Annotated in this window: 106 protein-coding genes and 3 pseudogenes (1 of these 109 running past the window's edge); 57 read left to right on the top strand and 52 right to left on the bottom strand. The window is 64.4% G+C overall.

Annotated features, from left to right (window positions below):
• The 3 genes from AC1D2O_RS20660 to AC1D2O_RS20650 form a co-directional block, all read right to left on the bottom strand.
• Nucleotides 1–458: hypothetical protein (locus AC1D2O_RS20660; RefSeq protein ID WP_478157825.1), on the bottom strand; the 458-nt coding region annotated here is incomplete at its 3' end.
• Nucleotides 459–581: 123 nt separating this feature from the next.
• Nucleotides 582–2315 carry a hypothetical protein gene (locus AC1D2O_RS20655; RefSeq protein WP_478157824.1) on the bottom strand — a complete coding sequence of 578 codons (1734 nt, stop codon included), beginning with the start codon at nt 2313–2315 and terminating at the stop codon, nt 582–584.
• The gene (locus AC1D2O_RS20650; protein ID WP_477650697.1) at nt 2312–3580 is read right to left on the bottom strand and encodes a dsDNA nuclease domain-containing protein; all 1269 of its coding nucleotides are present in this window, start codon (nt 3578–3580) and stop codon (nt 2312–2314) included. Before AC1D2O_RS20650 ends, AC1D2O_RS20655 begins: the two co-directional genes overlap by 4 nt.
• A 607-nt stretch (nt 3581–4187) precedes the next feature.
• On the opposite strand from AC1D2O_RS20650, the gene AC1D2O_RS20645 reads away from it, so the two are divergent.
• Nucleotides 4188–5726: an IS3 family transposase gene (locus AC1D2O_RS20645; RefSeq protein WP_478157823.1), complete on the top strand. Its 1539-nt coding sequence runs from the start codon at nt 4188–4190 to the stop codon at nt 5724–5726.
• Nucleotides 5727–5792: 66 nt separating this feature from the next.
• Here AC1D2O_RS20645 and AC1D2O_RS20640 read toward each other — a convergent pair whose 3' ends face one another.
• The gene (locus AC1D2O_RS20640) at nt 5793–5960 is read right to left on the bottom strand and encodes a hypothetical protein (protein WP_477650596.1); all 168 of its coding nucleotides are present in this window, start codon (nt 5958–5960) and stop codon (nt 5793–5795) included.
• 203 nt (nt 5961–6163) lie between these two features.
• On the opposite strand from AC1D2O_RS20640, the gene AC1D2O_RS20635 reads away from it, so the two are divergent.
• Entirely contained in the window at nt 6164–6430 is a 267-nt protein-coding gene (locus AC1D2O_RS20635) for a hypothetical protein (RefSeq protein ID WP_477650597.1), read from the top strand.
• 88 nt (nt 6431–6518) lie between these two features.
• Here the strand turns inward: AC1D2O_RS20635 and AC1D2O_RS20630 are convergent, their stop codons facing one another.
• Nucleotides 6519–6902: a LysR substrate-binding domain-containing protein gene (locus tag AC1D2O_RS20630; RefSeq protein ID WP_478157822.1), complete on the bottom strand. Its 384-nt coding sequence runs from the start codon at nt 6900–6902 to the stop codon at nt 6519–6521.
• Complete coding sequence (locus AC1D2O_RS20625; RefSeq protein ID WP_477650211.1) at nt 6899–7147, bottom strand: LysR substrate-binding domain-containing protein; 249 nt, start codon at nt 7145–7147, stop codon at nt 6899–6901. Before AC1D2O_RS20625 ends, AC1D2O_RS20630 begins: the two co-directional genes overlap by 4 nt.
• A 17-nt stretch (nt 7148–7164) precedes the next feature.
• Between AC1D2O_RS20625 and AC1D2O_RS20620 the strand changes: the two genes are divergently transcribed.
• Nucleotides 7165–7863, top strand: a complete 699-nt coding sequence (locus tag AC1D2O_RS20620; RefSeq protein WP_477650209.1) for a PIN domain-containing protein — start codon at nt 7165–7167, stop codon at nt 7861–7863.
• Here the strand turns inward: AC1D2O_RS20620 and AC1D2O_RS20615 are convergent.
• From AC1D2O_RS20615 to AC1D2O_RS20600, 4 genes are all read right to left on the bottom strand, one after another.
• Complete coding sequence (locus AC1D2O_RS20615; protein WP_478157821.1) at nt 7833–9014, bottom strand: hypothetical protein; 1182 nt, start codon at nt 9012–9014, stop codon at nt 7833–7835. The genes AC1D2O_RS20620 and AC1D2O_RS20615 overlap by 31 nt on opposite strands.
• Nucleotides 9011–9259: a hypothetical protein gene (locus AC1D2O_RS20610; protein ID WP_477650207.1), complete on the bottom strand. Its 249-nt coding sequence runs from the start codon at nt 9257–9259 to the stop codon at nt 9011–9013. Before AC1D2O_RS20610 ends, AC1D2O_RS20615 begins: the two co-directional genes overlap by 4 nt.
• A 97-nt stretch (nt 9260–9356) precedes the next feature.
• On the bottom strand, nt 9357–10361 hold the full coding sequence (locus tag AC1D2O_RS20605) for a helix-turn-helix transcriptional regulator (RefSeq protein WP_478157820.1): 1005 nt from the start codon (nt 10359–10361) through the stop codon (nt 9357–9359).
• A gap of 85 nt (nt 10362–10446) precedes the next feature.
• Nucleotides 10447–11340 (bottom strand): LysR substrate-binding domain-containing protein, encoded by an 894-nt coding sequence (locus AC1D2O_RS20600; protein ID WP_477650205.1) that lies wholly within the window; start codon nt 11338–11340, stop codon nt 10447–10449.
• 82 nt (nt 11341–11422) lie between these two features.
• Between AC1D2O_RS20600 and AC1D2O_RS20595 the strand changes: the two genes are divergently transcribed.
• From AC1D2O_RS20595 to AC1D2O_RS20575, 5 genes and pseudogenes are all read left to right on the top strand, one after another.
• Nucleotides 11423–12331, top strand: a complete 909-nt coding sequence (locus tag AC1D2O_RS20595; RefSeq protein ID WP_477650210.1) for an NAD(P)-dependent oxidoreductase — start codon at nt 11423–11425, stop codon at nt 12329–12331.
• Between the two features lies 1 nt (nt 12332).
• On the top strand, nt 12333–13259 hold the full coding sequence (locus tag AC1D2O_RS20590; RefSeq protein ID WP_477650204.1) for a DMT family transporter: 927 nt from the start codon (nt 12333–12335) through the stop codon (nt 13257–13259).
• 57 nt (nt 13260–13316) lie between these two features.
• A complete protein-coding gene (locus AC1D2O_RS20585; protein WP_478157819.1) occupies nt 13317–14363 on the top strand; it encodes a cupin domain-containing protein in 1047 nt (348 codons plus the stop codon).
• 59 nt (nt 14364–14422) lie between these two features.
• Complete coding sequence (locus AC1D2O_RS20580; RefSeq protein WP_477650353.1) at nt 14423–15112, top strand: iron-containing redox enzyme family protein; 690 nt, start codon at nt 14423–14425, stop codon at nt 15110–15112.
• Between the two features lie 20 nt (nt 15113–15132).
• Nucleotides 15133–15357 (top strand): annotated as a pseudogene (locus tag AC1D2O_RS20575) (DNA helicase II); the annotation flags it as partial.
• Between the two features lie 99 nt (nt 15358–15456).
• Here the strand turns inward: AC1D2O_RS20575 and AC1D2O_RS20570 are convergent.
• Nucleotides 15457–17553, bottom strand: coding sequence for an O-linked N-acetylglucosamine transferase family protein (locus AC1D2O_RS20570; protein ID WP_478157818.1), 2097 nt, complete (start codon nt 17551–17553; stop codon nt 15457–15459).
• A gap of 235 nt (nt 17554–17788) precedes the next feature.
• Between AC1D2O_RS20570 and AC1D2O_RS20565 the strand changes: the two genes are divergently transcribed.
• The 5 genes from AC1D2O_RS20565 to AC1D2O_RS20545 all read left to right on the top strand — a co-directional run bounded on the left by AC1D2O_RS20565 (nt 17789) and on the right by AC1D2O_RS20545 (nt 20886).
• A complete protein-coding gene (locus AC1D2O_RS20565; RefSeq protein WP_478157817.1) occupies nt 17789–18490 on the top strand; it encodes a glycosyltransferase family 32 protein in 702 nt (233 codons plus the stop codon).
• Nucleotides 18491–18544: 54 nt separating this feature from the next.
• Nucleotides 18545–18718 carry a hypothetical protein gene (locus tag AC1D2O_RS20560; RefSeq protein WP_478157816.1) on the top strand — a complete coding sequence of 58 codons (174 nt, stop codon included), beginning with the start codon at nt 18545–18547 and terminating at the stop codon, nt 18716–18718.
• Nucleotides 18718–18948 carry a hypothetical protein gene (locus AC1D2O_RS20555; RefSeq protein ID WP_478157815.1) on the top strand — a complete coding sequence of 77 codons (231 nt, stop codon included), beginning with the start codon at nt 18718–18720 and terminating at the stop codon, nt 18946–18948. The genes AC1D2O_RS20560 and AC1D2O_RS20555 overlap by 1 nt, the downstream gene beginning before the upstream one ends.
• Before the next feature lie 114 nt (nt 18949–19062).
• The gene (locus tag AC1D2O_RS20550) at nt 19063–20232 is read left to right on the top strand and encodes a hypothetical protein (protein ID WP_478157814.1); all 1170 of its coding nucleotides are present in this window, start codon (nt 19063–19065) and stop codon (nt 20230–20232) included.
• A gap of 21 nt (nt 20233–20253) precedes the next feature.
• A complete protein-coding gene (locus AC1D2O_RS20545) occupies nt 20254–20886 on the top strand; it encodes a PIN domain-containing protein (RefSeq protein WP_477650737.1) in 633 nt (210 codons plus the stop codon).
• On the opposite strand, the gene AC1D2O_RS20540 is transcribed toward AC1D2O_RS20545, so the two are convergent.
• The 5 genes from AC1D2O_RS20540 to AC1D2O_RS20520 form a co-directional block, all read right to left on the bottom strand.
• A complete protein-coding gene (locus AC1D2O_RS20540; RefSeq protein WP_478157813.1) occupies nt 20856–21107 on the bottom strand; it encodes a hypothetical protein in 252 nt (83 codons plus the stop codon). The genes AC1D2O_RS20545 and AC1D2O_RS20540 overlap by 31 nt on opposite strands.
• Nucleotides 21104–21544, bottom strand: coding sequence for a hypothetical protein (locus tag AC1D2O_RS20535; RefSeq protein ID WP_478157812.1), 441 nt, complete (start codon nt 21542–21544; stop codon nt 21104–21106). The genes AC1D2O_RS20540 and AC1D2O_RS20535 overlap by 4 nt, the downstream gene beginning before the upstream one ends.
• A gap of 274 nt (nt 21545–21818) precedes the next feature.
• Nucleotides 21819–22124: a hypothetical protein gene (locus AC1D2O_RS20530; RefSeq protein ID WP_478157811.1), complete on the bottom strand. Its 306-nt coding sequence runs from the start codon at nt 22122–22124 to the stop codon at nt 21819–21821.
• A 104-nt stretch (nt 22125–22228) separates the two neighbouring features.
• On the bottom strand, nt 22229–22825 hold the full coding sequence (locus AC1D2O_RS20525) for a peptidoglycan recognition protein family protein (protein ID WP_478157810.1): 597 nt from the start codon (nt 22823–22825) through the stop codon (nt 22229–22231).
• Nucleotides 22826–22837: 12 nt separating this feature from the next.
• Nucleotides 22838–23320 carry an Hcp family type VI secretion system effector gene (locus AC1D2O_RS20520; RefSeq protein WP_478157809.1) on the bottom strand — a complete coding sequence of 161 codons (483 nt, stop codon included), beginning with the start codon at nt 23318–23320 and terminating at the stop codon, nt 22838–22840.
• A 277-nt stretch (nt 23321–23597) separates the two neighbouring features.
• Between AC1D2O_RS20520 and AC1D2O_RS20515 the strand changes: the two are divergent.
• Nucleotides 23598–24023 (top strand): annotated as a pseudogene (locus AC1D2O_RS20515) (hypothetical protein); the annotation flags it as partial.
• 94 nt (nt 24024–24117) lie between these two features.
• Here AC1D2O_RS20515 and AC1D2O_RS20510 read toward each other — a convergent pair.
• From AC1D2O_RS20510 to AC1D2O_RS20480, 7 genes are all read right to left on the bottom strand, one after another.
• Complete coding sequence (locus AC1D2O_RS20510) at nt 24118–26778, bottom strand: galactose oxidase-like domain-containing protein (protein WP_478157808.1); 2661 nt, start codon at nt 26776–26778, stop codon at nt 24118–24120.
• Nucleotides 26779–27074: 296 nt separating this feature from the next.
• Complete coding sequence (locus AC1D2O_RS20505) at nt 27075–28391, bottom strand: M16 family metallopeptidase (protein ID WP_478093726.1); 1317 nt, start codon at nt 28389–28391, stop codon at nt 27075–27077.
• A gap of 195 nt (nt 28392–28586) precedes the next feature.
• Nucleotides 28587–29459, bottom strand: coding sequence for an ABC transporter ATP-binding protein (locus AC1D2O_RS20500; protein WP_478157807.1), 873 nt, complete (start codon nt 29457–29459; stop codon nt 28587–28589).
• Nucleotides 29459–30202, bottom strand: coding sequence for an ABC transporter ATP-binding protein (locus AC1D2O_RS20495; protein ID WP_478090838.1), 744 nt, complete (start codon nt 30200–30202; stop codon nt 29459–29461). Before AC1D2O_RS20495 ends, AC1D2O_RS20500 begins: the two co-directional genes overlap by 1 nt.
• A complete protein-coding gene (locus AC1D2O_RS20490; RefSeq protein ID WP_478090837.1) occupies nt 30199–31188 on the bottom strand; it encodes a branched-chain amino acid ABC transporter permease in 990 nt (329 codons plus the stop codon). Before AC1D2O_RS20490 ends, AC1D2O_RS20495 begins: the two co-directional genes overlap by 4 nt.
• Complete coding sequence (locus tag AC1D2O_RS20485) at nt 31185–32069, bottom strand: branched-chain amino acid ABC transporter permease (RefSeq protein ID WP_478157806.1); 885 nt, start codon at nt 32067–32069, stop codon at nt 31185–31187. Before AC1D2O_RS20485 ends, AC1D2O_RS20490 begins: the two co-directional genes overlap by 4 nt.
• A gap of 72 nt (nt 32070–32141) precedes the next feature.
• Nucleotides 32142–33380 carry an amino acid ABC transporter substrate-binding protein gene (locus AC1D2O_RS20480; protein ID WP_478090835.1) on the bottom strand — a complete coding sequence of 413 codons (1239 nt, stop codon included), beginning with the start codon at nt 33378–33380 and terminating at the stop codon, nt 32142–32144.
• A 185-nt stretch (nt 33381–33565) separates the two neighbouring features.
• Between AC1D2O_RS20480 and AC1D2O_RS20475 the strand changes: the two genes are divergently transcribed.
• The 4 genes from AC1D2O_RS20475 (at nt 33566) to pstS (ending at nt 39913) form a co-directional block, all read left to right on the top strand.
• On the top strand, nt 33566–35278 hold the full coding sequence (locus AC1D2O_RS20475) for a SpoIIE family protein phosphatase (RefSeq protein ID WP_478090834.1): 1713 nt from the start codon (nt 33566–33568) through the stop codon (nt 35276–35278).
• Nucleotides 35275–37737, top strand: coding sequence for a PAS domain-containing hybrid sensor histidine kinase/response regulator (locus tag AC1D2O_RS20470; protein ID WP_478090833.1), 2463 nt, complete (start codon nt 35275–35277; stop codon nt 37735–37737). The genes AC1D2O_RS20475 and AC1D2O_RS20470 overlap by 4 nt, the downstream gene beginning before the upstream one ends.
• Before the next feature lie 90 nt (nt 37738–37827).
• Nucleotides 37828–38658: an ATP adenylyltransferase family protein gene (locus tag AC1D2O_RS20465; RefSeq protein ID WP_478090832.1), complete on the top strand. Its 831-nt coding sequence runs from the start codon at nt 37828–37830 to the stop codon at nt 38656–38658.
• Between the two features lie 169 nt (nt 38659–38827).
• Nucleotides 38828–39913, top strand: coding sequence for a phosphate ABC transporter substrate-binding protein PstS (gene pstS, locus AC1D2O_RS20460; protein WP_478157805.1), 1086 nt, complete (start codon nt 38828–38830; stop codon nt 39911–39913).
• Between the two features lie 13 nt (nt 39914–39926).
• Here the strand turns inward: pstS and AC1D2O_RS20455 are convergent, their stop codons facing one another.
• Entirely contained in the window at nt 39927–41465 is a 1539-nt protein-coding gene (locus AC1D2O_RS20455; protein WP_478157804.1) for a serine hydrolase domain-containing protein, read from the bottom strand.
• A gap of 149 nt (nt 41466–41614) precedes the next feature.
• Here AC1D2O_RS20455 and AC1D2O_RS20450 point away from each other — a divergent pair, with 149 nt between their 5' ends.
• A complete protein-coding gene (locus AC1D2O_RS20450; RefSeq protein ID WP_477650281.1) occupies nt 41615–42583 on the top strand; it encodes a helix-turn-helix transcriptional regulator in 969 nt (322 codons plus the stop codon).
• A gap of 27 nt (nt 42584–42610) precedes the next feature.
• On the opposite strand, the gene AC1D2O_RS20445 is transcribed toward AC1D2O_RS20450, so the two are convergent.
• Genes AC1D2O_RS20445 through AC1D2O_RS20420 form a run of 6 tightly spaced genes read right to left on the bottom strand, consistent with a single transcriptional unit; the run spans nt 42611 to nt 48603 of the window.
• Complete coding sequence (locus tag AC1D2O_RS20445; protein ID WP_477650283.1) at nt 42611–44221, bottom strand: AMP-binding protein; 1611 nt, start codon at nt 44219–44221, stop codon at nt 42611–42613.
• 1 nt (nt 44222) lies between these two features.
• Entirely contained in the window at nt 44223–44936 is a 714-nt protein-coding gene (locus AC1D2O_RS20440) for an ABC transporter ATP-binding protein (RefSeq protein WP_478157803.1), read from the bottom strand.
• Nucleotides 44933–45694, bottom strand: coding sequence for an ABC transporter ATP-binding protein (locus tag AC1D2O_RS20435; protein ID WP_478157802.1), 762 nt, complete (start codon nt 45692–45694; stop codon nt 44933–44935). The genes AC1D2O_RS20440 and AC1D2O_RS20435 overlap by 4 nt, the downstream gene beginning before the upstream one ends.
• Nucleotides 45691–46569, bottom strand: coding sequence for a branched-chain amino acid ABC transporter permease (locus AC1D2O_RS20430; RefSeq protein ID WP_478157801.1), 879 nt, complete (start codon nt 46567–46569; stop codon nt 45691–45693). Before AC1D2O_RS20430 ends, AC1D2O_RS20435 begins: the two co-directional genes overlap by 4 nt.
• An 8-nt stretch (nt 46570–46577) precedes the next feature.
• Nucleotides 46578–47447: a branched-chain amino acid ABC transporter permease gene (locus AC1D2O_RS20425; RefSeq protein WP_478089181.1), complete on the bottom strand. Its 870-nt coding sequence runs from the start codon at nt 47445–47447 to the stop codon at nt 46578–46580.
• A 19-nt stretch (nt 47448–47466) separates the two neighbouring features.
• A complete protein-coding gene (locus AC1D2O_RS20420) occupies nt 47467–48603 on the bottom strand; it encodes an ABC transporter substrate-binding protein (protein ID WP_478089180.1) in 1137 nt (378 codons plus the stop codon).
• A 384-nt stretch (nt 48604–48987) separates the two neighbouring features.
• Between AC1D2O_RS20420 and AC1D2O_RS20415 the strand changes: the two genes are divergently transcribed.
• On the top strand, nt 48988–49218 hold the full coding sequence (locus tag AC1D2O_RS20415) for a YHYH domain-containing protein (protein ID WP_478089182.1): 231 nt from the start codon (nt 48988–48990) through the stop codon (nt 49216–49218).
• Nucleotides 49219–49480: 262 nt separating this feature from the next.
• Here AC1D2O_RS20415 and AC1D2O_RS20410 read toward each other — a convergent pair whose 3' ends face one another.
• On the bottom strand, nt 49481–50743 hold the full coding sequence (locus AC1D2O_RS20410; protein ID WP_478089179.1) for an MFS transporter: 1263 nt from the start codon (nt 50741–50743) through the stop codon (nt 49481–49483).
• A 62-nt stretch (nt 50744–50805) separates the two neighbouring features.
• On the opposite strand from AC1D2O_RS20410, the gene AC1D2O_RS20405 reads away from it, so the two are divergent.
• The 4 genes and pseudogenes from AC1D2O_RS20405 to AC1D2O_RS20390 all read left to right on the top strand — a co-directional run bounded on the left by AC1D2O_RS20405 (nt 50806) and on the right by AC1D2O_RS20390 (nt 53376).
• Nucleotides 50806–51792 carry a chromate resistance protein ChrB domain-containing protein gene (locus AC1D2O_RS20405; RefSeq protein ID WP_478089178.1) on the top strand — a complete coding sequence of 329 codons (987 nt, stop codon included), beginning with the start codon at nt 50806–50808 and terminating at the stop codon, nt 51790–51792.
• A 36-nt stretch (nt 51793–51828) separates the two neighbouring features.
• A pseudogene (locus tag AC1D2O_RS20400) lies at nt 51829–51954 on the top strand (chromate resistance protein ChrB domain-containing protein); the annotation flags it as partial.
• Between the two features lie 41 nt (nt 51955–51995).
• A complete protein-coding gene (locus tag AC1D2O_RS20395) occupies nt 51996–52742 on the top strand; it encodes a superoxide dismutase (protein ID WP_478089177.1) in 747 nt (248 codons plus the stop codon).
• A gap of 19 nt (nt 52743–52761) precedes the next feature.
• Nucleotides 52762–53376, top strand: coding sequence for a hypothetical protein (locus AC1D2O_RS20390; RefSeq protein ID WP_478157800.1), 615 nt, complete (start codon nt 52762–52764; stop codon nt 53374–53376).
• 181 nt (nt 53377–53557) lie between these two features.
• Here the strand turns inward: AC1D2O_RS20390 and AC1D2O_RS20385 are convergent, their stop codons facing one another.
• Nucleotides 53558–54019: a GNAT family N-acetyltransferase gene (locus AC1D2O_RS20385; RefSeq protein WP_478157799.1), complete on the bottom strand. Its 462-nt coding sequence runs from the start codon at nt 54017–54019 to the stop codon at nt 53558–53560.
• A 68-nt stretch (nt 54020–54087) separates the two neighbouring features.
• Between AC1D2O_RS20385 and AC1D2O_RS20380 the strand changes: the two genes are divergently transcribed.
• Nucleotides 54088–54255 carry a hypothetical protein gene (locus AC1D2O_RS20380; RefSeq protein ID WP_478089174.1) on the top strand — a complete coding sequence of 56 codons (168 nt, stop codon included), beginning with the start codon at nt 54088–54090 and terminating at the stop codon, nt 54253–54255.
• Nucleotides 54256–54457: 202 nt separating this feature from the next.
• Complete coding sequence (locus AC1D2O_RS20375; RefSeq protein ID WP_478089173.1) at nt 54458–55396, top strand: phosphate acetyltransferase; 939 nt, start codon at nt 54458–54460, stop codon at nt 55394–55396.
• An 86-nt stretch (nt 55397–55482) separates the two neighbouring features.
• Here the strand turns inward: AC1D2O_RS20375 and AC1D2O_RS20370 are convergent, their stop codons facing one another.
• Nucleotides 55483–55620, bottom strand: coding sequence for a hypothetical protein (locus tag AC1D2O_RS20370; protein WP_478157798.1), 138 nt, complete (start codon nt 55618–55620; stop codon nt 55483–55485).
• A 26-nt stretch (nt 55621–55646) separates the two neighbouring features.
• Here AC1D2O_RS20370 and fabI point away from each other — a divergent pair, with 26 nt between their 5' ends.
• From fabI to AC1D2O_RS20355, 3 genes are all read left to right on the top strand, one after another.
• Nucleotides 55647–56429, top strand: a complete 783-nt coding sequence (gene fabI, locus AC1D2O_RS20365) for an enoyl-ACP reductase FabI (RefSeq protein ID WP_478089172.1) — start codon at nt 55647–55649, stop codon at nt 56427–56429.
• Between the two features lie 102 nt (nt 56430–56531).
• On the top strand, nt 56532–58847 hold the full coding sequence (locus tag AC1D2O_RS20360; RefSeq protein WP_478157797.1) for a DUF3141 domain-containing protein: 2316 nt from the start codon (nt 56532–56534) through the stop codon (nt 58845–58847).
• 74 nt (nt 58848–58921) lie between these two features.
• Nucleotides 58922–59341 (top strand): hypothetical protein, encoded by a 420-nt coding sequence (locus tag AC1D2O_RS20355; RefSeq protein WP_478089170.1) that lies wholly within the window; start codon nt 58922–58924, stop codon nt 59339–59341.
• A gap of 33 nt (nt 59342–59374) precedes the next feature.
• On the opposite strand, the gene AC1D2O_RS20350 is transcribed toward AC1D2O_RS20355, so the two are convergent.
• On the bottom strand, nt 59375–59941 hold the full coding sequence (locus tag AC1D2O_RS20350) for a hypothetical protein (RefSeq protein WP_478089169.1): 567 nt from the start codon (nt 59939–59941) through the stop codon (nt 59375–59377).
• A gap of 80 nt (nt 59942–60021) precedes the next feature.
• Between AC1D2O_RS20350 and AC1D2O_RS20345 the strand changes: the two genes are divergently transcribed.
• The 3 genes from AC1D2O_RS20345 (at nt 60022) to AC1D2O_RS20335 (ending at nt 61235) form a co-directional block, all read left to right on the top strand.
• Complete coding sequence (locus tag AC1D2O_RS20345) at nt 60022–60183, top strand: hypothetical protein (RefSeq protein ID WP_478089168.1); 162 nt, start codon at nt 60022–60024, stop codon at nt 60181–60183.
• 359 nt (nt 60184–60542) lie between these two features.
• Nucleotides 60543–60941, top strand: coding sequence for a nuclear transport factor 2 family protein (locus tag AC1D2O_RS20340; protein ID WP_478089167.1), 399 nt, complete (start codon nt 60543–60545; stop codon nt 60939–60941).
• 84 nt (nt 60942–61025) lie between these two features.
• Nucleotides 61026–61235 carry a hypothetical protein gene (locus AC1D2O_RS20335; RefSeq protein WP_478089166.1) on the top strand — a complete coding sequence of 70 codons (210 nt, stop codon included), beginning with the start codon at nt 61026–61028 and terminating at the stop codon, nt 61233–61235.
• 36 nt (nt 61236–61271) lie between these two features.
• Here AC1D2O_RS20335 and AC1D2O_RS20330 read toward each other — a convergent pair whose 3' ends face one another.
• From AC1D2O_RS20330 to AC1D2O_RS20280, 11 genes are all read right to left on the bottom strand, one after another.
• On the bottom strand, nt 61272–61892 hold the full coding sequence (locus AC1D2O_RS20330) for a flavin reductase family protein (RefSeq protein ID WP_478089165.1): 621 nt from the start codon (nt 61890–61892) through the stop codon (nt 61272–61274).
• Between the two features lie 20 nt (nt 61893–61912).
• Nucleotides 61913–62437 carry a flavin reductase family protein gene (locus tag AC1D2O_RS20325; RefSeq protein ID WP_478089164.1) on the bottom strand — a complete coding sequence of 175 codons (525 nt, stop codon included), beginning with the start codon at nt 62435–62437 and terminating at the stop codon, nt 61913–61915.
• A 4-nt stretch (nt 62438–62441) separates the two neighbouring features.
• Nucleotides 62442–62855, bottom strand: a complete 414-nt coding sequence (locus AC1D2O_RS20320) for a RidA family protein (protein WP_478089163.1) — start codon at nt 62853–62855, stop codon at nt 62442–62444.
• A gap of 86 nt (nt 62856–62941) precedes the next feature.
• Nucleotides 62942–64192: an LLM class flavin-dependent oxidoreductase gene (locus tag AC1D2O_RS20315; RefSeq protein WP_478157796.1), complete on the bottom strand. Its 1251-nt coding sequence runs from the start codon at nt 64190–64192 to the stop codon at nt 62942–62944.
• 40 nt (nt 64193–64232) lie between these two features.
• A complete protein-coding gene (locus AC1D2O_RS20310) occupies nt 64233–65159 on the bottom strand; it encodes a LysR family transcriptional regulator (protein ID WP_478089530.1) in 927 nt (308 codons plus the stop codon).
• Complete coding sequence (locus tag AC1D2O_RS20305) at nt 65159–66064, bottom strand: alpha/beta hydrolase (RefSeq protein WP_478089531.1); 906 nt, start codon at nt 66062–66064, stop codon at nt 65159–65161. The genes AC1D2O_RS20310 and AC1D2O_RS20305 overlap by 1 nt, the downstream gene beginning before the upstream one ends.
• A gap of 24 nt (nt 66065–66088) precedes the next feature.
• Nucleotides 66089–67003, bottom strand: a complete 915-nt coding sequence (locus AC1D2O_RS20300; protein WP_478089532.1) for an ABC transporter permease — start codon at nt 67001–67003, stop codon at nt 66089–66091.
• Complete coding sequence (locus tag AC1D2O_RS20295; protein ID WP_478089533.1) at nt 67003–67806, bottom strand: ABC transporter ATP-binding protein; 804 nt, start codon at nt 67804–67806, stop codon at nt 67003–67005. Before AC1D2O_RS20295 ends, AC1D2O_RS20300 begins: the two co-directional genes overlap by 1 nt.
• Nucleotides 67807–67850: 44 nt before the next feature.
• Nucleotides 67851–69014 (bottom strand): ABC transporter substrate-binding protein, encoded by a 1164-nt coding sequence (locus tag AC1D2O_RS20290; RefSeq protein ID WP_478157795.1) that lies wholly within the window; start codon nt 69012–69014, stop codon nt 67851–67853.
• 243 nt (nt 69015–69257) lie between these two features.
• Nucleotides 69258–70667: an amidase family protein gene (locus AC1D2O_RS20285; protein WP_478089535.1), complete on the bottom strand. Its 1410-nt coding sequence runs from the start codon at nt 70665–70667 to the stop codon at nt 69258–69260.
• Between the two features lie 37 nt (nt 70668–70704).
• Nucleotides 70705–71691: a Bug family tripartite tricarboxylate transporter substrate binding protein gene (locus tag AC1D2O_RS20280; RefSeq protein ID WP_478089536.1), complete on the bottom strand. Its 987-nt coding sequence runs from the start codon at nt 71689–71691 to the stop codon at nt 70705–70707.
• A gap of 153 nt (nt 71692–71844) precedes the next feature.
• On the opposite strand from AC1D2O_RS20280, the gene AC1D2O_RS20275 reads away from it, so the two are divergent.
• From AC1D2O_RS20275 to AC1D2O_RS20260, 4 genes are all read left to right on the top strand, one after another.
• Nucleotides 71845–72756 carry a LysR substrate-binding domain-containing protein gene (locus AC1D2O_RS20275; RefSeq protein ID WP_478089537.1) on the top strand — a complete coding sequence of 304 codons (912 nt, stop codon included), beginning with the start codon at nt 71845–71847 and terminating at the stop codon, nt 72754–72756.
• Between the two features lie 153 nt (nt 72757–72909).
• Nucleotides 72910–73659 carry a hypothetical protein gene (locus tag AC1D2O_RS20270; RefSeq protein WP_478089538.1) on the top strand — a complete coding sequence of 250 codons (750 nt, stop codon included), beginning with the start codon at nt 72910–72912 and terminating at the stop codon, nt 73657–73659.
• A 363-nt stretch (nt 73660–74022) separates the two neighbouring features.
• Nucleotides 74023–74712, top strand: a complete 690-nt coding sequence (locus AC1D2O_RS20265) for an AzlC family ABC transporter permease (protein ID WP_478157794.1) — start codon at nt 74023–74025, stop codon at nt 74710–74712.
• On the top strand, nt 74709–75062 hold the full coding sequence (locus AC1D2O_RS20260) for an AzlD domain-containing protein (RefSeq protein ID WP_478089540.1): 354 nt from the start codon (nt 74709–74711) through the stop codon (nt 75060–75062). Before AC1D2O_RS20265 ends, AC1D2O_RS20260 begins: the two co-directional genes overlap by 4 nt.
• Before the next feature lie 16 nt (nt 75063–75078).
• Here the strand turns inward: AC1D2O_RS20260 and AC1D2O_RS20255 are convergent, their stop codons facing one another.
• Together AC1D2O_RS20255 and AC1D2O_RS20250 are read right to left on the bottom strand one after the other, a co-directional pair.
• The gene (locus AC1D2O_RS20255) at nt 75079–75429 is read right to left on the bottom strand and encodes a hypothetical protein (protein WP_478089541.1); all 351 of its coding nucleotides are present in this window, start codon (nt 75427–75429) and stop codon (nt 75079–75081) included.
• A gap of 83 nt (nt 75430–75512) precedes the next feature.
• The gene (locus AC1D2O_RS20250) at nt 75513–76268 is read right to left on the bottom strand and encodes an IclR family transcriptional regulator (protein WP_478089542.1); all 756 of its coding nucleotides are present in this window, start codon (nt 76266–76268) and stop codon (nt 75513–75515) included.
• Nucleotides 76269–76351: 83 nt separating this feature from the next.
• Here AC1D2O_RS20250 and AC1D2O_RS20245 point away from each other — a divergent pair, with 83 nt between their 5' ends.
• Genes AC1D2O_RS20245 through AC1D2O_RS20225 form a run of 5 tightly spaced genes read left to right on the top strand, consistent with a single transcriptional unit; the run spans nt 76352 to nt 82633 of the window.
• Nucleotides 76352–77146: an enoyl-CoA hydratase gene (locus AC1D2O_RS20245; RefSeq protein ID WP_478089543.1), complete on the top strand. Its 795-nt coding sequence runs from the start codon at nt 76352–76354 to the stop codon at nt 77144–77146.
• Nucleotides 77143–79260 carry an acetate--CoA ligase family protein gene (locus tag AC1D2O_RS20240; RefSeq protein ID WP_478157793.1) on the top strand — a complete coding sequence of 706 codons (2118 nt, stop codon included), beginning with the start codon at nt 77143–77145 and terminating at the stop codon, nt 79258–79260. Before AC1D2O_RS20245 ends, AC1D2O_RS20240 begins: the two co-directional genes overlap by 4 nt.
• A 22-nt stretch (nt 79261–79282) precedes the next feature.
• On the top strand, nt 79283–80266 hold the full coding sequence (locus tag AC1D2O_RS20235; protein ID WP_478087508.1) for a tripartite tricarboxylate transporter substrate binding protein: 984 nt from the start codon (nt 79283–79285) through the stop codon (nt 80264–80266).
• Nucleotides 80267–80297: 31 nt separating this feature from the next.
• A complete protein-coding gene (locus AC1D2O_RS20230) occupies nt 80298–81476 on the top strand; it encodes an acyl-CoA dehydrogenase family protein (RefSeq protein WP_478087507.1) in 1179 nt (392 codons plus the stop codon).
• Entirely contained in the window at nt 81473–82633 is a 1161-nt protein-coding gene (locus tag AC1D2O_RS20225; RefSeq protein ID WP_478087505.1) for an acyl-CoA dehydrogenase family protein, read from the top strand. Before AC1D2O_RS20230 ends, AC1D2O_RS20225 begins: the two co-directional genes overlap by 4 nt.
• Here the strand turns inward: AC1D2O_RS20225 and AC1D2O_RS20220 are convergent.
• Complete coding sequence (locus AC1D2O_RS20220) at nt 82630–83454, bottom strand: YihY family inner membrane protein (RefSeq protein WP_478087504.1); 825 nt, start codon at nt 83452–83454, stop codon at nt 82630–82632. The genes AC1D2O_RS20225 and AC1D2O_RS20220 overlap by 4 nt on opposite strands.
• A 219-nt stretch (nt 83455–83673) precedes the next feature.
• On the opposite strand from AC1D2O_RS20220, the gene AC1D2O_RS20215 reads away from it, so the two are divergent.
• The 3 genes from AC1D2O_RS20215 to AC1D2O_RS20205 all read left to right on the top strand — a co-directional run bounded on the left by AC1D2O_RS20215 (nt 83674) and on the right by AC1D2O_RS20205 (nt 86743).
• Nucleotides 83674–85311 (top strand): flavin-containing monooxygenase, encoded by a 1638-nt coding sequence (locus AC1D2O_RS20215; protein ID WP_478087502.1) that lies wholly within the window; start codon nt 83674–83676, stop codon nt 85309–85311.
• Nucleotides 85312–85366: 55 nt separating this feature from the next.
• The gene (locus AC1D2O_RS20210; protein ID WP_478087501.1) at nt 85367–86059 is read left to right on the top strand and encodes a VIT1/CCC1 transporter family protein; all 693 of its coding nucleotides are present in this window, start codon (nt 85367–85369) and stop codon (nt 86057–86059) included.
• Nucleotides 86060–86134: 75 nt separating this feature from the next.
• The gene (locus tag AC1D2O_RS20205) at nt 86135–86743 is read left to right on the top strand and encodes a GyrI-like domain-containing protein (RefSeq protein WP_478087499.1); all 609 of its coding nucleotides are present in this window, start codon (nt 86135–86137) and stop codon (nt 86741–86743) included.
• Between the two features lie 59 nt (nt 86744–86802).
• Here AC1D2O_RS20205 and AC1D2O_RS20200 read toward each other — a convergent pair whose 3' ends face one another.
• Nucleotides 86803–87264 carry a hypothetical protein gene (locus tag AC1D2O_RS20200; RefSeq protein ID WP_478087497.1) on the bottom strand — a complete coding sequence of 154 codons (462 nt, stop codon included), beginning with the start codon at nt 87262–87264 and terminating at the stop codon, nt 86803–86805.
• A gap of 363 nt (nt 87265–87627) precedes the next feature.
• Here AC1D2O_RS20200 and AC1D2O_RS20195 point away from each other — a divergent pair, with 363 nt between their 5' ends.
• The 6 genes from AC1D2O_RS20195 (at nt 87628) to AC1D2O_RS20170 (ending at nt 92299) form a co-directional block, all read left to right on the top strand.
• Nucleotides 87628–88356 (top strand): Crp/Fnr family transcriptional regulator, encoded by a 729-nt coding sequence (locus AC1D2O_RS20195; RefSeq protein ID WP_478087496.1) that lies wholly within the window; start codon nt 87628–87630, stop codon nt 88354–88356.
• Between the two features lie 204 nt (nt 88357–88560).
• On the top strand, nt 88561–88839 hold the full coding sequence (locus AC1D2O_RS20190) for a hypothetical protein (protein ID WP_478087495.1): 279 nt from the start codon (nt 88561–88563) through the stop codon (nt 88837–88839).
• Nucleotides 88840–88861: 22 nt separating this feature from the next.
• Nucleotides 88862–89095, top strand: coding sequence for a hypothetical protein (locus AC1D2O_RS20185; protein ID WP_478087493.1), 234 nt, complete (start codon nt 88862–88864; stop codon nt 89093–89095).
• 209 nt (nt 89096–89304) lie between these two features.
• Entirely contained in the window at nt 89305–89514 is a 210-nt protein-coding gene (locus AC1D2O_RS20180; protein ID WP_478087491.1) for a hypothetical protein, read from the top strand.
• Nucleotides 89515–89546: 32 nt separating this feature from the next.
• A complete protein-coding gene (locus AC1D2O_RS20175; RefSeq protein WP_478087489.1) occupies nt 89547–91886 on the top strand; it encodes a phosphocholine-specific phospholipase C in 2340 nt (779 codons plus the stop codon).
• Between the two features lie 125 nt (nt 91887–92011).
• Entirely contained in the window at nt 92012–92299 is a 288-nt protein-coding gene (locus AC1D2O_RS20170) for a hypothetical protein (protein ID WP_478087487.1), read from the top strand.
• An 18-nt stretch (nt 92300–92317) separates the two neighbouring features.
• Here AC1D2O_RS20170 and AC1D2O_RS20165 read toward each other — a convergent pair whose 3' ends face one another.
• Nucleotides 92318–93148 (bottom strand): hypothetical protein, encoded by an 831-nt coding sequence (locus AC1D2O_RS20165; RefSeq protein ID WP_478087486.1) that lies wholly within the window; start codon nt 93146–93148, stop codon nt 92318–92320.
• 158 nt (nt 93149–93306) lie between these two features.
• A complete protein-coding gene (locus AC1D2O_RS20160) occupies nt 93307–94071 on the bottom strand; it encodes a bestrophin-like domain (RefSeq protein WP_478087484.1) in 765 nt (254 codons plus the stop codon).
• Nucleotides 94072–94148: 77 nt separating this feature from the next.
• Between AC1D2O_RS20160 and AC1D2O_RS20155 the strand changes: the two genes are divergently transcribed.
• Nucleotides 94149–94733, top strand: coding sequence for a putative pterin-binding protein (locus AC1D2O_RS20155; RefSeq protein ID WP_478087482.1), 585 nt, complete (start codon nt 94149–94151; stop codon nt 94731–94733).
• A gap of 35 nt (nt 94734–94768) precedes the next feature.
• Here the strand turns inward: AC1D2O_RS20155 and AC1D2O_RS20150 are convergent, their stop codons facing one another.
• Nucleotides 94769–96970 carry an Ig-like domain-containing protein gene (locus AC1D2O_RS20150; RefSeq protein WP_478087481.1) on the bottom strand — a complete coding sequence of 734 codons (2202 nt, stop codon included), beginning with the start codon at nt 96968–96970 and terminating at the stop codon, nt 94769–94771.
• A gap of 273 nt (nt 96971–97243) precedes the next feature.
• Between AC1D2O_RS20150 and AC1D2O_RS20145 the strand changes: the two genes are divergently transcribed.
• From AC1D2O_RS20145 to AC1D2O_RS20120, 6 genes are all read left to right on the top strand, one after another.
• Nucleotides 97244–98353 carry an AraC family transcriptional regulator gene (locus AC1D2O_RS20145; RefSeq protein WP_478157792.1) on the top strand — a complete coding sequence of 370 codons (1110 nt, stop codon included), beginning with the start codon at nt 97244–97246 and terminating at the stop codon, nt 98351–98353.
• On the top strand, nt 98277–99206 hold the full coding sequence (locus AC1D2O_RS20140) for an aldo/keto reductase (protein WP_478087511.1): 930 nt from the start codon (nt 98277–98279) through the stop codon (nt 99204–99206). Before AC1D2O_RS20145 ends, AC1D2O_RS20140 begins: the two co-directional genes overlap by 77 nt.
• Nucleotides 99207–99260: 54 nt before the next feature.
• Complete coding sequence (locus AC1D2O_RS20135; protein WP_478087479.1) at nt 99261–100052, top strand: hydroxyacylglutathione hydrolase; 792 nt, start codon at nt 99261–99263, stop codon at nt 100050–100052.
• Between the two features lie 175 nt (nt 100053–100227).
• Nucleotides 100228–100875: a dihydrofolate reductase family protein gene (locus AC1D2O_RS20130; RefSeq protein ID WP_478087477.1), complete on the top strand. Its 648-nt coding sequence runs from the start codon at nt 100228–100230 to the stop codon at nt 100873–100875.
• A gap of 135 nt (nt 100876–101010) precedes the next feature.
• Nucleotides 101011–101166, top strand: coding sequence for a hypothetical protein (locus AC1D2O_RS20125; protein WP_478157791.1), 156 nt, complete (start codon nt 101011–101013; stop codon nt 101164–101166).
• 151 nt (nt 101167–101317) lie between these two features.
• Nucleotides 101318–102255, top strand: partial view of a bifunctional metallophosphatase/5'-nucleotidase gene (locus tag AC1D2O_RS20120; protein WP_478157790.1) — the 5' end (the start) only. 1072 nt of this gene lie beyond the right edge of the window; the window shows 938 of its 2010 coding nt (coding positions 1–938); the start codon lies at nt 101318–101320; its stop codon lies off the right edge, out of view.

The raw sequence follows: 102255 nt of genomic DNA, 5'->3' as shown, positions 1-102255 counted from the left end.
CTATCAACTAGCGTGCGCAATAGAGGGAGTTGTAAAAAATCGTCTGGAGATTGCAGATCTAGCCGATCCGCAGGAATATGGCGACTGTCGGTTTCAACCGTCACAAGCACAAAATTGAGCATTCCGTCCGTTGCGCTTTTCACCCATTTATAATTTCGATGGGTATCTAGCCAATGCTCGGCATCATCATGGTTTCCGACGAAGAGAAACGCTCTGGATTTTTCTTTTCCGTCGACCAATTGAACTACCAGTCGATATGCTTCTGGAAGATCATATTTTTCGACGTTGGGTATTCTTGATTCGCCGTGCTTGGTGCGTGGCAGTGATTGAATCTCTCCGTTTGTGCCGGCTTCTGTCATTGAGGCGCGTACTGCCTGAACAACTTTCTTTTGCCCCTGATTCAGCAGCTTTTTCAAATCGCCATGAAATGATTTTGTTACGATTACTTTATATGTCATATCGATTCACTTAATGTGAGCGCTTCTTATTGATTTGGCGGCCGAGAGATTTGGTTGATTGTTCGGCGCGACTGAAGATGAAAAGACCTCATTGGAGGGCAAGGTGCGAATCTGCGTTCATCGTCACAGACGACTGTACTTGATCTTGCGAAGATGTTCGGAAGAGGAAGCTATCAAAGGCTGCAGGTTGTTTAGGGCGAGCTGAAACTGATCTTCTTGCAAAAGCCCATATTTCACCAGGAGACTAGTTTCAGTGTCTCGATCATCTAGTTGAATGGATTGCGGGAGCGCTTCCTCGATACCTACGATGATTTGTTGCCCTGGAACTCGGTTTCGAAAAATGAACTCAGTGACCATTGGGCGATTGATTTCATCTTGTGCCTTCTGGTGAGGTGAGTCGATGACCAAGGGTGGGAGGATCGCTGGTGAATATTTTGCAGCGGTATGAGCTAGAGCGAAGTAGTAGGCGAGCACAGCGCGGGGGCCACCACTTCCACCTTGCTGTGGTTTGATTTTCACTTCCCCTTTGCGTGTGCGCAGTGATGCGGGGACATTGAGTTGCGTTGCGAATTCACTGTATTGAGCGTTGAAGAAGGCTCGGATTTCTTTAGCTCGTTTAGGGTCATCAAGCGAAGCAAGTCGAGCTTCAAATTCTTCGATTTGGTGACTCGCGTCGCCTCTCGATCGGTCTAGTTGCGCACGCTGCTCTTCAAACGCGTCGAACGCCTTGTCGATGCCCGCGCGGTCTACTACCTCTCTCAGCTTCAGCTTTCCGCGCTCAGTATCAAGCAGCACGTCGATTTGCCTCGCCTGGACATCTAGGTTTGCAAGTGACTTGGAGACGTTGTCGTACTCTCGCTCGGCAACCTTGACTCGGATCGAAAGGGTTGACCTCAGTTGCCGAAGCTCATCTGCTTCGGCCTCCAGATTCAATCGCTCGTGGAATGAGTGTTCGTGTGGTGTGCCACAAGTTGGACAGATGATGTCGTTGCCGACCTCGTAGCCATCCAGAAACACCATGTCCGCTGCGTGTGAGCCCAGCGCCCCGTCAAGGAGGCGAATCTGCACTACTAGTGCGTCTCGCGTTGCGGCTGCCTCTGCTGCACGACTCTGAACGGCGTCTTGTTCAATCGCGAGTTGTCCTGCCTGAGATTCCAGCAGCTTGAGTTCGCGCCTGAACGTCATCGCATCGCGATACCAAGGCGTCCTGGGGAAACGCTCAGCAAGTTTTTTGCGCGCGGAATCCAAGATCTTCTGCTCACGCTCAATGTCATCGAGCTCGCGCCTCTTGCCGGCAAGTTCACTGGATGCAAGCCAGTACTCTGGAGGGCGTATGCCTAAAGCCAGATCCAAGGTGGGCCGTTCCCATTGCTGGAACTCGCCCAGGCTTCGGAAGGTCCGCCAACCAGAGTCCCAGCTTCCATCTTGGTCGACAAAAAACGGCGCGAAGAAAAAAGCTGGTCGTGCTGGACGAATCTCGTTGGTCTTGTTGGCTGTCAGCGTGAGCACAAATCCAAAGAGCCTGCTCAAGTGGTCTCTAAGTTCTCCTGCGTCTGCGGTGGCCCATATCACTGACCGTTCTGAGTCGAACAAGGTATACACACCGCCATGTCTGAGCATGGTGTAGGCTAGGTTTTCGAGGGTGAATTCGACCGCAACGACCGCATCCTTGTCCCACTCGCCCCCGAGGGGCTGGGTGTTGCAGCCAAACGCAGCGAACAGGCTCCGGGAGACGGTCGACTTACCCGTGTGATTCGTTCCCACTAAGGCGTTCGCGTTCGGCTGCAGCGGGACTACCCGAGCCTTTTTCTCCTTTTCGGAGAGCAGCCAGAGCTTGTCGAATTGGAAGCTTTTCATTGGATTTGACCCGGAGACTTCGAACTAGACGACGTAGGTTCTTGGTCGACATGGATGATTGCCAGTAGTGCGATTGCTCTTGCTTCGCGATCGCTTGTTGGCCCGTGCGCACGGGCGTTGACCTGAGCCTGAAGCTCGGCGGTGATCTCATTGAGCGCGCTGATGTACTTTTCAAGATCAGCGCATCGCACGGCTGCGTCAACAGCGACGTCCCAAAGAAGAATCTCCCTGGTCTGGGGTTCTCGAACCATCTGAATCTGCAAACGACTAGCCTCAGACCGAAGCCTGTCGGCGGCCCTTGCCGGCATTCCTTCGACCTTCAGTCCATCGATAACTACATCGAGATGGCCAGCTGCCGTCCGAGTCGCTGCGAACTGTTCGACCAAGGAGCTGAATGCCGTTCGCGTGAAGCCTTTCTTCATCAGGACTTCTTTGAGCGAGGACAACGAGCCAGAGGGGCCCGAGCAGGCGGAGAAAGCCGCCAGCAGTTTTTCCTGTAGCTGCCCCGAAACGCTGGGCAGGGTCGGATACTTCTCGGTAAGGAGCTTGTCCAGTAGCCCACGAACGGTCTCGCGCATTGAGGCCGGAACGACGCTGGACTGTTCAACCGCCAATTTGGCGAGGTGGTCTAACGACGGCTGCTTCAGCTCCGAAGTGAGCTTCCTGCGGATGTATTCGACATCCTCGACGTGAAGATGTTGAATGGCTGCTCTCGAGTAGGCAGGCACCGGACTCCCACTGGCCCCCTTGAGGTCGTTGCCTGCATTTGAAATGAATACACCCTCCGCCTCCACAACATTTGAGAGCTTGTCGACGCAAAGGTATAGCTTGCCTAACGGCGACTTGGCACCAAGCTTGCCATTTCGCTTCTTCGTTTTCAGAGGCGCACATTTTTCTGAGGGCGGCGCCTCGGCACCAGCAACATTTGCGTGGGCCTCGGTGGAGGCCTCGTCCTCGTCCACGGCGGAGCCAAGCTCCTTTCGACACAACATGGCCTTGGACCACTGGCCCCGGGTCCGCTTCTTTACTTGGATAAGCGTTGCCTTGGTAGGAGCAACCGCCGAATCAACAAGCGCAATATCTTGGAGGTATTCGAAGACCAGTGCGTAGTCGGGGAGGTCGCCCTTTTCCATCTCGACCAACAGGGCCATCGCCAGGAACTTAGCGTAGTCGATGCCTTCATTCGTGTGTTCGCCACCAACTTCGCAGATGGCGGGGTCATCGAGAAGAGCGGCCCAAGGGTCACGGGGGAGACCTGCACTCAATCGATCACCTCGAACACACGGTTTCCTCTAGGAGATGGCAGCGCCCAGCCGTACCTTGCTAGTCGCGCATCTGATCGCTCGAGATTCAATCGGCCTCCGTTTCCCATTGCGGTAAAGGCGTGGGATGTGTGTTCCAAATGTAACCGAACAATTCCGAGCACTTTGTGCGCGATTTAAAGCGGTTTCCCGAGGTGCGCGTGGCTGAGGGGGGTACGCTCTTCTCCTCATCTTCTTTTGACTTCCTGCGCGTGATGGACCTGCAGCAGGAGCAGCTGGCGCGCAGCCTCGGCGACGGCCACCGCGTGATCCACGCGCGTGGCGGGCTCCGGCAAGACCATGATCCTGGCTGCACCCGCGCCGTGGCCAGCAGGCCTACGCCGCTTTCGGACGCCGAGACGTCCCCGGGGTCCTGGCCACGCTCACTGACTGTTGGGAGTCACAGTTGTTGGCGCCGGCGCGTTTTTGGCCCAGATGCCGACATTGAGCTGACCCCTTGCGTTACCTCGCAATCCTGGTGCGGGCAAGATTTTCAACGCCCGTCAATGGGTCAGAGAAATTCCGGCAAATGGGGATGCGGACAAAAACTTGGACTACCAGGAGGTAGTTCATGTATTCGTACGAGGACAGGATTCGAGCGGTAGAACTCTTCATCAAGCTCGGCAAACGCGTCAGGGCGACCATTCGTCAATTGGGGTACCCGACCAAGAATGCGTTGAAGGGCTGGTACCGGGAGTACGAGCGGCGGATCGACTTACCAAAGGGCTATGCGCGCTCGAAGCCCAAGTATTCTCAAGAGCAGAAGGAGGTGGCTGTCAGGCACTACCTTGATCATGGGAGCTGCATCGCATTCACCATCAAGGCGTTGGGCTATCCGGCACGCGATTCGCTGCGTTCCTGGATTCACGAATTGCACCCCGAGCTGCACATTCGCGTCGTCGGCCGATCCAACGGGATAGAGCGGCCGCCAGCGATGAAGCAGGCAGCTGTCATCGCGTTGTGCACGCGCCAGGAGAGTGCGCAAGCCGTGGCTCAAGAGCTGGGCGTGTGCAGGCCAACCCTGTACAACTGGAAGAACCAGCTACTCGGCCGCGAGGTTCCAGCATCCATGAAGCGCCAACACGATCTACCGCCAGGCCCGGAACGGGAGGAGCTGGAGCGCCAGCTCGAAGCCCTCCGGCGCGACATCCGACGATTGCAGCTCGAACAAGACCTCTTGAAGAAGGCGAATGAAATCCTAAAAAAAGACCTGGGCATCGACCGGCAACTCCTGACCAATCGGGAGAAGACGCTGCTGGTTGATGCCCTGAGGCAGACGTATACCCTTGGGGAACTGCTCAACGAAGTGGGCCTGGCGCGCAGTTCCTACTTCTACCATCGAGCCCGGCTCGATGCCGCGGACAAGTACGCCGAGGTGCGTCGCACCATCACCGACATCTTCGAGCGCAACCACCGTTGCTATGGCTACCGCCGGCTGCAGGCTTCGCTGACCAGGCAGTGCGTCGGCATCTCGGAGAAGGTGGTGCAGCGGTTGATGAAACAAGAGAGCTTGGTTGTTGCCAAGCCGAAGCGGCGCAGGTACGGCTCATACCTGGGAGAGATCAGTCCGGCGCCAGACAACCTTCTCAACCGAGACTTCCGGGCTGCAGCGCCGAACGAGAAGTGGCTCACTGACATCACGGAGTTCCAGATCCCGGCTGGCAAGGTGTATCTGTCTCCCATGATCGACTGCTTCGACGGCATGGTCGTCAGCTGGTCGCTCGGTACGCGCCCGGACGCTGAGCTCGTCAACACGATGCTGGATGCGGCCATCGAGACGGTGGTCGATACCAAAGACCGGCCCGTCGTTCACTCCGATCGTGGTGCCCACTATCGCTGGCCAGGCTGGCTCTCGCGCATCGCCGATGCGAAGCTCATTCGCTCGATGTCGCGCAAAGGGTACTCGCCTGATAATGCGGCGTGCGAAGGCTTCTTCGGCCGGTTGAAAACCGAGCTGTTCTATCCTCGCAATTGGCAGTCCACAACCATTGAGCAGTTCACACAGGCCGTGGACTCCTACATCCGTTGGTACAACGAACAGCGGATCAAGATCTCCCTGGGCTCTCTCAGCCCCATCGAATACCGAGAGAGTCTTGGACTTACGGCATAAAACCAGTCCAAGTTTTTGTCCGCATCCCCAATGGGTCAACTCTCGTCCGGCCGCAACATGCAGACGCTAAAAGCGATTTGCCGCCCGCCGTACGACGACTTTCTCCTTGTCCGCTGCTTTTTCCGGCTGGGCCGCTGCCTTCCGTGGAGCGCGTTTGGCCGGCTTTCGCCGTCCCTTGAGGGACTCGATCAGGGAAAGGGCTTCCTTGTCGAACTTCGCGTTGTCGTCGGGCATTGCGGCCTCCGGAGGATGCGAGGGCCGGATGGTACGACGATACTGACATCGCTGCCCAAGCCACTCTGCGCTAGCTACTCTTTCGGCTCCAAGGCGACCCCTCCCAGGTGGGCGCCGGGGACCACCGGGTCATCTATACGTCCGACCTAGCGCTTCCCACTCGATCTCCCCTAACATAGACGGATGACTCGAGGAGATCTTCGATGAATTCGAACGAGTTTGGCGCGTCCCCCATCGTTGCGGATGAAAGCAGCACGGTCGTCGACGACGAGGAGGTGATTTCCAGAACTCTGCCATCCGCACCGATGCCCCTGAGTGCAGGGCGACTGCAGGAGCAGGTCGATCACGTCCTGAACGTGATCCGCGGCTGCGTAATCAGACAACCCATTCGAGCGGTACTGGTCGCCGCCGCAGGGGGTGCGGCACTGACCGCGCTGCTGGGTGCCTGGATGCACCGCGACAACATTTGAGGTGGGACCGAAGATCGCTTCGAGTTGAGGTCGGATATTCACATTCGGCCAGGAACCGCCGCCCAATGCTGATGCACGGACGGCAGCGTCAGGTTTCGGACGGCCGCTTCGGTCGGTTGAAGCCATGAAGCTTGCGAAGCCGCTGGTCGAGACGATCGGAAAACAGGGCCGCCAGTTCATTTTCCGCTGACGAGCTCGCCTTGATCTCGGCGAAAGAGAATGCGATCGGTTGCGCCATGCGATGCAATGAACAGCCGAGCGCGGCTGCCGTGGCCGCCGAAAACGGGTCGAGAATGGTTGCGCCGTTTCCCTGAACCACGAAACCGATGACCGCAGTAGACCAACTGGCCTCGATCATCAATCGCCGGTGAATGTCCTCGTTCTTGAAGAGCGCGTCGACCTTCAGGCGCGTCGAGTTTGGCGAAGCGAGCGATACGAAGGGCTCGTCCGCCAGATCGCTCGCGGCGATCACGCGCTTTTGCCGCTTGGGATCCCGAGGCGGAAGCACATACACGCAATCGACCAGTGAGACTGGGGCGACGAACCTCGGTCGCGCGCGATCGGCGTCATCGCGTACCCGAGGTCGAACTGCCCCGTAGCAGAGAGTTCCACCACCTCGGGCGAGTTGTAGGTAAGCAGCGAGACGCTGACGTCGGGATGCTCATGGCGAAAGTCGGCAATGACGCCTTGCAGAAAGCCGGCCGTCAGTGACGGCATCGCCACGATGCGCAGCTGTGACCAAGACCTACCTGCTGATCGATCTGCAGAATCGACGGCCCGCGCCGGAGCGCGTGGCGTCGTGGATGGGTGCTGACGGCGAGGCCTGGATCTTCTTCGGCGAGCAAGAGATCAATGTGCTTCCCCAGTACCTGGAACTGGGCGAGCAGGTCTCCATCGTCGACATCTCCAGGCCCGGCAAGAACTCGCTCGACTTCCACCTGGTGCTCTATCTGGGCTACCTCGTTGGCAGACACGAGCCGAATGCGAGATTCATGATCGTCGCGGAAGACGGCGACTATGACCCAGCGATCGTGCATACCCGGTCGAAGGGGCGAAAGGTCGAGCGTGTGGAGAGTCTGGGTGCCGTGCCTGCGATCGTCGAACCGCCTTCGAAGTCGGTGAGCGTGCTACCGAAGCCCGCATCCGAGCCCACCGCTGGCAAGCCATCGGCTCCCATTCAGTCCGTACCGAAGACCAAGAAGCCGAGATCCGTGAGCTTCGTGTACGGCGAGATACTGAAGGACCTTCGGGAGGCGGGAAAGCCGAGAAACCTGGAAGCATTGAAGCGGCGAATGCAATGGCGCTTCGGACCGGAGCCGGCGCCTGACAAGGTGACTGCCGTGATGGCCAGGCTGGAGACAATGGACATCATCGAGGTCGTCGACGGCAAGCTGAACTACGTTCAAGCCGCAGTGGAGTCCGCAGCCGCCTGAGACCGCGCAGGAAAAACCCACGCCGCAGCACCGGCGATCCACCGAATCGGCGGAATCAGAAGCGTCACGCCGCGCAGCACGGGAAGGATCACCAGCATCGCGGCAAGCGCGATGCCCCACCAACCAGCCAGGATCGCCAACCAGGCCGGGATTCCGAGGAGATTTCCCACTGCGCCGAACACCCCGCTGAGGAGGCTGGGATGACGCACGACGAGGTAGACCGCTGCGACCTTGGCGCCGAGCTTCGCCACACGCGCGCCGACCTTCTCGCCGATCAGAACGCTGTGCCCCATCAGCGTCGTGCGGCGGCCAACGACTGCGGCTTCTTCGGCCACCTTGCCCGAAACCGCGGCCTTGCCAAGATACTTCACCGCCTTGGTCGCGCCAAAGACCGAAAGAACGTCGGCACCCGCCCAGGCAACGTCGGGCAGGGAAATGACATCGCCTTTGCGGTACTTGGATTCCAGATCGGTGATGCCACTCGCGAGCAGATCCTTGAGGACTTCGAGAACGCGGTCCGTCTGTACGCGGTGCGCCTGATTGTTTTTGTCGAAGACGAACTGCCCCAGGAAGCGATGACCATCCGCGCGAATGGTCTCGATCGCGGAAATGCCCCGAAGTCGAGGGCCATAGACTAGCTTCTCCGCGTCGCCCGGCTTGGCCGTCTTTTTTCCAAACAACTGGGTGACGGATTCCCAAGCAGCCAGCACCTTCGACTTTGCCCAGATGGTAGCCACGTCGTTGACCATGAAGTAGTCGATAACCGGTATCACAACTTCGCCATGCCTGAGCAGGACTTCCTGGAACTGCGCATCTCTGCCAAAGGCCTCGAGCACGCTGCGGGCACGGTCCTGATGCTTGACCAGCGCGAGCTCCAAATTGAGCGTGAGCTCGCGATCGCCGGCTGCCTCGACAATGATCTGCTTCAGCACCGGCGACTCGCGAGCGGCTTTGTACGCGGTCTCGGAGAATCCTCGCGCGGCCAGGATATCGATCAGTTGCTCTTCATAGCTCGCGGTGCCTGTCAAATAGGTGACGCCAGTCGACAAAACCAGGGCGATGGATGCCAATGCGCACCAACGGGTGAGGCGCGAAGCGGGTTGCGCCCCGACCGAAAGCTGGCTGCTAGAAGTAGTCTCGTTGACGCTCATTGGTTTTTGAGATTCTTGATGAAATAGAAGATTCGGACGAACACGGTCAAGGCTATCGTCGGAGAGAGCGCATCCTTCAATTGTGCGTGGTCGACAAGCACCAGCAGCGTGAGACAAATCACGTACTGGACCACAAAGGACCAGCACCAGGACGAGAGCCTGCCGCGAGGAAGGGCGGCCAACACGGCCTGGGCTATGTGCTGACTCGCGGCAAGCCCGCAGACGATGACGAAGAGTCCAAGCATCGAGGCTCCTGGGGTGGGGATGCCTGCGAGCTTAGATTTGCACCGCGACGAAATACGTCGCGCCATAGCGCCCGAGATGCCGATCTCCAACCCCACCTCAGTCCACGTAGCGCTTCGATGCTGTGGCCAGCAGCTCACCAATCTCGGACCGCAGTTCCGAAGGCGCGAGAACTTCGATGTCACCGCTCTTCGAAAGAATCCACCATCTGAGCTTCCAGCTGTAGGGCAGCGATGCTTTCAGCAGGTAGCCGCCTTCGGCGGGTTCGAGTTGTTGGCGGGCGTCGAGCTTGGCATCTGCCATCACTGCGCCGAGTTGCCGCGACACCCAGGCCTTGAGGCGAATGCGCCGTCCATCTCCGAACTGCAAGCCCCCCTCGTCGATGTACGCCTGCAACGAAAATCCTGGAGGAGACTTGGCCGGAGCATAGAGGCGGCGCGCCTCGCGAACACGATGCATCGCATAGAGGCGCGGCGATGCATGGCGGAAGGCGGTGGCGACCAGATAGGTCGTGGGGCCGCAGAGCACCAGGCCCAGCGGGTGGAGCGTCTGGGCTTTCGGAGCTTCGGCGTCGGGTCGGAGGTAGTCGACCTCGACCTGCTCGCTCGCCAGCAGTGCCTCTTGCACGACTCGCAACGCGGCTGCATCGATGGGGGCCGGAATGACCGTCAAGCCGGTGTTGACGACAGCCACCTTGCTGGGCCAGTCGCCTATCGGGTTGCTCGATCTTTGCGCGGCGAGCTTTGCCGCAGCCAGTTCGAATGTCGGCTTCAGTTGAAGCCTCACAGCGTCCGGAAGGATGGGCTGCAGATAGCGCTCGAGGAGATGCAAGGACAGCGCATCTGTGGTCGACAGGCCTAGCAGTCCGAAGGCGCCACCCTTCATCCAGTGCCAGTCATACGGTGCCGTCAGGCCATGGGTGATCGGGAACAGGCTGGCAAGCGCCTCAAGATCGCGTTCAACCGTCCGTTTGGTGATCAGATATCCGGCGCCGACAAGTTGCGCCTTGAGATCGGCTGCGCACTTGCCCGGTGCGTTTGACGGAAGGCATCTCAGAAGCTCCCACTGCCGGGCTATGGCGTTGCGGGGTGAATCAGCCGGCATGGATGTTTGAGAGATGAGGTGTCATTCCGCTGAGGCTACCAAGGCAGTTGCCGGCTTGATGTCGATGGAGTTGCTGCGCTCATTCTCAGGCCGGGCGCCCCTGTGACGGCTGCGGACTTCCGCCCTGGTCGAGCAAGACGGAGGACAACGCAAGAACATTCGCCTGAGGCGCCTCCTTTCGCCAGACAAGACAGGTCTTGGCATGACCGAATGTCGAGCGAAGCTTGTGGACGCTCAGGCGGTCGCGCTCCGCATAGATCTGAAGCACGCTGCGGGGCAATAGCGCGATACCCATGCCCACCGCGACGCACCCGAGAATGAGGTTGTACGACGCGACTTCGACGATGCGCCCGGGCGTCACGTGCCCGCGCGCAAACCAGTCTTCGAGTCGTTTGCGATGCGGGCACCCCTGATGAAAAGCGAGAATCGTTGTCGAAGAAAGGTCCCTCGGCGCCGAGATGGTGGCGTGCTTTGACTCGGCCACGATGACCAGTTCCTCGTTGTAGATCACTGTCGACGCCAGTCTGCGGTCCGCGATCGGCTCGGCGATGAGTGCCGCATCGAGTTCATCATCAAGAACCTGACGGGTCAGTTGCTGTGGGTCGCCGGAGTAGAGCTCCAGCGCGACCTCTGGATAGCACTCGTGAAAGCGACCGAGCGGTTCCGGCAGACGCACTGCAGCCGTGCTCTCCATGGCACCGAGCCGCAGCACCCCCGTTGGCCGATCCATCCGGACCGCGCTGGTGGCCTCGCTAGCCAGATCCAGGAGGCGGTCCGCATAGCTGGCGAGGATTCGGCCAGAGGGCGAGAGATGCATCTTTCGGCCCTCTCGCTGGAACAGTTCGACGCCCAACTTCTCTTCCAAAACCTGAATTCGCGCAGACACGCTCGACTGAGCGCGATGAAGCGCTTCGCCTGCGCGTGCCACACCGCCGGCCTCGATCACGGCCTTGAATACCTGCAGGTCAGACAGCTCCATACATCGCCCATTCCGAACTTTTCGTTCTCAATAAGTCGTTTTCGAGAAAGCGGGGTTTTACCTAAAGTGAGCGCAGGGCTTTATTAGATCCGCTAGAGCCTCAAAAGAAAGGTCGCACGTGAAAATTGGAATAATCGGCATCGGCGTGATGGGAGAACCCATGGCCAGAAATCTCCACAAGGCCGGGCATGACGTCGCCGTCTACAACCGGACGCCGAGCCGCTGCGATCCGCTGAGGTCGTTGGGCAGCCAGGTTGCAGACTCCGCTCGCCAAGCCATCGAGGCTTCCGAGGCCGTCATCCTCATGGTTCCTGGCCATACGGAAGTCGACCAGGCATTGCAGCGCACGCCACAGGGGGCCATCTTGGCACCGGTGAGGGGCAAGACCATCGTGTTGATGTCGACGGTCGCGCCCGCCTATTCGGCCGAACTTGCCAAGAACCTCGAGGCCGTCGGCGCGCGCTACGTCGAGGCTCCTGTCTCGGGTTCCAAGCAGCCAGCGGAGATGGCGCAACTGGTCATCCTGGCGTCGGCTGCAGAGGAAAGCCACATCGACGACGTTCAGTCGATCTTCGATGCCATCGGCAAGAGGACGGTGCGCTGCGGGCCAGTTCCGACCGCCATGCGAATGAAGCTCGCCAATCAGCTCCTGCTGATCGCATGCTTCGAGGCGATCTCCGAGGCAACGCACTTCGCGGCGGGCATAGGCCTCGACGTGCCGCTGTTCCTGGAGATGGCTCAGGCGGGGCCGCTTGCAAACGACGTGCTGCGTTCAAAGGTCGCCAAGCTGATCGCCGACGACTTCACCCAGCAGGCGCCCATTCGCCACGTGGCGAAGGACATCGGCCTGGTTTGCGAAGAGGCAGCTCAACGCGGAGTGTGGCTGCCGATCGCCACCGTCAATCATTCGTTGTTCGCCGAGGCCATGGCGGCCGGGCAAGCGCAAGACGATGCCATCGGAATCGTCAAGATTCTGCGCAAGGGAAGATGAAGTGGCTGCAGTTCCTATCTCGCTGGCCGGCTCCGCCAGCCGACGGGCCACAACCCTTGGGATCCTCTGTGGCCTGGCCGTTGCCCTGATCTGGTCGAGCTGGTCGGTCGCTACGCGATTCGCCGTCACCACCACTTTGGGGCCGCACGACGTGACCTTCCTGCGCTTCGGTGTTTCGGCACTGCTGCTGTGGCCGATTCTGATTCGAAACGGCCTTGGGATCGAAAAGATCGGCATCGTGAGACTGCTCGTGATGGTGCTCGGTGCTGGCGTGCCTTTCATGATGCTCGGGTCGGTGGGCATGCAGTTCGCGCCCGCGTCCCACGTCGCCACTCTCATGATCGGAACGATGCCGATCTGGGTTGCTGTGCTGTCCGGCCTCTTCTTCGGAGAGCGGTTCGCAAAGCAGCAGCTGGCAGGCATGGTGGTCGTTGTGGCGGGCGTCCTTTGCATCGGCGGCTATGCGCTGTTCGCGAACCGCGCAGCAGGCGAGTGGCGGGGCGACTTGTTGTTCCTGCTGGCCGGCCTCTGCTTTGCGAGTTTCACGATCGCCCAGCGCCGTGCCGGCGTGAGCCCGTGGCATGCGACCGCCTTGGTGAACGTGTGTTCGGCCGTCATGTTTGCGCCCGTCTACTTCATCTGGCTGAAACCCAACATCTTCTTGGCGCCTCCCGCGGCCGTGGCGTTCCAGGTGGTGGCGCAGGGGATCGCAGTGGCCATCTTGGGGATGTACTTCTACACGGAGGCCGTGCGCCGGCTGGGCGCGCCCAGGGCTGCGATTTTTGGCGCTCTGGCACCCGGCTTTGCTGTCTTGATCGGCATGCTCTTCTTGAAGGAAGTGCCAGCTTGGCTGACCCTCGTGGGTATTGCGCTGGTGATGGGTGGGGTCGCGCTCGTTGTGATGGGCGGACGACGAGAGCCAATTTGAATGGACGATGCGAAACACGCATGAAGCGAAGGAACTAGAAGACCAAGGGAGCCAACAATGGAATTTCTAGAAGAGCATGTGCAGTTGTTCGGCGAAAGAGTAACCAGCCTCGTAGAACCAAGTTCCCAGCTGCGATCGAGCCATGTGCTTCGAGCACTTGAAGCCGGCTGGACCAGCCCGCGAGACAGGGAATTTCTCATGCCCATACTGGCATGGGTTCATTCGGCCTTGTTAACTGCCCCTGGACGTTTGTCGCTGGGGCATGATGGAGAGAACTCTCCTGCATATGACGCCGTCTTCATCGGCGTGAAACAAGTAGAAAGGTACAAGGCCGCTCTGGAGTTGACGGGTGTTTCCGCAGCCGATGAGTTGCAGATGCCGTCGTTCGCCAAGCACTTCGTGAACTCGGTTCTGGCGCTGTACAAAGAAGCGCCTTCGCACACTGCGAGCTCCTTGGTGAAGCGCACCGTGCATCTGTCTGAAATTGCGCTCGATGCGGTCTTCCGCGCGTTGGCAAGGGTTGAGGATGCAGGCGACCTGTCGGCGGGTGCAGCCAGTCAGGATCTGGCCTCCGGGAACCGGGATGCAGATCCTGCAGCCCTTGAGACGTTGATGGTCTTGAATCGCGATTTTCACCATGACCTCCATACCGCCTTGCGCTTCAATCGCCTCAAGGCCTCCATGGATCGAATCCAATCTCGAAGAAGCCTCGAAACTGAATCGGAATCCCCTGTAGCGCTTTACCCAGGCATTGGCGAAATCATGCTGAACGAGATCGACGAGACGCGAAACATCGCATTCTCTGTCGAGCGCTACCCCTGCACGGCAGAAGTGCTGGATCCGCGTGTTGTGAGGATCCCGCCTGGAAAGTACAACAACAGGCACAAGCACGCGCACGAGACGCTTTTCTATTTCGTTTCGGGCACGGGAGAGATCCTCGTCGGCGAAACGTGGGTGCAGGTGAAGTCGGGCGACGCCGTGTTCTCTCCGAGGTGGGCGATCCACCAGACCCACAACACCGGCACAGAGGTGCTGGTGCTCCTTGCAATTACTGACTACTACCTCACGAATAAGGTCTACGTTGGAAAGTACGACAAGACTTGAGATTCGGAAGAGAGCGCGCACGCGCATCCATGCCTATAGGAAACAGGGACGAAATAATCATGCAGGACTTTTGGAAACTAGCTGACGAGAGCAAAATTGAAGCCGAATTTTTAGCGGATCGCAAGCTGCAAACCCTGGCCACGATGCCCTTGGAATCACTTCGGCGGATCTTTGTCCAGTATCGATACTTCACCATCTACTACATCTCGGACATGGCTCAACTGGTCCACCGCTTGCCCTTCGGCAAGCTTCGGAGCTTGCTTGCGGAGTTCTTGAGCGAAGAGCTCGGCGAAGGAAATTCTCAGGACGCCCACCCCAGTCTCTACGATTCGTTTCTTCTGAGCGTCGGCGCGAACCCGGAGGAGTTCGAGGCCATCCCGAGCAATGTAAAACTACTCGAGGAAATTAGCGAACTCATGGTCACCGAATCCTCGACTCAAGGCGTCGGTCTTCGCGGTCTGGGTGGGGAATGTCTCTGCCAGCTCTACCTCTCTGCAATGCACTCCCACTTCAGTCGGAATCCGGAAATAGTGAAGATCGCCGACGAGATCGATTGGCGCTTCTGGGAGATTCACATTGGCGAGGTCGATATTCAGCATCGGCTTCGGCTGCGGGCAGCCATTGACGAAGAGATCACCAAGTCGCCTGAGTGCGAACGGGAAATCCGCATCGGCTATGAGAAAAGCAAGGACGCATGGGATCAATTCTGGACGAATATTTTTGATGCAGAAGACGCTGTCACTGCATGAAAAAGGGGTGATTCCGGGATCTGCTGCTGTACGACGATGCCCAGAGCATCTACGACAAGCGGCGCGGCGGTAAGCCCTTCAGCTTCAAGAGCGGGGGCGTGCAGGTGCAGGGCCGCACCACCATCCTGAAGATCAACTACCGCAACACCCGCCAGATCCTGCAGGCCGCCAGCGCGATGGCGACCGAGCTGCTGCGCCCGCAGGAGAAGGACGACGACGGCATCCCGCTGCTGCACCCCGTGAGCTGGCGAATGCGGTGAGGCAGTGACTCGGACCGGACCCAACGAGGGCGAATCGCGTAGTCGGCTGCGGTTCGCTTCGACGTTCGGCCTGGCCGGGCCATTTCAAATCGGCAACGCTTCGATCCAAATGTGATCGGGCTCGAGTCCATTTCGCCTGCGCTCCGCCATAGCCTCATAGGCGGCCTCGATGTGGCGCGCGAAGCGCGGCGTGTCGAAGAGCGGCATCCGGTCGCGCTCCACGCGCAAGCGATCGCGCAGGCCTGCCCGTTCCTCCGGGTTGTTTGCGAGTCTCCGTGCCGCCGCCTCGTAGTCGGCCACGCTGTGCGTGACCAGCTCAGCCAGGCCGGCCGCATGCAGCAGGCTGGACGCCACGCGTGCAGGGAAGGTGCTCCCTTCCAAAGTCAGCACCGGCAGGCCAGCCCAGAGTGCATCGCTGCAAGTGGTGTGCGCATTGCAGTGGAAGGTATCGAGGAACAGGTCGGCATGGGCGTGGCGCGCCAGGTGATCGGCCAGCGGCGCTCGGCTTGCCCAGACGATGCGCTCGGACGCCACGCCGCGCGCCTGCGCCTCGGCGGCGATCTCGGCCTGCATGCGCTCGCTGCCCGCCAGCAGCCACAGCACACTGGAAGGCACATCGCGAAGCAGGCGCATCCAGACGTCGAATACGTCGGGCGTGAGCTTGAAGCTGTTGTTGAAACAGGCAAAGACGAAGCCTTCAGCCGGAAGGCCCATGGCTTCACGGGAAGGCAGGCTTTCTGCGATTCGCTTGGTGTTGTCGTTCGCCTGGTAGCTTTCGGGAAGCCGCACCACTTTCTCGGTGTAGAGCGCCTCCTCGCCGCTGCGTATCAGGCGCGGATCGGCGATGAGGTAGTCCATGTAGGTGCACCCCATCGTCCCGGGGAAGCCGAGGTAGTTGACCTGCAGCGGCGCCGCGCGATGGGCGAAGATGCCGGCCCGAAAACCCTGTGTGAAGCCGTTGAGATCGACTGCGATATCGATACCCGCCTCACGTGCCATGGCGGCGATCTCAGCGTCACTGTGATCGCCGACCTCGATGAAATGATCGAAGGCCTCGCTGACCCGGCGACCCAGTCCGTCGGCTTCGCCGCGGGCGAGCGAATAGCCGAACCACTCGAACCGAGTGTGATCGTGGCATTCGAAAAGCCGGACCATGAGCTGCGATGTCGCGTGGTTTCGGAAGTCGACGGAGAAGTAGGCAATGCGAAGCTTGCGGGTGGCGTCACCAGGCGGCGCATTCGCCGCTGCCGACTCGTCGTTGTCGCGCGCCGGATACCTGCTCTCGGCGAAGGTTCGCGCGCAGGCCAGCAGCGTCGCAGCATCCGCCGGTGTTCCCATCAACGAGAACGGGGTCGCGACGCGTTCGCCCTGCCCGACCCGCGCCAACAACCCCTGAGTGTCGCGTTCCCAGTCCTGCCAGATGCACTCGTGCATGCGCAGATGCAGCAGGTGGCCGGGCAGGTAGTCGCTGTCCGGAGCCACTTTCGCCAACGCCTCGTAAGCGGCCAGCGCCTCCGGATAGCGCCGCAGCGCGAGCAGGCTGGTGGCGTGATCCTCCAGAACGGCCACGTTGCCGGGGTCCAGGGCCAGCGCGCGGTCGTAGCTCTGCAGCGCTTCGAGCCCCCGGCCGAGGCGAGTGAGCACCGAGCCGCGATCGCTCCAGGCGGCGGCGCGATCCGGTTCCAGCGCCAGGGCGCGGTCGTAACAATCCAAGGCTTCGTTGAAATGCTCCAAACCGGTCAAGGCATTCGCGAGGTTGTGCAACAGCAATGGCGAACGCGGATTCTTGCGCTCGGCGCGGCGAAACGCGGCCACGGCGCGTTCGTCCTCGTGCAAAGCGGCATAGGCGACACCGAGTTCGTGCAGAGCTTCAAAGAAGTCGCCGCCTGCTTTGAGCGAGCGTTCGAATGAAGTTGTCGCCTCGCGCGCACGGCCGCTCTGGAGCTGCACACGACCGAGATAGAACAAGCACTCCGGCGAGCACTTGGACAGCTTGGCGGCCTTCGTCAGGTATTCCTCGCAAGCCTCCGTCTCGCCGCGGTTGCCGCAGATGTAGGCCAGCAGTTCGTAGGCCTTGGACGGAGGGTTCGGCTTGGCCAAGATCTGGCGCAGCAGCGGTTCTGCACTCTTTGTCTGGCCGGCGCGGAAGTAGCGCTCGGCCCAAGCGATCTGGGCGTCCATGGGGTCGCGAGTCTATGGCGATTCGATTTGAACGCCAAGCGTAGAATCACGCCACCTAGTCTGACCAGACTGCCGTGACCGCGTTTCACGGCAACGCCCTCGATGCCAAGCCATAGGATTCGCCGAAATCGCAGGTCCGTGGTCTGGGCAGCGCAGCCGAAAGTTCAGTGGTCCCAATCCAGCTTCTCGACGACGCATGCTTCAAAAACCATTGCTTACCCGGATACCCAGGATATTGCATCAGATCAATACCCAGGCCGCGCTTCCCGCGGAGCTGGCCCAGCACGTCCAGAAGCTTCAGGTACAGAACGTGGGCTGGCGACACGAGTTCTACGATGACAAGGCCTGCGTCGATTTCATCCGCAAGAACTACGACCCCCGGATCCAAAAGGCGTATGACAGGATCAATCCCCGGTACGGGGCTGCGCGGGCGGACTTTTTTCGCTACCTGTTGATCTACAGGGTAGGCGGCGTCTACCTGGACCTCAAAAGCGGCTTGACCAAGAGGCTCGACGACATCGTTTCAAGTCACGAGTATCTGCTGTCGCACTGGGACAATGGGCCGGATGGAACTCATCCAGGGTGGGGCGGGCACTTCTCGAACTTCCCGCAAGGCGAGTTTCAGAATTGGTATGTGGCCGCCGTCCCCCGCCACGTCTTTCTCAGAGCCGTCATCGAACACGTGTTGAACAACATCGAGAACTACACGGTCGAACGGTTCGGCGTAGGCGCCGAAGGGGTCTTCCACACGACCGGCCCGGTCGCCTACACCCTGGCCATCGCGCCTTTGCTCAAGAGCGCGAACTACCATCTGGAGAGGACGAACTACAAGATGGGATTCGTCTTCAATGCGCTGGGGCCTGAGTACAGGAGACTGGTGTACGGATCGCGGCCCCACTACTCGGCACTCGATGAACCGGTCGTCCTGCCGGGTTGAAGCCTGCTGCACCCGCAGGAGAACGGCGACGACGGCATCCCGCTGCTGCACCCCGTGAGCTGCGGCCGCGACGGCGCCGAGCCGATCGTCATCGACCTGCCGACCCCGCGCGAGCAGGCCGACCGCATCGCCGAGCTGATGGCCAGCGCCCACAACGAAGGCCATGCCTGGCTGCCGCACAAGGTGCGCAAGGGCACGCACGACTTCGACCCGCTGGCATCAAGGTGATGACCCTGCACGCGAGCAAGGGGCTGGAGTTTCCGGTGGTGGCGGTGTTGGGGGCGCGGCAGGCCGTGGCGGGCGACTTCGCGGTTGATCGTGGCGAATGCGGTGAGGCATTGACCGCCGAAGGCGTTCTAGTGCCGCGTAGCGGTTGCGAAACTGCAACGCAGAAGTGCCAACCATCGGCCAAATCGCTAAACTTTGCGCCGGTGCCCACCGTACTTGCACACGAGTAAAACAAGGCTCTCCCTCTTCTCAGTCATCAGCAATTTCCTTTTGGCGCTGCCGCGTCGAGGCTTTAAACGTGTGCGTTCGCTTCGTCGCGGTGTTGCCACCACGAAAGGATTGCCATGACTATCAAGAAGCTTGCATTTGAGGCGCAATGCGCCATCAAGGCGGCAGCGGGTTCTTCGTTCTCGCTCGGACACGTCTACCAGGCTCTGGCCGCGACGCTGGGTTTCGACTCGTACGCCGCGTTGTGCGCTAACCATGTCTTCGACGAAGACCCCGACTATCGCGTTCGCGCAAAGAAGCGATCCTTCGGCGACGCCGGCACACGAGCCCTTGAGCTCGGGCTCGCGCCGGAAGTGGCGCTCGTCGCTGCCGCGACGATCAGGCGCGCGGTCGAAGAAAGAGGAATCCGCGTGCGCCATCTCGACGACGTGGTGGCGTCGGCCCGAGAGGGCTACGGCTTCGTCAACGATTTCTATGCGAATCACGAGGGTGAGGAATTCGACGACGAGGATAGGGACGTAGATTTCGATCGGGCGCTTTGGGATGCTGACGCGTACTCGGCTGTTCTGCGAGAGAGCCTGGAGCGTGCCGCTGCCTCGGACGATCACCGCGCGCACTACGCGTTGGCCCTGTTGGCAAGCTCTGACGACGATGACTTCGACGATGAAGCGGAGGAGGGAAGTGCCCATTGGTACCGTGTCCAGCAAGAGGGGACGGTGCTTCATGGCGTGGAGAAAGAATGGGCCGACGCCTACGCGGCGGCCTTGCTTCGAAAGAAATCGCCGCGCAGCCCTGATCGAGTGGCCCAGCAGCATCTCGAACGAGCTGCCGAACTCGGCAACACCGACGCGCTGATGGATCTGGCAGAACAGAGAGAGGACGCGACCTACTTCCATCGGGCCGCCGAGGCGGGCGGCGATCCCCGCCGCCTCGTCGATCTTGCCTATCGCTTCGATCAGCCGAATGTCGAGTACTGGCTGACTCGTGCTGCCGAATCGGGCGACGGCTGGGCGATGCGCACGCTGATCGAGCAGTTCAATGACCACGATCTGCGGACATGCTGGAAATGGATCTACTTTGCGCAGCTGTTGGACGTCGATCTGATGAAGGACAACCTGAATGCCTATCACGATGGCGGCCTTTATGACGGCGAGCTCTACGACGACGACCAAGGAGGGCCTCTGTACGTCGATGGCATCGAGGGCGTCCGCCTCGAACCTCTTGAGCCGATCGAGGATGCGAAGGCACGTGAGGATGCGGCTGAGCTTTTCAGTCGCCTCGGTTGAAAGTTGCCCATGCGTGCGGCAATGAACAAGACCTATCTGCTGATCGATCTGCAGAACCGGAAGCCGTCGCCGGAGTGCGTGGCGTCGTGGATGGGTGCTGACGGCGAAGCCTGGATCTTCTTTGGCGAGCAAGAGATCAATGTGCTTCCGCAGTACCAGGAGTTGGGCGTGCAGGTATCCATCGTCGACATCTCCAGGCCCGGCAAGAATTCGCTCGATTTCCACCTCGTGCTGTATCTCGGCTACCTGGTTGGCAGGCGCGAGGGCAATGCTCGATTCCTGATCGTCGCCGGCGACGGCGACTATGACCCCGCGGTTGCGCATGCCCGATCGAAGGGGGTGGCGGTCGAGCGTGTGGACAGCCTGGATGTCGTTCCCGTGGCCATCGCACCCGCACTGAAGTGCGGACCCAAGGGCGGGAAGCAGAGGTCAGTGGAAATCGTTTGCGACGGCATGCTGAAGGACATTCGCGGCTCCAGCAGACCGCGCAACCTGGCAGCGTTGAAGACACGCATCCAGTCGCGCATCGGCCAGCAGCCGGAGCCCGACAAGGTGGCTTGCGTGATTGCCAAGCTGGAGACCATGGACGTGATCGAGGTCGTCGATGGCACCCTCAACTACGTTCAAGCCGCGGAGGAGTTCAAGGCCGGCTGAGATCGCTTGGGAAGAGCCCACGCCGCCGCGCCAGCGATCCAGCGAATCGGCGGGACGAAATCCCACGCGACCCCGTCGGGTGATTCGGGCGGTATGAGGTCCAGTTCCATGGGAAACGACGAAGAGCCCTGAGAAAGCCCTGCTTCACCGAAATTCAAAGAGCACTGGGCCTGCCCCGAGCGGGCGCGCAGCAGGAAATATTCCTTTCCGATTTCGGTCAACACTCCCCTTGATCGCTCAGTCCATAGGTGCATGCATATGGATCATGCCACTTGTTGTGCTTGTAATAGAGGCTCACAACACCGCCCCTATTAAAGGTAAAAAGCGCAGTTCCGCTGGAATACAAGATCCACTTTCCAAATGAGCCATCACTGAATTTCAATGAGCCTTCCGCGTAGCAAGAGCTGAAACGATCAGTCGTTAGGACGTAAGTTTCAACCGGATAGGCTCTGTTGAAGAATCTTATTACTTGGTCCTTTGTGGGCCTGAATCTCTTGCAGGCTCTTGCGGCATTTTCGTTTTTTATGGACTCAAGGTTCAATCCGACCGTGTCAATTTCTATACTTTTGACGGTCCTTGCATAGCTATGCCCCATGACCGTCAGTGCAAGAAGGATAAGCACTGATTTGATGGTCGATGCTCTGAATTTTTTTGCCATTTGGCGGGACTTCCCTCGCGTTCTTTCTCGCTATCTCGGGATGACGATATATTTCACTCATGGACACACTCAACGTCTCAAAAAGCTTGACGGCGATGTCGGTGATCACAACGGTTGCGCGCCATCACGCGCCCGGGGCTCAAGGTCCCCTTATTGCGCCTGATGGCCGTCGTGGCCGCGCTCGCCAAGGCGCCGCTTGCGGGGGCGGTCGCCAGAAATCAGCTGCGTTGATTGCGCTGCCACATGCGGTTTTTAGTGGCGCTTCGTTTTCAGGTCAGCACTCCCCCTCAGAGCAAAGGCCGTATGCGCCGGCAAAGGGATCATGCCATCTGTTGTATTTATATAGAAGGTCAACACTCTTCCCACGGTTCCATTCGATGACCGCAGTTCCGCCCGAATAGAGCCACCAATCGCCTTGATTGTTGTCGCTGAACTTGATTGTTCCCTTCGCATAGCAGGGCGAATACCGTTCGGTCGTCAACATGTAATGCTCAACCGGATATGCCCTGGAGAAAAAGCGTTTCACTTGGTTGGCGGTTGGCTTGAATTTCTTGCAGCCTTCGGCGGTGGATGAGTCCAACGTGAGCCCGCTGTCGATTATTTTTAACTTTGTAATGGTTCTTGATGCTGCAAAGTTTGAGAGCGAAATTCCCAAAAAAAGAACGCACCATAGACTGCGCTTTCCTACCATTGCGCGTTGCCCGCCTCTGTCTCGATCTTGTAAGAGACTTCTGGGTGTTTGAACACCTCTTGCATCGAAATATTCAATGTCTCCGACAATTCTTTAATCAGCCATTTTAATGAGAAATTCTGAGTGCCATTGATTTTCTCGTAAACCTCATTGCCTTTCATTCCCGATGACTGGCCCACTATCTCGATGCCTATCGAGTCGGCGTTGGAAGGGTATCTGTTGGGGTGAGATTTTTTGTGTTCATGTCGAGAAAGTAGCGTGTATTTATGGCGCAAACTATGCACCGTTTTGAATTCTGAGGGTGAGCATGTATGAGTTTCTAGGCAGCGTGACCTGAGCTTGCCTACATGTTCGGTGTATTTGTACAGCGATGCTGTTTGGTAAATAGTGCCATCTTTATCAATAAGAAAATGCGCTCCGTGGGCGCCTGCATCGTTATAGCTGTTGAACGTCGCTTGGGCAGTCGGCGAATCGGTTTGATGAACGACGATTCCATTTACTCGATCCATTTGTCGACGTTCGATCTTGGGAAAAATCTTGACCTTGATTCTTTCGGCATCAACATGGCCTGCTCTGGTGATGTAAAGCATTCTTGTCTCCGTTCACATTTCGCGATTCTGTTGAATGTCGTAGCCGGCTGATACCGTGCCCCCGGAACCGCCCTGCTGGTTCTGCATGACGTATTCCTGCTTCACGCGGGCAAAAGCGAGACTGACTACTTCTCGCGGGCGCGACATGGTCGCAGTGAGCGCTGGCGCGACCTTGGTGACGATCACATCGTCCATCGTGATCGTGAGGAACTCCAGCGGGGAGCCCCCGGCCTTTCTAACCACAAGGGTGGCCGTGTCGATGTGCTTGCCCGTCAGGCAATACTTGAGCAGATTGGGGCTCGCTCGATCCACGTAGTGGTCAAAGGTCAGGTCGCTGACGGTGGCCTTGCCTGCGCCGCCACCGCTGCCAGCGTGCATGGTGGATTGCTGGGTGATCTCCCACTCCCAATCCAAGACTTCGATTTCACCCTTATGGCTGGCATCTTGTGATTCACCAGTAATGCCGTTCACCTTCAGAAAAATATCTTGCGACATGTATTTTTGCTCCCTGAATGTCAGGCAAGCGACGTGCGCCTGACCCGCTCCACGGTATCGCATGGCAAGCGCAACCAGGCATTGAGGGCTGCATTTCCGGAACACTCTCCGACAAAACAAGACCTGTCTCGCATCGCCGCCCGAATCTTGGAACAATTGAGCGCGCGCTCTCATTCAGGAGAGTAGGGCTGACCTGAATTTGAGACCCTCAAGATTGCAGGACACCCCCTTTCGACGATGCGGATGAAGCCGCCACCGTCCCCGATTTCCTGCGCGTGCGCGCAGCCTCGGCGACGGCCACGGCGTGGCAGGCTCCGGCAAGACCATGATCCTCGGCTACCGCGCCAAGTACCTGGTCAAGGCCTTTGGCAAGTCGACGCGGTCAAGCCGCCGCATGATTCCCTCAGGCCAGTACCTGGCGGTGCTGGTCGACGAGGGCCACGACTTCGCGCCCGAATGGCTCAAGCTGGTCACGCAGATGGTCGACCCCCACACCAACAGCCTGCTGCTGTTGTACGACGATGCCCAGAGCATCTACGACAAGCGGCGCGGCGGTAGCAAGCCCTTCAGCTTCAAGAGCGTGGGCGTGCAGGCGCAGGGCCGCACCACCATCCTCAAGATCAACTACCGCAACACCCGCCAGATCCTGCAGGCCGCCAGCGCGATGGCGACCGAGCTGCTGCGCCCGCAGGAGAAGGACGACGTGCCTGCGAATGCCTGCAGAGCTTCCTGTCGCCTCGCTACCCCCTGAGAGGCATCGACGAATTTCACATCGAGGCGCCTGTCCGGGCTCGAACTCACGATGTGGCGACGCACCGCTTCACGACGAACGGCGCCGGGTCCGTGCCGAAGAAGGCGTTCGTGCAAGACACCGTCCCCGTGACTGTCYGCTGCACCCAGCGCGTATCGGCKCCGTAGCTGACSAYGGTSGCRGYCGCCACGGTGAAAGTACCTCCTTCGACGGCCAGMGTTGGCCCTGTGGGCGGAGGCGGTGCCGGCGGCGGCGGCGGCGGCGGAGTGCCTGCCGGCGCCACGCAGGATTTCAGCGTGCCCGGCGCCGGGTCCGYGCCGAAGAAGGCGTTCGTGCAGGACGCCGTCCCCGTGACTGTCTKCTGCACCCAGCGCGTATCGGCGCCGTAGCTGACGACGGTCGCAGTCGCCACSGTGAAGGTGCCCCCTTCCACGGCCAAGGTCACGCCGGGTGGTGGCGGGGTCGCAGTCCCGGTGTCCGCAACACAGGACTTGTAAACGAACGGTGCCGGGTCGGTGCCGAAGAACGCGTTGCTGCAGGTGCCGGTGCCGGTCACCATCTTCGTGATCCAGCGCAAACCGGCACCGTAGCTGACCAGCGTCGCGTTGGCCATGTTGAAGCTATTGCCCTCAGCGGCCACCGTCTTGTCGCTGGTCGGAGTCTGGGCCCCCAACGTGACGCCGGAAGCCAGGGGCGAAAGAACATAGCAGCCCTTGGCGATGCTCGGAGCCGGGTTGGCGCCGAAGAACTCGTTCCTGCAACTCACGGTGCCTGAGAAGGTCTTGGTCACCACGTCGCTGCCGCTGCCGTACTGAACGAGCATTGACGACGGCAGGATCAGCGATTGGCCTTGCTGCGCGATTTGGGTCCAACTGGAGTTCACGTTCAGGATCTTGGCAACCGAAGGCACGCCGGCACTGTCGATCACAAACAGCATGTAGTAACCGTTGGGAAGGGCGTTCGGGCTCTCGTTGAACTGGATGTTGACGTTCGTGTCGCCGGGCGCCTGCGTGAACGGCAGTTCCAGGAAACTCTGCCCGAAGTTGATCGAGTGCGTCACGGAGCCCGTATGCACTAGCGTGACGCGCTGGATCGGCAGGGACGACGCAACCGTGATTCCGACGCTGGAGCCCAGATTCACCTGGGCCGGCGCCGTGTTGATGATCGGGCGCGTAGCGGGTTGGCCGGTACTGTCGAACAGATAGGGCGGCGAATAGACCTCTGCATTGAGGTTCACGACGGGGCCGGGCGAGCCGCCGCCCGCCGATAGCACCGTGGCGTCGGGAAGCAGCAGCGCGTTCGAGTGGTATAGGCGCGGCTTCTGCGCCGCCGCGCCGACAGTCCACTGATTCGTGCCCGGATCCCAGATCATGGCTTTGAAGGCGGTGTCGACCAGTTGGTTGTCCGTCGCGGAGCCGCCGGTGACCAGCACCTTGCCGTCCGGCAGCACGGTTGCGGTGCCCCAGACGCGGTTCGCTCCCGGCCCTGTCACGGCCGTAGCCACGGGCGTGTCGCCGTTGACGTTGAGCACCACCGCGGTGCCGTCGTCCGCTATCAGGAGGACCTTGCCGCGGTCGTAGACGGCCCACGGCAACATCCAGTTGATCGTCTTCGGCAGCGTTCCGATCTGCGTCATGCTTTGCGTGCCGATGTCGATGCTGTACAGCTTGTCTGCACTGGCGACCAGCACCTTTCCATTCGGGGCCAGGAAGGCGCGCGGATATACAAAGTCGGCTGGCCAGCTCGTGATCCCCGCGAGGCGCGTCCAGCTGCCTGGCCCCTGCGCCGGCGTGTAGATCTCGGGGATGGGCGAGCCCGAGCCCGTGATGTCGACGCCGGCGAGCGTCAGCACCCGCCCGTTGGCCAGGGGGACTACCGTGGCGTACCAGCGCGCAAAAGACATCGGCGGACCGGCAGTGATCTGGTTGTTGGACGGATCGAAGAGATTGACGTCCGGCACTCCGAAGTTGACGCGGTTCGGGTCGACCCCCCGGCTGTCGCCACCGGCCAGCAGCACCCGTCCCGCAGGCAGCACCGTTTGCGCCGAGCAAAACATATCGGTGACGGGGGTGACCGTCTTCAGAAACAGGCTGTGCGCGTTGGTGGCCGGCGTCCACACGTCATAACACATGGCACCCTGACACAGAGCACCCTGCGCACCGCTCTGGTCGCTGCCATAGCTCATCACCTTGCCGTCGGGCGTCAACACCATATGGATGGCGTTGATCGGCCAGGTCGTGGACACCGACCATTGGCCGACGCTGTTGGGCGCGGGCGCGGGCGCGGGCGCGGGCGCGGGCGCGACGGCCGCTGCCCCGCTGGGCTGCACGCTGCCGTTCGTCGTGCTGGGCAGCAGCCTGCCGGTCGTGCTTCCGCGGTCGATGGGTGCCGGATGGTCTTTTTCGTTCGCTCTTTGCGCGGCGATCTCGGCGGGCGTCGTGACCTTGTGCAATGCGCTCTTCGGCGGGGGCGCTGGCTCGATGGGCGGCAACGGGGAGGCGGCTCCTGCCTCAGTGATCGACGCCGCGGCGGCGGGGGCGCCGGCTACCGCGCCGGTACCCGTAGCGGTCGCGGATTCTTGGGGGCCCGTACCGACAGCCGAGGTGCCGGTGACCCCGCTGCCGTCGCCTCCGCAAGCTGCCAATGCCAAGGGGACGCACACGGCAACCCATCTGAACTCAGGGAGATCGACCGGATGGGTGCGCATGGCATGACCTCAGACATGAGGACTTTAGAATTATCGCAATTGAGTCCGTCTTCGCGCATCAAGCGCCGATTCGTAAAACGATACAACTGAAACTTATTGTTCGTCGCCGCTGCGGCGGCTGATCGCGTCAAATCCCCTGTCGCTCGTCTCAATCCGTTTGCTTCAGCGCTCGCCGCAAGGCATCGCGCAGCTGCAGGATTGTTGCCAGCTCCGAGTAGGCTACGCCCGAGCGCCAGTGCCCGAATCCCCAATTCTGTGGGCGCGATGCCGTTCAGTTGCCCGCAGGCAGAACGGCGTCAGGCAGCCAGGCGCGCTGCCAGCTGCCGCGCGGTTCGCGCGCTGGCGCCCTTGCCGGTCATCGCCAGCGCCGGGGGGTTGGCCAGCATCCGCTCGAAGACCGCCCGCACTTCTTCCGCGCCGATGTCGTCGATCATCGCCATCGCTTCGGCCATCGGCGTCACGGTCCCGCTGGCGAAGAGTTCTTCGACGGCCTGCTCCATCGTTGCGTAGGTCCCTTCCGCTGCGCGCACGCGGGACACGATCAGCTGGTTCTTCGCCCGCTCCAGGTGCACCGGATCGATGGTGGTGGCCTGCGCACGCAGCAGGCCGCCCGTCGCCGTCACGAGCGCATCCAGCTTGTCCGGGGTCGTGACCGCATGCACCACGAAGTTGGCCCAGACGTCCCCGCTGTCCATCGTGGAATCGGCCGTGTAGGCCAGGCCGAGCCGCTCCCGGACGGTGTCGACCAGGGGCGCCGACATCCCGCCTCCAAACAGGTTGGCCGCCAGCGTTGCCGCAAGGCGCCAGCGCTGCTGCGACATCTCCTCCTGCCGCGCGGGCGCCAGCGGGTAGGCGATGTTCAGGAATACCTGCGACACCTGTGTGAAGCGCCGGGCCATGGCATGACCGACGAACTTCGCGGGCGCCGGCTGTCGCGACACGGGCAAGTCGGCCGACGCGGGCATCGCTGCAAAGAGTTCCCCGGCGAGCGCCACCCAGGCTTCGACGTCGAAGTTCCCGGCCGCCGCGACGACGGTCTTTTCCGCGACGTAGTGGGACTGCACGTGGCGGACCAGGTCGTTCCGGGTAAAGCCTTCGATGTTGCCGACGGTGCCGATCACCGGCATGCCCATCGGGTCGTCGCCCCAGATCGCGCGGTCGAGCAATTCGCTGGAGCTGTCCAGCGGATCCTCCTCGTACTCGATGGCCTCCTGGCGGATCACTTCCAGCTCGCGCTGCAGTTCACTGTCGGGAAATGTGCTGTTCAAGACGATGTCGGCCGTCATGCGCAGCAGCTGCTCCGCGTGCCGGCCCAGGCCGGTCATGAAGTAGCCGGTGGTGTCCTTGCCGGTGAACGCGTTGACGTCCGCTCCCAGCCGCTCCGCATCCATGTTGATGGCCTGAACGGAGCGGGTGGTGGTCCCCTTGAACGCCATGTGCTCCAGCACATGGCCGATGCCGTTGGTCACCGGCGTCTCGTCGCGGGAGCCGACACGCAGGTACACGCCCACACTGGCGCTCTGCACATGGGGAATGTGAATGGCGAGCAGCCTCACCCCGTTTGGAAGCGTGTGGAGGACCGTGGTGGTGCGCTCCGCCTGCAGTTGGACCATGGGTCAGCGGCCTTCCGGCTGTTGCAGCCTGACGCCGATGTCTGCCGAGATGCGCTTGCCTTGAGTCATGGGTGCATTGTCGCTGCGCCCGCAGGAGAAGGACGACGACGGCATCCCGCTGCTGCACCCCGTGGGCTGCTGCCGGTTTCAAAGACACCTTGTCAAGGTCCGGCTGGCCGTGCCTTGCGGTTGAAATCAGGAATCGGTCGACCGGGCGCCGAGAAACAGGCGTCCGACGTCCGGATTTTCAAGCAGTTCGGCGCCCGTGCCCGCCATGGCCACCGACCCCGAAACCAGCGCGTAGCCGATGTCGGCGAATTGCAGGCCCTTCTTCGCGTTCTGCTCGACGATGATGATGGCTTTGCCTTCGTTGCGTTGCAGGTCGGACAGGATTTCAAACACCATGTCGATGAAGCGCGGCTCCAGCCCGATCGAAGGCTCGTCCACCAGCAAGATGCTCGGATTCATCACCAGCGCACGCGAGATTTCGAGCAGGCGCCGCTCTCCGCCCGATAGCACGCGCGCCGGCTGGCGGCGGCGATGGGCCAGGTTGGGGTACTTCGCAAACACGCGTTCGACGGCTTCCCTGGCCTGGTCGGGATGCGCCAGCAGAAAGCCTCCCATCAGGAGGTTTTCCTCCACCGACATGTCGGGGAACACCGAGTTGTCCTGAAGGACGTAGGCGATGCCGGAATGCTTGAGCTTCTGGTTCGGCGGCAAGCGCGTGACGTCCTCGCCGTTGACGCGGATGCTGCCGCCGGTGATGCGCGTGAAGCCGTAGATGGAATGCAGCACCGTGGATTTACCGGCGCCGTTGGGGCCGATCATGCACAGCGACTGACCGGCGGCCACCTGCAGGTTCACGCCGTGGAGAACCTCCATCTTGCCGTAGCCCGCATGGAGGCTCTCGACAGACAGCTGCGGCTTGCCGCCGGCCAGCTCGGCGATGCGCTCGCGCGAAGGCCCCTCGCCGACCAGGAGCGCAGCCTCGCGCGCGACCTCATCGACCGAGAGCCAGTCTTCGTCCAGATCGGCGTCGTCGCGTTGCCCGTGCTTCTGGGTCGCCATCAACGCGCCCCCAGGTAGGCGTCGATCACCCGCTGATCATTCTGGATGACCTCAGGCTGTCCCTGCGCAAGCAACTCGCCATGCGCGAGGCAGTAGATGTATTCGGCCAGCCGCATGATCACCCGCATGTTGTGTTCGATGACGAACAGCGTGACCCCGAACTCGCGGTTCACTCGGCGCAGCTGGCTGATCAGGCCGTTGATCAATGTCGGATTGATGCCGGCCGTGGGCTCGTCGAGCAGCAGCATCCTGGGTTCGCTCATGAGCGCCATGGCGAACTCGAGCAGCTTCTGCTGTCCGAAGGAAAGTTCGCCCGCTTGAAGCTGGCGTTTGGCGTACAGGCCGACGAACTTGAGCAGATCCTCGGCCTTGCCGGTCTCGGCGGGCGAAACGCGGCGAAACATCGAGCGCCATCGATCGCCGGACTGCGGCACGCTGATGATCATGTTTTGCATGCAGGTCATCCTGCGGTAGATGCGCGTCTGCTGAAAGGTGCGCAACAGACCCAGACGGGCGATTTCGGGCACGCGCAAACGGGAGATCTCGCGCGCCTGAAAGCGGATCGAGCCGGCGTCGATCGGGTGATAGCCGACGATCGAATTGAACAGCGTGGTCTTGCCGGAGCCGTTGGGGCCGATCAACCCGATGATCTTGCCCTCGGGCACGTCGAGACCGATCCCGTTGTTGGCGACCACGCCGCCGAATGTCTTGCGCACGCCGCGGATGCTGAGGATCGCCGTCACTGATGGACCTCCGATCCTTCGATCCGGTGACCGAAGCGCTCCGGCCAGCGCTCGTGCACCCACCCGAGAATCCCGCGCGGGAAGAACACCACGATGATCACGATCAGCAAGCCGAGCGCCACGCGCTGCCAGCCGAGCAGGTAGGTCCAGAACGCCTCCTTGGTCAGATGGAAGATCACCGCACCGATCACGGGGCCCCAAAGCGTTCCCTTCCCGCCCAGGATCGCCATCAGCACCATCCACACGCCGAAGGTCGTGCCGGCGAACGCGACCTCGCGCGCATCGATGAAGCCGATCATGTTGCCCACGGCAGCGCCGGAAAGTGCCAGAAACAACGCCGAGATGCACCACGCCGTGGTCTTGTACCGCGTCGTGCGCAGGCCCATCGCTTCGGCCTTGTCTTCATCGTCGCGGATGGCGTTGATCGCAAGGCCGAAGCGTCCGGCGTACAACCAGCGAAGGAACGCAAAGGTGATGGCCGCAAGTGCCAGGCAGAGGTAGTAGAAGAAGCTCTCGCGCCCGCCGATCGCGCCAGGGAACAGCGGCGGGACCATGCCCGCGCCGGCGCCGATGAAATCCCAGCCGCCGGCAAGTTCGCCCGCGGCAATGCCAAGACCCAGCGTGCCGATGGCGAAGTAGTGTCCGCGCAAGCCGAGCATGCCGGACCCGAGCAGTGCGGCCACGGCGACTGCAAGCACGGCGCCCCCACCCATGCCAAGGAACAGCGCCGGAAAATAGCCGAGACCCGAGTCCCGCTGCACCACGGCACAGGCGTACGTGCCGATGCCGAAGAACAGGATGTTGCCGAAAGAGTTGTAGCCCATCTGGCCGCCTTGCAGGTCCCAGGTGAGCGCGAACACGATCATCACCCAAAGGAACGCCAGCTGCGTGCGGTAGCCGGGCACCAGGATCGGCGCCAGCAGCGCCAGCAGCGCCAGGACCGCCACGCCGGCATAGAGGGCCGCACGCGTGAACGCCGAGTTCATCGCAGGACCCTCCGCTGGCGACCGAGCGAGAATCGTCGCCACACGAGAATGACGACCAGCAGGCCATAGACAAAGGCCGCCTGGTATTCCGCACCGAGGATGAACCCGGCGAAATTCTCGGCCGCGCCGAGCCCGAGCGCTGCGACGAACACGGCCATCACATTGCCGAGTCCGGCGAGGATCACGATCATGAACGAGCGCACCGTGTACGGCAGGCCCAGGTACGGATGCACCACCCAGGTCATCGCCACCAAGGCCCCGGCCGCCCCGCAGATCGCCGCGTTGATGCCGAAGGTCCAGGCGTACACGGCGTCTGTATCGACGCCCATGATGCGCGCGGCACGCGCGTTCTGGGCCGTGGCCCGGATCGCCCGTCCCATTCGCGAACGCTTGAGAAACCCCATCAACGCAGCCCCGACCACCAGGGCCGCCACGAATGAAACCAGCTTGATCTCGGCGACAGTGACCAGCCCGCCGAACAGGAACAAGGTTCCGAAACCGGACTCGGCCGTGCGCAGATTCGCGCCGAACAGGCCGTTGGCGAGTTGCTGCAAGAGAACGCTGAGGCCGAAGGTGGCGAGGATGGAGACGAACAGATCCTTGTCCACGACGCGGAAGATGACGCTGCGGTACAGCGCCCAGCCGAAAAGGAACATCAGCAGCGCGGCCAGCGGAATTCCGAACAACGGGTGGATGCCGGCGGCATACAGGAAGAACGCGACGTACCCCCCGAGCATGACCAACTCGCCCTGGGCGATATTGATCAGGTTCATCACGCCCCAGACGAGCGCCATGCCGTAGGCCGGAAGCGCAAAGATCGCTCCGATCCAGATACCGTCGAGCAGCAACTGCACCGACAGCACGGGCGCGTCGAACAGCAACTGGAGGTTGTTCATCTCGCCATTCACCTCTCCCAGTCCCGGGCCGCCGGACCGGGGAACGGAGCGCCGCCGCTACGGCGCGACCTTTCGCGGCCAGACCAGCTTGGCCTCGGCCCATCGGGTCGGGGCCACCACCTTGTAGTGTCCGTTCTGCACTTGGTAAAGCACCATGGGCTTGGCGGTGTTCTTTCCGCTCGGGTCGAACTTGATCGGCCCGTAGAAGGTCATCATGTCGGTGCTGGCGATGGCATCGCGCACCTTCTCGGGATCGAAGGACTGGGCGCGTTCGAAGGCGTCCACATAGACCAATACCGACGCCGTCGACTCGGCCGCCTGGTACGGTGCTTCGTAGCCGAACTCCTTCTTGAAGCGCTGCGCATACTGCTCGGCGGTGCCGAACCACTTGTCCCGATAGTTCAGGGTGCGGTCCCATTGCGAAGCGCACAAGACCGACTCGGCGAGCTTGCCCAGCGTCTCCGCAACCTGGGCCGAGTCGCAGTGCGTCGTGGCGATCATCGGGACGTCCACCTTCATCTCCGCCGTCTGTCGCACCACGAGGGTCGCGCCCTTCTCGTGCCCGGACACGATGAGCAGATCGGGCTTGAGGGCCCTGACCTTGGCGAGCGTCGCCGCCATGTCGTTCAGGTCGGGCGGCAGCTTGTCGTCGATGACGACCTTCATGCCCTGACGCGCGGCGTCCTCCACCACGCCGTCGCGCACGTCCAGGCTGAACGGATCGTTCTCGAAAGCCATCGCGACCTTGAGCGTCTTCGGGTCGCGACCGTTCTGCCTGGCGACTTCGGCCGCCAGGTTCACTGCATCGCGCAAGTAGTAGTCCGAAGTGGACAGGACGGCAAACAGGTAGCGATAGCCTTGGGTGAACAATTCGCGCGCCGCGCCGTTGCCTTCGACGTGCGGAACCTTGTATTTCTCGGTCACCGGCGCGATCGCCTTGGTCAATCCCGAGCTGTAGGCGCCGAGCACGAACTTCACTCCGTCCTGGGCAATCAGGCGCTCGGCGAGCTGCGCCCCGCGCGCCGGCGTGGATTCATCGTCGTAGTAGACGATCTTGAATTTGTAGCTCTTGTCGCCCACCTTGACGCCGCCGTTTTCGTTGGCGCGCTTGACCGCAAGATCGTAGCCGTCCTTCGTGTTCTTGCCGTTGACGGAATACTTGCCGGTGATCGACACCGCCGCGCCGAGAACGATGGAATCGGCTTCGACCTTGTCGGCGCCCTTCGCTGCCGTCATCAACAGCAGGGCGCAGGCGCCCGCGGTCGGCAGGAGTGTCATGGCGGATGTTTTCGGCATGATTGCCTCCTCATGCGTCCTCTCCGATGGAGCGTCGGTGCGGCACGTTCAATATAGCCCTTCGATACCCCCAATGGGGCAGTGGGCGTATCGGCGCTGCGGCTCGTTGTGCCAGTGGCTTGCCATCGCGCCCGCCGACTCGCAGAATTCTTGTCTGCACAGCACTCTAGCTGCTAGAGGATGTGATGAACTTCGACCCTGTCCCTCCTGTCGCGCTGGTGGTGGACGATGAGCCGGTGACCCGCCTGATGGTGAAGCGGGCACTGGAAACCCTCGGCTGCGCGCCGGTCCTGGAGGCTGCCGACGGAATCGCTGCGCAGGAGGTCCTGCGCCAGCACCCGGACGTCGCCCTGGTGCTGACGGACATCATGATGCCGCGCATGGACGGCCTGGAACTGCTGCGCTGGGGACGCCAGGCGGTGCCGGACGCCATGTGGATCGTCCTCTCGGGGCTGGAAACCTTCGACTCGGCGGTGGCCGCGATCCGGCTGGGGGCGTTCGACTTCCTGTCGAAATCGCCGCACTCCGAAGAGATGGGGGTCGCGGTGCGCAACGCGCTCGAGCGGCGGCAGCTGCTGGCTGAACGCGAGGGGTTGCACCGGGAGCTGAAGCGCAAGGTCTGCGAACTTGAGCAGACGTCCGAAGTGCTGCGCCGCGATCTCGAGCGGGCGGAGGTGATCCAGCGCGCCTTGCTGCCGCGCAGCCCGCCCCCGATGGAGGGCTATTGCATCCAGGCGGTCTACCGCCCGGGACAGCATGTGGGCGGCGACCTCTACGACGTGGTCCGGCTGGGCGAGCAGCACCTCGCCTTCTACCTGGCCGACGCCACCGGCCACGGGGTGACCTCGGCGATGCTCTCGGTGCTGTTCAAGCAGCGGCTGGTCCTGGTGGACCCGGCGACGGGCCTCGCGCTGCCGCCGGCGGAGGTCTTGGCCGCGGTGAACCGCTCGATCTGCGAGGCGCACGCCGCGCCGGGACTTTTCCTGACGGCCGTCTTTGGCCTGCTGGATACGTCGGACGCGAGCCTCACGCTGGCATCGGCGGGCCATCCGCCCGTGCTGCACGCACGTCACGGCCGGGAAACGCGCCTGGTCCGTCGCACGGGACCCGCGCTCGGGCTGGCGCCGGACGCGCACTTCCAACAGGTGCGTCTTCATCTCCTGGCGGGCGACCGGATCCTCCTCTACACCGACGGGCTGCTGCCCTCCGGGTCGGAGCGCGAGCTGGACCTGCTCAAGCAGGTGCTGGCCAAGCCGCTCTCCAGTGCGCAGGAAGCGATGGCCCACCTTCACGGTGGCGCACCGGCGGGAGCGGACCGGGATGACGTGACCATCCTGCTCATCGACGCGCACGCGGGCGCCTCCTGGTTCGACAATGGCGCCGAGCTCCCCGCGGCCGACGCGTCAGCCGCCTCTGGCGCGCCGCGGTCCGAGAGTGAGGCGGTGTTCTATGGCGAAACCGACCATGCCGCCTACCTTGCGCTGCGTGGCCGGGCCACCTGGATGCATTGCGACGCCTTCCATGAAACGGCCCTGGCCGTGCTGGACGGAGGACGCTCCCTGGTGCTGGACCTCTCCGGCTGCGAGTACATGGACAGCACCTGCCTCGGCACGGTGCACGAGCTGGTCGCCCGGGGCGGTGTGGTGCTCGCGGGGGTGACGCCGGCCGTGCGCGCCCTGTTCGAGGAACTGAGCATGCAGCAGGTGCTGGCCGCGATCCGCGAGGACCACCCCGCCGCGCCCGAGCTCTACGCGCTGGGCACGGGGGGCGGCCAGGGCGCGATGCGCAAGCGGATCCTGCAGGCGCACGAGGCCCTCTCCGCGCTGAGCGAACGCAACCGCGAGGAGTTCAAGGAAGTCGTCGAGTCGCTCCGTGGCGAGCAGGACGCGCCCAGATGACCATCCGAGTGCTGCATCTCGAGGACGACCCGGCCGATGCGCAGCGCATCCGGGACAGGCTGCAGGGCGGGGATCTTGACTGCGACATCGTGTGGGTGCCAACCAGGGAGGACTTCGTCTCCGCCCTGCAGCGGCAAGCCTTCGACCTCGTGCTGTCCGACTACGAAGTCGGCGGCCTGGAGATGCTGCGGCACGTGCGGCAGCAGCACCCGGAGCTGCTGCTGATCGTGATTTCCAAAAGGTTGATGACCGAGGAAGAGGCGGTGGATTGCATGAAGGCCGGCGCCACGGACTACGTCCTCAAGGAACGGGTGCAGCGGCTGGGTTTCTCGGTGCGGCGAGCGCTCGACGAACAACGGCAGAAGGTGGCGCTGCGCCGGGCGGAAGAGAACCTGCGTGCCCTGAACGTCGACCTGGAGGCGCGCGTGCACCTTCGCACGGCCGAACTGGAAACGGCCAATGCGTTCCTGAACTCGGTGATCCACCACATCCCCTATCAGGTCATGGTCAAGAACGCCGATGACCTGAAGCTCGTCCGCGTCAACCGCGCGCTCGAGCAATTGACGGGGCGCAGCCAGGAGGAGTTGCTCGGCAAGACGATTCGCGATTTCGTCAGTTCCCAGGAGGAAGCCGATTTCTTCGCGGCCAAGGACAAGGAAGCGCTCACGCTGGGCCGGGAAGTGGACATCCCCGAGGAGACCCTGCATGCATACGATGGCAGCGTGCGCGTCCTCCACGCGAAGAAAATTCCGATCCTCGACAACGCCGGCCGGCCGCGCTACCTGCTGACCATTTCGGAAGACGTGACGGAGAGAAAGAAGAAGGAGCGTGAAATCGAGCAGCTGAATGCGGCCCTGGCGCAGCGCAGCGCCGAGGTGGAAGCCGCCAACCGCGCCAAGAGCACCTTCCTGGCGACCATGAGCCACGAGATCAGGACGCCCATGCACGGCATGCTGGGCATGCTGGAACTCCTGAGCCTGACCGAGCTGGACGCCGAGCAGCGCGAGACGCTCGGGCTGGTGCGGGAATCGAGCCGGTCGCTGCTGCGCATCATCGACGACATCCTCGACTTTTCGAAGATCGAGGCCGGCAAGCTGGAGATCCGACCGGAAATCGTCTCGATCAAGCGCCTGATCGAGGAGGTGCAGAGCATCTACCTGGGCAATGCCAGCAGCAAGGGCCTGATCGTCCGGCGGATGGTCGACCCACGCGTCAGTCCGGCGCTGCGGGTCGATCCGGTGCGCCTGCGCCAGATTCTCAACAACTTCGTCAGCAACGCGATCAAGTTCACCTCCGAGGGCTGGATCGACATCAACGTGCAATGGCTGGGACGCGCGGAGGGACAGGAAAGCCTGCGGTTCGAGGTGAAGGACACCGGCATCGGCATCTCCCCCGAGGACCAGCAGCGTCTGTTTCAGCCGTTCAGCCAGGCGGACGGTGACGAGGCACGGCGGCGGCCGGGCGGCACCGGACTGGGGCTGGTCATCTCCCGGCAGCTGGCGCAGATGATGGGGGGCTCGATCCGCCTGGACAGCGAGGCGGGGAAGGGCACGACGATCACCCTGGAATTGTCCCTGCCTGTCGCCGAGACCCTGTCAGGCAGCGGCGCCGACAACGCACGCGCGCTGCCTGCGGCCATGGCCATGCGCCGCACGGCGCCCGGCACCGCGCAGGCCGAGACGGAAGGAACGCTGGTGTTGCTGGTGGACGACCACCCTATCAACCGCATGCTGCTCATGCGCCAGGTGCGAGCGCTGGGCTATGCCGGCCAGACCGCCGACGACGGCGTCCAGGCCCTGGAGATGTGGAAGTCGGGTCGCTTCGGGCTGGTCATCACCGACTGCCAAATGCCCCACATGGACGGCTACGACCTGACGCGCAGCATCCGCCGGCTGGAATCCGACGCGGGGCGCGAGCGGGTGCCGATCATCGCTTGCACAGCCAACGCGCTGCAGGGGGAGGCCGAGACGTGCTTGGCCGCCGGCATGGACGATTTCCTGGTCAAGCCGGTGGAACTGGCGCAGCTGACCGAAAAGCTCGATCGATGGCTGCCGCTGCCCCAGGCCTCCTCGCCGCCCGCCGCTGCGGCCAGCCCGGGTCCCGAGGCCGCCCCTTCCATCGGCCCGATCGACGAGGCGCTCCTCACGGCGCAATGCGCTGGCGACGCATCGATGTTGGCCGAGGTTCTGGCAGCCTTCCGGCAAACGTGCGAGGACGACTCGGCCGGACTCAGCCAGGCGGTGGCCGCCGCCGACGTCGCCCAGGTCACCCAGTTCGCCCACCGCATGGCGGGCGCCAGCAAGATGGTCGGCGCGCTCGCGTTCGCAGCCGCGTGCGAGCGCATCGACCGCGCCAGCCGCAGCGGCGACTGGAAGGCGGTTCTCGCCGGCATGTCGGCCTTCGAGCAGGAACGGATGCGCCTGGCTGCGTATTTCGAAGGTCGCAAGGCAACGGCTTGACAGGCAAGTCCGTCCCGTTGGGAGGCGGTCGATACCGCTGGGTCCCACGTGGTCATTCACGGTTGCCCGGAACGGGTCGAGAATGACGGCGTGTTTTCGCTGTCCATCGTCCAAGATGCAATGCGGCGTGCCTTGGCAGACGGTGCACTGCAGCCGATCGAGACTCAAACCATCCTCCTCGACAGCGATGGCGTCCGGTTCGTCTTGCGCACGGTATCGAGCCTCGCGCGCAAGGACGAGGCGCGCCATGTCGCGGCGGCCAGGGATCCACTCGGCGACTACGACCGTTCTCTGTTCGTCGGCGACCTCGCGCCCTCGCACTACGTCCTGCTGAACAAGTTTCAACTGCTCGCCGGCCATGTGCTGCTCGTCACCCGGAGCTTCGAACGCCAGGAGCGCCTCCTGACCGTCGAGGATTTCGCGGCGCTCATCACTTGCCTGAGTGAAGTCGATGGGCTCGCCTTCTACAACGGGGGCGTCGAAGCCGGGGCCAGCCAACGGCACAAGCACCTGCAGCTTGTGCCGCTCCCGCTCACACGCGAAAGCCCGGATGAAGTACCGATGGAGCGAGTGTTCGCCAGCGGCTCGCGGCTGCCGTTCAGGCATGCGTTCGCACGTCTGGCGCCGCAAGCGACGGCTCCCGAGTTGCATGCCCTCTATCGCGAGTTGCTTCATCGGTGCGGCATTTCCGCTGTCGCCGCCGAAGAGGGCGAAGTTCAGTCGGCACCTTACAACCTGCTGGTTCGCCGAGGCTGGATGCTCGTCGTGCCGCGTTCGCGCGCATGCTTCGAATCGATCTCGGTGAACGGCCTCGGCTTCGCTGGCTCATTGTTCTTGCGTTCGCAAGAGGAACTGGACCGCGTCCACGCCATAGGGCCGATGCAGGTGCTGCGCGCGGTCTCTGACACTTTTGTTGGTTGATCGTGACATCTGCCCTTGGAGGCGGAGGCGCATCAGCGGTCCAATCCGACCACATCGAAATTGCCACTGCTTCGATGGGGGCACCGACACCGCGTGGCTCCAAATTCCGTCCTACTCCATCCAAACGACTCATACGTTCGTACGCGTCGCCCCTTTCGCCACCGTTGCCATGTCCCTCCTCAGGCTTTCCGCGCTCCTCATTTCGCTCGTCTGTCTGCCGCTCGCGGCCCAAGCCGATGCCGTCTCCGTGTCCGGAACGGGAGCAACCTTTCCGGCAGAGGTGTACGCCGAATGGGCGAAACAGTATTCGCACGACACGGGCATTGCCCTCACCTACGTGCCCAGCGGCTCCTCGGCGGGCGTCAAGCAGATGATTGCTCGCGCCGTCGATTTCGGCGCGACGGATGTTCCGTTGAGCGCCGCCGATCTCGAGAAAAACCAGCTTTTCCAATTTCCCACGCTGGTAGGCGGCGTGGTGCCGGTCGTGAACCTGCCGGGGCTGACATCCGGATCATTGCGACTGAGCGCGGATGTGCTGGCCGGAATTTTTGCGGGCGGGATCTCACGCTGGAACGACAAGGCGATCAGCGCGTTGAATCCGGGTCTCTCGCTGCCCGACTTGCGAATCTCGCGCGTGGTCCGTGCCGACGGATCAGGCACCACGGAGGTGTTTGTGCGCTATCTCAAGCAGACCGCACCGACCGTTGCCGGATCGATCGAAAGCCAGGGGAACCTGGCCAAGTGGCCCGGCGCGACTGTCGCGGTGGACGGCTCCGGCAAGCTCGCCCAGGCTGTCAAGGCAACCCCGGGCGCTATTGGCTACATCTCGTCCGACTACGTCCTGCGAGATCGGCTCATCGCGGTCAGCCTCCGAAACAAGCGCGGCGAGTGGGTCGCGCCGACCGTGGAAGGGTTCAGCGCCGCGAGTCGCGCCGGTGCGCTTTTCAAGACCAGTCTCGAAGCAGCGCCGTTGCTCGACATCGACGGGGCGGGGGTCTGGCCGATCGTCACGGCGACTTACATCCTGGTGCCGCGTTCGCCCGCGTCGGTAGAACGGGCCGGCCGCGCGCTCAACTTCTTCTACCGCTCGTTCCTGCTCGGTGACAAGGCAGTGGCCGGTACAGGCTTCGCGCCGCTCCCCATATTGACTCAAGCAAGAATCGTCGGCCTGCTGACGAACTTCCGCGCGCTGGATGGTCGGATGGTTCCTGTGCTGAGCCAGGGAGCGCCCGGTGTGCCTGTGGCGCTGCGGTAGAGCTATTCCTGCGTCAATGCAAAGCAATCAGCATGGCATTCAGGAACGTCGATTCTTCGTCGTAGGGGTTGGCGGCAACGTATTTCGGGTCCGATGAATCGCAGCAAGTCGGGTCGGGCTTGTCCCAGACGGACCATTGGACAACGACGAGATTCTCTTTCTGGTTGATCGCAATCATCTGGCCATAGATTCCAATTGCGGCGAACGTCCAGTCGGACACTGAGCTTGGCTGGCCTTGGATTGCCGCGCGTCCTTGAACCGGAACTGCGCCTGCCGGATTGGTCGTGTTTTGCTGCGGGGCGCCAATATCGGCAAACGTGGGCGCAGGATCGTGGACCCCATCATCGTACGCGGGGCTGAACCACCACATGTACCCGTAAAGGCCATTTTCCGCATATGACGACAAGGCTGATGCCGATGTCCACGTTGTAGCGTCTTGAACCCAATTGTGCGGAAGCACCGCAGTGCCGTTGGACAGTAGTCCGTTATTGAGGATGAACAGCCCGAAGCGGCCAAAATCCCTCAGCGTGGCGTTGAAGCCGCCCCCGCCAAACGATACACCGTTCGTGGTCCACCAGTTGCCGTCGCCCTCCATGCCAAACGGCTGCCATATTTTCTGTTCGAGGTACTTGGCAAGACTCTGCCCAGTGGCGCGTTGAACAACCAGGCCACTCAAGTAGGCTTCGCCTGTGCTGTAGTTGAAGACGTCCCCCGGTGCGACGGGCTTTCCAGTGACGGGGTCAACTGTACGCGTCAGCGTCTTCATATGGTTGAGCAGGCATCCCGAGGGGTCAGCATTGTTGTTCTGACAAGTCAACAGCGCCACCACGTCTGAATCTGGGTTCAGATAGTTTTCGTCCCAGACTACGCCTGATGCCATGCGCAACATGTCGCGAAGGGGTACGCCTTCGTAGGCCGACCCATTGAGTTCCGGGATGTACTTGTCGACCTTTTCGTCCAGGCTTGTGATGTAGCCATCCTTGATGGCCACTCCCATCAACGTGGAGGTGACCGACTTGGAGACCGATTTGCCGTCCCACAACGTTGCGGCGTCCACACCCATGGCGTACTTTTCCAGGACGATGGCACCATTTTTGATTACCAAGAGACCTGTGGCCTGGCTGTGAGCCATGTAGTCATCGACGGTGTTGCCACGCTTTGGCGTGCCATCCGCGTTGCTCCCGTACTTGTAAGTAACGGCCTGTGCACTTGTCTGCAGGGCGCTGCTTGCCGAGGGAAGCGGCAGGACGTACGGCCCGTGTCGAAAGGGCTCGGTACCGAATAGGTCGGCGCTATGACTGAATCCCAAAACCTTTTCTTGAGTCGTCCAGGAGAAGAGCTTCTTCGGGTCGGGGAGCGAGGACTTCGCCGCGGGAAGCGCCGGCCGAGTGTCGCTGTTGCCACCCCCGCAAGCGCTGAGCGCGCCGATTGCCACAATCGACGCAACGCAAAATGTCGCGACACCACGGGCTCCAATATTTTTCATCGCTTGCTTGTTTCCTGTGTTGATTTCAAATGCTGTCGGCGCGCCCAGCTCTGTGGGCTTCCGCACGGTGGCAAGTTCATCAGGTAATCGGCGCGGCGGAAACCCTGCAAATGCAGTGGGCAATAGCGTGCATGGCGGCCCGGCATCAGCTGCGTAGAATCGAACTGTGATCCTGCCGCTGGCTTGCAAACTGCTGCTGCAGGACCCACTACAACGTGCAACTCGCAGCCCTGTCATCCCTGCTACTCGCCTGGCACCAGCTCTCCGGCCAATCGAGCCTCGAGAACTTTCGCATTGGCGCCTTGGAGATGCTGGAGGCCCATCTGCCCCTGAGTGCCGCGTGGTGGGGTCTGGGGCATCTAAGAGGCCGCTCACCCCTGGTGCTTCAGAGCTACCTTCATCGGCTCCCGGCGGCATTCGCCGATGAGTGGCTCTCGATCGCCGATATAGACGAGCTGGCACACGCCATTGGCGAGCATCCCGGTGTCACCAAGATCTACATCGGCAATGAAGCGCCGGAGCGCTTCGACTCGCGCTACGGCATCGTGTCTGCGCTGTCGACGGCGATGCCTGCCGAAGACACCGGGCTCTCACACTTTTTTTCGATCTACCGCGACGACTCGCTGCCGTCATTTACAGAAGAAGACCGTGCACTGGTCGAACTGCTGGTGCCCCACCTGTTCCTGGCCGAAGAGCAGCAAGGGCGCGCAGCCCTGCAAAGGGAGCTGGCTAACCGGCGTGAACTGTCGGCGAAGGTGAACGAACACGCGTGGTTGGAGCAAGCCTCGCCAGCGTTCTGCCAAGTGCTGATGGCGGAGTTTCCCGAGTGGGCCGGGGGGCGGCTACCCGAGGTGTTGCACGGCTTGATTCTGACCGGCGAAGGGCAATGGCAAGGGCATACGCTCGACGTGTCGGTGTCCCGCGGCGCAGATGGCGGCTGCCACGTGAGCCTGAAGCTTCGCATGAGCCTTGGGCTTACGCGTCGAGAGGAAATGGTGGCGCGCGCCTACGCAGGAGGCATCTCGCACAAAGAGATTGCGCGTGAACTCGGGCTTACCCCGGCGACGGTCCGTAGCTACCTTCAACAGTGCTACCTGAAGCTCGACGTATCAAACAAGATATCGCTGGGAGATGCGTTGCGAGGGGGCAACGTATCGCGAATGCACAACGAAGGCCATGCATGAGGCGACATGGCGGTGCTGTGCCACGTGTCAACCAAGCCGTGCCGCGTCAGCAAGGCGCTCCTCAGCCATCGCCCTCAGCGCAGCGCGTTGAATCTTTGTCCCGTTGGCTCCCTCGGTGGTCGGAAATTCATCGACCACCCAGACGCGAGCAGGAACCTTGAACGCGGCCATGCAGCCCGCCGCGTGGGCGATGACATCGGCTTCGGTCACCGCCGTTCCTGCTTGCGCAAGCACGAAGGCGACGCAGCGGATCTGGCCATCGATGCGAGCGGCGACCACCTGCGCGACGGCCACGCCCGGGCACGCTGCCAACGTCGTTTCGATCTCGGTCGGACTGACGAGGAACCCTGCCAATCGGATCGCATCGCCCCTTCGCGTCTGGTAGACGAATGTTCCGTCTGTACGCAAGTAGCCAATGTCCCCCGTGCGAAAAAAACCTTCTGCGTCGATGGCGCTTCGGGTCGCTTCGTCGTCGTTGAAATAGCCGACAAAGCGGGTGTCGGCGCGTATTTCAATCTCACCGCTGGCTTGCGGCGCCAACAACTCGGAGCTGTCGACATCACGGATCCGGATCTGTGCACCCTCGCCGGAAGCCGGACGGCCCCCGCCTTGTATCTGTTGCTCGGGCGGCAATGTCGTCGGCTGCATCGCAAAGAGGGCCTGCACTTCGCTCGATCCATACAGGCCGGCCAGCGGAAAGCCCCGCTCCCGGGCCGGCAACGCGAACTCCTCGGCGCTATAGCTGAATGAACTGAATCCGAGCGTGCGGATCGACGGCAGTGAGCAAGGGTCGGCAACGTGATCGAAGATGCGCGCGTACATTTCGTCGCTGCCAAACACATGCGTCAACCGATGCCGCCGTATCAACTCGACGGCAAGCGGGGCGTCGAATGTATCCATGAGGCAGGTGGGCGCGCCGGCGGCAAATGCCGCCATGGCCGCGTTGAAACCGAACACGCCGCAAAAGGGCAGGGCGCCCAGCAGTCGGGCGTCCGGTTCGTCGAAGCCGTAGGCGACTGCTGCGCGCCGGCTGTGCAGCAGGAGGGTGCGCTGCGTGTGCATGACGAGCTTCGGGCCGCTGGTCGTCCCCGAGGTGGTGAACAGCATGGCCAGTGCATCGGGGTCGAGCTGGGCGGGTGGGGCCGCATCGCTGCTGTGCCGCGCAGGGTCGAAGGCGACGGTCGGTTTGCCGAGAATCAGCGGCGGCAGATCGACGGCGTCCCCCAGAACGGCAACGCGTTGCAGCGAGCGAACCGCGTCGGGATCGACGTCCCGCAGCACCAAGGGGAAGTCGATCTTTCTGAAGCCGAGTTCGAGCACCAACATGCGCGCGCCGGACTTCTGCAGGATGCGCTCGAGCTCGCTGGCGCGGTAGCGCGTGTTGACCGCCACCACACTCGCACCGATGCGCGCCGCGGCAAAAACCAGCGCGAGCCATTCGATGCGATTGACCAGCCAGACCGCGATTCGATCTCCTTGGCCGATGCCTTGCGCGGACAGCCATGAAGCGGTTTGGCGGCACAAGCCGTCGAAGCCGGAAAATCGGATCTCCCGACCTTCCTCGATGAAGGCGATCGCGTTCGGCCGCATGGCGACATGGCTTGCCAGCAGTTCCGAAAATGTCAGCAATGGGGGCATCTCAGTACAGCTCCATCAATTTGGCGTGGTCGGTCAGTTCTTCCGGATGTGCCTCGCGGATGATGGCACCGGACTTCATGACGATGACGCGATCCGAAATCTTGAGCGCTTCCTTGACGTTCTGTTCCACCAACAGGATCGACATGCCTGTTTGCTGTTGCAACTGGCGAATGGGGCGCATCAGGTCCTGAAAAAGTTTGGGCGCCAGACCGATGGAGGGCTCGTCCATCAGCAGGCAGCGCGGCCGACTCAACAAGGCGCGACAGATCGACACCATTTGCTGTTGTCCGCCCGAGAGCGTGCCGGCCCGACGGTGGTAGAAGTCGCGCACCACTGGCAAGATCGACAGGACCCAATCGAGGCGCTCGCCGCGCTGGCTCTTCGGAACGCCGGCGGCCCACATTCCGAGCTTCAGTGTCTCGGCGACCGTGAGCCCCGGAAAGATGCCACGCCCTTCCGGCATCAGGGAGATGCCTGCGGCCGCCAGTGCCCGCGGCTCGGGGGACGAGACCAGCCGGCCATCGATCAGCATCCGCCCCGCCTGGCAGGGCACGAGGCCGAACAACGATTTCAGCAAGGTCGACTTGCCGGCGCCGTTGTGGCCGATCAGGCACAGCACTTCGTTCTTGCGCAGATCAAAATCAAGACCGTCGAGCACGGGTCTTCCGCCATAGCCGACGATCAGGCCTTGGGCTTGCCAGAAGGAACTTGTCATGGGGTTTGTTCGCCAAAGTAGATGGCCGCGAGTTGCGGATCTGCAAGCACGGCGGCAGGTTCCCCATCCGCCAGCAAACGCCCCTGGTCGAGGAATGCGATGCGGTCCGAGATGCCGACCACGATGTCGAGGTTGTGTTCGATGATGCAGACCGTGACGCCCTTCGCAACCTCGCTGCGCAGCAGCTCCAGGAAGCGGTCGTAGGAGCCGCGGTCGAGACCCGAGGCGGGTTCGTCGAGCAGCCAGATCTTCGCGTCGGAAGCCATGACGCGCGCCATGCTCAAGAACTTGCGCTCGGCATAGGAGAGCCTGATGGCGCGCGTCTGCGCCTTGTCGCGAAGGCCGACCCTGTCGAGAATCGCCCCAACCCTGTTCTTCCGTTCGCGGCGAGTGGCTGCATCGCCGGGTTGCCATAGCCACGCGCTGCGCTCCATGACGACCTGCACGTTTTCTTCGACGCTCATGTGATCGAACATGCGCAGATCCTGAAAGGTACGCGCAATGCCCAGCCGGGCAATCTGCCAGTGTTTTCTGCCGATGATGGATTGCCCATTCCATCGAATGTCGCCACCGTCGGGCGCCAGGTGGCCCGTGATGAGATTGAACAAGGTGGTCTTGCCCGCGCCGTTGGGCCCCACCAAGGTCGTGACGATGCCCGCACGCAAGTCCAGGCTGACATCGTTGGTCACGCGGAGACCGCCAAAGCTCTTTTGGAGATGGCGAATCTCGAGCAGGACATTCCCATCAGCCGCGCTCATTTCCTGTCTCCGTGGGCGCCGACGATGCCACCCGGCCTGAAGATCATCAGCAAGACCATCGCCGCGCCATAGATGATCTGCTGGATCGAACCGATTTCAGTCTGGGGAAGGAAGGAGATGTAGCTCGAAAAGCTGGGTATCAGCATCAGCAGCAGGGCGCCGACGATGGGGCCCAGCACGGTTCCGGTTCCACCGATGATCACCATCGCCATCAGCAGCACCGAGGTGTCGAGCGTGAAGCTCTCGACATTGATGAAGCTGAGATAGAACGCATACAGCACGCCCGCCACCGCGGCCAGGGACGACGACACGACAACCGCCAGCGTCTTGATGGCGGCCACGTTCTTTCCAAAGGCGTAGGCTGCCGATTCGCTGTCCCGGATCGCCTGGAGGTTGCGTCCGAAACTCGATCGCAACAGCGTGCTGGTCGCGGCGATGATGAGGGCAAGAACGACAACCGTCATCGCGAGGAACTCGGCTGGGTCGGTGAGTTCGCGGCCGAACAGGCTTGCAGGCGGTATGCCGATCACGCCACCGATGCCACCCGTGACCGACTTCCATTCGGAGAACACGGTGACGCCCAGCACCTGGAGTCCGAGCGATGCGGCGACAAAATACTCGCCGCGCACCCGCAGGGCCGGCAACGCGAGCGCCAGCGACAACACCCCCGCGATGAGCATCGCCACCGGCACTGCCACCCACAGGGAAGCACTGAAATGCAGCGCGCAGTAGGCGGCGGCGTATCCCCCCACGCCGAAGAAGATCGCGTGCGCGAGCGAGAAGATTCCCGCGTACCCCATGATGAAGTTCAGCGTGATGGCCAGGGTCGCGTTGATACAGACCAGGATGGCCAGATTCAGCAGGTAGTTGAGCACGTGCGACCTCAGGAAGTGATGGCGCGGCCGAAGAATCCGGAGGGCCGGAACATGATGAAGAGGAACAGCACGATGAAGGTCACGGCCTCGCTCCATTGGGGGTCGAACAGCCACAGGGCCAGGCTTTCGGCCAATCCGAGCAGGAGGCCTGCACAGGCGGCGCCGCGCAGGCTCCCGATGCCGCCGACGATGGTGGCTGCGAGGCTGATGAGCATCAGGTGATGTCCCATCGCCGGGTTCAGTCCTGAAGAGGCGGCCGTGAGGATTGCCGCAGGCACGACCAGCAGGGAGCCCAGCGCGAACACGATAGTCGACAACCGGCGCGGGCTCATGCCATAGGCTCGCACCAACTCCGGGTTGTCCGACAGCGCGCGCAGCGCCATGCCGACATGGGTACGCATGAGGAACAACTGCAGGCCGGCGAAGAAGGCGATGCCGCAGAGTATCGACAGGCCTGTCAGCGGCGACACGATCAGGCCGGCGCCGATGTCGACGCCACGACTCAGCGGTGTCGCGACGGAAATGAAGGTCCGGCCGAAGATCATGCCGATCACGTTCTGCACCACGATCCCCACGCCGAACGCGGCCACGAAGACCGTGAAGAACGAGCCTTCGTGTCGCTGTATGGGCGCGTACACCAAGCGGTCCAGCAGGACGCCGAAGACAACGGCCGCGGCTGTGGATCCGGCGACGGCTGGCGCCCAGTGCAGGTCGGCGGTGGTGTACAGAAAATGGAAGACGTACCCCGCAATGGTGAGGGTAGCGCCGTGCGCGAAGTGGAAGATCCGGGTCGAGCCGAAGATCAACGAGAAGCCGACCGCGGTCAGTGCGTACAACGCCCCGAGCTGAAGTCCGTTGGCGAAGAGCTGGAGAAACATCGGGAGGCTCTGCTCGCTGCTATTTCGCCGGCACGATCTCGACTTGCTTGCCGACACCGACGCCATCCATTTCGTTGATCTGAATCGGCGTGGCCACGGTGCCGTTGGGTTCGAACGAAACCTTGCCTCCCACGAAATCGAAAGTCCTGGCGGCCATGCGACCTGCCTGCAGGTTCTCGCCGCTCAGCGGCTTCCCTTGTTTTTGCAGGTTCGCGGCGAGTTGGGCGAAGAGCCGAACCGCGTTGTAGTAGTTGGCCGCGTAGCTGCTGGGCGCCTTCCCGTATTTCTTCTTGTAGTCGTCGAAGAACCGCCGGGTCGCAGGGTCGTTCGAATTCCAGTCGATGTGTTGACTGGTGTAGAGAGATCCCTTCGCTTCGGGCGAGGTCTGGATCTCGGGTACGGAGAAAGACGAGTAGCTGGCAATGGGTTGCGTGACACCGTTGTCGCGCAGCTGCTTGATGAGCTGGTACTGCTGCGATCCGTAGGACGCCAGATAGATGGCATCGGACCTGGTTTCGCGGACCTTTGCGGCAATGCCTCCGAACTGCTGCAGCGAGGCCGGTACCGACAGCGCCTCGGTCAGCGTGCCACCGCTGGCGGGCAGCGCGGCTTCGAGCTCCTTGCGAACCGACTGGCCCAACGGGTCGTCCACATAGATCAGCGCGACCCGCTTGAGACCTCGGACCTTGACCATGTGAGGAACGATGGCGCGCACCTCGAAGTTGGCAAGCGGGATCACGTTCCAGAAGTAGGGGCCGAGTTCCGCAAGGTCAGGGCCCACGCCGCCGCCATTGACCGAGACGGTCCGAGTGCGTTGGCCAATGGCCGAGATGGCCTTGGAGACACCCGTGAATGCGCTCAAGACATAGGGAACCTTGTCGACGTTGACCAGCTTGTTCATGGCGATCACGCCCCGCTGCGGCAACGCCTGGCTGTCTTCAAAGACGATGGACAGCTTGCCTTTCAGCATCTGATCGGCATTGACATGCTCGACCGCGAGATTCGCACCGGATGAAAAAAGATCCCCGTAGCTGGCGTTGGGCCCGCTGAGTGGAAAGATTGCACCGATCTTGATGTCCTGTGCGTGAGCCGCTGCGCCCATCAGAAATGCGGCGCACAGAAATCCCTCGCCAATCAGACTGTTGAGTTTCTTCATTGACTCCCTTTCAGACAACTTCCAATGACACCAATCACTTCTGCGAAAGCGTCGGTAGCTTGGTTGCACCCTCTTCGCGGTGCAATCAGTCTTCCTGAAGGGGGGCATTCGAAGCCTAGAAAGCGGGGATAACCCCGTGCAATTAATTCGTGAGTGTCAGCTTTGTTGGCGGATTGTCAGGAGGGGGCATGCGGCGCATCGACTGTGGGGAGCGATGGCTTGGACTGAGCGCGGTGCAGTGATGGAAGAGGTGCTGCACGACGTGCCGCTCGCACCGCGAGTTCGCCAAAATCCTGGAGACCAGGGACTGGCGCGGAAGAATGCGCCCGCGCGTTGAACCGCCGCCGCCTGCCGCACAAGGTGCGCAAGGGCGCGCACGAATCCATGCTTTTAGCGACAAATGTCACCTGCGCAGAGGCAAACCCTTGGAAGGCTGCCACGAACGGTCGTAGATGCTCTGCGGGCCTACTTTTGGGCGAGGAGAAAAGCATGAAGAGATTCGTTGTTGCGATCGCGGTATTGATGATGAGCGCTGGAGCTTTTGCGCATTCCGGCGGCACGGACAGGGCCGGTTGCCACACCGACCACAAGAGCGGTGGGCGTCACTGCCACTAGGAGCGTTCGAAACTCGCCCGCAAACCGAAGTCGTCGCTTGACCTTGCAGGTACAGACATGCCGGTAGGTCAACCGCGCCCTTCCCAAACCCGGATGACGCGCGACACTGGATCGCCCCGGCTGCGTTCAATGAGGTCCGCGCGCGATACCCGACATAGAGCCCGACCAGGATGATCAACTCGGTCGACCCTCTTGTCAGCACGCCACGCCATGCACTCCCCGGCGACGCCGTGAGCGGCGGGCCCTTTGACGGTAGGAATGCTCACTGTCCGTCGAGCCGACTGCGGCGCATAGCGCGCCACAGTGTCAGGTCGTAGGTGATCTTGAGCAAGCCGCACACGATGAGCGGCAGCGAGATCCAACCGGCAGCGAACATCGCCCCGCTCAATGTCGGGCTGATCGCCGCTGCCAAGCTGCGAGGCACGGCCGTGAAGCTCGCGGCTGCGCTGCGCTCGGCGGGGGTGACCACGGCCATCACATAGGCCGTGCGCGTGGGCACGTCCATCGACGACAAGGCGCTGCGGATCATGAGCAATCCCAGCGCGATCGGCAGGCTGGGTGCCAGGGCGGCCAGCACCAGGCAGATATTCGCGGGCAGGTGCGTGAAAACCATGGTGTTCAGCAGCCCGATGCGCTTGGCGACCACCGGCGCAGCCAACTGGGAGGCGGCGCTGAGCAACCCGGTCCAGAAGAAGAACGTTCCGGCCTGCGTCAGCGAGAGGCCGTAGCGCTCCAGCAGCCACAACGACATCAACGCGTTGACCGTCAGCCCGCCGGCGAAGGCATCGACGCTGAAGAGGGCCGCCAGTCGCACGACCACACCGCGCGAAGGGCCCAGAGGTGCCGGCGCGGCAGGCACACTGGACCCGCCATTCGCTCCTGCCTGCGCCGGAAGATTTCGATAGAGCCAGAGAACAGCCAGGCCGATCGCGGCGTAGACCAGGAACATGCCCCGCAGCGCGTCCGCGCGCGCCAGTTCGCTGTGCCGAACCAGCCAGTCCGGCACCGCAGCTGCCAATGCTCCCAGCGCCGCGCACAGGGCGCCCAGCAGGCTGTAGCGTGCGAACAGGGCGGTTCGGGCATGGCCTTGTGCTGCTCCAGCCAGGCGGGCGTGCTCCAACGGCAGGAAGACGCTCACGTCGCCCGAGCTGGGGTTGAGCGTGCCCACGAGTGCGACGATCAGCAGAGGCCAGAACGACGACACGCTCGCGAAGCCCAGGCCCGTGGCGGCCATCAACAGGGCCGCGCCGCGCAGGAGGTTCCCGCCGGCGAAGCGGTATCCCCAGGCGCCGACCGCGAGAGTGGCCAGCGCCGAGCCCAGCATCGTCGCAGTACTGACGATGCCGACCTCCAGCGTGCCAAGTCCGATCGAAAGCAGATAGGCCGGCAGCAGCACGGCCATGTAACCGTCACCGAAGGCGCGCAGCCCCCGTGCCACGAGGATGGAAACGGCGCCGGCATCGACCCCCGATGGCAGCAGAAATCCGAACCCACGAAGACGACGAGGCAAGGGTGCTGATTTCATCGACGTACTTGCAGGATGGATTCTGTTTGTAGAGATAGAGACACGTATGTATTATTCGCTACATGTCTCGCCTCGATGCTTGCCCCGATACTGCCAAGTGGTTATTGCTGATCGTCTCGCTGCCGACGCAGGGCGCGACGGCGCGCATGCGGATCTGGCGGGCTCTCAAGGCGATGGGGTGTGTAGCGCTGCGGGATGGTGCCTATCTGCTGCCCGAGGACGGATCGCGCCGGAATGCGCTGCAAGAACTCGCGGATGAATGCATGCGCGAAGGAGGCAGCGCCTGGCTGATGGCGGTCGCGCCGGCCAATATTGCCGACGCCGGTGCCTACCCGCAGCTCTTCGATCGCAGCACCGAATACGCAACGCTCATCAAGGGCTGGAAGGACGCTGCGGCTGGCTTGCCCTCGCAGGGCGTTGCAGAACTGACGCGCCTGCAAAAAAAGCTGCGCCGAGACTATGAAGCACTCGTCGCCACCGACTTCTTCCCCGGCGAAGCGAGCCTCGAAGCCGAGGCCGCGTGGATCGACTTCAACCGGCGCATCGATGGCGTACTGTCGCCGGACGAACCGCACGAAACCGAAGGCCAGATCCCGCGCCTGAGCATTGCTGACTACCAAGGCCGGGTGTGGGCGACTCGCCGGCGGTTGTGGGTCGATCGCGTGGCCAGCGCATGGCTGATCCGCCGATTCATCGATTCGGACGCGCGTTTCCAGTGGCTGGCCAAGACGAGCGACTGCCCGCGCTCGGCGCTCGGCTTCGACTTTGACGGCGCCGCCTTCACGCACGTCGGAGAACGGGTCACCTTCGAAACCTTGCTGGCGAGCTTCGGGCTCGAAGGTGACCCTGCGCTGATGCGCATGGGCGCGATGGTGCGCTCGCTCGACATGGGCGCCGGCTCGGTCGCGGAAGGCGCCGGGTTCGAAGCGGTGCTCGCCGGTGCGCGCGAGCGCCTGCCCGACGACGATGCCTTGCTCGCTGAGATCGGCAGCGTGCTGGATTCGCTGTATTCGCACTTCGAACGCGAAGCTGCTCGCGCCAAAGCTTGAAGAGGACGAGGGAAAGATGAACCGAATCGGCAGGGCTATGCCATTTCTCTGGGGTTGTCGCACACGTTCGCAAACGATCACGAGATTCTGCGGCACGGTCTCGTGATGTACGACGCGCCGTACGCCTGGTGCCAATCGCACCGGACTCAGGCAAGCACGTGACCGCGAAACCCATCGAGCACACAGCTCGGACGGAGATTCAGATGAATCGTGAAGCAAAGCCCACACGCCGAGATTTCGTCACGACGGCCGCCGCAAGCGCGGGAGTTCTCGCCCTGTCGGGCACCGCCAGCGCCGAAACCGCCCCTTCGAAGGAGATGTCCATGAGCAATGCCCCAGCTTTTCAGAGCAGCGACGCCTTGAAGCCCTTGCCGTTCGATCCCGCGAAACTGAGCAATTTGTCAGAGCGGTTGATGCGCTCACATTGGGAAAACAACTACGGAGGTTCCGTAAAGGCCTTGGCCGTGGTGAAGAAGCGCCTCGGCGAAGCGCTGGCCGACAAAGACCTGCCTCCTTACGTCTACAACGACCTCAAGCGCGAGCATCTGCTGCGCACGGGCTCCGTCGTCTTGCACGAGGATTATTTCGACAACCTCGGCGGCAATGGCAGCGCGGGCGCGTCAGAACGCCAGGTGATCGCGAAGGCCTTTGGCAGCTTCGACGTCTGGGAGACCGAGTTCCGTCGCATCGGGGCCGGCCTGGGCGGTGGATCGGGCTGGGTGGTGCTGGGCTTCAACCAGCACACGAGGCAACTCGAAAACTACTGGATGGCCGACCACGCGCACGGCCCGGCGGCCACCACGCCGATCCTGGTGATGGACATGTACGAGCACGCCTATCAGATGGACTTTGGCGCGGCGGCGGCGAAGTACATCGACGCCTTCTTCCAGAACGTTCAGTGGGAGAAGGTTGCCGCGCGCCTCACGGCGAGCGGTGCAGCCAAGACGTGAGGCCGTCATGAAGCGAAGCATGGTGGTCGCTGCAACTTTGCTCGCGGCCGGCTCGCCCTTCGCGCAGACCGTGGGCTTCGACACAGATGCGGTCGGCAGTCCACCCGCCGGCTGGACCTGCGGCGTCACGGGGCGCGGCAATCCGAGATGGACGATCGAGGCAGACCCCGGCGCGCCGAGTCTGCCCAACGTACTGCTGCAGTCGGGATCCGGTACCTTCCCCTGGTGCGTTCGCGCCGAGGCGGCCATCGCCGATGGCTTTGTCGAAGTGAAGTTCAAACCGATCAAGGGCCGCGAGGACCAGGCCGGCGGTGTCGTCTGGCGCTGGAAGGATGGCAACAACTACTACGTGGCGCGCGCCAATGCGCTGGAAAACAATGTCTCGCTTTACTACACCGAGGGCGGCGTGCGCAAGACGCTCAAGTACGTGGATGCGCCGGTGTCGGCGGGTACGTGGCACTTGTTGCGCGTGGAGTTCGTCGGAAAACGCATCGCAGTACTGCTCGACGGCAGGGCCACCATCGACTTCGAGGATGCGCACATCGAAGGCCCAGGTGCGGTTGGCGTCTGGACGAAGGCAGACAGCGTCACGGCGTTTGACGACTTCGGTTTCGGGCCTGCTCGAAAGCAATAGCCCGAGTCGACAACTGCGATCCGCGTCATAGACATCTTGCGCGGGGCGCTCTGCGGGGTGACAGGACTGCGCCGTGAAGCGGCGTCGCGTGCTCACAGCCGGCGACGAAAGCCAAGTTGAATGTGCCTTGGGCGGCATGGCGGTGCTGTCCCGCAGCCGGGCGCCAGCTGGCGAACTCCGATCAGGCGCCCGCCCCGTCGCGGCGAAATTCGAAGGTGTACATGCTGTCTGCCTCGGTCGGCGCCGCGATGCAGCGCCAGCGCATGCGTTCGAAGAAGCGTCTGGCAAGTTCGTTGTCCCGCATCACGCAAGCTCGCCAGCAGGAGACGCCGGCGAAGAGCGAATTCCGAAGAAGGGCATCGACCACCTGCAACCCGATGCCTTGTCGCTGCAGTCCCGGCTTGACGGCTATGTCGGTGATCACATGGAAGGGATGCTCCGGCGTCGGCGAACAGAGGCCAGCCACGGCGACCAATTCCCCGTCTGCGAGAAAGCTGAACTGATGACTGGCGGTATCAGTCAACACATGGCGCAACCACTTGTCATCCATGGGGCCGAGTTGTTTGTTCAGCCAAGGATCGTCGAACCAGGTGCGATATTCATCGAAATCATGTTCCTTGAAATGCCTGGAATCCATATGCATTGCCTCCCTATCGCGAATGCAGAGTGCGCAAAGGCCCAAGTTGACTATCGACTTCAGCCGCGAGGCTAGTGCACGCTGCCGCTCCAGCAGCGGCGAGAGCCAAGATCGGAGGATTCCTGGCTGATCTTCGGACGACGGTTGGCCACGACTTCGCGCCCGAATGGCTCAAGCAGGTCACGCAGATGGTCGACCCGGTCACCCACAGCCTGCTGCTCTGGGCGCTGATGCACGCGTGAAGCTGCTGCCCGTCCCGACCCTGCCGCCGGCAACCCTTGTCATCACGTTGTCATTCCGAAGGATTCACATGGTCGGGCCGTCGGGCGCGCCGAAGCCGCCATTGCTGTCCTTGTTCGTGAGGCCGCATCCGCCAGGCCCTGGCCGTCCGGGCCAGGCCTGCGCGTCGCAGGACCATGCCGCAGGCGAACGCGAAGGAGTGACATGACTGCGAAACACGAAAAGTACCAACGCCTGATCGACGCCTGCAAGTCGATCGCGCCCACGCCGACGGCCGTGGTGCACCCGTGCGATGCATCTTCGCTGGAGGGGGCGATGGAGGCGGCCCGGCTCGGCCTGATCGTGCCGACCCTTGTCGGCCCGCACGAGCGGATCCTGGCAGTCGCCGCCTCGGGCGGGATCGATCTGACCGGCGTCCAGATCGTCGACGCGCCCCACAGCGAGGCGGCCGCGGCCATGGCCGTGCAGCTGGTGCGCGAGGGCAAGGCCGAGGCGCTGATGAAGGGCAGCCTGCACACCGACGAGCTGATGGCCGCCGTGGTCAGGCGCGACACCGGCCTGCGCACCGCGCGGCGCGTCAGCCACTGCTTCGTGATGGACGTGCCGGGACACGAAGATGCCTTGATCATCACCGACGCGGCGGTCAACATCGCGCCCACGCTGGAGGCCAAGGCCGATATCCTGCAGAACGCGATCGATCTCGCGCACGCGATGGGGGTGCCGCAAGTGCGAGTGGCCATTCTCTCGGCGATGGAGACCGTCAATCCGAAGGTGCCGTCCACCGTCGAGGCCGCGGCACTGTGCAAGATGGTGGACCGCCACCAGATCACGGGCGCGCTCGTCGATGGTCCGCTGGCATTGGACAACGCCATCAACCTCGAAGCCGCGAAGATCAAGAAGATCGATTCGCCGGTGGCGGGCGGTGCCAACGTGCTGCTGGTGCCCGACCTCGAAGCCGGCAACATGCTCGCCAAGAGCCTGTCCTTCCTGGCGGGGGCCGATGCCGCGGGCATCGTGCTCGGCGCGCGGGTGCCGATCATCCTGACCAGCCGGGCCGATTCGGTCCTGACCCGGCTCGCCTCTTGCGCGGTCGCGGTGCTGGTCGCCAAGGCCCGTCGCGAGGCCGCCAAGGCCGTGGGGTGACCGCATGGCCGATGTGATCCTCGTTCTCAACGCCGGCTCGTCCAGCGGCAAAGCCCTTCGAGGTCGTTGTGAAGCTCGTTCCCGACCTACCCCAGGTCGGGCGGGCCGCGGCTCAGCGCAGCGGGCAGCAAGGTCTCGGTGTGGGTGATACCCACCAACGAAGAGTTGATGATCGCGCGCCATACCTGCAAGATCGCGTGCCAGCCGTCGGAATAGAGACCCATTCACCGAATACGCAAGGAGCCTCATCGTGAGCATCGAGATCCCTCGCCCGATCCTGAACGGCGCCAAGGTGCTGGTCTGCGGCATTGCCAACGAGCATTCGATCGCCTATGGCTGCGCCAAGGCGTTTCACGAGCTCGGCGCAGACCTGGCCATCACCTACCTCAACGAGAAATCGAAGGGCTACGTGGAACCGCTCGCGCGGCAGCTGGAGGCACCGATCTTCATGCCGCTCGACGTCTCGCAACCGGGCGAGCTCGAAGCCGTGTTCGCCCGGATCGAGAAGGAGTGGGGCCGGCTCGACGCGCTCGTGCACTCCATCGCGTGGGCGCCCAAGGACGACCTGCAGGGCGGCCTGCTGGACTGTTCGGCGGAAGGCTTCGCGAAGGCGATGGATGTGTCCTGCCATTCGTTCATCCGGATGGCCCGGTTGGCGGCGCCGCTGATGAAGGACGGCGGAACGATGATCGCGATGAGCTACTACGGCGCCAACAAGGTCGTTTCGAACTACAACGTGATGGGGCCGGTGAAGGCGGCGCTGGAGGCATCGGCGCGCTACCTGGCCTACGAACTGGGCCCGAAGGGCATCCGCGTGCACCCCGTCTCGCCGGGGCCGCTGAAGACCCGCGCCGCCTCCGGCCTCAAGGACTTCGACCTGCTGCTCAACGAGGCGGCGCAGCGTGCGCCGCTCGGCGAACTGGTCGACATCATGGACGTGGGCTTCACCTGCGCGTTCCTGGCCACGCCCTATGCGAGGCGGCTCTCGGGCGAGACCGTCTACGTCGATGGCGGCGTGCACATCATGGCGTAGTGGCTCGACAGATTCACCAGCAAGTCCCAAACTCCGTTTCGGCGGGGGCGGCCTCCCACCTTTCGTTCTGCGGCGAAGAGCCAACATCTGAAGGAAGTCAACATGTCCAAGACAAGCAGCACCACCACGCGTGCCACGCTCGCCAATCCACCGTCTGGCACCCCGCCGTCGATGTCCGCCATGACGGGCCTGAACCCCGCCCTGCAGGCCTGGGGGGAGTACATGACCGACGCCGCGCAGCGCACCATCCTGTTCTGGGACACGCTGCGCCAACGCAGCACCCAGTACTACGCGCAGAAGAAGCAGGAAGTGCCGCATGTGCTGAGCTTCGACGCCGAACTGGTGCTGGACGCCCGCACTTTCGACAAGCCGGTCAACTATCTGCTCGTGCGCATCAAGCCGGCGCAAGGCGTGGTGATCGATCCCCTGAAGCGGCCGTTCGTGGTGGTCGATCCGCGAGCCGGGCACGGGCCGGGCATCGGCGGCTTCAAGGCCGACAGTGAAATCGGCGTGGCCATGCGTGCCGGCCATCCCTGCTACTTCGTCGGTTTCACGCCCGAGCCGATGCCGGGCCAGACCATCGAGGACATCATGGACGTCGAGGCGGTGTTCCTGGAACGCGTCATCGAGCTGCATCCCAAGGCAGAGGGCAAGCCCTGCGTCATCGGCAACTGCCAGGCGGGCTGGGCCGTGATGCTGGTGGCCGCGGTTCGGCCTGAGCTGTTCGGCCCGATCATCGTCCCCGGTTCGCCCCTGTCGTACTGGGCCGGGGTGGAAGGCGAGAACCCCATGCGCTACACCGGTGGCCTGGCCGGCGGCAGCTGGATGACGGCGCTGACCAGCGACCTGGGCAACGGCAAGTTCGACGGCGGCCACCTGGTCGAGAACTTCGAGAACCTGAATCCCGCCAACACGCTGTGGACCAAGAACTACGACCTGTGGTCGAAGGTGGACACCGAGGGGCCACGCTTCATCGAGTTCGAGAAATGGTGGGGCGGCCACGTCAACCTCAACGGCGAGGAGATCCAGTGGATCGTCGACCAGTTGTTCGTCGGCAACCGGCTGGCCACCGGCGAGATCGTCACCCGCAAGGGCGAGCGGATCGACCTGCGCCAGATCCGCTCGCCGATCGTCTGCTTCTGCTCCAAGGGCGACAACATCACCCCGCCGCAGCAGGCGCTGGGGTGGATCGTCGACCTTTATGGCAGCGACCACGACATCCTGGCCTGCGGCCAGACCATCGTCTATACCGTGCACGAAACCGTCGGCCATCTCGGCATCTTCGTCTCGGGCGGCATCGCCAAGAAGGAACACCAGGAGTTCGCCTCCAACATCGATTTGATCGATGTCCTGCCCCCCGGGCTGTACGAGGCCGTGCTGACCCCGAAGACCGCCGATGCGGCCCACCAGGAAGAGATCGTCGGCGACTGGATCGTTCGCTTCGAGCCGCGCACCCTGGACGATGTGCGCGACATCGTGCGGCCCGACCCCGCGAACGAACGCCGCTTCGCCACCGTTCGGCGGGTGTCCGAGATCAACCTCGGCCTGTACCGCACCCTGTTCCAGCCCTTCGTGCGGGCGGCGGTCAACGAACAGACGGCCGGGTGGATGAAGAAGATGAGCCATGCCGAGCTGCCGTTCGAGATCTTCTCCGAGCGCAACCCGCTGATGCAGCAGGTGGCCCAGCTCGCGGAGCAGGTGCGCCAGCAGCGCCAACCCGTTGCGCCCGACAACCCGTTCCTGGCGTGGCAGGCCAGGATCTCGGACGGGATCATCGCCGCCCTCGACGGCTATCGCGATCAGCGCGACCGCCGCATGGAGAAGACCTTCCTGGCCATCTACAGCTCGCCGGTTCTTCAGGCCATGGTGGGGCTGGGCGCCTCGGACGAGCCCGTGCGCCGGAAGCCGGGGCGGGACCCGGAGCACGTGGCGCGCATCCAGGAGCGCATCGCCGAGCTCAAGGCGCGCATTGCCGAGGGTGGTCCTCGCGAGGCCGCGATCCGCGCCCTGGTCTATATCGGGCTGGCGGGGGCGGGCGTCGACGAACGCTCGTTCAACACATTGCGCGAGATTCGCGCCGAACACGAAGGGCTGACGCTGCAGGCGTTCAAGCAGATCGTGCGCGAACAGTATTTCAATCTGCTCGTCGACTGCGAGGGAGCCCTCGCGGCCATTCCGAAGATGTTGCCGGCTGACCGGGCCCTGCGCACGCGCATGCTGGAGGCGCTGCGCCGAACCGTCCAGGCCACCGGCGAAGTGACGGGCGAACGCGCGCAGCGGCTGGCGCAGGTCGAAAAGCTGTTCAGCACGGGCCTGCCCACCGCCCCGCCCCAAAAGGCAACCCTCAAGGCCGTCCCCAAGGCAGTCCCCAAGGCCACCCGCAAGGCCACCCGCAAGGCCACCCGCAAGGCCGCCTGAGCCATGAGGTCCTGGCGCCACACGCATGGAACGCCAACCGTCGCTTTGTCTGTGGGGTGGCATGCTCGGCATCCATGAGACAGCAGCATTACTGGACACTGTGTTCCCTACTGGCGATAAGCAGCCTGTCGGGCTGCGACCTGCTCTCGTCGGAGCCCTCGGACCCCTTGCTCAGCAAGGAGGCGATCGCCACGCGTGAGGCACCTCCGGAACTCGTGTTCCAGGGCCAGCTTGCCGGGGAGTCCCAGTTCTTGCTGGTTCACGATTGCGAAGTGTTTCGTGTCGAACGCGGCGACCTGGGTCGCGTGAAATGGACCAGCGTGCTGGCGCCGGATTTCTACCCGAGCTGGACGTCGTGCGAGCGCCAGTCGCTGTCGTTCAAGGCAGGTGCAGTGACCGTCACGCTGGGTCGCCAGGCCTTTGGCGCCGGGGGATGCTGTGCCACCGGCGGCACCTACCGCTCGGTCGATGGTCGAACCTGGAAGAAGCTCTGAAAGGGGCCGTTCCATCGCCAAACGCGCATCAGCTCAGGCCGCCTGCACGGCAACGAGCCATAGCTGCGCGCCTTGCTGTGGCGTCGAGGTCCAGGTCACGTTGTAGGTACCGGCCGCGCCAACCTGCCTCACGGCCACGGCGCACTGCACCAATGCACCAGATGCCAGTACCGAATCGATCACCGTGAACCCGTTGTCGGGCACGGCCGTCTTGTCCAGGTCGACACCCGCGTCCCCCCACCACCATGCGACGAGCAGTGCAGGGCCGGTGGTGGTGACACTGGCGCTGGTCAAGGGCTGACCAGACAGCACCTCGCGCCACTGCACATCCTGCACGGCGCCACCATCGGTGATCTCGACAACGCTCAAGGTCGTCTCGTCGGTGACGGTGGGCTTGGCCACGGTGAGCACGTGACCGACCATGCCCCGGGCCTGCTGGCAGGTATGCAAGACCGTCCCCGAATTGGGCCAGAGGGTGTAGATGTGCGCCGCATCGAGCTGGACGAAGAGATTCCCCGCGTTGTCCGTCGGTGCGATGGCAGAAAGAACACCCCGCCCGACGCAGGCCAACAGGGTGCTTCCGATCGTGCGCGTGGACATGCCGGAAGTGGACAGCGATGAGGACGACACGCCATCACGGTTGAAGACCAGCGCGTGGGCGCCGAGGGCTGGCGCCGCTGTTGCAGGTGGAGGTGGAGGTGGAGGTGGAGGTGGAGGTGGAGGCGGAGGCCGAGGCGCAGGTGCAGGTGCAGGGGGAGGTGGAGCAGCAGGTGGAGGAGCTGCAGCAGGTGAAGGAGCAGCCAGTGTTGTCTGGCCGCCGGAGCCTCCGCCACAGGACGTGAGCGCTGCAAACCCGGATGTCATGCAGACCGCCGCAAACGCCCACATCCGGCGCAACAGGCCGCGGCGCTCGTTGATCAGTGACGCGGCCGGGTCGGAATCGGCCGCTTGTTGCTCGGCTTGCTGTTCATTCATTGAGACCTCCATAAACATGTGGTTTCAACCAGGCGAACGCGCCAGCGCCTGTCGGCGTGAAAAAAACTTGGATCGTCCTCGCGCCTTGGCTGTAAGTCAAACTGCCCCATTTTTGCTGAAGGGGTGCTTGCGGAGCGCGAGCAGGCCGACCGCACCGCGCGCCGGGTTGAATTGAAGAATCGCGTGACTAAACTTTGAGGTTCCCTGTTCAGCATGGAGACGCGACATGAGCACCCCGACCGAAGTCGCCCAGCAGGCCTACGCCGCTTTCGGGCGCCGCGACATCCCGGGAATTCTGGCCATGCTCACCGACGATGTGGACTGGCGGTTCTACGCCAGCCCCAGCACCGGTATCCCGTACGGGGGCAGGTACACCGGCAAGAAACCCGTGGAAGCCTGGTTCGCCACCCTGGCCGAGAACGAGGACATCCAGCAGCTCGAACCGCGTGAGTTCCTGGAAGGACCGGATCACGTGACGGTGCTCGGCTGGAATCGCGCGAGGCCGCTTCCGAACGGGACGGTGTTCGACAGCGAGTGGGTCCATGTGTTCACGCTGAAGGGCGGAAAGATCAGCCGCTGGATCGGCACCGCAGACACGGCCGCTCGGCAGGCGGCCGCGAAGTAGCCGTCCTCCGATTGCCTTGAAGGCGAAATCTCTCGAGCGGGCCGGCGCCGACCAGGCTTGCTCCACAACAGCAGGAAGACCACCATGACCATTGCAGGTCCGATTCCGACCCTCTACGGCGATATGCAGCCGCTCCTCGATTGGCAGGCGGCCTGCGCAGAGACTTTGCTGAAGGCGCAGAGCTTCCAGCTCCAGATGCTGGGCGTCTGTCAGCAGCCTTTTGTCGCGGCCAACCAGGAACTGTGGGACCAATGGGTGGCCCGTTTCGGGGGCGGCGTGCCGTTGGACGGCTGAGCCCTCGCGATAGCGATGCGCTGGCGTTCGCGGCGCCTACCCTTTGGCGTCGCGACACCGTGACAGACTCGGGCAAACGCCATCTCTCGTGACAGAGAGGTAGCCTCCATCGTGATAGACGAGCGGCGCGGTCTCCGAGCGCGCACCGTTGAGTACGCGGCCAACGAAGATCGTGTGCGTGCCGACATCCATCTCTTCGACTGTTTCGCATTCGAGCGTCGCGAGCGCGCCCAGCAACATTGGAATCCCATGCTCGCTGAGCTCATGTGCGACACCCTCGAATGGATGGTCATGCTTGCCGGCGAACCGGTTACTCAGATCGACTTGATCCTCGGCCAGCACGTTGACTGCGAAGCGCCGGCTCGCATGGACGAGCGGGTGAGTTCGAGTCGATTTGTTGAGCACGACCAGCACTGTCGGCGGGTCAGCCGATACCGACGAGAAGGCCGTGGCCGTCATGCCGTGGATGCGACCTTCACGCGACGTCGTGATCACGGTGACGCCGTTGACCAAGGTGCGCATGATCGAGCGAAAGTGCTGTGCATCGATCATGAGGCTCAAGGGCGATGCGACCCCGTCGCCTCCCGGCATGGAAGTCACGGCGACGGCGGCGGCGCCAGGGGTCCTTGCCGCCTCGGATTGTCTGGCTTCGATCATGGCATGTCCCTTCTTTGCTGCTACTGTTCGTCCGAAAGCGCGAGCGCGCGATAGCTTCCCCTGTAGGCGACGAGCGGAGCGTGCGCCTGGCTGCTCGCGCAGTGCTCGATGCGTCCGACGATGATCTCGGTGTCCTCATGGACAAAGACCGCGCTGGTGCGGCACTCGAGCGCAAGCACGGCATTGGCGAGCACGGGGGCGCCTGTCTTGAGGTGCGTCCATTGCCCGACGGAGAATCTGTCCGAGCCGGACAGGCCGCGCCTGCCCCCGAACACCTCGGCGATCTCGTGCGAACCCGCAGGCAGGTAGCTGATCGCAAAGCTGCCGGCAGCCTTGATCGTCGCCAACGCGCTGGTGCTACGCCCCACGCAGACCAGCATGGTGGGTGGAGCAGCCGCGACATGGGTCACAGAGAGCGCCAGCAGGCCGGCGGGCATGCCTGAATGGCTCGCCGCCACGACGGCGGCGCCAACCGGACGCATGCTCATCAGGCGCCAGAACGTTCCAGGATCGATCCCGGTGGCCGGTGTGTCGAGCGTCGACATTGGCTCAGACCTCCGTCAGATGCGCGACGGCATCGATCTCGAGCAAGTACTCTTTACGCAGCAGCGAGTGCACGGTCACTCCCGAACTTGCCGGACCGTGGGGGCCGAAGTAAGCCGCGCGGATGTCGAAGTAGGCTCGCACCGCTTCGGCATCGGCCTCGGGCGTCAGGTAGGTCGTCAACTTGACCACGTCGGCCAGAGTTCCGCCGGCACGACCGAGCACGTCACGAAGTTTCTCGAGGCAGCGCTCGGCCTGAACCTTGAAATCGCCCAGCCCCACGGGCCGGCCATCGATGTCGGTCGCCGTGATGCCTGAAACGTAGATGACGTTGCCGGCCCGGACGCCGGGCACCCAGGTCGACTGCCAATTCTCGCTCGGCCATTTCTTGGGAAGCCGCACGATTCCAGTTGTTGTCATTCAATGTCTCCGGTTGCGAAACGTCCGTCCAGAATCCGGCGGCTGACAGGCCGCGGACGGCAAAGGATTCGAAAGGTGAGCGGCGCTCAAGCCGTCGCAAGCGCGTGGCGCGCCGCATTCGTTTCGACGCCGAGTTCCGCCATGCGTGGCAGAACCTTGTGGCCGAAGGCGCGCAAATCCGCGTCGTAGTCCGCCAGCACGACCATGACGCCGTCCAGCTTGGCTGCGCGAACCGTGCGCGCGATCCGCTCGGCCAGCGAATCGGCAGAGCCACTCAAGGTGTTGGACATGAGGGCCGACGCCGCCTTGGCCTGCTCCATGAAGACCTGCGAGCCTTGGTTGCTGGCCACTTCCTTGTCGTCGTTGTACTCGTCCATCATGCGAGCAACTGCGACGCGGTCGACGCCGGCATTGTAGAAATCGACCTTCTCCTGCGCCTCTTTGTCGGTGTCGCCGATGACCAGATTGAACAGTCCGAAGGTCTTGAGGCCGGGGTTCTGGTACTCCGCTGCAATCTCCTTGGCCCTCAGCGCACGGCCGATGAACTTGTCGTTGTCCTGGGCCGCCATGAACGCGACGTTGCAGTTCTGCGCGGTGAACTTGAAGCCGCGGTCGGACATGCCGGCACAGATGACTGTCGGCATCTTCGAAGGCTTCGGAAAGATCTGGCAGTCGTCCGTTTCGTAGAACCTGCCTTTGTGGGTGACGCTCTCCTCCGTCCAGATTCGACGGACCAGGCTGACCCACTCGTCTGCCAGGTCGTAGCGCTCGTCGTGGGGAAGATCCCGCCAGAGACCCATCTGACGCATCAACTGCGGCCTGGAGCCCGTGACGACGTTCAGTCCGATCCGTCCGGGGGCGATCTGGTCGAGTGTCGCGACGATCTTCGCGACCACTGCCGGCGGAAACACCATCATGTGGGCCGTGGCCCAGATGCTGATCCTCGACGTTGCCTGAGCCAGTGCGGCCATGCAGGTCAGCGATTCGAGGGAGTACTTCATCGCATTCGAGTCGCCGCCATAGCCGCGCCAGGTCGCCGGGCTCATTGCGAAGTCGAATCCCATTTCCTCGGCCGCAAGCGCGATGGCGAGGTTGCTGCTGTACGAGCCGGTCAGTGCTGGAGAGTTCGTCGACTTGATCCAGCCTCCGCTTATCACGGGAAGAAAGACACCGATTTCCGTCGAAACGGGGTTCTGATTCATAGCGTTCATTCCTTGCAAGAAACGCAAGATGCCGCAATCAGAGTCATGTCGATTCGTTGCGATCAGGCGTTGAATTGCATGATAGGTATGCCCGAAGATTGCATCGATACCAACGTTTGAACGCGAGGTTCGCAAACTCTCAAACTAAGGCAGCGAGCCGGCGTGTGTCGAGCCTTCAGCGCTGTGCTCGAACAGTTCTCGTGATGCAGTCGATGAACGCCTTGACTGCAGGCGACAGTTGACGACTTTGCTTTACCGAAAAGCCGTACTGATAGTCGATGCGGTACAGGTCCTTGCGCAGCGGACGCATCTCGTCGGTCGCGACCCAGTGGTTCGCGAAGTGCTCGGGGAGATAGCCGACATAGTTCCCCGAGAGAATCAGGTGCGCGGTGGCTTCGATGTGAAAGGTCTCGACCTGCGCAATCTCCAGATTCTGACCGAGGAGCGCCGGCGCCGGGTCGTACCAGCGAGACGAATACGAGGTGTTCCTCAGATCGCTTTCCGAGATCATCTCGTCCTTGATGCCGAAGAGCTTGTGCTTGGCCCCGCAGTACAGGTAGCTCGAGCGGCTCAGCAGGGAGATGTAGTCGAACTTGCTCGAGTACTCGTGCACGCTCGTGATGCCGATGTCGAGCTTGCCCTCGTCAATGCGTCTCTCGATCTCATCCGGATGGAAAACGTAAAGCTCCAGGTTCACGTCGGGGTTTGCCGTGGTGAAGTTCCTCAACCCCTCGCTGAGTCGAAGCTCATCGACCCAGACGAATGAGTCGACGACTGCAACCCGAACGCGGCCGTGCACAGACTCGCCCAGCGACTCGACTTCGTCCTGGAAGGTGTTGAGGGACTTCATCAGCTCGGTGGAAGCCCGATAGACCTTCACGCCATCGTCGGTCAACTCGAAGCCGCGGCGACCTCTTTCGCACAGGCGGACTCCCATCCGTACCTCGAGGTCGGCCAGATAGGTGCTGATCGTCGAGCGGGTGATGCCGAGCCGCAGTTCCGCGGCGGCGAGACCGCGGCATTCCGCCACCGCCTGGAATACCCGCAGCAGGCGAAGGTCGAGGTCACTGATCCGACCGAGTTTGGCGCGTCGTCGTCCCATCACATCTGGCGCGAAATGCCACCGTCAAGGATCAGGCGCAGCAGCGCTTGCGACAGGACGGAATCTTCCGATGCGAGGTCGAGAATCACATCGAAATGATTTCGGCCTGCCACCTCGAGCAGCGTCGAAGGGAAGCCCGCTTTCCGCCAAAGTCGATGGAACTCGACGGACTGGCGCTTGAAGCCGGCCGCATCGGCCTGCGCGTAGGCCATGACCATTGGACAGCCCTGCCGCGGCATGTTCACCATCGGACTCAGGGTCTGAACGGCGTGGTCGTCGAGCGGCATCCAGTCCTGGACGAAGGAGTTGGCGATCGGTGCCAGCTGGAACAGGCCGCTGATCGGCAGCGCACCCTTGACGATCGTCTCGGGCACGCCGCTGCCGTGGTGCCACCCGCCGGCAGTGAGGGCCGCCGCCAGGTGGCCGCCGGCCGAACTGCCGCCTGCGTAGATCCGTTCGGGATCGATGCCGAGGCGCGGCCCCTCGCGCCAAAGAAAAACGATGGCGGCGCGCACCTGCCGGACGATCTCGGCGAGCGTGGCTTGAGGTGCGAGTTCATAGTCCACCGCGACGGTGGCAATGCCGTGGCGGTCAAGCATCGCCGCCATGAAGGCCGAGTCGCGCTTGGAGAGCGTGCGCCAGTATCCGCCGTGGATGAACACGAATACGGGGCGCGGCTGCCTGGAGGTGCCATAGACGTCCAGGCTTTGCGCACTCAACGGGTCGTAGACGACATCGAGATGTGTGGCGCAGGGGCCGCCGAACCGCTCGGACAGGGAGCGGTAGCGTCCCATCTCGGCGTCGAAAACTTCGGGTGTGACCGTGGCGCGCGCGCCGTAATCCAGATCGATGCGCTGCCGCGGCCAGCAGCCCTCGTCGGCAAGTGGATGGAGGTGCGGCGTCATCGGGGGGCGCTGATCCTGTCGCTCTCAGCTGCTGCGCGACAGATCGGCCGCCGTGTCCGTCCAGAAGATCATCCGGCGGGAAATCCGGCGAACGACGGCATGCAATCCGATGCCGATCAGGCTCAGAACGATCAGGATCGCGAAGACGCCGGACGTATCCATCGAGAAGTTCCGCTGCAGGATCAGGTAGCCGAGCCCGGCCTGGGCGCCGACGAACTCGCCAACGATCGCGCCGATCACGGCCAGGACGATGCCGATGTCCAGGCCGGCGAAGACAAACGGCAAGGCATGCGGCAGTCGAATCATGTGGAACACCTGCCAGCGCGATGCCGTGCAGGCGGTCATCAGGTCGATCTGATCGCGCGGAACCGAGCGCAGGCCGACGATGGTATTGACGACCACCGGGAAGAACACAATGGTCGCCGTGATCACGATCTTCGAGGCGGCACCGAAGCCGAACCAGACGATGAACAGGGGTGCGACTGCCACCTTCGGCATGGTCTGGAAGGCCACCACGTAGGGATACAGCACGGCTTCCAGGAGCGAACTTTGACCGATGGCCGCGCCGAGCACAAAGCCCAATGCCGAGCCGATGACGAAACCAGCCAGGATTTCAGTCAGCGTCACGCCGAGATGCTGCACGATCTCGCCCGAGGCCAGGCCGTTGGCCAGCGACGCGATGACCGCGCCGGGAGAGGGGAAGATCAGCGGCGATACGTCGAACAAGCTGACGGCAGCCTGCCATACGGCCATGACGCAGACGAACACGGAGCCGGTCAGCAGGCGCCGGGTCCACATGCTCATCCCGAGCTGGCCGTCGCGCGCAGGGCGCTTGGGCACTTGCCCCTTGCTGTTCGTCGCGGTCTCTGCGGACCGTGCAGCGGCGCTGAGCGAAGCGGGCGCCTCGGAGGCGATGGCGGAGATGGTCGGTGATGTCATCAGTCGATTCCTCCCGACGCCTGGAGGTCGTTGCGGATGCCGCGCACGTAGACTCCAAATCGCTCGGTGTTGATCAGGTCGAGGGTGCGAGGGCCGGGCAAATCCACGTCGACGATGCGCGTCACGCGTCCCGGGCGCGGGGACATCACCACGACGCGATCGCCGAGGAAGACGGCCTCCGGAATGCTGTGAGTCACCAGCATGATGGTTGAGCCCGTGCGCTCCTTGAGCCGCAGGAGCTCGAGGTTCATCGACTCGCGGGTCATCGCATCGAGCGCACCGAACGGTTCGTCCATGAGCAACAGCGAAGGGTCATTGACGAGGGCGCGGGCGATTCCCACACGCTGTTGCATGCCGCCCGAGAGTTCGCTCGGGTATTTGGTCTCGAAGCCTGACAGGCCGACCATGTCGAGATAGTGGCGAGCACGTTCGAGCGCGCTTGCGCGGTTGCGCTTCTGTATCTCTGCAGGCACAAGCACGTTTTGAAGCACGTTGCGCCAGGGCAGCAGCACGGGCGCCTGGAATACCACGCCAACGTCGCGTCCCGGTCCACTGACGATGCGTCCGGAGACCGCCACCTCGCCGTTGCTGGCCCGTGCCAGACCGGCCAGGATCCGCAACAACGTGCTTTTGCCGCATCCGCTCGGACCGACGACGGTGACGAACTCGCCCTTCTGAACTTCGAAGCCGATGTTGCTCAGCGCAGCGACATCGCCGCCATCCTTGGATCGATAGGTCTTGTTGACCTTCGCGAACCGGAAGGCTGGCGGGACGACGGGGTTTATGGAAATTGAAGCTTGCATGGGGAAGTGATTGGTTTCATGACCTTGGTTCGGCACCGCTGCCATCAAACGCCCTTGCAGGCCTTCGCTGCGGCGATCACCGCGTCGTGGTCGAACCGATTGATCGCCGCGGCAAAGCCTGGCGTCGAGATCAGCATCGACTCCGGCGGCAGCTTGCGCTTGATCAACTTCTCCTGGAACATGAAGTCCTGCATCCGCCCGTATGCGGCGGCATCCATCGCGCCGATCCACTTGCCGCCGCGCAGTTCATAGCCATCGCGCATCGCCTTGAGTTGAAACTCCAGCAACGCAAGATCCCATTTCGCCAGCGTCGCCTCGTCGGCGCCGGTCGGCTTGCTGGAGGGGAAGGTTTTCCAGTGGACGCGACGTGCGCAGTCTGGGTTGGTCTGCGCGAACAGCGTTGCCATCGCCGAGCCTCGGGCGATGGCCTCGACCATGGCCGGATCGCTGTCGATCGTCTTCTGCATGGTAGCGAATGTGAAGTCGGGCATCGTCGCCCACGACGGATCGCGCAGGATGCGCAGTGGCATACCGGCATTTTCGAAACCCACTAGTGCCTGTCCCCAGAACATCAGTGCCTGCACCCGGTCGTTTTTCAGCGCTTCCAGGGCGGGCGCCCCGGCACCGGTCGCAATGATCTGCACGTCGGTGTCCGGGTTGAGGCCGTTGCTGCGCAAATAGCCTTTCAGCAGCGACGTACCGCCGGTGCCCAGGCTGAAGATGCCGATCTTCTTGCCCTTGAGATCCTTCACATCCTGGATGCTGCTGTTCTTCGGAACGCCCACGCCCCAGTCGACCGGGGCCGTCTCCATCAGGCCACGCACTGCAATGCTGTTTTCGGTGTTGGCCTGGATCAAGGCGGTCGAGTTGACTTGCGCAAACTCCGCGCTGCCAGCGACCATCTGCTGGACGCCAATAGGAGAGCCCGATACGGCAACCAGCTTGACGTCGTACCCGGCATCGCGCCAGTAGCCGAGGGCAATCGGCAGCGTGAGCCACGGATAGCCCACATTGATGACCTGCGTGCCGACGGTGATCGTGACCGGCTTCAGAGCTTCGCCAGCGGCGTGCGCGGTCACGGGGAACGTACCTGCGACCAGCGCGATCGATGTGACGAAGGACGCTGCACGCAACATCCATTGGCGCCACAGCGACGATCGTTGAAGACGCGCCAGGGGTCGAAGAGAAATCTTGAAGTCAGAGGTCATTGCAACTCACTAGCTGGGTTGAGGGCCGCAGGCATGGTTGTGCGTGATCGCTAGCACAATCCATACCGACACGATTTCGGTGGCGCCATCGTATGGATGTACTGCTCGACGTTCGATCACTAGGTTTGAACGCATGGTTCGCCTTTTCTCAAACTGAGTGGGCCCGCAGGCCGGCGAATGGTCGTGCTGCCGAGCGGCTCGTCTGCTGGGCGACGAACCCCGCGCTCGCCAGCAACGCCGGGCCTAGTCGGGGAGCCGTTCAAGTACCGACCACGAAGCGCGCGCCTCGATGGCCTCGCCCGCGGCCAGGCAAAGATCTTCCCGGAACCGTCCGGCTGCGAGTTGAACGCCCATTGGCACGCCGTCCACCAGACCGACGGGTACGGACAAGCCGGGAAGGCCAAGGATGGCAGTGGACACCAGGGGGCTCTGCGCACGAATCATCCGGCCCATCACGTCGTCGCCTTGCTGATCCTGGTCGACCTTGAACGGTCGGTCGAACGACACCGGCATGAGCAGGACAGGGAAGCGTTCGAAGAACATGCTCCACGCCCGCAGAAGCGTCGTCCGTCGGGCCAACGCCTTGATGAAAGCGTCCTTGTCCAGCGTTGGCGTATGCGCCAGCATGCTTCGGTACGCACGCTGAATCGCCCTGTCCCCGACGCGTTCGATCTCCAGCTGCATGGCCCCCTTGGCTTCGTTCATGAGCACGCTGAGCCACAGCTCGGCGGCCTCGTCGAAGCTGGGTGGCGCCGCTTCTTCGACGACGTAGCCGGCATCCTCCAGCCAAGCGGCGGACTGCTGCAAGGCCGCCAGAACGGCGGGGTCGGGCCTGAGCGATGGCGTGCCCGTGAACAACGCGACGCGCGGGCGGTCGTCCCTCGGGCGCATCTCGAGTGGCGCCGGAACCCACCAGGGATCACGGGGATCCCCGGACGACATCGCGGCCAACCCCAGGCGGAGGTCGGCGACGGTTCGGCCCAGCGGGCCCTGGGTCGCCGCCATCTGGGATGCGATCGGCCGCTCCGAATTCTGGCTGGCGTTGTACGCAGGCACGCGCCCGTGCGACGGCCTCAATCCCGCGACGCCGCATGCGTAGGCGGGATACCGGATCGACCCTCCCTGGTCGCTGCCGTGCGCAAGAGCTCCGACACCCAAGGCGGCGGCCACAGCAGCGCCGCCGCTGGAGCCACCCGGCGTGCGCGTCGCATCGAAAGGGTTGACCGTGCGCCCGTGCAAATCGTTGTCCGAGAACCAGCGCCAGGAGAACGCCGGAACGTTCGTACGACCGATGATCACGGCGCCGGCCTTCAGCCAGTTGTCGACCGCCGGATTGTTCTCCGAGGCGATGACGTCGCGGTACGCGACCACCCCGTTGGTCGTTGCCGATCCGGCGACATCGACATTGGCCTTGATCGTCACCGGCACGCCGTGGAGCATTCCGAGTTCCACCTTGTCGCGGACGGCGGCGTCGGCGGCGTCGGCGGCCCGGGTGGCCTGATCGGCATGGATCTCCGAGAGCGGATTGAAGGTGGGGTTGACCTGATTGGCTCGTTCGAGACAGCTCTGCACGGCTTCCCGGCTGGACACTTCCCGCGTTCGGATGGCCTTTGCAAGGTCGAGGGCGTTCCAGTGCCAGAGTTCGTTCGTCATGGTGTCTCCGGGTCGGGGTCGGGAACGTTGGCCGCGGTCAGTCGGCCGTCGCGCCGGATCGCTTCACCATCGCACCCCAGCGCGGGATCTCGGTCGCAATGAGACTGGCGAATTGCGCGGGCGTGGAGGGCGTCGCATCGACGGAGAGCGTCGCGTTGAGCTTGACGACCGCCGGGTCCTGAAGCGACTTCGCGATAGCGGCATTGAGCTTGTCGATGACCGGCTTGGGCGTGCCGGCAGGCGCGACGATCCCGCCCCAGGAAACCACCTCGAAGCCCTTCAGGCCGGATTCATCCACCGTCGGCGTATCGGGAAGGACGGGCACGCGCTTGAGGCTGGTGGCGCCCAGCACCTTGACCTGGCCCGAGCGGATGAAGGGCAGGACGCCGGCGACGTTGTCGACCATCACGTCCAGCTGGCCACCGGCGATGTCGACCACTGCCTGCTGGCCGCTCTTGTACGGAACGTGGAGCATGAAGGTGCCGGTCTCGCTCTTCAGTAGCTCGCCGGCCAGATGGGCGCTCGATCCGATCCCGAGCGAGCCCACGCTGATCTTGCCCGGATTCTGCTTGGCATAGGCGATCAGCTCCTTGATGTTGTTGGCCGGAAAGTCGTTGCGGGCGACGAGCACCAGCGCATTGCTGATGGCGAGGCTGACGGGCGCGAGACTGCGTTGCGGGTCATAGGGCAGCTTCGAGTACATGCTCTTGTTGATCGCCAGCGTGACCAGGTTGCCGAAACCGATCGTGTAGCCGTCCGCGGGCGATGTCGCCAGCAACTGGGTACCGACGATGCCTCCCGCACTGCCGCGGTTGTCGATGACGACCGGCTGGCCCAGTTCGCGCCCGAGGGCGTCGGCGATGGGCCGCAATACGACGTCGGGACCGGAGCCCGCCACATACGGCACGATGAGCTTGATGGGTCGCTCGGGCCATTCCGCGTGGGCGGCACCGGCGCACAGGCCGACGAGCAGCACGAAGGACGATGCAGCGGCGGTGCGGGCACGACTCAAGAAATTCGGCATGGGCATTCTCCAGAAGAGTCTTCGCGGAACCAGGCTTTGGATGGCCATCGGTCTTGATGTCATTCAGCTTAGACATCGCCGGCGCTGCGCGTAAGGCTATTATTTTGTTATGGTGACAATCTACAGTTGTCACCATCGCACAGGCGGCCGCACATGAAAGATCATCACCTTCGGGCCTGGTTGAAAGTCGCCGAGCTCGGCAGCATCAGGGCGGCCGCTCGCAGTCTTCATCTCAGTCAGGCCGCGGTGACCAAGGCCATCAAGGAGCTGGAAGGCGAGCTCGACGCGCCGCTCCTCACGCGCAGTTCGAAGGGCATCGCGATCACCGAGTGCGGTGAGCATCTGACCGTGCGTGCGCGAATCGCGGAAACCCAGTTGAATCTTGCGCGACAGGACATCCGGCAACTTCTGGGTGGCGCCCGGGCGCGCGTGTCGGTGGGCGTGACGCCGATGGTGATGCTGAGCGTCTTGCCCGATGTCCTGAGCGACTTCAGGCGAAGCATGCCTGCGGCCAGGGTCAGGGTGTCGGAAGGTTTGCTGCCGGCGGTCCTGCCCGCACTTCGCAATGGCACGCTCGATTTCGCGCTGGCCGTGCGCATGCTGATGGCGAAGGACGACGAGTACGCATTCGAGCCGTTGCGCCCGCTCGAATTCATGATCGCCTGCCGGCGCGGCCACCCCCTCGCTCGAGCCACGCGCTGGGCGGACGTCGTCGACTGCGAGTGGCTGCTCAACGTTTCAACCGGCAGTCAGACCGAGGCCGTTCTGAACGGTCTGCGCGCGACGGGTTTGGCCTTGCCCGAACGCGTGGTCGAATGCGACACCTTCGGTGTCATGTGGAATCTGATGACGCGAAGCGACGCCTTGCTCATCTGTCCCTCCGCGATGCTCAAGGTCAAGCCCTACTGCGATGAAGTGGCACGAATTCGAGTCAAGGCGCCGATGCCCCCAGCAACCATCGGCATCATGACGCTGCGAGGGACACCGCTGTCCTTGGCGGCCGCGACCATGGCGGATCTGTTCAGGCGCCGCGTGGCGAGTGCGAGCGCCGTGCTGGCGGCGTAGCGCGGGGACGTTCATGCGATAAGTCGCCTTGCGGTCCAGCGGCAGGCCGTTCCACAGTGTTGTCACAACTGCACTGCAGACTTCACCCCTTTCAGCCACCGTGTAGCAAAGAAAAGAGGGGTATCCATGCGTCGCCGTGATTTAGCAACCGCCGTGACCACCGGCATTGTCCTGCCCGCCATCGTCGGCTCGGCGTCCGCGCGGGCGGAACGCCCATTGGCCAAGGACGGACTTCAGCAGCACATGCTGGCCGCGTTGTCGAAGGAGATTGACGACAGCGCCAGTGCGCGCACCCTCGTCCCACACATCGAGGACGTCGGGTTCGACTGGCAGCCGGACACTGCTCCCGTGGCGCAGCTGGACTTCATCGTCGCCTACGCGTTCGGCAACCGGCTGCCCGCCGGTGGCGGCGACCCGTCGAAGGTGCTCGCGGACCCGGGCCCGACGAACGAAGCGCTGGCAGATGCCGTGGCCGCGGTCCTGGCGCGGCGCCAGGTTCATGTGTACGCGCAGTGGGAAATCGCCCGCTGGCTGAAGTCGAAGTACGGCATCTCCAACCTGACGTCCGTCGAGCCGGTCATCGCCGCGGACGGCACGATCACCTACCTGAGCACCGACGGCGTGGCCGCCCAGGTCCTCGCGGCCCGTGCCAAGCTTCCCGGTGGCATCGGCACCGCCGCGGTCGTTGGTTTCCGCGATCACATCAAGCGCTGCGTGCAGACCACGCGCGATCGCGGCATCGCCGCGTTCGCCCCCGCGGGAATCCCGATGCCGGGCACGTATGACCCCCAGTCGGGCCAGCCGTGGACCCGCCGCCGGGATCTCTACCTGGTGCACGACATGTACGCTCAGTGGGCCACCCTTCGCGCGAAGCTGATCGCCCAGGCGTACCCCAACGGCTGACGCGCGCCCTCGAGCTCCGAACGGGGCCTGGCAGGTGATCGAGCTCGCTCCCGCCAATTGATGCGTTGGCGAGCCGCCTGGCCTTGCGCGTGAATGCGCTGATTCGCGAGTCAGAACCCTCCGCGAAAAGCTCCTTGGAGGCGCTGCATCGTCGTGCCGGATTGCATGGCGAACAAGGCCGTTCTATAAGAGAACAAACAAGGGCGCAGCTCGAAGGGAGTGTCATGAGTGCAATCAATGCCTTGGGCCGGAGTATCCGCAGCCACCGCATCGCCGCGTGTTCGCCACCGTGCGAGCCGATCACTGGGGTGGGGGCACCCATGTGCTCGCGTTTCGCCGGCCACTTCCTCTTTGATGCCTGATGTGATCCGCGCCCTTCTGCGAGGCCTCGTCGCCAGCCTCTCCATCGCCGTCGGCTATCTGCCCATCGCCTTCTCATTCGGTCTGGCTGCGGTCGAGGCCGGCCTGTCGCCGAATGCCACGCTGCTGATCTCGGCGGCCGTGTTCGCGGGGGCCAGCCAGTTCCTGTTGATCGCGCTGCTGGTCTCGGGCGCCGCGTGGTGGACTGCGGTTCCCACGGTGCTGTTGATGAATGCGCGCCATCTGTTCTATGGACCCGCGCTGGTGAATCGATTGCCGGCGCGGACGGCGCCGCTGCCTGCTCCATTGTTGGCATTCGGGTTGACCGACGAAGTCTTCGCGACCGCCTTGAGCAAGGTCGACCGCGTGCCTGCGGCGGAGCGCGAGACGTGGCTGGTCGGGCTGCAACTGGGGGCCTACAGCGCCTGGTTGCTCGGCACCTGGCTGGGGACGCGCCTGTCGGGCCGGATCGACCTGTTGCCCGACTTTGCGCGTGATGCGCTCGGCTTCGTGCTGCCGGCCTTGTTCCTTTCGCTGCTGCTCGAAATCGGCGTCGCGCGCTGGAAGATGCCGATCCTCGTCGCCGCAGCGTCGGCCGCAGTCTTGCTGGCGGTGTTGCCGGCCCACCATGCCCTCGCGCTGGGCATCGTGGCCGGCGCGCTGGCCAATGCCATTGCGAGGCCAAGGGCATGAACAGGTCCGTCGTCACGATCATTCTTCTGTGCGGCCTTGGCACCTTCCTGCTGCGCTGGCTGCCGCTATGGCATGCGCGCCGCGCGGCCGACCGTGCGTCGACCCGCGCCGGGAGATGGCGCCGGCTCTTCGAAGGAGTGGGGCCGGCGGCCATCGCCGCATTGCTCGCGGTCTCGCTGGCTGGCTATTTCCCGCAGGCGCTGGCACCGGCGCGAGCCGCCGGGCTGATCCTCGCGCTGGCGGCGGTCGCTGCGAGCAAGCGCTGGATCGGGGGCATCGCATGGCCCACGCTGGTGGGTGCCCTGGCCTACGGGGTGGCGATGCGCTGGGTGGCCCCTGCACTGCCTTGAGTGTCGAGCCGACGCGTCATCGCCTGCCATTGTTCCGGGTCTGATCTCGAACGGCCCTCGACGCCCGGCGATAGATCAGGACCATGGCGACCAGGCCGACGAGAGCCGCCAGGTTCGCCGCCAGGGCGAGCGCGAACAGGAGGCCCGCCACTTCCGCCATGAGAAGCGCCACCGCCAGCGAAGCCGCCCACAGCCCGCCCCACCTGAGGATGTACAGGTCCATGTAGGTCTTGAGCCAGACGTCGTTCCTTCGTGCGATGGCTTCGGCCTCTTCCGCGGACGCCTCGGGCGCAGCCTGCTCGAGGAAGCTCTTCGGGGACCAGAAGCGATTCCAGACGGATGCGGGGCGAGGTTCTGAGGGGCTCATCGAGACAGAGATTACCCGCAGCAGGCGCGGGCCTGCCGCGCTCGGTCCGGTTCGCAGATCGACAGGATTCGTCGGCCGTGCGTTCAGCCGCCGCCGCCGTCGAGGGTGCTCACCAGCAACTGCCCCAACTCGGCGCGCCGCGCCGCGCCCATGCGCGGCTTGATCGCCGCAATCGAGATGGCGGCGAAAGGCGCGCCCGCATTCGGAATCACCGCGCCGACGCCGCCCACGCCCTGCGTCACGGTGTCCACCAACTCCGCGTAGCCGGTCCGGCGCGTGCGCGCGATCACCTTGCTGATCTGCGACGGGGTCAGCCCCGCGGCATCGAAGGCCGGCGCGTGCTGGGTGCGGATTCGCGCGATCTCGTCGTCGGGCGCGGCCGACAGCATCGCCAGCCCGCCCACGCCGATGCCCAGGGGGCGGATGTCACCGACGCGGGTGCTGAAGATCTTCACCGGGAAGGCGCCGTCCTCGCGCGCGAGGCAGACGGTGTAGTCGCCCTGGCGCGCCAGCAGGAACACGGTGTCTTCGGAGATGCGTGCCAGGCGCTGCAGCATCGGCTGGTACGACCCCAGCAGCGGCGCGCGCTTGAGCGACGCGAAGCCCAGGCGCATCGCCTCGAGGCCGAGCCGATAGCGGCGCGTGGCGGCGTCGCGCTCGGCGAACTGTTCCTCGACCAGGCAGGTGAGCAGGCGGTGCGCCGTCGATCGCTCGAGCTGCGTGAGGGCGACCACTTCGTTCACCGCCAGGCCTTCCTCGTGGTGCGCGCCCAGCACCCGCAGGACCTGGAGCGAACGCCGCATGTTCTGGGCCCCCGGGGTTTCCATAGGTTTGCTCACGATGTGGGATTTCTCGCAGTTGTTGATCGCAGGATGAGCATACCCGTCCGACCATCGGCGCTTCCCCGTACGCAGGAACTTCGATGACTGAACCCCTTCTCCTGATCGAGCAGACCGGCGCGGTGCGCCGCATCTGGCTCAATCGCCCGCAGGCGCGCAACGCCCAGAGCCAGCAGATGCTCGACCAACTCGACGCTGCCTTCGAGTCCGCGCGCACCGACGAGGCCACCCGCGTGGTGGTGCTTGCCGCCAAGGGCGCGCATTTCTCGGCCGGTCACGACCTGAAGCAGGCGCAGGCGGAGCGCGCCGAGTTCACGGTGGAGGAACGCTGGGCCTATGAGGAGCAGCGCTACTTCAACTACTGCATGCGCATCTGGGACTTCCCCAAGCCAACCATCGCGCAGGTGCAGGGCGCCTGCGTGGCGGCGGGCTTCATGCTGGCCAACATGTGCGACCTCATGGTCGCGTCGGAGGACGCCTTCTTCTCGGACCCGGTGACGCACACCATGGGCGCGGCGGCGACGGAAGTGCTGATCCATCCCTGGGTCCTGGGCTTGCGCCAGGCGAAGGAACTGCTCTTCACCGGCGAGCGCCTGTCGGCGGCGGAGGCCAAGGCGCTCGGCATGGTGAACCGGGTGGCTGCCAACGACCGCCTGGACGAGGAGACGATGGCGCTGGCCCAGCGCATTGCCAAGGCCCCGCCCTTCGCGCTGCAGATCCTGAAGAAGTCGCTCAACCGCTCGGTGGACGTGCAGGGCATGCGCCACGCACTGTCGGCGCATTTCGACGTGCACCAGCTCAGCCATGTGAGCGAGGAGTACCGGCAGACCAAGGAAGCGGGCCTGGCCAACGCGATCATCAAGGGAGCGCGGGCATGAGCGTTCACTCGCGTCACCGACTTGGCCCGCTGCTTCAGCCGCGCTCGATCGCCATGGTCGGCGCCAGCAACCAGGCCGGCCGGATCGGCGGCATGCCGCTCGATCTGCTGCGTCATTTCGGCTATGCGGGCCAGGTGTTCCCGGTCAACCCCAAGTACCAGGAGGTCTTCGGCTACACCTGCTATCCCGACATCGAATCGTTGCCCGAGACGCCCGACCTGGTCGTGCTGGCCATCGGCGCGGAAGACGTCACCGCCATGCTCGAGCGCTGCCACGCCAGGGGCATTCCGGCCGCCATCGTCTACGCGGCCGGCTTCGCCGAGGCGGGCGCGGCCGGGGAAGCCCTGCAGCGCACGCTGGAGGACTTCGTCGCGCGCAGCGGGATGGTGGTGGCCGGCCCCAACTGCATGGGCTTCGCCAACCTGAACCTGCAGGCGCACACGGCCTTCGCCTCGGTGTTCCGCAACGTGCCGCCGCAAACGCAGCCCGGCCGGGTGAGCGTGCTCACGCAGAGCGGCAATGTCTGCTCGGCGGTGTTCGCGCTGATCCGGCGGCTCGGCGTGCCGGTCAGCCAGTTCATCAACACCGGCAACGAGGCCACGCTGGAGTTTGCCGAGTACCTCGAATTCCTGGCGCAGGACCCGGAGACCGATTGCGTGATCGGCTACGTCGAGCAGTTGCGCAACGGCCGGCGCTTCATCGATGCCGCGCTGTCTCTGGCCGCGCAGGGCAAGCCGCTGGTGATCTACAAGGCGGGCGAAACCGAGAAGGGCTCGGAGGCGGTGCGCTCGCACACCTCGGCGCTGGCCGGCGACCTGGCGCTCTACCAGGCGGGCTTCGAGCAGCTCAACGTGATCCGCGGCACCGACTTCGCGCAGATGGCCGACCTGGCCTACCTCAGCGGCTTCCGCCGACGCGAGGGCGGCCGCCGCGTCGCCATCGTGACGATGTCGGGCGCGCTGGGCGCCATCCTGGCCGACAAGCTGATCGGCGCGGGCCTGGACGTGCCGACGCTGCCGCCCGCGCTGCAGCAGGCGCTGCGCGACGGCATCCCCGACTACGGCATGGTGTCGAACCCGGTCGATGTGACCGGCAACGTGGTGAACCAGCCCGACTTCGTGCGGACCATCTTCACCGCGCTGGCGGAAAGCGACGCGATCGACACCGTGATCGTCTATGCGCCGGGCTACCTGCTCGACCGCATGGCCGACACGCTGGTCGACGTCTGCGCGCGCTTCCCGCGGCTGTTCGTCGCCATCGACACGGGCGCCGCGCAGTGCCGCGCGCGGCTGGCCGATGCCGGCGTGCCGGTGTTCGACGACCTCGGCCGCGCCACGCAGGCGCTGGCGCCGTACTGCCTGTGGCTGGCGCGCCGTCCGGCCGTGGCGCGCTGGGCCGCCTTGCGCGCCGCACCGCCGCGGCACGACGCCGCGCCGGCGCTGCCCGCCCGGCTCAACGAGCACGACACGAAGGCGCTGCTCGCGCGCTACGGCGTGCCTTCGCTGCCGGAGCATGTCTGCGCCGATGCCGACGCTGCCGTGCGGGCGGCCGGGCAGATCGGCTGGCCGGTGGCCCTGAAGATCCTCAGCGCCGACATCGCCCACAAGACCGAGGCCGGCGGCGTGCGCCTGGACATCGGCGATGCGGCCTCGCTGCGCACGGCCTGCGCCGAGGTGCTCGCCGCCGCGCAAGCGTACGACCCGTCCGCGCGCATCGACGGCCTGCTGGTGCAGCCGATGGCGCGCGGCGGCGTGGCCGAACTGATCGCGGGCGTCACCCACGATCCGGTCTTCGGCCCCGCGCTCACGGTCGGACTCGGCGGCGTGCTGACCGAGCTCTACCGCGATGCCAGCCACCGGCTGCTGCCGGTCGACGCGGCCATGGTCGGCGACATGCTGCGCTCGCTGAAGGCCTGGCCGCTGCTCGACGGCTTTCGCGGCCGGCCGCTGGCCGACGTCGAGGCCGCCTGCGCCGGCATCGCCGCGCTGTCCGATGCCGCCACGGCGCTCGGTGCGCAGGCCGAGGAGGTCGAGATCAATCCGCTGCAGGTGCGCGCGCGTGGCGCCGGTGCGGTGGCGCTCGATGCGCTGGTGCTGGTTCGCCCCGCTCTTTGAAAATCACTCCAGGAGACCCCCGATGAAAACGTCCTTGATGAAGACCGTGTCCGCCGCGGTGCTGGCCGTCGCGGCATCGCTGCTGGCGCCGGCGGCCGCGCTCGCGCAGGCCTATCCCGACAAGCCGATCCGCATGGTGCTGCCGTTCCCGCCCGGCGGCGTGACCGACCTCCTGGCGCGCGCGCTCGCCGAGAAGCTCTCGCCGCGCCTGGGCCAGCCGGTCATCGTCGACAACAAGCCGGGCGCCGGCACGGTGCTGGCGTCCGACTACGTCGCGCGTGCGCCTGCCGACGGCTACACGCTGCTGCTGGCCGCCTCGTCGCTCGGCACCGCGCCGCTGCTCTACGACAAGGTCGGCTACGACGCCATCAAGAGCTTCGCGCCCGTGACGCAGGTCGCGTCCGTGGTGCACGTGCTCGTGGTCAACCCGCAGCTTCCGGTCAAGTCGGTGGCCGAGCTCGTGGCGTACGCGAAGCAGAACCCCGGCAAGCTCAACTACGCTTCGACGGGCATGGGCACCTCCACCCATCTCGAAGGCGAGCTCTTCAAGAGCATGGCCGAGACTTTCATGGTGCACATTCCGTACAAGGGCAGCGGCCCGGCGTTGACCGATGTGGTGGGCGGCCAGGTCGGCGTCATGATCGATGCGCTCGGCTCCTCGGGGCCGTTCATCAGGTCCGGCAAGCTGCGTGCGCTGGCGGTGACGACGGTCAAGCGCTCGCAGTCGATTCCCGAACTGCCGACCGTCGCCGAATCCGGCCTGCCCGGCTACGAGGCGATGCCCTGGCTGGGCCTGGTGGCGCCGGCCGGCACGCCCCAGCCGGTGATCGACCGCCTCCATCGCGAGATCGTCGAAGTCCTGAAAGAGCCCGAGCTGCGCGAGCGCTTCAAGGGCTGGGGGCTGGACATCATCGGCAACACGCCCGCCGAGTTCGCGAGCTTCCTGCGCCGCGACATCGACCAGTGGGCGCGCGTGATCGCCAGCGCCAGGATCAAGGCCGACTGATGCAGGGGTCTTGCGAAACGGAGCGCGTCGAATGAGGCTCGCGCTCACCGAAGAACAGACGCTGATCCAGTCCAGCGCGCTCGACTGGCTGGCTGGCCGATACGACTTCCGCCAGCGCGAGGCCGGCCTGCATCGCGACGGCGGCTCGCCCGTGGCCTGGGCTGCGTTCGCGGAGATGGGTTGGCTGGGCCTGCCGATTCCGGAAGGCGCCGGCGGGCTGGGCCTGGGGCCGCTCGAGGCGGGCTTGCTGATGCAGGCCTTCGGCCGGCACCTGGTGGTCGAGCCGTGGCATGCGTGCGTGCTGCAGGCCGCGCGGCTCCTGGCCCTCGCGGGCACGGCGGCACAGCAAGCCGAATCGCTGCCGCCGCTCATGGCGGGCGAGCGACGGCTGGCCCTGGCGCACGCCGAGCCTGGCGATCGGCTGCCCTGGGCGCCGCGTCGCACGACGGCGGTGCGGACCGCGTCCGGCTGGCGCCTCGACGGTGCAAAGCGCCAATCGATGGCTGCGCCCGGCGCTGCGGGCTGGATCGTCTCGGCGACGGTCGATGGCGGCACGCGGCTGTTCATGGTCGACCCGCCCGCGGACGGGGTGCAGGCGGACGCCTACGACACCAGCGCGGGCGGACGCGCGGCCGACATCGTCTTCGCCGGCACGCCGGCGATCCTGCTGGGCGACGAGCGCGAAAGCGACATGGATGTGCGGCTGAACCGGGTGCTGGCCGAAGGCCTGGTCGCGCTCGGCTGGGAGGCCACGGGCGCCATGCAGGCAGCGCTGGCGCAGACCACCGCGCATACGCAGCAACGCAGGCAGTTCGGCCAGAGCCTGTCGCAGTTCCAGGTGGTGCAGCATCGGCTGGCTGAGATGGCGGTGCACTGTGCGGAGGCGCAAGCGGTCTGCGAGCTGGCATCGATGCGGCTCGCGCTGTCGCCCGACGCGGGCCCCGAGCTGGCGGCCCTGGTGAAGAACAAGGTCGGCCGCGCCGCCCGCTTCGTCGCGCAGGAGGCGGTGCAGCTGCACGGCGCGATGGGCGTGTGCGAGGAGCTGCCGATCGCCGCGACCTTCCGGCTGCTTCTGGCCTTCGGGCAGCAGGGTGGCGATGCGGCGTCGCATGCGTTGCGGCACGGTCGGGAACTCATGGCCAACGGTGCCTTCGGCTGCAGCCAGACGCTTCACGATCGCGCGACGACGATGGAAGGACACAGCGCATGAATCTCGAACTCGAACCCGCCGACCGGGCCTTTCGCGAAGAAGTGCGCGACTTTCTCGCCGCCAACCTGACGGCTGCCCTGCGGGACGGACAGCGCAGCACCACGTCGATGTACCCGGCGCCCGAAGTCTCGACGCCGTGGCAGAAGGCGCTGCAGGCCAAGGGCTGGCTCGTGCCGCTCTGGCCCGTGGCGTGGGGCGGCACCGGCTGGAGCGCACTGCAGCGCTTCATCTTCGAGACCGAATGCGCGCTGGCCGGCGCGCCGCTGGTGCATCCGATGGGCGTGCGCCTGGTGGGGCCGGTGATCCTGCGCTACGGCACCGAGGCGCAGAAGCGCCGCTACCTGCCGCGCATCCTGTCGAGCGAGGACTACTGGTGCCAGGGCTTCTCGGAGCCGAATGCCGGGTCGGACCTCGCGTCGCTGTCGCTGAGTGCGCGGGCGGACGGCAGCGACTATGTGCTCGACGGCACCAAGATCTGGACCAGCTACGCGCACAAGGCCAACCGCATGTTCGCGCTGGTGCGAACCAGCACCGAAGGCAAGAAGCAGCAGGGCATCAGTTTCCTGCTGGTCGACATGAACCTGCCGGGCATCTCGGTGCGGCCGATCGCCACGATCGGCGGCGACCACGAGGTGAACGAGGTGCACTTCGACGGTGTCCGGGTGCCGCAGGCCGACCGCATCGGGGAGGAGAACGCGGGCTGGGATTGCGCCAAGTACCTGCTCGAGTTCGAGCGCGGCGCCGGCATCTTCAGCCCGCGGCTGCGTTTGCAGCTCAAGCGTGTGGCCGAGGCGCTGCGCGTGCCCGGTGCCGTCAACGACGAATTGCTGCGCCGCTTCGGCGAGGTGGCGTCCGATGTCGACACCTTCGAGTGGCTGGAGCTGCGCACCATGGGCGGCCTGGCGCCGGGCGCCAACCCCGGACCGGTGTCGTCGATCCTCAAGCTGCGGGCCAGCCGGCTCAAGCAGGCGATCGGCGAACTGGGCGTGGAAGCCCTCGGTGGTGACAGCCTGCGCTGGCGCAGCGACCCCGCCGATGGCCGCAACGCCACGGCGACGCTGGTGCCGGAGTACTGCAACAGCCGGGCCTACACCATCTTCGGCGGCGCGGCGGAGGTTCAGCTGGGGCTCATTGCACGCACTGTGATGAATGCCTAGGCCCGAGCAGCCTTGCCGCCCGTCCGCCGTCGGGTGAGCGCCAGGTTGGCCGTCATCATGGCCGCGACCAGCGTGACCAGCCACGAGAAGTACACCCATAGCAGGAACATGGGGAGCGCGGCGAACGCCCCGTACAGCGCCTTGTACGTGGGCACCTTGGCGAGGTAGGCGGTGAAGCCGCGCTTGCCCAGCTCGAAGGCCACGCTGGCGATCAAGCCGCCCGCGATGGCGTCGCGCAGCCGTACCTGGGTGTTCGGCACGAGGTAGAACATGCTCGTCAGCGCGATCACGCCGAGCATGAACGGCCCGAGGTCGAGCACGAAGGCGAGTGATCGCGGCAGCGCGCCGATCAGCCCCATGGAACTGCCCAGCAAGTAGGACGTGGCCCAGAGGCTCAGACCCAGCACGGGCGGCCCGACCGCCAGCATCAGCAGGTACAGGCCGACCCGCCTGAACAACGGCCGATTCTTGCGGACCTGCCACATCTGGTTCAGTGCGTTTTCCACGGTCAGCAGCATCGCGATGGCCGCGCCCAGCAGGAACAGCGAGCCGACCCAGGTCAGGCCGCTGGCGTTGGCGGCGAACTGGTTCAGGTACTTCAACACCGTGCGCGCGATGTCCGCCGGAAGCAGCCGGCTCAACAGGATCTCCTGAAGCGCGTCCTTGAAGCGCCTGAAGATCGGGAAGTGCGTGAACAGCGCGAAGCTCGCGGCCAGCAAGGGCACGATGGACAGCAGGGTCGTGAAGGTCAGGCTGCCGGCGACCTGGGGCAGGCGCTCTTTCCTGGCGCGTTGGAATGTCAGGCGGGTCAGGGTGAACATGGATCGCTGAAAGAAAATCGACTGGCTTCGCGGGCCAAGGGTTGCCGCCGCCGGATGGCGATTGTGACGGCTGACTTCGATCGCTTCGGTCGCGAGCCCGGCGGACCTCGACAGCCGTTTGGCCGCGCAGCATACTGGCGCGGGCCTGGCCATCGCCTCATGGGGAGTTCGTTCCGGTGGCACCGGAGTCGTCGACGCCCCACGGGACTGGAGATCCGCATGACCACGCAAGGCTTCACCGAATCGCATGCGCCGCAGGCGCTGGACCTGCTGATCGTCGGCGCCGGCTTCGGTGGCCTCTGCATGCTGCGCAAGGCGCGCGCGATGGGCCTGTCGGCGCTGGTGCTCGAGGCCGCGCCCAGCGTGGGCGGCACCTGGTACGCCAACCGCTACCCCGGTGCCCGCGTCGACATCCAGAGCCTGGAGTACTCGTTCTCGTTCAGCGAGGCCCTGCAGCAGGAATGGCAGTGGAGTGAGCGCTATGCCTCGCAGCCCGAACTGCTGCGCTACGCCAACCACGTGGCGGACCGCTTCGACCTGCGCGGCGGCATCCGCCTGAACACGCGCGTGACGTCGGCCCGCTTCGACGACGACGGGCAGCGCTGGCAGATCGGCGGCACCGGCGCCGATGGCGCGGCGCAGGCCTGGCACGCGCGTTTCGTCGTGCTGGCCAGCGGGCCGCTGTCGACACCGAACACGCCCGCCTTTCCCGGCCTGGAGACCTTCGCCGGGCCGGTCCTGCACACGGCCGACTGGCCGCATGCGCCGGTCGATTTCGGCGGCCGCCGTGTGGGCGTGATCGGCACGGGTTCCTCGGCGGTCCAGGTGATCCCGCGCATCGCGCAGCAGGCGGCGTCGGTGACCGTGTTCCAGCGTACCGCCGCCTACGTGGTGCCGGCCCACAACGGACCGCTCGATCCGGCGCACGAGGCCCGCGTGAAGGCCGACTACCCGGGCTTCCGGGCCCGCAACCGCCAGATGCGCACCGGCTTCGGCTGCGAGCTGCCCTCGAACCCGGACTCGGCGCTGGCGGCGAGTCCCGAAGAGCGCGCAGCGGTGTTCGAGGCCCGCTGGCGCTTCGGCGGGTTCTCCATGCTCAGTGCCTTCGCCGACCTGATGACGGATCTGCGGGCCAACGCACTGGCGGCCGAGTTCGTGCGCGGCAAGATCCGCGAGAAGGTCCGCGACCCGGCGACGGCGGCGCTGCTCTCGCCGCAGCAGCCCATCGGCTGCAAGCGCATGTGCGTGGCCGACGACTACTACGAGACCTTCAACCGGCCGAACGTGCACCTGGTGGACGTCAGCGCGCAGCCGATCGAGGCCATCACGCCGGGCGGACTGCGCACCGGCGGGCGCGAGCACGCCTTCGACACGCTGGTGCTGGCCACCGGCTTCGACGCCGTCACCGGCACGCTGATGCGGATGGACCTGCGCGGCCGCGGCGGCCTGCGCATCCAGGACAAGTGGCGCGACGGGCCGCTGAACTACCTGGGCCTGACGGTGGCCGGCTTCCCGAACCTGTTCAACATCGCCGGCGCGGGCAGCCCCGCGGCCTTCACGAGCGTCATCCTCTCGATCGAGCACCACGTGGACTGGATCGCCGAGTGCATCGCCTGGCTCGACGCACAGGGCCACGCCACGATCGAGGCCACCGGCGAGGCCGAGAGCGCCTGGGTCGCGCAGGTCAACGCGATCGCTGCCCACACGGTGTTCCTGAGCTGCAACTCCTGGTACCTGGGCGCGAACATCCCGGGCAAGCCGCGCATGTTCATGCCGCTGGCCGGCGGATTCCCGGCCTATGCGGAACGCTGCGCGGCGGTGGCCGGCCGGGGCTACGAGGGCTTCGCGCTGGGCTGATCGCGGCGCCGTCGTCCAACGCGGCGAGGCGAGTTCACTCGCTTAGACTTGAACCATGCCGCGCCATTCAGAACGTCACCGCAATCATCGGATCGGCTGGCTGCGCGCCGCCGTGCTCGGTGCCAACGACGGCATCGTTTCGACGGCCAGTCTCGTCGTCGGCGTCGGGGCGGCCGGCGCGAGCCATGCCACTGTCGTGATGACCGGTGTGGCGGGCCTCGTGGCTGGCGCCATGTCGATGGCTGCGGGCGAATATGTGTCGGTCTACTCGCAGGCCGATACCGAGCGGGCCGATCTGGCCCGCGAACGCATGGAGCTGGATACGGACCCTGCCGCCGAGCAGCGCGAACTGACTGCCATCTACGTCAAGCGAGGGCTCGAGCCTGCCCTGGCGCGGCAGGTGGCCGTCGATCTGATGAACCACGATGCCCTGGGTGCCCATGCACGGGACGAACTCGGCATCTCCTCGGGTCTCGGGGCGAATCCGGTGCAGGCTGCCCTGGCCTCGGCCGCCAGCTTCGCGGTGGGTGCCGCGCTGCCGCTGGTCGTCGCGATGCTGGCGCCCGAACGCAGCCTGATTCCCTGGGCGGCGGGCACTTCGATGGCCTTCCTCGCGTTGCTGGGCGCCATTGCCGCGCGTGCAGGCGGGGCAGGCGTTCTCCGGGGGGCTTGGCGCGTTGCTTTTTGGGGAGCGCTGGCGATGGGGGTTACCGCAGGCGTTGGTCGCCTGTTCGGTACGCCCGTTTGATGACTCTGCGGCGGCTTGACCTGGCGTCGAAGCCGCTGCGCCCGGCATGATGGCCGGCCGTCGCCTGGAGCCCCCATGGAAAAGATCGATCTCAGGAAACAACTGAAGCATCTCTATCAACCGTCCGCCAAGGCGGTGGTGCAGGTCGATGTGCCGAGCTTCAGGTTTCTCATGGTCGACGGTCGGGGCGATCCCGGCACGTCGCAGGCGTATGCGCAGGCCGTCGAGGCCCTGTTCTCCGTCTCCTACACCGCCAAGTTCATGGTCAAGAAGGGGCCGCAGGCGACCGACTATGCCGTCATGCCGCTCGAAGGGCTCTGGTGGGCCGATGACATGTCCGCCTTCGTCGCCAACGACAGGGAGCAATGGAACTGGACGATGATGATCATGCAGCCCGACTTCGTCGCCGACGAAGTCATCGAAGCGGCGATGGCCGAAGTGCGACGGAAGAAGGCACTGCCGGCCATCGACAAGCTACGGCTGGAGCGCTTCCCGGAGGGCCCGTGCGCCCAGGTGCTGCATCTTGGACCCTTCTCGGATGAAGGCCCCACGGTGGAGCGGCTGCACGATTTCATCGATGCGCGAAGTGGCCGGGCCGGCAAGCATCACGAGATCTACCTGAGCGACATCCGGCGAGCCGATCCCGCGAAATGGAAAACGGTCATTCGCCAACCGATGAAATGATCCTGCTGCGGCATTCCGCTGCGGAGCCAAAAAGCGCATGGCCCCCGTGAATTCGCAAGTCAGTCCAGGTAGTCGAGAAACAGCGGCGTCACTTCCTGGAGAAAAGAAATCTCCGTCGCGGCGATGCTTCGGGGTTCCAGGTCGAAATGAATGAACGTGCCATAGGGCGTCCCGCACTCGCGCGTCAGCAGCCGCCCGTAGTACGACTCGACGAGACCGACATAGGGGCGGTAGCTCATCAGGGCCTCGTCCTTGGAGACGTGGTCGGTCACGAATTCGCCCTGTTCCATCGCGTGCTTGCAAAAGCTCTTGTCCAGAGGAACCGCTTTCAACCAGGTGCGGTATTCGGAATTGCGGTCGAAGACGTGCTCCGCGCGCATCGCGTCGCCGCTCAACTTGTAGATGGCCGTGTATCTGTAGTCCGTCCTGTCATTGAGCAGCGCCAACGCAGGGCGAATCCCATGGGTGGCAAGGACGCTGCGAACCGCTGCGGTCTGCGCGGAATATTCAAGCTCGGGCATAGGGGATCACGGGTTGGGCGAACTGGGAAAGTCTTGGCGGGGGCGCGTCGGCACGGATTCTATTGACGCCCCCCAAAGCCCGGGATGCAGGGGACAAATGACCTCGGCCGGCCCCGGAAATGTCGGGTTCGTTCGACAAGCCTGCATCTCGCGCCGGCGCCGCCGCCCGGCGCTCACGGCGAGGAATCGGGTGCCAAGGCAGATGTGCAGAGGGGCGTGGCGGCCTAGGGGGAACTGCCTCTTGACTCTCGCGCCGCAGGCGTTCTATGTTACCTACCGTACGGACGCCGGTTTCTGAAACTCGCGCCTGTCGCGAGGCTGTTTTCAGGTGTTCTCCGGTGGTCGAAGCGCGGGAGTCTTGCCATGGTGACCGCCACGGATGCGCGATTGAACGACTTGCTCGCAGCGCTGCCCGACGCCGAATTGGCGCGCTGGTTGCCATTGATCGAATTCATCGACTTGCCGCTCGGCCACGTGCTTTACGAGCCCGGGGCGACGCTCAGCCATGTGTACTTTCCGACCAGCGCCATCATCTCCCTGTTGTACGTGCTGGAGAATGGCGCCTCCGCGGAGCTCGCCGTCGTGGGGAAGGATGGCATCGTCGGGATTTCGCTCTTCATGGGGGGCGGCTCCACGCCGAGCCGCGCCGTCGTCCAGAGTGCCGGCAAGGGCTTCCGGCTCGGCGCCAAGGCGCTGCAGGACGAGTTCAATCGGGGCGGCCCCGTGCTGCACCTGCTGCTGCGCTATACGCAGGCGCTCATCACGCAGATGTCGCAGACGGCCGTTTGCAATCGCCACCATTCCCTCGACCAGCAGCTGTGCCGCTGGCTGCTGCTGAGCCTCGATCGTCGGCCGGGTGACGTTCTGGCGATGACCCAGGAACTGATCTCCAACATGCTTGGGGTTCGTCGCGAAGGGGTGACCGGAGCCGCGGTTCAGCTGCAGGCCGCGGGACTGATTCGCTACGCGCGTGGCCGCATCACGGTGCTCGACCGGCCTGGCCTGGAGAAGCGATCCTGCGAATGCTACGAGGTGGTCAGGAAGGAATACGACCGACTGCTTCCTCGCAGCACGCGTCGTGCCGCGGGGTGATGCGGGCGCGTCGAAGGCGAGGCGAGGGACCCCGCCTCGCGCCCGCGCGCCAGGCTGCTAAGTGCGGTATCGAACAGACCGATGGTCCTTGGGCGTTTATGGTCGGGTGCCTCGACCGTGCGCGTGGAAGCCAGCAGTCTCCAGGCGCAGGTGTCGCAGGTCGTGGGGTGACGGCTGCCGAGCCTTTCAGGGAGGAACTGCGAGATGCCATCCAAGATGGATTTCGAGCGCTCGTCGGGCGAGGCGCAGTGGCTCGACAGCGAGTGGTTCGATGCGTCGCGAACCGGGAACGCCCCGGAGTTGCCGGCTACCCATCCCGAGCAGACGCCCGCGCAGGCCAAGGCACTGCGGCGAGAGAAATTCCTCGTCGGAGCCTGCCTGCTGGTCGCATTGGCGGGCTCGGTGCTGGCCTTGGTCGCGTGCACGGGCGAGCCTTTCGAGCAGGACATGGAGCGCATCTTCATGCGGACCACAACCCCTTGAGGCAGTGCCGCAGGAGCCACGCGTGACCCGCTTGTCCGATGAACAACTGGCGCGGATCCAGAGCTTTCTGTCACGGATCGAAGCCGAATTGCGGGCCGAAGTGCAAGCACTCAAGGACGCGAAGATCCTGTCGCCCGGAACGCGCTGCCGCGTCATCGATGGCGAAGTCGACGACGCCGAAATGTGCTTTTCTCTCGGACCTCGGAGTGCCTCGCCTGCTCGGGAGCTGTCGCGCGACGGCCGCTGGCCGTCCTGACGCCAGCTTTGCGCACCCCTAGGTCGGCGCACCGGGCTCACCCTGCCGACCGCTCGTACGGCAGCCCATGCACGCGCGCCTCGCGCGCGATGTCATCGTCGCTTCATCGCGACGTCACGGCGACTGCCTAGTCTTGGAATGCCTCGACGCGCCGGCGACACCGCCGTTCGTCGAGCACCCTCGATTCCAAGAAACGGAGTGTTGCCCCCATGTATCCCTGGTCCATCCTGCGCGCGCCGGTCGCGCTGTCGATCCTGGCCTGCGCCTTGGCCGCCTGTGGTGGCGGCGAAGGCGGCGGCCTTGGTGGAGCCAACGCTGCCACCGGCACCGCCGGTGCCGGCACGGCCAGCAAGGCCACCCAGCCCGCCCCGGCCGCGTCCGACGCGAGCGGCGAGCCCAGCGTGAGCTACGCCCCCTGACGCCTGTTCCAATCCTCGAAACCGACCCTGCCATGACCACACGTCGCAAGTTTCTCCAGAGCTCCACCGGCACCGGCATCGCCGCCGCCACGCTGGCCGCCTTTCCCCCCAGCATCCGCCGCGCGCTGGCCATCCCCGCCCACCACGACACCGGCACCATCAAGGACGTCAAGCATGTGGTGCTGCTGATGCAGGAGAACCGCTCCTTCGACAGCTATTTCGGCACCTTCAAGGGCGTGCGCGGCTATGGCGACCGTTTCACCGTCCCCGCGCCCAACGGCAAGAACATCTTCCATCAGACCTACACCAAGACGACGCCGCCCAGCACCTACGTGCCTTACCGCCTCGACGAGAGCAAGGGCAACGCGCAACGCGCCGGCAGCACGCCCCACAGCTGGTCCGATTCGCAGGCGGCGTGGGATCACGGCCGCATGTTCAAGTGGCCGGACGCCAAGAACCTGCTGTCGATGGGCTACTACGACACCGCGGAAGTTCCGTTCCAGCGCGCGCTGGCCGACGCCTTCACGCTGTGCGACCACTACCACTGCGGCATGCACACGGGCACCATCGCGAACCGCCTGTTCTACTGGAGCGGCACCAACGGCCCGAACGGCATCAGCCCGGTCGACGGCAGCAGGGTCGAGGTGGCGGGCCTGAACAACCAGTTCAACGGCGGCAACGACATCGGCCCGGCCACCCAGGGCTGGACCTGGACCACCTATGCCGACCGGCTGGAGAAGGGCGGCGTGAAGTGGAAGGTCTACCAGAGCCTGATCGACAACTTCGGCTGCAACGAGATGATGGGCTTCCGCCATTGGCGCGCTGCCATCGAGCAGATGCCGGTGGCCCGCCGTCCGGTCTATGTCGCGGCCACGGACATCACGCAGCCGGTCACTGCCGCCGGCCCGCTCTATGACCCGGTCATCGACGACGCGCTCAGCCCGCTGGCCAAGGGTTTCGGCAACACCATGCCGCAAGGCTTCCTGGAAACATTCCGCGAAGACATCAAGAACGGCAAGCTGCCCGCGGTGTCGTGGATCATTTCTCCGTCCGCATACAGCGAGCACCCCGGACCGTCGAGTCCGGCCAAGGGCGGCTGGTACGTGCAGGAAGTGCTGGACGCGCTGACCTCCAACCCGGAGGTCTGGAGCAAGACGGTGCTGCTGATCAACTTCGACGAGAACGACGGCTTCTTCGACCACCTGCCGTCGCCGGCGGTGCCGTCGCGCAATGCCGACGGGACGCTGGCCGGCGGCTGCACGCTGGCCGACGCCGACGTGGCCGTCGAATATCACAACTACGCGCCGGCGACCTCGAACCAGCCCGCGATCGACGGCCGGCCCTACGGCCCCGGCCCGCGCGTGCCGATGTGGGTGGTCTCGCCCTGGAGCCGCGGCGGCTGGGTCAACTCGCAGGTCTGCGACCACACCTCGACGCTGCTGTTCCTCGAAAAGTGCTTCGGCGTGGCCGAGCCGCAGATCAGCAAGTACCGCCGCGCCGTCTGTGGCGACCTCACCAGCGCCTTCAACTTCGAGCGCCCGAACAACGAGCCGCTGCCCACCCTGGCCGGACGCACGACCAAGGGCGAGGCCGATGCGCTGACCGCCGCCCAGCAGGCGCTGCCGAAGATCATCCCGACGGCCGACCTCCCGCTGCCGGCGCAGGCCACCGGCGTGCGTCCCTCGCGCGCGCTGCCCTACGAGCTCCACACCAGCGCGCGCACGGACTCGGTCAACGGCCGCGTGCAGCTGCTGTTCGCCAACAGCGGCCAGGCCGCCGCCGTGTTCCACGTCTACGACAAGCTGAACCTGGCGGACCGCCTGCCGCGCCGTTACGTGGTCGAGCCCGGCAAGCAGCTCGACGGCCACTGGGCCGCCATGGCCGACAACGCCGGCCTGTACGACCTGTGGGTGCTCGGGCCGAACGGCTTCCACCGCCAGTTCAAGGGCGACCTGAACCGGTTGCGTGCGGGGGGTGTGGCGCTGCCCGAAATCCGCGTGGGCTACGAGAAGCGCCGCGGCGACCTCTACCTTCAGTTGCGCAACGACGGCCGGCGCGACTGCCGCTTCACCGTCCAGTCCAACAAGGTTTACGCGCGCCCCGATGCCCATGGGGCCGGTGACCAAGAGGATCGCGACGACCACGAGGGCCAGGAGGGCCGCGGTATGGATCGCAACGGCGCGTCGGGCATTCGGGTCAAGGGGGGCGACCAGAAGAGCATGCGCTGGAGCCTGGACGCCAGCGGCCAGTGGTACGACTTCGTGGTGACCTGCGATGCCGATCCCGCCTTCTACCGGCGCTTCGCCGGCCGGATCGAGACCGGCCGGCACTCGGTGAGCGATCCGGCGATGGGGTTGGCGGACCGCTTCTGAACGAGGGCGTCCGCCGCGCCCTGGTCGTCCGGACAGCCTACCTCTTTGGCCCAAGGCGCAAGCGCAACCGGCACGATTGAAGTACAAAGCATGTTCTTCAATGGCTTCCCATGAAGGAGGGTCGGATGTTCAGCATCTTTCAGCCCAGCCGAAACGGCCACCTGCGGCGTGTCATGACATTGCTCGAGGAAGCGCAGATGGCGCGCATCGAGCATCAGGCCGCCGCCGAGCACCATGGCGCTCTGGCCCGCATGTACGCGGAGCGCGCGAAGAGGCTCGAGCGCGAGGTCTACGGCTCGGCATCCCTGCCTTCGGGAGACAGCGGGGGCCATCAGAAGTCGGCGGATGACAAGCACGTCGTCTATGCCATGGACGCCAACCGTCGCCTCGACGGCCAGGCGAAGGCGTCGTAGGCGCCTGAAAGTCGCGAGTCAACGCGGGGGCGGCGGCTCCGCAGCCCTCGACGAGGGCGCTCGCACCGGAGCGCGCGAGAAGTCGTACCGCGGCCCCGGCCCGGGGGCGATGGGCGGTCCCAGATCGGCGACGGGCGGCGCGGCCGAGTGCGTGCTGCCGTACTGCGGCCCGGGTCCGGGCGCGATAGGGGGGCCCAGGTCGGGCCCGGCCCGTGCGGCCGCGCGTTCTTCCGCCGTGGTCGAGGGCTCGACCCATGGTCGGCGTGCAGAGGATGGCCGGGCCGCCGGTCGGGCCGTGGCCCGGACCTTGGCTTCAGGACCCGGCGTCGGCGAAGCCTGGGTCTCGGCGGGCTTCGCCGGTGCCTCCGTGGAGGGCCTTTCCGCGACGGCGGCCGGGGCCGCTGGGGCTGCTGGGGCCGCCGGGGTCGGAGGTGCCTGATCCGGCGAGTCCGCCGGCGTCGATTCGGCGGGCGGCTCCGGAGCTGCCGAGGGGATCGGCGACTTGCTCGGCGCCGGCGCCAGCATGGCCAGGAGCCGCGTGTGCAGCGGCGGCACCCCCGGCTTGCGCGTGACCTCCATCCACCACAGCGTGAAGCCGAGAATCATCGCCAGGCCGACGCAGCCGGCCCGCAGCCAGAAGGAGGCCGCTTCGGCCGGCAGGGCAACGATGGCAGCGCCTCCAGGCTGGTGGCCGTCGTCGGCGCGCGGAGCGCCACCGGAGGACGGGCGGAACGCCATCACCGGGTCGACCCGGGAAAGCCCGGACCCGGGCAACGGGTGAGCGCAGCCCGTGCAGTACTTGGACTTGGCGCGGTTCGATTTTCCGCAGACTTCGCAAACAACCGACATGGTCGCAACTCCCTGGGACAGACGCAGGCATCACTTTGCACCGCTGCCGCGCGCTGTATGTCAGCAGTGTCCTACTTCGCGGCCTCCATCGGATCGGACCGCGATCCACTTCCTTGCCGCGGCCACCGGCTCCGGCCCGGCCGGTGTCGGCATCGCCGCTATCGGCTGATCGCCTCCAGGGCCAGGCGAATCGGGGCATTGGAGATGTGCATCAGGCCGCTGAAGGGTTGATTCATGTCCAGGACGAGGAAGATCGCGCCCGCGACCGAGAGCGAGCCGATGAAGAGTGCCACCAGGACAGTCCCGTTGCTGCGGGTGAGAAAGCCGAACCCCACGAAGAGGACGACCAGCCAGAACACCAGCACCACGAGGAACGGCCAGGAAATGGAGCCGCCGGCCTGTTCGTACAGGAGTTGGCGCGCGTCTCCGATGTCGGTGAGGAGCTGCAAGGCGCGGCTCTTCGCGAAGCGCTGGCTGTCCGTCGTCGGCTGCAGGTTGACCACATGCTCGATCAGTTCCTCGTCCGATTCGCGCGTCACGCGCAGGGTGCTGGAGGCCAGCTTCGCGCCACCCCTGTCCGGCCACGCTTGTTCGAGTCTGGCCGCAACAAGATGGCGGAAGGTCTTGCGTGCTTGCCCCGCGTCCGGGCCATAGCTGGCGAACACGCGATCGAGCTGCACGATGTGAACACCGAGCGCCTGCACCTCGGACTCCTGCGTGGCATACGCGGTATGGGCCGAGGCGATGAGCAGGCTCATGACCAGCGCGGAGATGGTCGCGATCAGGCCCAGCACCAGCTTGATGACGTCGTTGGAGTCGGCTTCCTTGTGGTGCAAGGGCAGCTTGCGGTGGAGCGCGATGCCTGCGAGCGCACCGCAGAAGGTGCAGCCAAATACGATCAGGCCGACGAGGATGGGGCTCATGGGGTTCGGTCTCCTGGGCTGGTCAGCGGGAAAGACGGCGGTGGACGGATGCAAGCGTAGCGCTCCACAATCGCGCGATGAACAAACGACGCTTTCTCGGGACCGCGACCCTCGCCGGACTGGTGCCCGCGACTCGCGCATGGGCGGCCGACCCGCCGCGCCAGGGTCCCGGTCTCCTGACCGTCAGCGGAGCGGTAGGCAAGACCAACCGTGGCCCCGTCGATCCGGCGCTCGACCAGTTGCTGGTCAAGCATGGCGTCAAGTTCGACAAGGCGTACGTGCTCGATGCCGAGGCCTTGCGCCGCCTGCCGGTGGTTCGAATCAAGGCGACGCTCGAGTACGACGCCAAGATGCATTCGCTCGCGGGTCCCTTGCTGACCCGCGTGCTCGAGTCGGCGGGCGTGGCGCCGGCCGGCGAAGTGATGCTCGGACTTCGCGCGGTGGACGGCTATGTCGTGCCGCTGCGCATGGCCGATGCGCGCAGCTACCGCATGATCGTGGCCACCGAGATGGACGGGGCGCCGCTCGCGCTGGGCGGCTTGGGCCCGCAGTGGGCCGTCTACGAGGCCGACACGCTCGCCGCGTTCAAGGACAAGCCGCTCAAGGAACGCTTCGCCCTGTGCCCCTGGGGGCTGTACAGCATCGAGGTCACGCGCGGCTGAGCGCCGGCGAGTCGATGCGCCGCGGCCCGACCGGATCAGGGCAGGAAGTTGAGCGTTTCGGGCAACGGCAAGCCGGCCGGCATCTCGAACAGCGGGCCGGCACCGTCGGGGTCGATGACCTGCGCGCCGTCCGTCGCGAAGAACACCGCGATCTGCGCCTGGGCCGCGACAGCCAGCGGCGCGGCCGCCGGGTTGCCGATGTTGGTGAGGAAGGTGTGCGGGTTCTTGGGAATGGCCCCGCCGGTCGCGGCAAAGGCCAGGTCGTTGCGGAAGTACATGGCGCGGTCCGCCAGCTGTCCCGCGCGAAGGATCGCGGTGGTCGTCGGATTCGGAACCGTGGTGTCGCCCTTGGCGAACTGCACGATCACCGGCTTGGCCCCGTTGCCGCGCAGGGGTTGCCGGCGGATGTACGGGGCATAGGACACCGGATTGCCCGACTGCTGTACCCACGTGTTGTGTTCGAGCACCTGCTGGATCGCGCTGGCGCCTGCGACGTCGTTCACCAGTGGCGGAACATCGCGCAGCGGGATGTTCTCGTTGAAGTTCAGATTGAAAGGCGGCGGCACGTTCGGCGTCGGCGGCAGGTTGAGCAGTTGCGGCTGGCGCGTTGCCAACGCGATCGCGGTCAGCACCCGGAACCCGCCCAGGCGCGCGACCTCGGGGATCGAGCCGCCCGGCACGTTGGGAACACCGGCCCTGACGGCACCTTCCACGCCGAGGAAGATCGTGCCGTAGATGCCGCCGAAGGATTGCCCGGCGTAGTAGATGCGGCTCTTGTCGATGTCGACCGAGCCGTCGCCGTCGACATCGATGCCGACCTGGATCTGCCGCACCAGCTGCATCAGGTCGATCACGGTCTGGCGCAGGCCGTCGCGGCTGGACACGATCGTCGACGACCCGACCGCACTGACCCCTTCGGTGGAGTCGATCGCGCCGTTGCCGTCCTGGTCGAAGCCGCGGCCGCCCGACGGCACGACGACCGGAGCGCCGGCCTGCGGGGTCACGTTGAGCGTGCCCAGGGCGCCGCCACCGTGGCCGACGACGCTGATCGCCATCGTTGCGATCCCTCTGGACGCGAACATCGATGCGACGGTCCAGGGTGCGCCGTACATGCTGTCGGTGAAGCCATGGCCGAAGATCGCCACCGGCCAACCACCCGGCGGCCGGGCACCGCTCGGCAGGAACATCTCGACCACCAGCTCGTTGCTCGACTGAGGCACCGGAAATCCGGTCAAGGTGCCGGTGGCGGGGATGACTCTGGCCGTGTTCAGGTAATCGGGCGAGCTGAACTTGCCGAAGGCCACACGCCCGACCGCGCCCGGGACCACGCCCAGCGCCGTCGTCGGGACGGGCGATGGAGTGAACGCCGGGGCCGTCCCGGTCTGCTGCACCCACTGGATTCCAGCCAGGCCGGCGACCGGAAACACGGCACGCGCCGTGCCGTCGTTGCCGATCATGAAATTCACGGGCGCCGGATTGGAGCGCCTGATCTGATCCCGGATCTTCAGCAGGTCGGCGCTGATGCTCTGCGTGGTGAACAGGCTCAGCGCGACCGCGCGGTGCCGGCCCTGCGGGATCGAGCGGTCCGCGTTCTGCAGCGCCCCGCGATAGTCCATCGTGTCGCGGTCTTGCGCCTCGCCGCGGTCGGTCGGCTGGCGAAGCCGAGCGAATGCCCCGCCATCGAGGGGGTCCCCGGCCTTGTCGCGAATGCCGTTGGTGACCACCAGCACGTAGCGCGAGTGCTCCTGCAGCAGTTCTTCCGATTCGACCACCAGCGTCTTGCCGGCGACGTCCCAGGCCACCTGGTTGATGCCGACCTTCTGGCCGAAGCCGGCGCCCGAGAGCGTGTCGCCCAGGTTCACCAGGTACAGCGTCTCGCTGGTGACGGTCTTCAGGTCGATCTCACCGGTGAACGGCACGCTGATGCGCGGCTGCGTATTGAAGCCGTCGAGCGTGTTGAGGACGTCGATGTCGGCGCAATCGGACACCATCACGGCGCAGTTCGGCTTGGGCAGCTTCACGCGCTTGAACGTGTTCTGCGTCCAGTCCGGCTGGGTGAAGCGGTCGCTCGGAAACGGGCTCGTCGTCGGACTGGAGAAATCGAGCTTCACGCTGACCCCGGCGGCCAATGCGAAGACCGGCGCCGCGATCAAGACGGCCAGCGCCACGTGGCGAACCACGAACCGGCCATGGGTGGAGAAGGCGCGTTTCGAATCCGCCTTGAGTCGAGCTTGCATTGGATGTCTCCTCGCCGAACTTGTTGTTGGAGTGGCTGGGACGAGTCGGCTGCGACAGACCCGCCGACGGCTTTATAGCCGCTTGCCGGTCGCGCGACCAGCTAGGGATAGTCCGGCCAGTGGCGGCGGACGGGGTCCGCCTTCATCGGCGGCGCTACCTGCGGCGTCGGCAGATTGGGCAGCCTTGCAGGATTCTTGGCGATGTTTGCACGATCCTCCGGCAGAGGCCCAGGCGTCGAGACAAGCGGCGGCGAGATGCCTAAGCTACGGCACATGCTGACCTCCACCCATCAGGCACTGCGAGACGATCGATCTGCCAATCAACTGCAGGCCACGGTCATGCGGGCCGAGCTGGCCGCCCTGATCGACCGGCACACCGGTACCGACGGCGCCCATGCGACGGCGATACCGCGCCTCATCCTGGCCCGCGCCTCGCACACGCAGCATCCGGTCCACTCGGTCTACGAGCCGGCCTTCTGCGTGCTGGCGCAGGGCAGCAAGCGCGTCCTGCTCGGTGGCGAGGTCTACGTCTACGACAGCAGCCACTACCTGGTGGTCGCACAGAACCTGCCCGTGGCGGGCCAGGTGATCGACGCATCGCCGGAGGCGCCGTACCTTGGCCTGCGGCTGGATTTCGACGTCAAGGACATTGCCGCGCTGGCGCTGGAGCTCAAGCTGCGCGAAGTGCTTCCGGTGCGAGCCTCGCAACGCGGGATGTTCACGGGCGAGATCTCCTCCACGCTGCTGGACCCGCTGCTGCGCCTGGTCAAGTTGCTGGCCTCGCCCGAGGACGTGCCCGCCCTGGCGCCGCTGATCACCCGCGAGATCCTGTACCGCCTGCTCAGGTCGCCCGATGGCTGGCGGCTGGCACAGATGGCCGTGGTCGACAGCCACAGCCAGCGGATCACGCAGGCCATCGGTCTGCTCTCGCGCCGGTTTCAGGAGCCACTGCGGGTCGAGGATCCTGATCGGCGAACACGTGGACGCCGCGACCGCCGGACACCGCGTCGGCTACGACAGCCAGTCGCAGTTCAACCGCGAATACAGCCGCTTCTTCGGCTCGCCACCCGCACGCGACGTCAAGCGTCTGCGCGAACTTCAGCTGGGCCGAGCAAGCGGCTGACGAGTCGGGGGCACCCGCGCCCCCGCCGAACCCGCAAATCGATCCGTACGCATGCCAGTGGCGCCGCGCAGCGGCAAGCCACGGGGGACCTTCGTCCCTTCGACCTCACCAATGAGTGGACCCATGAAAAAACGCAAGCTTGGCAACAGCGGTCTCGAAGTCTCGGCCCTTGGCTTCGGCTGCATGGGCATGAGCTTCGGCTATGGCCCGACGTCCCTGAGCCGCGAGGAGCAGATCGACGTCATCCGCGCCGCCCATGATTTCGGCGTGACCTTTTTCGACACGGCCGAAGCCTATGGCCCGTACGTCAACGAAGAACTGGTGGGCGAGGCGATCGCCCCGTTCCGCGCCGGCGTCGTCGTCGCGACCAAGTTCGGCTTCGACATCCGGGACGACCGGATCGTCGGACTGAACAGCCGCCCCGAACAGATCCGCAAGGTCGCCGAAGCCTCGCTGAAGCGGCTGAAGGTCGAGGCCATCGACCTGTTCTACCAGCACCGGGTCGATCCCGAGGTGCCGATCGAGGAGGTCGCCGGCGCGGTCAAGGATCTCGTGGCACGGGGCCTGGTGAAGCACTTCGGCCTGTCCGAGGCCAGCGCCGCGACCCTCCGGCGTGCCCACGCCGTGCAACCCGTCAGCGTGCTGCAGTCCGAATACTCGCTGTGGACGCGCGATCCCGAGCACGGCCTGCTGCAGACGGTGGAAGAACTGGGCATCGGCTTCGTGCCCTGGAGTCCGCTGGGCCAGGGCTACCTGACGGGCAAGGTCAGCGACGACGCCACGTTCGGCGACGCCGACCTGCGCAGCACCTTTCCGCGCTTCGCGCCCGAGGAGCTCAAGGCCAACCGGGCCTTGCTGGCGCTGGTCGCGAAGGTGGCCGAGCGCCAGCGCGCGACCCTGGCGCAGACCGCCCTGGCCTGGCTGCTGGCGAAGAAGCCGTGGATCGTGCCGATCCCGGGCACGCGCAGCTTCGGCCGGCTGGACGAGAACCTCGGTGCCGCGGACCTTCGACTGACCGCCGACGATGTGCGCGAACTCGACGCCGCGCTGGCGAACGCGCCGGTGCGCCAGCCGCGCCTGTCCGAGGCGCACATGGGCTTCATCGACCGCTGAAAGCGCCGACGGTATGCTTCCCACTCGCACACCCTGTGACACCTGGAGCATCCCATGATCGTCGAGCGCATCTGGACCGGCAACGCCTACCGCAACTACAACTACCTGATCGTTTGCCCCGAGAGCGGCGAGGCCCTCGCCATCGATCCCCTGGACCACCAGAAATGCCTGGCCGCCGCCAAGGAGAAGGGCTGGGAGATCACGCAGATCCTCAATACGCACGAGCATCACGACCACACCGGCGGCAATGAGGCGGTGGTCGCGGCGACCGGGGCCAAGGTGATTGCGCACCACCAGTCGGGCTCTCGCATCGCGGGCGTGGATCGCGGCGTCAAGGCCGGCGACGTGATCAAGGTCGGCAAGACCGTCGAGCTCGAATGCCTGGACACGCCCGGCCATACGATGTGCCACATCTGCCTGCGATCCCACACCGAGCAGCCGGCGCTGTTCTCCGGCGACACGCTGTTCAACGCCGGCGCGGGCAACTGCCACAACGGCGGCAATCCCGAGGACCTGTACACCACCTTCGTCGACCAGCTCGCGAAGCTGCCCGACGACACGCGCGTCTACCCGGGCCACGACTACATCGAGAACAATCTGCGCTTCACCCTCGCGCGCGAGCCCGACAACGCGGCGGCCAAGGCGCTGTTGCCCGCCATGACGGGGCATGACCCGGCCAGGGCCCGCGTCACGACGCTGCGCGAGGAGAAGCAGATCAACACCTTCTTGCGCCTGTCCAGCCCGAGCGTCATCGCGGCGCTTCGCGAGGTCTTTCCCGACCTGCCGGAGAAGCCGGACCCGAAGACCGTGTTCGTCAAGCTTCGCGAGCTGCGCAACAAGTGGTGAGCCTGGCGTAGCGGGACGACGGGGTCCAGCTCGAAGAGCTTCCGTGCCGGCGTGATGCGCGCGTTCGGCATGCGATAGGGCGGCAGCGCCGGCGATGACCCTGGGGTCTTCGGCCCTGTGGACAATGGGCGCTGGCCCATGCCCGGGCCGGCTTGATCAGGCAAGGAGCCACTCCATGTCCCAACTCCGCGTTCAGAGCTTCGCCATCTCCCTCGACGGCTACGGCGCCGGGCCGAGCCAGGATCTGCAGAATCCGCTCGGCATCCGGGGCCCCGAGTTGATGGAGTGGTTCTTCCACACCCGCCTGTGGCGCCGGATGCACGGCCATGACGATGGAGAGACGGGCGTCGACAACGGCATCGCCGAGCAGGGCTTTGCCGGCATCGGCGCCTGGATCCTCGGGCGCAACATGTTCGGCCCGGTCCGGGGGCCGTGGCCGGACGAGAGCTGGAAAGGCTGGTGGGGCAACGAGCCGCCGTATCACACCCCCGTGTTCGTGCTCACGCACCATCCGCGGCCGCCGTTCGCGATGGCCGGAGGCACGGTGTTCCGCTTCGTCACCGAAGGCATTCACGCGGCCCTGGAGCAGGCGAGGGCCGCGGCGGGCGGCCTCGACGTTCGCCTGGGCGGCGGCGTGGCCACGGTTCGGCAGTATCTCAATGCGGGACTGATCGACGAGCTGCATCTGGCCGTGCAGCCTGTGCTGCTCGGCTCGGGCGAGCCGCTCTTCCAGGGCCTCGACCTGCCGGCGCTGGGCTATGAATGCGCGGAGTCCGTCGCCGGCGAACGCGCGACGCACGTGTTCTTGCGCAAGGGGACGTGACGCGTCCGGCGGTGCTCAGGTTCGCGCTTCGATCAAGCCGTCGTCGTCGCAAGGCTTTCGAAAACCGTCATCGCCGCGCCATGTTGCCCGGATAGCCTTCGGCGCGCGCAACGCTCCTGCGCGCGAACCGATCGTATGAAAACCTTGCCCATCGTCAGAATCCTCACCACCACGGCGGTCGCCTGGCTGCTCGCGGACAGCGTCCATGCGCAGTCGCCCGCCGGCAGAAGCCGCGCGCAAGCTGAAGTCATCACCGCGGTCCCCGCGCGCGCCGAGGCCAAGGGACACTGATCGGCGCGGCGGCCAGCCGCCGCATGGCAGCGCGTCACAGTCCCGTCACCGGTCGCATCGATAGTCGCGCCGTGGATCCGAATCCCCTCGTGGGATCGGCATCCCCGCCGCATCGCCGTCTCGTGATTTCAATGGACCAGGAGCCTCTTCCATGATGATCCGCCGCTTCGTGCTGACTTGCGCCATGACCGCCGTTGCCTCGGGCATCGGCTTGGCCAGCATCGACGTTCACGCCCGTTCAGACGAACCACCCCAGGGGGTCGCCTCGAACGATCGAGACCGGGACCGGGCCGATGACCGCCACGGCGGTCCGCTCGAGCCGATCAAGGTCAAGATCATCGGCTTCAACGACTTCCACGGCACCCTGCAGTCGCCCGGTACCTTCGGCGTCAATACCGTGGTCCCGGCGGCGCAGCGACCGGCCGTCGGAGGCGCCGAATACATGGCTGCCTACGTGGCTCGCCTGAAGGCGCAGAACGTCCACAACGTGGTCGTCGGCGCCGGCGACTTCATCGGTGCCTCGCCGCTGATCTCCGCGTTGTTCTTCGACGAGCCTGCGGTCGAGACACTGAACAAGATCGGGGTCGAGTTCAATGCCGTGGGAAACCACGAGTTCGACAAGGGCTCGGCGGAACTGAAGCGCCTGCAGGACGGCGGCTGCAAGCTCAGCAACGGGGTTCCCGATCCGAACAGCTGCAAGGGCCTCGGCTCCAATGCACCGGGCACCTTCGACGGTGCGAGGTTCAAGTGGCTGTCGGCGAATGTGTTCGAGACCGCGACCGGCCGCACCGTGCTGCCGCCCTACGGCATCAAGACCTTCCACGGCGCGAAGGTGGCTTTCATCGGCATGACGCTGAAGGGCACGCCCGCCATCGTCACGCCGACTGGCGTCGCGGGCCTGGAGTTCCGCGACGAGGCGGACACGGTCAACGCGCTGATTCCGCGCCTGCGCGCGCAGGGGGTCGATGCCATCGTCGTGCTCGTCCACCAGGGCGGTTTCCAGACCAGCCCGAACGTCGGCGACATCAACGGCTGCGACGGCAACCTGAAGAACGTCGACGGCAGCGACTCCGAGATCGCCAACATCGT

It is taken from the genome of Variovorax sp. P1_G12 (assembly GCF_056405555.1).
This window is presented reverse-complemented; position numbering and strand designations above follow the sequence as displayed.

Bases quoted from the DNA above. Each gene is read 5' to 3' on its own strand.
- AC1D2O_RS20655 (WP_478157824.1), bottom strand. From the start codon at position 2,315: ATGAAAAGCTTCCAATTCGACAAGCTCTGGCTGCTCTCCGAAAAGGAG.
- AC1D2O_RS20645 (WP_478157823.1), top strand. From the start codon at position 4,188: ATGTATTCGTACGAGGACAGGATTCGAGCGGTAGAACTCTTCATCAAG.
- AC1D2O_RS20640 (WP_477650596.1), bottom strand. From the start codon at position 5,960: ATGCCCGACGACAACGCGAAGTTCGACAAGGAAGCCCTTTCCCTGATC.
- AC1D2O_RS20635 (WP_477650597.1), top strand. From the start codon at position 6,164: ATGAATTCGAACGAGTTTGGCGCGTCCCCCATCGTTGCGGATGAAAGC.
- AC1D2O_RS20625 (WP_477650211.1), bottom strand. From the start codon at position 7,147: ATGCCGTCACTGACGGCCGGCTTTCTGCAAGGCGTCATTGCCGACTTT.
- AC1D2O_RS20615 (WP_478157821.1), bottom strand. From the start codon at position 9,014: ATGAGCGTCAACGAGACTACTTCTAGCAGCCAGCTTTCGGTCGGGGCG.
- AC1D2O_RS20610 (WP_477650207.1), bottom strand. From the start codon at position 9,259: ATGCTTGGACTCTTCGTCATCGTCTGCGGGCTTGCCGCGAGTCAGCAC.
- AC1D2O_RS20605 (WP_478157820.1), bottom strand. From the start codon at position 10,361: ATGCCGGCTGATTCACCCCGCAACGCCATAGCCCGGCAGTGGGAGCTT.
- AC1D2O_RS20600 (WP_477650205.1), bottom strand. From the start codon at position 11,340: ATGGAGCTGTCTGACCTGCAGGTATTCAAGGCCGTGATCGAGGCCGGC.
- AC1D2O_RS20585 (WP_478157819.1), top strand. From the start codon at position 13,317: ATGGAATTTCTAGAAGAGCATGTGCAGTTGTTCGGCGAAAGAGTAACC.
- AC1D2O_RS20580 (WP_477650353.1), top strand. From the start codon at position 14,423: ATGCAGGACTTTTGGAAACTAGCTGACGAGAGCAAAATTGAAGCCGAA.
- AC1D2O_RS20570 (WP_478157818.1), bottom strand. From the start codon at position 17,553: ATGGACGCCCAGATCGCTTGGGCCGAGCGCTACTTCCGCGCCGGCCAG.
- AC1D2O_RS20555 (WP_478157815.1), top strand. From the start codon at position 18,718: ATGACCCTGCACGCGAGCAAGGGGCTGGAGTTTCCGGTGGTGGCGGTG.
- AC1D2O_RS20550 (WP_478157814.1), top strand. From the start codon at position 19,063: ATGACTATCAAGAAGCTTGCATTTGAGGCGCAATGCGCCATCAAGGCG.
- AC1D2O_RS20545 (WP_477650737.1), top strand. From the start codon at position 20,254: ATGAACAAGACCTATCTGCTGATCGATCTGCAGAACCGGAAGCCGTCG.
- AC1D2O_RS20535 (WP_478157812.1), bottom strand. From the start codon at position 21,544: ATGGCAAAAAAATTCAGAGCATCGACCATCAAATCAGTGCTTATCCTT.
- AC1D2O_RS20525 (WP_478157810.1), bottom strand. From the start codon at position 22,825: ATGCTTTACATCACCAGAGCAGGCCATGTTGATGCCGAAAGAATCAAG.
- AC1D2O_RS20520 (WP_478157809.1), bottom strand. From the start codon at position 23,320: ATGTCGCAAGATATTTTTCTGAAGGTGAACGGCATTACTGGTGAATCA.
- AC1D2O_RS20505 (WP_478093726.1), bottom strand. From the start codon at position 28,391: ATGGTCCAACTGCAGGCGGAGCGCACCACCACGGTCCTCCACACGCTT.
- AC1D2O_RS20500 (WP_478157807.1), bottom strand. From the start codon at position 29,459: ATGGCGACCCAGAAGCACGGGCAACGCGACGACGCCGATCTGGACGAA.
- AC1D2O_RS20490 (WP_478090837.1), bottom strand. From the start codon at position 31,188: ATGAACTCGGCGTTCACGCGTGCGGCCCTCTATGCCGGCGTGGCGGTC.
- AC1D2O_RS20480 (WP_478090835.1), bottom strand. From the start codon at position 33,380: ATGCCGAAAACATCCGCCATGACACTCCTGCCGACCGCGGGCGCCTGC.
- AC1D2O_RS20475 (WP_478090834.1), top strand. From the start codon at position 33,566: ATGAACTTCGACCCTGTCCCTCCTGTCGCGCTGGTGGTGGACGATGAG.
- AC1D2O_RS20470 (WP_478090833.1), top strand. From the start codon at position 35,275: ATGACCATCCGAGTGCTGCATCTCGAGGACGACCCGGCCGATGCGCAG.
- pstS (WP_478157805.1), top strand. From the start codon at position 38,828: ATGTCCCTCCTCAGGCTTTCCGCGCTCCTCATTTCGCTCGTCTGTCTG.
- AC1D2O_RS20445 (WP_477650283.1), bottom strand. From the start codon at position 44,221: ATGCCCCCATTGCTGACATTTTCGGAACTGCTGGCAAGCCATGTCGCC.
- AC1D2O_RS20440 (WP_478157803.1), bottom strand. From the start codon at position 44,936: ATGACAAGTTCCTTCTGGCAAGCCCAAGGCCTGATCGTCGGCTATGGC.
- AC1D2O_RS20435 (WP_478157802.1), bottom strand. From the start codon at position 45,694: ATGAGCGCGGCTGATGGGAATGTCCTGCTCGAGATTCGCCATCTCCAA.
- AC1D2O_RS20425 (WP_478089181.1), bottom strand. From the start codon at position 47,447: ATGTTTCTCCAGCTCTTCGCCAACGGACTTCAGCTCGGGGCGTTGTAC.
- AC1D2O_RS20420 (WP_478089180.1), bottom strand. From the start codon at position 48,603: ATGAAGAAACTCAACAGTCTGATTGGCGAGGGATTTCTGTGCGCCGCA.
- AC1D2O_RS20415 (WP_478089182.1), top strand. From the start codon at position 48,988: ATGCTTTTAGCGACAAATGTCACCTGCGCAGAGGCAAACCCTTGGAAG.
- AC1D2O_RS20410 (WP_478089179.1), bottom strand. From the start codon at position 50,743: ATGAAATCAGCACCCTTGCCTCGTCGTCTTCGTGGGTTCGGATTTCTG.
- AC1D2O_RS20405 (WP_478089178.1), top strand. From the start codon at position 50,806: ATGTCTCGCCTCGATGCTTGCCCCGATACTGCCAAGTGGTTATTGCTG.
- AC1D2O_RS20395 (WP_478089177.1), top strand. From the start codon at position 51,996: ATGAATCGTGAAGCAAAGCCCACACGCCGAGATTTCGTCACGACGGCC.
- AC1D2O_RS20390 (WP_478157800.1), top strand. From the start codon at position 52,762: ATGGTGGTCGCTGCAACTTTGCTCGCGGCCGGCTCGCCCTTCGCGCAG.
- AC1D2O_RS20385 (WP_478157799.1), bottom strand. From the start codon at position 54,019: ATGCATATGGATTCCAGGCATTTCAAGGAACATGATTTCGATGAATAT.
- AC1D2O_RS20375 (WP_478089173.1), top strand. From the start codon at position 54,458: ATGACTGCGAAACACGAAAAGTACCAACGCCTGATCGACGCCTGCAAG.
- AC1D2O_RS20370 (WP_478157798.1), bottom strand. From the start codon at position 55,620: ATGGGTCTCTATTCCGACGGCTGGCACGCGATCTTGCAGGTATGGCGC.
- AC1D2O_RS20360 (WP_478157797.1), top strand. From the start codon at position 56,532: ATGTCCAAGACAAGCAGCACCACCACGCGTGCCACGCTCGCCAATCCA.
- AC1D2O_RS20355 (WP_478089170.1), top strand. From the start codon at position 58,922: ATGAGACAGCAGCATTACTGGACACTGTGTTCCCTACTGGCGATAAGC.
- AC1D2O_RS20350 (WP_478089169.1), bottom strand. From the start codon at position 59,941: ATGTCCACGCGCACGATCGGAAGCACCCTGTTGGCCTGCGTCGGGCGG.
- AC1D2O_RS20340 (WP_478089167.1), top strand. From the start codon at position 60,543: ATGAGCACCCCGACCGAAGTCGCCCAGCAGGCCTACGCCGCTTTCGGG.
- AC1D2O_RS20335 (WP_478089166.1), top strand. From the start codon at position 61,026: ATGACCATTGCAGGTCCGATTCCGACCCTCTACGGCGATATGCAGCCG.
- AC1D2O_RS20330 (WP_478089165.1), bottom strand. From the start codon at position 61,892: ATGATCGAAGCCAGACAATCCGAGGCGGCAAGGACCCCTGGCGCCGCC.
- AC1D2O_RS20325 (WP_478089164.1), bottom strand. From the start codon at position 62,437: ATGTCGACGCTCGACACACCGGCCACCGGGATCGATCCTGGAACGTTC.
- AC1D2O_RS20320 (WP_478089163.1), bottom strand. From the start codon at position 62,855: ATGACAACAACTGGAATCGTGCGGCTTCCCAAGAAATGGCCGAGCGAG.
- AC1D2O_RS20310 (WP_478089530.1), bottom strand. From the start codon at position 65,159: ATGGGACGACGACGCGCCAAACTCGGTCGGATCAGTGACCTCGACCTT.
- AC1D2O_RS20305 (WP_478089531.1), bottom strand. From the start codon at position 66,064: ATGACGCCGCACCTCCATCCACTTGCCGACGAGGGCTGCTGGCCGCGG.
- AC1D2O_RS20300 (WP_478089532.1), bottom strand. From the start codon at position 67,003: ATGACATCACCGACCATCTCCGCCATCGCCTCCGAGGCGCCCGCTTCG.
- AC1D2O_RS20295 (WP_478089533.1), bottom strand. From the start codon at position 67,806: ATGCAAGCTTCAATTTCCATAAACCCCGTCGTCCCGCCAGCCTTCCGG.
- AC1D2O_RS20290 (WP_478157795.1), bottom strand. From the start codon at position 69,014: ATGACCTCTGACTTCAAGATTTCTCTTCGACCCCTGGCGCGTCTTCAA.
- AC1D2O_RS20285 (WP_478089535.1), bottom strand. From the start codon at position 70,667: ATGACGAACGAACTCTGGCACTGGAACGCCCTCGACCTTGCAAAGGCC.
- AC1D2O_RS20280 (WP_478089536.1), bottom strand. From the start codon at position 71,691: ATGCCGAATTTCTTGAGTCGTGCCCGCACCGCCGCTGCATCGTCCTTC.
- AC1D2O_RS20275 (WP_478089537.1), top strand. From the start codon at position 71,845: ATGAAAGATCATCACCTTCGGGCCTGGTTGAAAGTCGCCGAGCTCGGC.
- AC1D2O_RS20260 (WP_478089540.1), top strand. From the start codon at position 74,709: ATGAACAGGTCCGTCGTCACGATCATTCTTCTGTGCGGCCTTGGCACC.
- AC1D2O_RS20255 (WP_478089541.1), bottom strand. From the start codon at position 75,429: ATGAGCCCCTCAGAACCTCGCCCCGCATCCGTCTGGAATCGCTTCTGG.
- AC1D2O_RS20245 (WP_478089543.1), top strand. From the start codon at position 76,352: ATGACTGAACCCCTTCTCCTGATCGAGCAGACCGGCGCGGTGCGCCGC.
- AC1D2O_RS20240 (WP_478157793.1), top strand. From the start codon at position 77,143: ATGAGCGTTCACTCGCGTCACCGACTTGGCCCGCTGCTTCAGCCGCGC.
- AC1D2O_RS20235 (WP_478087508.1), top strand. From the start codon at position 79,283: ATGAAAACGTCCTTGATGAAGACCGTGTCCGCCGCGGTGCTGGCCGTC.
- AC1D2O_RS20230 (WP_478087507.1), top strand. From the start codon at position 80,298: ATGAGGCTCGCGCTCACCGAAGAACAGACGCTGATCCAGTCCAGCGCG.
- AC1D2O_RS20225 (WP_478087505.1), top strand. From the start codon at position 81,473: ATGAATCTCGAACTCGAACCCGCCGACCGGGCCTTTCGCGAAGAAGTG.
- AC1D2O_RS20220 (WP_478087504.1), bottom strand. From the start codon at position 83,454: ATGTTCACCCTGACCCGCCTGACATTCCAACGCGCCAGGAAAGAGCGC.
- AC1D2O_RS20215 (WP_478087502.1), top strand. From the start codon at position 83,674: ATGACCACGCAAGGCTTCACCGAATCGCATGCGCCGCAGGCGCTGGAC.
- AC1D2O_RS20210 (WP_478087501.1), top strand. From the start codon at position 85,367: ATGCCGCGCCATTCAGAACGTCACCGCAATCATCGGATCGGCTGGCTG.
- AC1D2O_RS20205 (WP_478087499.1), top strand. From the start codon at position 86,135: ATGGAAAAGATCGATCTCAGGAAACAACTGAAGCATCTCTATCAACCG.
- AC1D2O_RS20200 (WP_478087497.1), bottom strand. From the start codon at position 87,264: ATGCCCGAGCTTGAATATTCCGCGCAGACCGCAGCGGTTCGCAGCGTC.
- AC1D2O_RS20195 (WP_478087496.1), top strand. From the start codon at position 87,628: ATGGTGACCGCCACGGATGCGCGATTGAACGACTTGCTCGCAGCGCTG.
- AC1D2O_RS20190 (WP_478087495.1), top strand. From the start codon at position 88,561: ATGCCATCCAAGATGGATTTCGAGCGCTCGTCGGGCGAGGCGCAGTGG.
- AC1D2O_RS20180 (WP_478087491.1), top strand. From the start codon at position 89,305: ATGTATCCCTGGTCCATCCTGCGCGCGCCGGTCGCGCTGTCGATCCTG.
- AC1D2O_RS20175 (WP_478087489.1), top strand. From the start codon at position 89,547: ATGACCACACGTCGCAAGTTTCTCCAGAGCTCCACCGGCACCGGCATC.
- AC1D2O_RS20170 (WP_478087487.1), top strand. From the start codon at position 92,012: ATGTTCAGCATCTTTCAGCCCAGCCGAAACGGCCACCTGCGGCGTGTC.
- AC1D2O_RS20165 (WP_478087486.1), bottom strand. From the start codon at position 93,148: ATGTCGGTTGTTTGCGAAGTCTGCGGAAAATCGAACCGCGCCAAGTCC.
- AC1D2O_RS20160 (WP_478087484.1), bottom strand. From the start codon at position 94,071: ATGAGCCCCATCCTCGTCGGCCTGATCGTATTTGGCTGCACCTTCTGC.
- AC1D2O_RS20155 (WP_478087482.1), top strand. From the start codon at position 94,149: ATGAACAAACGACGCTTTCTCGGGACCGCGACCCTCGCCGGACTGGTG.
- AC1D2O_RS20150 (WP_478087481.1), bottom strand. From the start codon at position 96,970: ATGCAAGCTCGACTCAAGGCGGATTCGAAACGCGCCTTCTCCACCCAT.
- AC1D2O_RS20145 (WP_478157792.1), top strand. From the start codon at position 97,244: ATGCTGACCTCCACCCATCAGGCACTGCGAGACGATCGATCTGCCAAT.
- AC1D2O_RS20140 (WP_478087511.1), top strand. From the start codon at position 98,277: ATGGGCATGAGCTTCGGCTATGGCCCGACGTCCCTGAGCCGCGAGGAG.
- AC1D2O_RS20135 (WP_478087479.1), top strand. From the start codon at position 99,261: ATGATCGTCGAGCGCATCTGGACCGGCAACGCCTACCGCAACTACAAC.
- AC1D2O_RS20130 (WP_478087477.1), top strand. From the start codon at position 100,228: ATGTCCCAACTCCGCGTTCAGAGCTTCGCCATCTCCCTCGACGGCTAC.
- AC1D2O_RS20125 (WP_478157791.1), top strand. From the start codon at position 101,011: ATGAAAACCTTGCCCATCGTCAGAATCCTCACCACCACGGCGGTCGCC.